The organism is Streptomyces sp. CoH27, assembly GCF_020181035.1.
In the GTDB taxonomy this organism is placed as follows: domain Bacteria; phylum Actinomycetota; class Actinomycetes; order Streptomycetales; family Streptomycetaceae; genus Streptomyces; species Streptomyces camelliae.
Map to the genome: position 1 here is coordinate 1 of NZ_JAIQYY010000022.1, position 100,593 is coordinate 100,593.

The following is a 100,593-nucleotide window of genomic DNA, read 5'->3' on the forward strand; positions in this document are numbered from 1 at the left end:
ACTGACGTTTCCCCACGGCCAGACCAACGAGCGGATAGCCCAACAGTCACATGATCACCCACTTCTGTTAGGACCTCTTATCGCGTGCGATGACGCGGCTGACCGCGTCCCGCTGCCCGGCGGCCTCGTGCACGACACCGACCTCTGGCCAGGTCAAGCCCACCACTTTTGTGAGGAGTCCTAACGAGCCTGTGCACGGTAGGCGGTGAGACGTCGGGCTCTCGATCGCCGATCATGGTCGCGTGGTGGGGAACGCGTCTCGGGCAGCGATCGTCAGCGACCGGAGGATCACGGACCTGTCGGCCAGTGTGGTCGCTGAGCTCGTCGCCGAGGTAGGGCCGTTGTGGCATCAACGGCACCGGGCCAAGCTCGCATCCAGGGCACGGAAGCGGGCCGTGGGCGCCAGCGCGGAGCACCGGCTGGTCTTCGTCGACCGGCCCCTGGTCGCCAGCCTGGAACCCGAGGGCGTGTCCGTCCGGGAGTGCAACGCCCACATGGCGGCCCGGGTCGCTTTGTGGCTCCGGGACGACGTGGCACCGGCTGACGTCCCCGTCATGTTCAACACGGACTGGGGAATCGAGGAAGGTCTGGAACCCGTCCTCGTCCCCGAGGCCACTCGCCCCCGGATCGTGGCAGCGCTCGTGCAGCACGTCGAAGAGACCGGCGGCCTCGACTGACCGTGCCTCCCAACCGGCGGCCGCAGACGCGCTCACCACCACCAATCGCCGCCGGCGCCATGGCGTGGCTGCGGCTGGCTCCCGCGGCGGGGCCTCGACGATGTGCCAGCGCGAGCACCATGAAGGCTTGACGCCCGTGGCACCCGCCTTCACAAACTCCACAGACCCTGGCCGGTGCCGTGCCCAGGACACGGGACGCTCGATGCGACCCTCGACCCCCTCGGCTGCGACCTGCCCTGGGAAGCCGTCTACCGGGTCCGGCCGCGCCCCGCTCTGACCTGCGCCCAGTGCGGCCTGCCCATGCACGCCAAGGTCTCCCCACGCGGCGGTCGTTTCTTCGCACACGACCGCCGCTCCGCGACGTGCGCGGCGGCCGGGGAGACGGAGGAGCACCGGAGCCTGAAACGGGCCCGGGCCGCAGCCGCGCGCGAGGTCGGCCACCAGGCCGAGCTGGCAGTGGCCGTTGCCCGCGGGGGCTGGCGCGCCGACGTGCTTGTCACCACTCCCGGCGGGCGGCTGACGGCCTTGGAAGCCCAGTTGTCCTCCGCGTCCGTCGACGACTCCCCTCGCGCACCCGCCGTTACGGTGCAGACGGCGTCGGCGTCGTCCGGTGCACCCACCGCGCCGCGCGCTGGCTCGATCACGTGCCTGCCGCACGCCTGTACCGGCCGGCGCGCCCGCACGCACCGTGGACGCGCACCCACCCGCTCGTGAGCTCCTTCAGTGTCGTCAGCTGCGCAGAAGTCTGCGACCCGCAGCGTCCCTGGCACAATCCCGAACACGCCGGCTGGAGCGGCGGCGAGGAGCGGGCCCTGGCTGTTGCCCGGCGTTGAACATGCCGGCAAAGGCAGCGTTCACGATGCCGATGAACTCTGACGGCGACGCCCCACCATGAGGTGCTCCGGCGGGGCTGTCGTCGGCAAGGTGTCGTCTTCCTCGGCGAGGTGCCGGTGGTTCAGAACCTGTATCCAATACCCAAGATCATGCCGTCATCCGCCGGATGTCGTTGGCGATGCCCTCCAGCGGCGCCCTGTTGCCGATGGAGGCGAACCAGTCCCACAGCTCCAGAGCGTGGTAGAGGCGGTAGAGGCCGACCCGCTCGCTCCAGTCGGCAGGCAGCGTGCCGTAGCCGTCGAAGAGCGCTTCGCGCTTGTCCTGGTCGTCGTGGACGGAGTAGTAGTCGGTCTTGGCCAGGTCCATCAGTGGATCCGCGGCGATCGCGTTCTCCACGTCGATGAAGCCGCTGACCCGCCATCCGCTGCCGTCCCGAGCGACCAGGACGTTGCCCTCGTGGAAGTCGTTGTGACACAGCACGGCATGCCGACACCCGCCGAGCAGCTCGGCCTGCCCAGCGACCTTCGCTTCGATGGCCGTCGCGAGCGCCGCATCGCCCCCGTGTTCGGCGTACTCCCTGAGTTTCTTGTGGAACTGCCGTGTCATGTAGGCGGTGTTCGTCGGTTCGGGATCCAGAATCTGCGTGGTGAGGTATCCGTAGGCGCCCTGCGGGATCTGGTGGACTGCAGCCATGCAGCTTCCGATCTGGCGGTAGATCTCCCGCAGCGATGCCCCGTCGAGAGCGTGGCTGACGGCGGACAACGGCTGGCCCCTGAGCATCGTCATCACCGTGTAGCAGCGGCCGAGCGCGTTGTCGGCGTCCCCATGGTGCAACACGGCAGGCACCGGCCCGACACGGTGCTGCTGAAGCAGGTGGTAGACGTAGATCTCCTTCTCCTGTTTCCACCGCCATCGATCGTCATAGATCTTGATGACGACCGGCTCGGCCGCCCCGACGAACCGGATCTCGAAGATCGTGCTCAGCTCCCCGCCCGTGCGCAGAACGGTCTCCGCGACAGACTCGGTGGGAAGGATGGGGTGCAGGAGTTCCTCGGCCATCGCCGACGGCAGCGCTGTGGTAGCGGACACGCTGGAACCGTATGTGAGCCAGGGCGGACATCGCGAGCGAAATACGGACGGTGCGGAGAGCGTCGGCGGGGGACTGCCGGGCATGCCTCTTCAGCAGCAGGTTTTCAGTCGCCGATCACTTCACTCACGGCGGCCCGGGCGGCTGCCTCATCGGCACGGTGTCGCCGCCGACGAACACCCGGACCTGCAGACATGCGTCCGAATCCGTCGGCACACAGCATGATTCCTGGACCAGCACGAGATCCACCGGTCAAAGTCCTGGCGAACCCTCGGCAGTTGACCTCAGCCATCAAGATCGCCGACAGAGTCGAGTCGGCTGAACTGATAATTTGGCCATATTAATCGGAGTATTGGAGATCCGGGCAGGGATCTCTGCAAGCGTTGGGGCGCTGAGTTGATTCAACTATGTAGTTGCCGTGGCAACTTCCACGTCGGGTTGTGATCAAGTGCCGCCAGGTGTACAGAGGAGAGAGAGGGGCGTGATTACGGTCTGCAATTTCAGACATTTGCAGGCAAGTGGAGGATCGATGTGGCTTCCACCGGCCCATGGCAGTGGCTTCTGATCTGCACACTTCTGGTACTCGGTTGCCTTTTCGCAATCGACGCCTGGAGGCTCGCCGTCCATCAGAGCGAAAAGGGTTCCAGAATCGGCGTTCTCTCGGCTCTCGGCGGAGGTCTCATCACTGGTCTCTCGGTGGGACTCGCGACCCTGAACCTGCAGATGTCTTTCGAGGCGACCACGAAGTACGCGACATGGAAGGCGGACGTCGAGGCCGCCGCCAGCATCCCGGGATTCTCGCCGGGGCATCGTGGCATCCGAGGCATCAACTTCAGCGGAAAGAGCCTGCATGATGCCGACTTCACTCATGAAGATCTGCATGGTATGCAGTTCCGGGATGCCGACCTGACGGGTGCAGTGTTCGACGGAGCCGACCTGCATGGGGCCAACTTCGTAGGAGCAGATCTTGAGTCGACCAGCTTCAAGGATGCCCATTTGAAGAACGCACTCTTGCAGAGCGCGGATCTGACTCATGCAGCGGTCAACGGTACCGCGCCGCAGAATTATGCGGGAGTGCAAGTTAATGGACGTACTTGTTGGCCTAAAAATGTCGACCGAGAAATACTCAAGACGGTTACGGTGAAATCTTTTTGGGAGCGGGACGATACGATGCTCACGCCACAGCAGGAACAGAAGGAGGACGGCGTAAGAGGCGGTGAGATAGCTTCTCGGTGCCATTTGGCGGAGCGATGACTGAGTCGCCGCCTGACGAGCTCGTGCACGGTAGGCCGTGAGACGTCGAGGACCTCGGCGTGGCTCGGTGTTCACGTCTGCCGTGTCGGGATCAGGTCTGCCGTCCGCTGATGGGAGAGCAGGCCGGTGACTGCTTGGACGATGTTGCTCATGTGCTCGCGGCGGCCGAGATGGCGGGCCAGAGCCCGCCAGTTCTTGAGATGGGCGATGCCGTGCTCGACCCGGATGCGTCGCGAGGAGTGCGCTTTGCGCTGTCGCTCGTGCATCTCTTCGTACCAGTCAGGGGCGTTCTTCTTGAACGTGCGGTGCGGTGGTGTGACCACGGGCACGCCGGTCTGTGCCCCCAGGCCCTGGTAGCCGGCATCGGCGAGGATCTCCCCTGTGGGCCCGACAGAGAGGAGCCTGACCAGCCCTGGCCGGCGGCCGTGCGTGATGTCCGCGCAGCTGCCGGGCTTGGCCGGACTGCAGAACAGCACGTGGCCCTCCCGGTCCGTGACCACCATGCTCTTGGGCATTCTGCTTGTTCTTGCCGGAGATGAACTTGTCCCGGTCCTTGTGCCCGGCGGCCGGCCGCCGGACCCGGATCTCGGTGCCGTCGATGATGCCGGTCTTCCCGGTGGTGCCGAGATGGTCCACGACCCGGGCCGGAGTCTGAAGACGAACACCTGGTCTGACAGAGCATCCCCGCTCTGCAACTGCTCGCCACGCTTGTGCATCTCCGCCACGGGTCCACTCATGACGTGCCGGCCTGCTGGTTCGACGTGGACCGCTTTGCACGAGCTCGTCAGGGCGCCGTTGGTCGCACGATAGGCGTCGGCACGGAAGGCGATAGGCCGAGCCCCAAGAATCTTGGGAGTCCGGCGGCCACTCGGGCCGCAGGCCGGAAGGAGCAGAAATGCCTCGCAAGGGTTTCGTCCGGGTCGGCGCGCTGGCAGTGGCCGCCTCCGCGATGGTGCTCGCCGCACCGGGCCTGGCCAACGCAAGCGTGGCCCCGGTAACGGTGAGGGCTGATGCAGCTTGCCAGGCCTTGGAGTTCACCAGGATCGAATCGGGTCACGACCACATGTACGTGGACCCGACGGTCGACCAGAGCTCGTGTCTCTATGTGATCTGGGACAACAACGCCGGCCGCGCGGCCTACTCGTCGATGTCGCCCGCCGGCAACCAGGGCGACATCTACGACGGCCCCGGCCAGAACCTCCAGGTCGAGGTACTTGACGAGGCCAACGGCCTCACCGGCTGGGGCCCCGCCAACTGACCTCTGTCGGCGGCCTGCGGCCCACCGCAGCCCGAGGGTGGGCCCGGTGTGCCGCCGCCGGTCCGGTGATGGCGTCGGATCGTTCGTGACCTGTCGTCACCGCCGTGAACCGGATAGGCTCACCCAAGGTGTGTCCATGACACTGACGGGGGGCCGTCGTTGATCTTCGGCATCTTGGGACCGCTGCTGGTCGAGGACAGTCAAGGGCCACGGACACTCGCCGCCCCCAAGCAGCGAACCCTCCTCGCGTCGCTACTCCTACGGCCGAACCAGGCCGTCCCTGTTGCGGATCTTCTGGACCGCCTATGGGGCGATCATCATCCGGCCAGCGCGACAGCGACGCTGCACAATCACATCGCCCGGCTGAGGCGTTCGCTCGGCGAGGAGGCCGGTGCCCGGGTCCGGACCCGGGCACCGGGTTACCTCGTGGAGGTCCTGAACGACCAGGAACTGGACCTGGCTTCTTTCCGCGCACTGCACACCGCCGCGGCGACTACGGCCCAGGACGGCGACTACGACAGGGCAGCCGCCCTGCTGCGCCAGGCCCTTGGACTGTGGCGCGGGAACGCCCTGAGCGACGTGCCCGCCACCGCGGCGTACAGCCAGGAGAGGGTGCAGCTCGACGAGCTGCGACTTGTCGTCTGGCAGCAGCGCATCGAGTACGACCTGGAGAGCGGGGTCGGCGAAGCCCTGATCCCCGAGCTGCGGGAGTTACTGGCCGCACGCCCCTTCCAGGAGAGCCTGTACGGCCAGCTCATGCGCGCGCTCTACCGGTCGGGGCGGCAGGCCGAGGCCTTGGGCGTGTTCCGGGAGGCGCGCACCGCGTTGCTGGACGAGCTGGGTGTTGAACCGGGCCCCGCACTCCAGCAGCTCCACGAGAGCCTGCTGCGGCAGGACCCCGGCCTGGCACAGAACCAGCCGGCCCGACTCCGGCCCCCGCAGCCCCACTCCCGCGCTGAGCCACCGCGCGCGCCCTTCCAACTTCCGCCTGGTGTCACCGACTTCACCGGGCGCCAAGAAGAGTCCGCGGCCCTGATCGCCGAACTCACCGCCGATGGCGGCCACGGCCCCCGGATCGCTGTGGTGTCAGGGCAGGCCGGCAGCGGCAAGACCGAGCTTGCGCTGCAGGCAGCATGGCGACTGCGCGACACCTTCACCGACGGCGTACTCTTCGCCGACCTGCAAGGTCAGCAGAGCCGATCAGCGGACCTCGCCGACGTGCTGGCCGCCTTCGCCCGCGCCCTGGGCGCGGAGAGGAGCGCGATCCCAGCCGAACGGGAGGCATGCGCGGCCCTCTATCACAGCCTCGCTGCGGGGCGCCGGCTGCTGGTGGTACTGGACAACGCCGCCGACAGCTCGCAGGTACGCCCGCTGCTTCCCGGCCCCGGCAGCGCCGTCCTGGTCACCAGCAGGCGCCGGCTCACGGGCCTCGCTGGGGCCCGCCCGTTCGACCTGGGCCTCCTCTCGCAGTCCGAGGCCGCCGACCTGCTCAGGAAGGTCGCCGGACGTGGGTACGACGAGCCGGACGCCGTCGCCGCGATCACGGCCCGGTGTGGCTACCTGCCGCTGGCGCTGCGCATCGCCGGGGCCAGGCTGGCCGCCCGACCGACCTGGAGTGTGCAGGGGATCGCCGAACGGCTCGCCGACCGCCGCCATCGGATGGACGAGCTGCGGGCCGAGGACATGGACGTACGGGCCAGCCTCATGCTCAGCTATGCGGCGCTGCCCGGGCCGCATGCCCGCGCCTTCCGACTGCTGGCGCTCGCGAACGCGGCGACGCTGCCGCTGTCCGTCGCCTCCGCGATGCTCGACCTGCCGCAGCGTCGCGCTGAGCAGATCCTCGAAGAGCTGGTCGACGCGCATCTGCTGACCTGCCCTCGGCAGGGTTCCTACGGCTTCCACGACCTTCCGAGGCTGTTCGGCACAGAGCAGGCCGCCGCCACCGAGACGGCGCAGGAGCGGCTGGCGGCCCTGCGCCGCGGGGCCCGCGCCGCCCGCCGAACCGCCGTCGGGCTGGCGGATCCCGCGCTCGCCGCGCTGCGCCGCGTCGTCGACGACCTCGTCGCCAGCACGTACGCGATCGGCGAGCCCCTCGATCATGGCCTCTCCGCCCGCCGCTACGCGACGTCCGACGAACGCCGCGCCCTGCACGGCACCGTCCTCTGACCGCTGTGGTTCCGGGGTGGGGAGTTGGTGTGTCGGCTGGGGTGTGAGACACGAGTTGATGCTCAAGCGTCGGCCTGGTTGTGGGGGTGGTCAGAAGGGCGGGTCGTCCGTGAAGCCTCCGGCCCATGGGTCGGTGCTGGGGCTGGTGGTGTCCTCTGGGGTTTGCAGGGCGGTGGTGTCGTGGCCCCGGGGTTGTCAGGGCGTCGAGTGCGCGGTTGCGGTGGTGGCGGTTGATGCTGGTGCTCAGGAGGCGGTGGGCTTGGTCCGCGAGGTGGTCCTGGCGCTGAGTGAGGTCGGGGTGTTCGGCCAGGGGGAGAGCGGTGATGAGGGCGGCATCGCGTACTGCGGCGTCAGTGTGTTCGAGGAAGGGGGCAACGGCCTTGCAGAGGACGGGGCGCAGGTCCCGTAAGGCGCGCATTTCTGTTCGATCCCACGCACCTGGACACGCCGGAGGAGCTCAACGAAGTCAAGGAACGCATCGATGCCCTTCGCCCGGCAGCAGATGGCCCTCTACGGGCCGGACGCACCCGCGCCATGTTCGATGCCTTCCTGGGCCAGTTCCGTGCCTGAGCAACGCGCCGTGGCCTTCGGCGCGGCCCTGCACGCCCTGGACCCCGCCACCCGCAGCACCACGGCACCGGCTTCATGAAGTGGCGGGATGAACTCCCCGACCCACGCCCCAGCGACCTGAAGGCCTACGCCGGAAGCGCACCGGTGACCCGGGAGTCCGGCAGGAGCCGGCATGTCACTCACCGCCGGATCAAGAACAGCCGTCCGGCCGCGACCGGTCGGCACTGGGCGTTCGCCGCGTTGACCGCCTCGCCCGGCGCCCACGCACACTGCAACCGCCGACGCAGCAACGGCGATCGCTACCACGCACTGCGCAACCTGTTCAACCGCATGCTCGGCCAACTCCATCACTGCCTGGCACGTCACGAGAAGTTCGACGAAACCATCGCCTTCCACCAGCCGACGAGTTCCCCACTCACGGCAGCCGCTCGACCGGGTAGCAGCATGGCGTGTCTTGTCGGCCAGGACCGCATCTGGCGTCGCGGCGGTGGCCGCCGATCCGTCGGGACGTCCCCAAACGGCCGGGGCCCGTCGGGGCGGGCTCCGGCGGCGTGCTGGTGAGCGCGCACGATCGTGGAGTCGACGACGACCCGGTCGGCAGTGCCGGGAAGCCTCGGGATTGCCGGTGCCGGCAGCCTGAGGAACTCCCGTCATCACAGGTCACAGGGCACCATTTCCGTCGCAAGGCACCCGCAGGCGGTCACCCATCCATGAACCCGGCTTCAAATCTAGAGCACAAATTCCACACATCCCTCTCTTCAGGCGGGCCCTGATGGTCTAGATTGACCGTGCTTCGCATGCTGGGACACGAGGCGACAAATGATGATCTATGGGTCCTGCGATGAAGACGGCCAACTGCCGCGTCTCTGGCGCCGGACGTGGGGGTGATCAATTCGTGGAGCCCGAGTGGGGTTTTGGGTGCGGGGAGTACCCGAGGTTTCGACGGGTTCACATGCACTTCGAGAGTCTGGCAGGCCATGCGAGTCAGCTGCGGCCAGGGCGGGTTGTTCAAGTAGCGCCGAAATAGCCGGGATGTCATGCGCCGGGGGACTGGGGGGTCTCCTGCGGGAGGAACGGTGTCAGGCAATCACGTCCAATCACTGAGGACCGGGGGGTTCTGTGCGACAGGGGGGACTAGTCGGCCCTTTTTCGTCGGCGCGCGGGCGTCTGGCGAATGGGGCAATCAGCCGGCCCGCGAACGACTGGGAGCAGCTGTACCGCCGTATCGTGATCACCAGCGATACCGTGGCCACCGCCTTGGTGGTGGCGGCGATCGGCAACTTCTTCGGGGCCCGGGACGCGGCCAACTGGCACGAGAAGTGGGGAATTCTCGCATTCGGCACCGAGCTGCTGGTGCTGGGGGCCCTTGCGGTGGGCCGGTCGTGGGCTCCGGCCGTGCTCGGCCAGGGTGCCGAGGAATTCCGTCGGCTCGGACGCGCACTGTTCGCGGCGACCGTCGTACTGGCACTCGGCGGGATCGCCCTCACCTCGCGCAACATCAAGCTCTGGATCTTCGTCGCGATCCCCGCGATCGCGTTCGTGACCATGACCGCGCGGTATCTGCTCCGCCTATGGCTGCACAAACAGCGCAAGGAAGGCCGGTGCCTGAGACCGGTGCTCGCTGCCGGGAGCCCGGCCACCGTGCGCGATCTGATCACCCGAACCCGCAAGTTCCCGCACATCGGCTGGCGGGTGGAGGCGGTGTGCACGACGGACGGTCGCGGGCTCGACGGTGACCAACTGGACGGAGTGCCGGTCGTCGGTCAACTGGCGGACGTCGCCAAGCACGTCCGCCACGACGGTTACCGCGTCGTCGCGGTCACACCGGACCCGCACTGGACGCCGGACCGGCTGCAGCGGCTGGCCTGGAACCTCGAAGGCAGCGATGCCGAGATGGTCGTGGCCCCGGTGCTGATGGAGGTGGCCGGCCCGCGGCTGCACGTCGACGCGGTGCTCGGGATACCGCTGCTGCGGGTCAGCATGCCGGCCTTCACCGGGGGCCGCCGGGCGATCAAGGGGGTCGTCGACCGGGTGGGCGCCGCGGTCCTGCTGATGCTGTTCGCGCCGCTGATGGTGTTTGTCGCGCTGCTCGTGCTGGTGGACAGCCGGGGCGGGGCCTTCTACCGCCAGCGCAGAGTCGGCAAGGACGGCCGCGAGTTCACCATTCTCAAATTCCGCACCATGATCGCAGGGGCGCACGGGGCACGTGCCGAGCTCGCCGAGCGCAACGAGGGCGCAGGGCTGCTGTTCAAGGTCCGCCGGGATCCGCGGGTGACCCGGGTGGGAGCAGTGCTGCGCCGGTACTCGATCGACGAACTCCCGCAGCTTTTCAACGTACTTACCGGATCGATGTCGCTCGTCGGTCCGCGGCCTCCGCTACCGGAAGAGTGCGCCGCGTACGACCCGGACATCCGGCGGCGGCTGCTGGTCAAGCCCGGGCTCACCGGCCTGTGGCAGATCAGCGGACGCAGCGACCTGCCGTGGGAGGAAGCGGTCCGCCTCGACCTGCGGTACGTGGAGGACTGGTCGCTCGCCCTCGACACAGTGATCTTGTGGAAGACGATGCGTGCCGTGCTCCATGGGCAGGGGGCCTACTGATGGGCGGGGGGCGTCGTCCGGCCGACGCGCGGAGCGCAGGCCACAAGGGCCTGCACAGGGGGAGCGCAGGCCACAAGGGCCTGCCTGGGGGGAGAGACACATGAGAGTCAGCGTTTTCGGGCTCGGTTACGTGGGCTGCGTATCGGCCGCGTGCCTGGCCAGCATGGGACACGAGGTCATCGGGGTGGACGTGAACCAGGTGAAGGTCGACCTGGTCAACGACGGCAAGGCCCCGGTGGTCGAGGAGCGGATCGGCGAGCTCATCGCCGAGGTCGTGCGGACCGGAGCGCTACGCGCCACCGGCGACGTCCGCGAGGCGATCATGGACAGCGAGGTGTCGCTGGTCTGCGTGGGCACGCCGTCGGAGCCCAACGGCAGCCTGTGCACCACGTACTTGGAGCGGGTCACCGAGCAGATCGGCACCGTGCTGGCCGAGGGGGCCAAGCAAGGGGGCCGGCACACGGTCGTGTTCCGCAGCACCATGCTCCCGGGCACCTGCCTGAACCTGCTGGTGCCGATCCTGGAGAAGAACGTCGGCGGCACGGCCGGGGTGGACATCGGGGTCGCGGTCAACCCGGAGTTCCTGCGCGAGGGCACGAGCGTGCGGGACTTCTTCGACCCGCCCAAGACCGTCATCGGCGAGCTCGACCCGGCAAGCGGCGACGCGGTGACGGCGCTGTACGACGGCTTGCCCGGCGAGGTGTTCCGGGTGCCCGTCCCGACGGCCGAGGCGATCAAGTACGCGGACAACGCGTTCCACGGCCTCAAGATCGGCTTCGCGAACGAGCTGGGCGCGGTGTACCAGGCGCTCGGGGTAGACTCGCACCAGGTGATGGACGTGTTCCTGGCCGACCGCAAGCTGAACATCAGCCCCGCCTACCTGCGGCCCGGCTTCGCCTTCGGTGGCTCCTGCCTGCCCAAGGACCTGCGCAGCCTGGTCCACGCGGCACAGCGGGCCGACGTCTCCATACCCATCCTCTCCCACGTGCTGTCCTCCAACTCCGACCATCTGCAGCGCGCGGTGGACCTGGTCGAGCGCGCCGGCAAGCGCCAGGTGGGCCTGTTCGGGCTGTCCTTCAAACCCGGCACCGACGACCTTCGCGAGAGCCCGCTCGTCGAGCTGGCGGAGAGGCTCTTCGGCAAGGGGTACGACCTCAAGATCTACGACGCCAACGTGAGCCTCTCCCGGCTGCTCGGTGCGAACCGCGAGTACATCGAGAACCGGCTGCCGCACCTCGCGCAGCTGCTCGCGGACTCCGTCGGCGAGGTGCTCCAGCACGCCGAGGTGTGCCTGGTCGGGACCAGGGACCCGGCCGTGCTGTCGGCGCTGCCCCATGGCGAAGAACCGGTGATCGTCGACCTTGTCCGCCTTCCCGACGCCGAGGCGCGCCGAGCTGAACCGGGGTACATGGGCCTTGCTTGGTAACGCAACCAGCGGCGACGGGGCGAACCGGCGCGCGCTGATCCTGGTGGAGAACCTGTCGGTGCCGTTCGACCGGCGGGTGTGGCAGGAGTGCACGACGCTGCGCGACGCGGGCTGGACGGTACACGTCATCTGTCCGCAGGGGACCAAGCGCGACACGGAGCCGGAGGCGGAGATCAACGGGGTGCGGATCCACCGCTACCCGTTGCGCGCGGCCACCGGAGGGCCGGCCGGCTACGTGAGGGAGTACGGATCGGCGTTGTGGCACACGGCCCGGCTGGCCCGCAAGGTCGGCCCGGTCGACGTGGTCCACGCCTGCAACCCGCCCGACCTGCTGTTCCTGCCGGCACTGTGGCTGAAGCGGCGCGGCGCGCGGTTCGTCTTCGACCAGCACGACCTGGTACCCGAGCTGTACCTTTCCCGCTTCGACCGCGGCGAGGATCTGCTCTACCGCGCCGTGTGCGCGATGGAAAAGCGGACCTACCGAGCCGCGGACGTCGTCCTCGCCACGAACGAGAGCTACCGGGACGTCGCGCTGCGCCGTGGCGGTCGGCGGCCGGAGGACGTCTTCGTGGTGCGCAGCGCACCCCAGACCGACCGGTTCCAACCGGTGCCGCCCGAGCCGGAGTTGAAGCGCGGAAAGCCTCATCTGCTGTGCTACCTCGGCGTCATGGGCCCTCAGGACGGCGTCGACTACGCCTTGAGGGCCCTCGCGAAGCTGCGCGACGAGCACGGGCGGACCGACTGGCATGCGGTGTTCGTCGGCTCCGGCGACGCCTTCGACGCGATGGTGGAGATGTCCCGGCGGCTCAGGCTCGGTGAGCAGGTGCAGTTCACCGGGCGCATTCCGGATGCCGACCTGGTGCGCTATCTGTCCACCGCGGACGTGTGTCTTTCCCCCGACCCGCGCAATCCGCTCAACGATGTGTCGACCATGAACAAGGTCCTTGAGTACATGGCGATGGGCCGGCCGATCGTCTCGTTCGACCTGAAGGAGGCGCGCGTCTCCGCCGGTGATGCCGCCGTCTATGCGCCCGCCAACGACGAGGCCCGATTCGCCGAGCTCATCGCGCTGCTCCTGGACGATCCGGAGAAACGGGCCCGGATGGGCAAGATCGGCCAGGAGCGGATCAGCGGGCCGCTCTCCTGGCAGAACTCGCAAGCGTCGCTGCTCGCCGCCTACGCCGCCGCCTGCCGTGACCGCACTCCGGTGCCGGCGGGCGACCCGGTCCGGACAGGGAAGAGGCAGCGCAGTTGAGCGAGGACACGATACGCCTGGTCACCATCGGGCGGATATTCCGCCGGCGCTGGCGGCTTCTCGCCGTCCTCGCCGTCGTGGGCGCGCTCGTCGGCTACGGCGTCTCGGTGGTCTTTCCGCCGCGGTACACGACGTCGGCATCGGTCCTGCTGCCCGGGCAGTGGGAAGAACGCGAGCTGCTGACCCAGGTGGACATAGCGACCAGTTCGACGGTGGTCGACAGCGCGGCCGCCGCGCTCGGCTGGAAGGGTGTCAGCGGCGCCGACCTGCGGGATCGAGTGACCGCCAAGGCCGCCGACGGGAACATCATCAAGATCTCCGGTACGGCCGACACCCCGGAGCGCGCACAGCAGCTCTCCGACCAAGTGGCGCGGCAATTCGTCGGGTTCGCCGCGCGGATCGCAGGCGGCGGCACCGACTCCGCAGCAGCCACGGAGTCCGATGCGCTGCGGAAGAAGGTCGAGGAGACCGACCGCCGCATCACCGACCTGGCCAAGGCGGCCGATCCGGGGCGGACCGTGGAGAGCGTGCAGGCCCGCACCGCGCTCGAAAACCTGCGCACCTCGCTGGAGGAGGCCATGAAGAAGCTGGAGGAGGCCAACCCGGCGACCAACAAGGCAGGCATGGTCGTCATGGGGCCGGCCGCACGGCCGACCGGCGAGGCGCCGCCGACGAGGATGCAGCTGGTCGTCGGCGGGGCGCTGCTGTTCTTCCTGCTCGCGGTCATCGGCCATCTCGCCGCCGCACGGATGGATCGCCGACTGCGTACCGAACCGGAGATCGCCGCGGCGCTGGGTTCGGCGCTGCTGGGCACCGTCGACGTGCCCGATGAACGGCGCGGCGGGCACCAGTCGGAAAACGGTGGCCCACGGGCCTGGATCCGCAGACTCCTCGGCGTCGACACCCGGTGGGACCTGCCGGCCCCGCAGAGATCCGACGACGAGGCCGTCAGACGGATCCGCTACCGGCGGGTGTGCGCTCACCTGCGGGACCAACTGCCGTCCCCTCGGCGGCTGCTGGTGGTCGTACCGGACGGCGACGAGATCGCCCGCCGGGCCGCCGGACAGCTCGCCGCCGAGGCCAAGAGCGACCCGCAGCTGCGGGTGGTGGAGGTTTCGGTGGACCGGCCGATCGTGCCGGACCGTGCCACCGAGTCCGGTGCCCTGGTCGTCCTCAGCGCGGGCAGCTGGACCGCGGAGGAGCTCGCCGGCATCGCCGAGGCGTGTGCGGACGGCAGGCACGAGGTCGTCGGCATCGTCGTCGCCGGCACGGTCCGCGCCCGTGAGACGCGGTCTGCCGACCGGCTTCCGGATGACGCCACTCTCGCGCTCGCGGTCCACAGCCATGCGAGGGGAGGCTCAGCGTGACGACGAGCACGACTTCTGAGCCGTCGGCCGCCACTCCGCTCATCGACCTGCAGGCGCTGGTGGTGGCGGTGCGCAGGCGCCGCCGCCGCTGGTACGCCATGGCGCTCCTCGGCCTGCTGGCCGGCGGCGCGGTGGCGGTCCTGATGCCGCAGCCGCCGACCGCGGTGACCAAAGTGCTGGTCGCCCATGCGGAGGACCAGCCGAACGACACCGGAACGCTGATCCGCACCGACGTCCAGCTGCTGCAGACCACGCGGATCGCCGACAAAGCCCTGCAGTCCCTCAAGTCCCCGGAGAAACCTGAGGACTTCATGCTGGACTACCAGGGCGCCGGCCTGACCAACAACCTGCTGCAGATCACCGTGAAAGGCGACAGCGACACGCAAGCGGTGGCCCGCGCCAAGGCGCTGGCCGACGCGTTCGTCGCGGATCATGTCCAACGGATGCAGGAAGCCGCGCAGGCCGAGGCCAAGGCCCTGCTCGACCAGCGTGACCGCATGCGGGACGAGCTCGCCCAGGTCAACAAGGAGATCGGAGACCGATCGCCGGACAGCGACCCGAAAGCGTCGGCGAGCATCGAGTCGCTCTTCGCCCGCCGGGCCGAACTCAACTCGCGCATCTCCGATTTCGACCAGCGCGCCGCGGACGCGCGCACCGGCACGCCCCAGGTCATCGCCGGCACGCAGATCGTGGACGCCCCGCGCGCGGTGCGCCACTCCCTGCCCAAGGCCGTTGTCACTGACGCCGCGATCGGGGTCGTCCTCGGACTCGTCCTCGGGCTCGCGCTGGCCGCGGTCGGCACGGTGGTGGCGGACCGCCCCGTGCTGCGCCGGGACATCGCGGCGAACCTGGGCGCCTCGGTCATCGCGGAGCTTCCCCGCCGGTCGGGCAGGCTGTGGCAGCGCCGACGGACCCGGGTGACACGCGAACGGCTCACCGCGACCCTGGTCCGCACCACGCGTGGCTCCGCGGAACCGGTGTCGCTGCTGGAACTGGGCTGTGCGCGCAGCACGAGCCTGATCGCCCTGGACCTCGCCAGGGCTATGGCGGAGGAGGGGCCGGTGACCGTCGTCGACGGTTTGCCCGGCCCGCAGCTCGCAGGCCGCCGCCCGAAGCCGGGGGACCCGACCGTGGTCAGCGGCGAGCGTGCCGCGACCGCTTCGCCCGAGGAGCGCCGGATCGGCGTCGGCTCGGTGGCGCCCGGCACGGCGTGGACCGACCTCCACTACCTCGGCACCCAGACCGTGCTCGTCGTGCGTGCCGGACACGGCAGCGCCGCCTGGCTGCACACCGTGGCGCGACAGCTCGCGGACCAGAGCATTCCGGTGATCGGTGTGGTGCTGATCGATCCCGATCCGCGCGACCGGACCGACGGCACATTGTGGGACGGGCTGCACACCGCGCTGCGCGGCCGTGGCGAGCGGCCGGCCCGGCAGAACGGGACGAGCCAGCCGCGGACGGAGCGGCAGCCGATGTGGGCCGCACGCGTCCCGGGCAACGACCAGGAGGCGCGGTAGGACATGTGTGGCATCGCAGGCACGTACCGGTGGCCGGACGGAAAGGCCGTGACCGACCGGCTCACCGACACCCTCGCCCACCGCGGTCCGGACGGGGCGGGCCGATACAGCCACCCCGCCGGTGACGGCGACGTGCACCTCGGGCACCGCCGGCTGGCCATCATCGACCTGTCCGAGACCGGCGCCCAGCCGATGGTCTCGGACGGCCTCGCCCTGACGTACAACGGCGAGCTGTACAACGCGCCGGAGCTGCGTGCCGAACTGGCAGCCACCGGGGTGCGCTTCCGCGGTACCTCCGACACCGAGGTACTCCTTGAGGCCTGGCGGCGCTGGGGCACGGACTGCCTGCCCCGGCTGCGCGGAATGTTCGCGTTCGGCATCTTCGACGAGCGAACCGGTGACCTGGTGCTCGCCCGCGACCAGCTTGGCATCAAGCCGCTGTTCCTGCTCCGGCGCGGCGAGGGCCTGGTGTTCGCCTCCGAGCTCAAGGCGCTTGCCGCCGCGACCGGCCGGTCGCTGCAGGTGGACCCTGCGGCGCTGGTGGCCTCGCTGCTGTACTACTGGGTGCCGGACTCACGGTGCGTGTTCCACGAAGCGGAGAAGCTGCCGCCGGGGACCTGGCTGCGGTGCCGGCCCGACGGCCGGGTGGAGCGCGGCCGGTTCTGGAACCTGAAGGACGTCGCCGCCGAGGGCCGGGAGCGGGCCCGGGCCGGCGAGCAGCCGGACCTGGCCGCCATCGTCGAGGAGTCGACTCGGCGCCACCTGCTCTCCGACGTACCCGTGGCGACCTTCCTGTCCGGCGGCCTCGACTCCAGCTACCTGACCGCACTGGCGGCCCGCCGGCAACCAGGGATCTCCGCTTACACGATCGGGTTCCGCGCCGAGGACGCCAAGTTCGAGGCGATGCCGGACGACCTGCGCCATGCCCGGCAGGTGGCCGAGCGGTTCGGCGTCGATCTGCACGAGATCGAGATCGCCCCGAACGTGCTCGACCTGCTGCCGCAGATGACGTACCACCTGGACGAGCCGATCGGCGACCCCGCCGCGATCAACACGTACCTGATCTGCTCGGCCGCACGAGAGGCCGGGGTCAAGGTGATGCTCTCGGGGATGGGCGCCGACGAGCTGTTCGCCGGATACCGCAAGCATCTGGCCAACCTGATCGCGCTGCGCTACCAGCGCCTCCCGCGGCCCCTGCGGCGCGGCCTGTCCGGGGCCGTGGACAGGCTGCCGGTCGCCACGTCCCGCCGGGGGTACCGATCGGTGCGCTTCGCGAAGCGGTTCCTCTCCTTCGCCGACCTGCCGGAGGAGACCGCCTTCCGGCGCAGCTACACCATGTACGACCAGGACGAGCTGCTCGCCCTGGTCGATCCGGACCTGGCCGGGACGGTCGAGGACGTGCTGACCGAACATGCGGACGTCTACCACGACAACGACCTCGACGACTTCGTCAACCGCATGTGCCTGACCGATGCCCGGATGTTCCTGCCGGGCCTGAACCTCACGTACACGGACCGGTCCAGCATGGCCGCGTCGACCGAGGTGCGGGTGCCGTACGTGGACGTCGAGGTGGTCAAGGCGGCGTTCGCCGTGCCCGGCGACCGCAAGATCGTCGGACGGCAGGGCAAGGCCGTCCTCAAGGAGGCGGCCACTTCGATCCTGCCCCGGGAGATCGTGTACCGGCCCAAGGGCCTGTTCAGCGCCCCGCTGCGGGCGTGGATGAGCCGGGATCTGGCACCGCTGGTGCGCGAGGTGGTCAACGACGGCGAGCTGGTCCGTTCCGGGATCCTGCGCCGCGACGCGCTGGCGCGGATGGTCGCCGAGGACGCCGCCGGGCAGCGGGACTTCTCCAAGCATCTGTGGCACGTGCTGACCGTCGAGTACTGGTATCGCGACGCGACCTCCGGGTCCGGCCAGAGCACTCGGTTGACGGCTTAGGAATTCCAGAGGAGTTCGGGTGAAGCAGGTTGTACAGAACTACAAGACCGGCGAGCTGGCAGTGCTCGACGTTCCGGTGCCGGGGTGCAAGCCGGGCGGTGTGCTGGTCCGCAGCGCCTACTCGCTGATCTCCACCGGGACCGAGCTCATGAAGGTGTCCGAGGCCGGCATGTCGATGCTGGGCAAGGCCCGCTCCCGGCCGGACCAGGTGGCCAAGGTCATGCAGAGCGTGGCCACCAACGGGGTGCCCGCCACCTACCGCAAGGTGATGGGCAAGCTGGACTCCTACACGCCGCTGGGCTACTCGCTGTGCGGGGTCGTCGAGCAGGTCGGCGCCGGGATCGACGACGTGAAGGCCGGCGACCTCGTGGCCTGCGCCGGCAACGAGCACGCGCTGCACGCCGAGCTGAACTGGGTGCCGAAGAACCTCTACACACCGGTGCCCGACGGCCTCGCGCCGCGGCACGCGGCCTTCGGCACCGTCGGGTCGATCGCGCTGCAGGGCGTCCGCCAGGGCGAGTCACGGCTGGGCGAAGTGGCCCTGGTCATCGGCCTCGGGCTGATCGGGCAGCTGGTGGTGCAGCTCCTCACCGCCTCAGGAGTCCGCGTCGTCGGGGCCGACCCCGACCCGGCGCGCTGTGAGCTCGCCGAGCGCCTGGGCGCCGCGGCCTGTGGCGATCCCGCCTCCGCCGCCGTGGAAACCGCCGTCGCCGAACTCACCGGCGGACACGGCGTGGACCAGGTGTACCTGGCCGCCGGCGGCGGCAGCAACCAGCCGGTCGAGCTGGCCGCCCGCCTCTGCCGCGACCGCGGCCGGGTCGTCGACATCGGCAAGTGCCGCCTGGACCTGCCGTGGAACGCGTACTACGAGAAAGAGCTCGACGTCCGGTTCTCCCGCAGTTACGGCCCCGGGCGCTACGACCCGGAGTACGAGCTGGAGGGACGTGATTACCCGATCGGCTACGTGCGCTGGACCGAGCGCCGCAACCTGGCGTGTTTCCTCGATCTCCTCGCCCGCGGCAGCGTCGACGTGGAGCCCTTGGTCTCCCACGTCAGCGACTTCGATGACGCGGTCGAGACGTACCAGCGCCTGAAGGACGGCGAGTTGAAGGCCGTGGCCGTGCTGTTCCGGTACCCGGGACAGGCGGAGGACACGGGGGAGGCGGCGGCCCCGGCGGTGGCCGTGCCCACGGTGAACGTGAAGCCGAGTCCGGCCCGCGCCACCAGGACGCCGGTGCGGCTTGCGTTCGTCGGCGCGGGAACCTACGCGACGTCGATGCTGCTGCCGCACCTGGCACAGCGCGACGGCGTCGAGTTGTCGACGGTCGTCACCACGACGGCGCTGTCCGCGGCCAACGCGCAGCGGAAGTTCGGCTTCGCTGAGGCGACCACCGACCTCGACGCCGTGCTCGGCGACAAGTCCATCGACGCGGTGTTCGTGGTCACCCGGCACAGCTCGCACGCCGAACTGACCCGAAGAGCACTGCTCGCCGGCAAGACCGTGTTCGTGGAGAAGCCCCTGGCCCTCACCGAGGACGAGCTGGCCGGCGTGCTCGCGGCGGTGGAGAAGTCCGGCAACGACCGGCTGCAGGTGGGCTTCAACCGCCGCTTCGCACCGCTCCTGCAGGAGGCCCGTCGGCGCTTCGGCGCCCGGAGCGGTCCGGCGAGCCTGCGCTACCTGGTCAACGCGGGCCGGCTGCAGCACGGCAGCTGGTACCTCCAACAGGGCACCGAGGGCTCGCGGTTCGCCGGCGAGGGCGGCCACTTCATCGACACGGCGAGCTGGCTGCTGGAGGCCGACCCGGTCTCGGTGTACGCGGTCGCCCCGTCCGGCAACGAGGACCTGCAGGTCGTGCTGCGCTACCCGGACGGGTCCACCGCCACCATCAGCTACGTCACCACCGGCGCGCCCGGCTTCCCCAAGGAGACGCTGGACCTGGTCGCGGACGGCAAGGTGCTGCGGCTCGACGACTTCGTCCGCGCCACGGTCTACGGCCGCAAGCGGTGGGTCAGTTCGCGGCTGCCCAAGGCCCGGGACAAGGGCCAGAACGCCGAACTGGCCGCGTTCATCAAGGCCGTGCGGACCGGCGGGCCGATGCCGGTGCCGCTTCAGTCGCTGGTCGCCACCACGGCGGCCACCCTCGCCGTGCAGGCCGGTCTGGCCGGCGGCGCACCGGTGACGCTGGAGCGGGCGCGATGACCATGAGCGCGGGCTGGTACCTGCGGCGACTGTCCCGGATGGGACCGCAGGAGGTCGCGGGCCGGATGGGCGACGCGGTGCGCAGGCGCCGGTGGCGGTCCGCGCGGCCGGACGGTCCGAGCGTGACCGGCGCCAGGTTCACCGCGGTGCTGCCCGCCGGGACGATCACCGCAGTGTCACCGGACGCCACGAAACGCCTCATCGCCGAGGCGGACCGGCTGATGCACGGACACACCGAGTACTTCGGGGTGGTCCGCGACGACCTGGCCGACCCGGACTGGTGGTGCGACCCGAAGACCGGGCGCCGGGCTCCGTGGGGCTACGCCTTCGACGTGCCGTATCGGAACGAGGACGCGGTCGGGGACATCAAGCAGATCTGGGAGCTGTCCCGGCATCAGTACCTCACCCAGCTCGCCGCCGCCTACGCGATCACCGGGAACGAGCGGTACGCCGAGCGAGTCGCCGAGCACCTGCGGTCGTGGTGGGCGGCCAACCCACCGCTGCGCGGCGTGCACTGGATCAGCGGCATCGAACTGGGCATCCGGCTGCTGTCCTGGGTGTGGATCCGCCGGCTGCTCGACGGCTGGCCCGGCGCGGCCGGCCTGTTCGAGGACAACCCGATGGCGCTGAACCAGATCTGGCACCATCAGCGCTGGCTGGCCGCCTTCCCCAGCCGGGGGTCTTCGGCGAACAACCACGCCGTCGCCGAGGCCGCCGGGCAGTTCGCCGCGGCCTGCGCGTTCGGCTGGTTCCCCGCCTCGGCGCGTTGGCGAGGCGACGCGCTGCGGTCCCTGGAGCGGCATCTGCGAAGCAACACCTTCGCCTCCGGCCTCAACCGTGAGCTGGCCACCGAGTACCACGGACTGGTGCTGGAGCTCGGCCTGGCCGCGGTGGCCGAGGCGGATGCCGCCGGCGTGCCGGTCCCCGCGTCGATCCGGCTGGTGCTGCTGCGGATGACCGACGCGCTCGCGGCCATCGTGGACAGCCGGCTGCGGCCGCCGCGCCAGGGGGACGCGGACGACGGGCACGGTCTGGTCGTGGACGGCGCGGGCACCAACCGCTGGGCCTCACTGCTGGCCACCGGGGACGCCGTGTTCGGCCGACTCGCCTGGTGGCCGGAGGTGACCGGCACCGATGTGCGCACCCCGCTGCTTGCCGCGCTCATCTGGCCGTACGCGAAAGAGGGCACCGCACCGGCCGTGACCCGCCCGGCAAGCCGGCCGCCTCATTTCGCCGACGCGGGCCTCACCATCCTGCGCGGTCCCGGGGAGATCTGGTGCCGCTGCGACGGCGGCCCGCACGGCTTCCTGTCCATCGCCGCGCACGCCCACGCGGACGCGCTGTCCGTGGAGGTCCGGCACGACGGGGTCGACGTGCTCGCCGACCCGGGGACGTTCTGCTATCACGGGCAGCCCCAGTGGCGGCAGTACTTCCGGTCGACCCTCGGCCACAACACCCTGCAGCTGGACGGCAGCGACCAGTCCGTCTCCGGCGGCCCGTTCCTGTGGACCCGGCATGCCCACAGCCGCGTCCTGGCCGCGGACACATCCGACGAGGGGGTGGCCCGCTGGTGCGCCGAGCACGACGGTTACCAGCGCTCCGTGCACCGCCGCCGGGTGGAGCTGACCGCCGCGAGCCGGGAGCTGAGGGTGGTTGACGAGGTGAGCGGTCCGCGCCGGGCCGTGCACCTGGCGTTCCACCTCGGCCCGGCGATCGCCGCAGACCTGGTGGGGAACCGGGCCGTGCTCACCTGGATCCGGGACGGCGAGGGGCGTTCCGCGGTGCTCGACCTGCCCGGGGAGCTGTCCTGGCGGGCGCATCGCGGCGAGACCGAACCGCCGCTGGGCTGGTACTCCGCGGGATTCGGGCGCAAGGAACCCACCACAACGCTGGTCGGCACCGGCTTCGCCGACGGCACGGAGAGCTTCACCACCGTGCTCGGGTTCCGCGGCTAGGGGGGGCGCGTGGGGATCAAGAGGCGGCACTGGGCGTTGGCGGCGGCATCGCTGGCCCTGCTGGCGGCGACCGGCTGTGACGGCACGTCGGACGCCCCGGCAGCGGGGCCGACCGCTGCACCGTCCACGTCCACGGCCGCGGCCCGATCCGTGGCCCGGGTGTGCGCCAAGCCCGCGGCCGGACCGGCGAAGGCGCCGGCGGGCGCGGTGACGGTCGACCCCGCCAAGGTCGGTGACCTGGCGGCGAAGACCAAGAACAACCCGCCGAACACCACGTTCTGGCTGCGACCGGGCAAGCACCGGCTCGACCCCGACCGCTACGCGCAGGTGATCCCCAAGAAGGGGGACCGCTACCTCGGCGCGCCCGGCGCGGTGCTCGACGGGCGGAAGACCAACCAGTACGCGTTCGCCGGCACTGCCGAGGGCGTCACCATCGGCTATCTGACCGTGCAGGGTTTCGTCCCGCCGCAGAACGAGGGCGTGGTCAACCACGACTCGGCCGACGGATGGGTGATCGAGCACTCGACGATCCAGAACAGCCTGGGTGCCGGGCTGATGGCCGGAGCCCGCCAGCAGGTCCGCGGCAACTGCCTGCGTGCCAACGGCCAGTACGGCATGAACGCCTACAAGGGCAGCGGCCGTATCAGCGGCCTGGTCGTCGAGGGCAACGAGATCGTCGGCAACAACACCGGCGACTGGGAGCGGCGCCAGCAGGGCTGCGGCTGCACCGGAGGCATCAAGTTCTGGGCCGTCGACGGCGCCGACGTACGCGGCAACTGGGTGCACGACAACCGCGGACCAGGGTTGTGGGCGGACACCAACAACAACGACTTCCGCATCGAGGACAACGTGCTGGAGGCCAACGACGGTGCCGCGCTGATCTACGAGACCAGCTACAACGCGGTCATCCGGAACAACACGATCCGGCGGAACAACTGGGTCGAGGGCCGCAGGTACGCCGACAGCGGCGACAACTTCCCGTACGCGACCGTCTACCTTTCCGAGTCCGGCGGCGAGCCACGGATCCGAGCCCGCACGGACAAGATCGAGATCTACGGGAACGTGCTGGAGAACAACTGGTCCGGGATCACCCTGTGGGAGAACGCCGACCGGTTCTGCAACAGCCCGGCCAACACCTCGTCCGGTGACTGCACGTTGCTGGTGAAGAACACCGGCCGCTGCGCGGAGCCGGCGATCGCCAGGGCGCCGCTCTACGCCGACTGCCGATGGAAGACCCAGCGGGTGGACATCCACGGCAACCGCTTCGTGCTCGACACGTCCGTCGTCAAGTGCACGGAGAAGTGCGACCGCATGGCGGTGCTGGCCAACTACGGCACGTATCCGGACTGGTCGCCGTACCAGGGCGAGAAGGTGGCTGAGGCGATCACCCACAAGCAGGACAACCGCTGGCACGACAACGTCTACCTCGGACCGTGGAAGTTCGTCGCCTACGACCCGAGCCGGGTGCTCGACTTCGAGCAGTGGCAGGGCACGGATTACCGGCAGGACGCGGGCAGCACCCTCGACCCACGGGCCGGTGGTTGACATGGGCGGGGACCACACGCCGAAGATCGCCGGGACAGTCTGGGGACTGCTGGTCCTCAACACGCTCGGCTCCGCCGGGGCGAAGACCATCATTCCGCTGCCCCGCTCCCTCATCCAGATGGTCACCATGGGTGCCCTGGTCTCCGCGTTCGCCCTGGCGCTCGCGGTCAATCTCCGGCTGCGCATCCGAGCCAGTGCCTACGTGCTCCTGCTCACCCTGCTGCTGGTGTCGAGCGTGATCTCCAGTGCGCACCTGGAGTCCGGTTTCGGCGCGCTGTTCCGCTGCTTCCGGCTGGCTCTCTTCGTGGGCACACTGTGGCTGCTCACCCGCTGGTGGGACGGCAGCCTGACGTTCGTACGGCACCACATCCGGATGTACTTCGCGGTGCTCGGATCGGTGGCCGCCGGCCTGCTCATCTCGCCGGGCGCGGCCCTGCCCGACCTCTACGGCGGACGCCTTGTCGGCGCGCTGTGGCCGCTCACCCCGCCGCAGATCGGGCAGTACGCAGCGGTGATCATCGGGCTTACCGTGCTGTTCCTGCTGGGCCGCCGGACCGACAAGAAGAGCGCGGCGGTCATCATCGTGGCGTCCCTCGTCCTGCTCGCGCTGACCCATACCCGGACGGCCACGCTCGGCCTGTTCATCGGGCTGGCGTTGGCGATCGGCTCGCTCCTCTTGACCAGCAAAGCCGCCCGGCGGTTCTTCACCTGGACGGTGGTGTGCGCCGCGGTGGCCGCGGTGGGGTTCGCCTCCGCGCTCCAGTCGTGGTTCCTGCGCGGACAGAGCCAGGAGAACTTCTCCAGCCTCACCGGCCGGGCCAAGGTGTGGGACGCCCTGCTGGCCGCGCCCCGGTCGACCTCGGAGAAGGTGTTCGGTGTGGGCCTGGGCGACAAGTCGTTCGGCGGGCTGCCGATCGACAACAGCTGGCTGGCCGTCTACAACGAGCAGGGTCTGATCGGCGTCACCCTCGTTGCGGCGGTCATCATCGTGCTGGGCGGCGTCGCGTTGCTGCGGCCACCGTCGCTGCAGAGGGCCTGCGCGATCTTCCTGATCAGCTACTGCGCGATCGCCTCGTACACCGAGGCCGGCCTTGGCGACGCCTCACCGTATCTGCTCCATCTGGCCCTGGCCGCCTCGCTGCTGGCGGCACCTGCCGCGGCCGCTGACCTCTCGACGCCCGAAGTCCCTCGGATTTCGACGCGCGAAGTCCCTCGACAACGCGTCCTGCGACGGGCCCGAAGACCGGAGGTGACCTGAGCATGCATGTCCTCGTGGTGCACAACCGCTACGCCTCGGCCCAGCCGAGCGGGGAGAACAAGGTCGTCGACCAGGAGGTGGAGCTGCTGCGCGCGGCCGGTCACCGGGTCGAGGTGTTCGAGCGGCGAAGCGACGACATCGCCGCCCGGTCCCTCCTCGCCAAGGCCGCGGTGCCGCTGCTGGTGCCGTGGAACCCGGCGGTCCGCGCGGAACTCGCCGCCCGGCTTCGCACCGAGCGGCCGGACGTGGTGCACGTCCACAACGTCTTCCCGCTTCTGTCGCCCGCCGTGCTGGCCGCCTGCGCCGACGCCGGCGTGCCCGCCGTCGCCACGCTGCACAACTACACCCAGGTCTGCCCGCCCGGCACTCTGCAGCGGGACGGCCGGCCGTGCGCCGAGTGCGTCGGCTCCGTACCACTGCCCGCCGTCCGGCACGGCTGCTACCGCAGTTCCCGGCTTGCGACGGTGCCGCTCGCGGTCAGCCTGTCGGTCAACCGGCGGCGCTGGTGGTCCGGCGTGGAACGGTTCTTCTGCATTTCCGCGGCGCAGCGCGACGTGCTGGTGCGGTCAGGCATGCCGGCCGAGCGGCTGGCGGTGAAGCACAACTTCGTGCCCGACCCGGGCACGTGCCGAGTCGGCGCCGGCGAGCATCTGCTCTATCTCGGCCGGCTCGCGGAGGCCAAGGGCGTACGGCTGCTCATGGCCGCGTGGGACGAGATCGCCGCGGACGGCGGTGTGGGCGTGCCGCTCGTGATCGCCGGCGCGGGGCCGCTGGAGCCGGAGGTGACCGCCTGGGCGGCGGGCCGGGACGACGTGCGCTACGTCGGCCTGTACGACACGGCGCAGTGCCGGAAGGCCCTCGCGCGATCGGTCGCCGTGGTGGCTCCCTCGACATGGCTGGAGGCGTTCGGGCTGGTGGTCGTGGAGGCGATGGCGGCGGGGGTCCCGGCCGTCGCCGCCGGTCACGGCGCCTTCGTCGAACTCGTCGAGGACGGGGTGACCGGGCTGCTGCACCGGCCGGGCGAGCCCGCCTCGCTCGCGTCCTGCATACGCCGGATCGCGGCCGAGCCGGGCCTGGGCCGGGCGATGGGCCAGGCGGCCCGGCGCCGTTACGAGCAGGGATTCAGCCCGGCGGTCGGCCTTGAGCGCCTGGTGGAGGAGTACCGCACCGCGATCGCGGGGCGGACGGAATCAATGGGGGGCAGTAAGTGACACGATGCCGACTCTGTGGCTCGGCGACGCTGGCGAGCGTCGTCGATCTCGGGGCGACACCACCGTGCGAGAGCTTTCTCGCCGCGGACCGACTGGACGAGCCGGAACCGACCTACCCGCTGCACCTGCGGGTCTGCACCGACTGCTGGCTGGCGCAGATCCCGCCGCTGATCACGCCCGAGGAGACGTTCAAGGAGTACGCGTACTTCTCCTCGTACTCGACCTCCTGGGTGGAGCACGCGCGCACGTTCGTCGCCGACGCCGTACAGCGGGTGGGTCTCGGCCCGGACGCCTTTGTGGTCGAGGTCGCGAGCAACGACGGGTATCTGCTGAGGCACGTGGTGGAGCGAGGGATCCGCTGCCTCGGCATCGAGCCGTCGGTGAACGTCGGCGCGGCGGCGCGGGAGGCGGGTGTGCCCACGCTCACGGAGTTCCTGTCCCCGGACACCGGTACGGCCGTCCGCGAAGAGCACGGCCCGGCCGACCTGGTCGTGGCGAACAACGTGTACGCGCACATCCCCGACGTCGTCGGGTTCACCCGGGGGTTGCGCGCCCTCGTCGCCGACGACGGCTGGGTCTCCATCGAGGTGCAGCACCTGCTGACTCTGATCGAGGAGAACCAGTACGACACGATCTACCACGAGCACTTCCAGTACTACACGGTCGCCTCCGCGATCCGAGCCCTGGCGAGCGGCGGACTCACGCTCGTGGACGTCGAGTTGCTGCCCACCCACGGCGGCTCCATCCGGCTGTGGGCCCGGCCGGCCGAGGCGGCCGGCGAGCCGACACAGCGGGTGGCCGACGTGCTCGCCCGGGAGAAGGCCGCCGGGCTGCAGGAGCTGTCCGGGTACACCGAATTCTCCGCCCGGGTGGCCAAGGTGCGCCGGGACCTGCTGCGGTTCCTCATCGAGGCGGCCGAGCGCGGCGAGACGGTCGTCGGCTACGGCGCCCCGGGCAAGGGCAACACCCTGCTCAACCACTGCGGCATCCGGCCCGACCTGCTCCCGTACACGGTCGACCGCAACCCCTACAAGCACGGCAGGTTCACCCCGGGCACCCGCATACCGATCCTGCCGCCCGAGCAGATAGCCGCTGACAAACCGGACTACGTCCTCGTCCTCCCGTGGAACCTGCGGGCCGAGCTGGTCGAGCAGCTGTCCTTCGTGCACGACTGGGGCGGCCGGCTGGTCTTTCCCATCCCGGAACTGAGCGTTGTCGAGGTCGCGTCTTGAAAGGGCACAAGATGAAGGTCGTACTGTTCTGCGGCGGTTACGGGATGCGGATGCGCAACGGCGCCTCCGACGACGTACCCAAGCCGATGGCGATGGTCGGCCCGAGACCGCTGATCTGGCATGTCATGCGCTACTACGCGCACTTCGGGCACACGGAGTTCATCCTGTGCCTCGGCTACGGTGCTCACCACATCAAGGACTTCTTCCTCAACTACGAGGAGACGACGTCCAACGACTTCGTACTGCGCAAAGGGCAGACCCAGCTGCTGTCCACCGACATCGCGGACTGGACGATCACGTTCGCGCAGACCGGCATCGAGTCACCGATCGGCGAGCGGCTGCGCCGGGTGCGGCACCACCTGGACGGCGACGAGATGTTCCTCGCCAACTACGCCGACGTGCTCACCGACGCCCCCCTGCCGGAGATGATCGAGAACTTCGCCCGGCGCGACGCCGGAGCGTCGATGATGGTGGTGCCGCCGCAGTCCTCGTTCCACTGCGTGGACCTGGGCGAGGACGGCCTGGTGGGGGGCATCACCGCGGTGAGCGAACTGCCGCTGTGGGAGAACGGCGGCTACTTCGTGCTCCGCCAGGAGGTCTTCGACCACATCCCGGAGAACGGGGACCTGGTCGCTGACGGATGCGCCCAACTGGCCAAGCGCGGGCGGCTGGTGGCGCACCAGCACCGCGGCTTCTGGAAGCCGACCGACACCGTGAAGGAGCGGGCCGCGCTCGACGAGGCCTACGCCCGGGGCGACCGCCCGTGGGCTGTGTGGGAACAGGACAGCGCGGCGGTGAGCGCGTGATCCGGCTCGGGGCCGGGCGTCTGCACCGGATCGTCGCGGTGGCCGCGCACTGCGACGACATCGCCATCGGCGCCGGCGGCACACTGCTGACGCTGTGCCGCGCGCGGCCGGGTATCCGCGTCGACGCGCTGGTGCTCTCCGGCGGCGGCAGCGAGCGCGAGCAGGAGGAACAGGCCGCGCTCGCCGCCTTCTGCCCGGGCGCCGACCTGCGGCTGACCGTGCACAAGCTGCCGGACGGCCGGCTGCCCGCGCACTGGGAGGAGGCCAAGGCCGCGGTCGAGGAGCTGCGCGCGCAGACCGAGCCGGAGCTCGTACTGGCCCCGCGCACCGATGACGCTCACCAGGATCATCGCGGCCTGGCGAAACTGATACCCACCGCATTCCGCGACCACATGGTCCTCGGCTACGAGATCGTCAAGTGGGACGGCGACCTGGGCCGTCCGTCGGCGTACCAGCCGCTGTCACCGGAGATCGCCGAACAGAAGGTACGGCTGCTGCAGGAGCACTACCCCTCGCAGCGACACCGGCCCTGGTACGACCGCGAGGCCTTCCTCGGCCTTGCCCGGATCCGCGGCATCGAATGCCACGAGCGCTACGCCGAGGCGTTCGCCGTCACCAAACTCACGCTCGACCTGGGGGATTGAACCTTGCGCGTACTACTGACCGGACACCAGGGCTACCTGGGCACCGTCATGGCCCCGGTACTCACGGCCGCCGGGCACGAGGTCGTCGGTCTCGACGCCGGCCTGTTCGCCGACTGCGTCCTCGGCCCGACACCCGCGGACCCGCCGGGGCACCGGGTGGACCTGCGCGACGTCACGTCCGAACACGTGGCCGGGGTGGACGCCGTGATCCACCTGGCCGCCCTGTCCAACGACCCGCTGGGCTCGCTGGCGCCGGAGCTCACCTACGACATCAACCACCACGCGTCCGTGCGGCTCGCCCGGCTGGCCCGTGACGCCGGAGTGCGGCGCTTCCTGTACGCGTCGACCTGCTCGGTCTACGGCGCCGCCGGCGGTGACGACCTGGTGACCGAGGACGCCCCGCTGCGCCCGGTGACGCCGTACGCGGAGTCCAAGGTGCGGGTGGAGGACGACCTGCACGCGCTGGCCGACGACGACTTCACCCCGGTGTTCATGCGCAACGCCACCGCCTTCGGCTACTCGCCACGGCTGCGCGCCGACATCGTGCTGAACAACCTGGTGGGCCACGCCCTCCTGTCCGGCGAGGTCCTGGTGCTCTCCGACGGCACCCCATGGCGCCCGCTGGTGCACGCCGCCGACATCGCGCGCGCCTTCACGGCCGCGCTGGTCGCGCCGCGGGAAGCGGTGCACGACCGGGCGTTCAACATCGGCAGCGAGACCAACAACGTCAAGGTCGCCGAGATCGCCGAGCAGGTCGCCGAGGCGGTGTCCGGGGCGAAGGTGGTGATCACCGGGGAGACCGGTGCCGACCCGCGCTCGTACCGGGTGGACTTCTCCCGGTTCCGCGCCGCGGTGCCCGGTTTCGACTGCGAGTGGACGGTGAAGCAGGGCGCCCTCGAACTCGCCGACGCCTACCGGGAACACGGGCTGACCCGGGAGGACTTCGACCGACGCTTCACCCGCCTCGCCGTGCTGCGCGCGGCGTCCGACGCCGGCACCGTCGACGACACCCTGCGGCGGCGCGGATGACCGCGGCCGGCGAACAGCCGATGATCTCGGCCGGCGACGAGATGTACGCGCTGGTGGAGCGGCTGTACCCGCTGTGCCGCAGCATCACCGGAGACGGTGTGCGCGCCACCCTGGACATCGTCGGCGAGTACATCCCGCTGCAGGTGTACGAGGTGCCGACCGGGACACAGGTGCTCGACTGGACGGTGCCGCAGGAGTGGAACATCCGGGACGCGTACATCGCCGACACCGCCGGCCACCGGGTCGTCGACTTCGCCGCGTCCAGCCTGCACGTGCTCGGCTACAGCGTGCCGGTGTCGGCGACCATGCCGCTGGCCGAGCTGCGCGGACACCTGCACACCCTGCCGGAGCACCCGAACTGGGTTCCGTACCGCACCAGTTACTACAAGCCGGCATGGGGGTTCTGCCTGGCCCAGGAGACCCTGGACGCGATGCCGGACGGCGACTACGAGGTGTGCATCGACTCCACACTCGCGGACGGCCACCTCACTTACGCCGAGCACGAGGTTCCCGGGCAGGTCCCCGACGAGGTGATCGTCTCCTGCCATGTCTGCCATCCGTCGCTGGCCAACGACAATCTGGCGGGCATCGCGGTGGCGACGTTCCTGGCCCGGGCGCTGGCACAGCAGACGCCGTACTACACCTACCGGTTCCTGTTCGCGCCCGGCACCATCGGGGCGATCACCTGGCTGGCCCGCAACGCGGAGCGGGTGGACCGGGTCAAGCACGGCCTCGTGCTGGCCTGCGCCGGGGACCCGGGCCGGTTGACGTACAAGCAGAGCAGACGCGGCGACGCGGAGATCGACCGGGTGATGCGACACGTGCTGTCCGCCTCCGAACGCCCGCACCAGGTCGCCGAGTTCACTCCGTACGGCTACGACGAGCGGCAGTTCTGCTCGCCCGGGTTCGATCTCGGCGTGGGCTCGCTCACCCGGACCCCGTACGCCGGCTACCCCGAGTACCACACCTCGGCCGACAACCTGGACTTCGTCTCCCCGGAGGCGATGGCGGACACGCTGGCCGTCTGCCGCGAGGCGTTCGCGGTGCTCGACCGCAATCGGAGGTACCTCAACCTCAGCCCTTACGGCGAACCGCAGTTGGGTCGACGAGGGTTGTACGAGGCGCTCGGTGGCCGCAGCGACACCAAGCAGGCCCAGATGGCCATGCTGTGGGTGCTCAATCTCTCCGACGGCGAGCACAGTCTGCTGGACGTCGCCGATCGGTCCGGGCTGCCGTTCGACACCGTCGCCGCCGCGGCCGACGCCCTGCACGGCGCCGGACTGATCAAAGCGTGACGCCGATGACCATCGAGGGGGAGAAGACGACTGCACCGGACGGATCCGCCAAGCGGGCCCTGGTCGGCCGGCTGTCCTGGGGGCTGGCCGACCAGGCGGCCTCCAGCATGTCCAACTTCGCGGTGGGCATCTACGTGGCCCGCTCGCTGGGAGTGACCGCGTTCGGCGTGTTCAGCCTCGCGTGGGTGACCTACGGCGTGGTGCTCAACGTCTCCCGCGGCCTTTCCACCGACCCGCTCGTGGTGCGCTTCAGCGGGGTGCCGGAGGCGTCCTGGCGCGGGGCGGTGGCCCGGTCGACGGGCACCGCACTCGGCGTCGGTACTGCCATAGGTGCGGCGTGTCTGGTGGTCGGGCTCGGCCTCGGCGGCCGGTTGGGGCCCGCGTTCGCCTGCCTCGGCGTCATGCTCCCAGGGCTGCTGCTCCAGGACGCCTGGCGGTTCGGGTTCTTCGCCGCCGGCAACGGGCGGAAGGCCTTCGTCAACGACGTCGTGTGGGGCGTCGCGCTCGTCCCGGCCATGGTCGTGGCGGCCCGCGTCGGCACGGTGGCCGCTTTCGTGCTCGCCTGGGGCGCGTCCGCCACGGTGGCAGCAGGTTACGGCTACATCCAGTCCGGCATCCGGCCCCGGACGACCGAAGCGCGCGGCTGGCTTCGCGAGCAGCGCGATCTCGGCTACCGGTACCTGGTCGAGAACGTCAGCCTCAGCGGCGCGAGCCAACTGCGGGCGTACGGGCTCGGCGCGATCGCAGGGGTCGGCGCGGTGGGTGCGGTGCGGGGCGCCGAGCTTCTGATGGGCCCGTTCCTCGCCGTGCTGATGGGCCTGTCGCTGGTCACCGTCCCGGAGGCGGCACGGGTGCTGCGGCAGACCCCGCACCGCCTCGGCCCGTTCTGCCTCCGGCTGGGCGGCGGGCAGGCCGCTGCCGCGCTGCTCTGGGGCGGGGCGCTGCTGCTGATGCCGGACCGGCTCGGCGAGCTGGCGCTCGGCAGCGTCTGGCACTCCGCGTCGCAGCTCATCGTGCCGATCACCCTCGGCGTCGCGGGCGCGGGCCTCGGCACCGGCGCGGCGGCCGGACTGCGCGCACTCGGCGCGGCCCGGCGCAGCCTGCGCTGCCAGCTGTTCGCCTCCGCCTGTTACGTCAGCGGAGGTCTCGGCGGGGCGGTCGTGGCCGGCACGGTCGGCTCGGCCTGGGGCGCCGCCACCGCGACCGTCAGCGGCTCGGCCGTCTGGTGGCTGCACCTGCGGTCCGCCCTGCGCGAGCGCCACCACCACCCCATCCCCGAAGTGAGGACCTCATGACCGACCGACCCAGGCTGAGCATCGGCCTGCCCGTGTACAACGGCGAGGAATACCTGGCCGAGTCGCTCGACGCCCTGCTCGGCCAGACCTACGAGGACTTCGAACTGGTCATCTCCGACAACGCCTCGACCGACGGGACCGAGGACATCTGCCGCAAGTACGCCGCGCAGGACTCCCGCATCCGGTACATCCGGCTGCTCCGGAACGTCGGCGCCACACCGAACCACAACTACGTGTTCACCCAGTGCCGTGGCGAGCTGTTCAAGTGGGCCTCGCACGACGACCTCTACGCCCGCGATCTGCTGCGGCGCTGCGTCGAGGCGCTGGACGAGCGGCCCGACGTGATCCTCGCGCACGCCGACCAGGCAGTCATCGATGGCGACGGCCAGGTGAAGGTCCCCTACGAGTACACGCTCGCCACCGACTCGTCGCATGCGCCGGAGCGCTTCCGCAGTCTGCTGTTCGAGCCGGGCGGCGACGACTTCTACGGGGTGATGCGGGCCGACATGCTGCGCCGGGTGAAGCCGCTCGACAGCTACCACCACGCGGACCGCACGTTCGTCGCCGAGATCACCCTGCACGGGCCCTTCCATCAGGTGCCGGAGCTGCTGTACTTCCGCCGCGACCACCCCGCCCGGGCCGAGCGCGCGAACCCGTCCAAGCGCTCCCGGTGCGTCAACCTGGACCCGCGCCGGGCAGGCCCGCTGCACCCGACGCCCCGGCTGCTCGCCGAGTACATCTGGGGCTTCGCCTCGGCGATCCGGCGGGCGCCGTTGTCCCCGGACGACCGGCGGGCGTGCTACCGGCACCTGGCCGCGTGGATGACCAGCCGGGTCCGGCCGGGAGCCGGCGAGCGGGTCGAGGACCGCGACCCGGTCGACCCGGGCCTGCTCACCGTCTCCGTCGACGCCCTTGTCGCGGGCCGTGAGGGGCGGCGGGCATGAAGACGGCACCACGTGTGGGGGTGTTCGGCCTGCTCGGCTCCGGCAACCTCGGCAACGACGGCTCGCTGGAGGCCGTGCTCAGGTACCTGCGCGCCGAGCACCCGGAGGCGGTCGTGGATGCCCTGTGCGGCGGACCCGAGGCCGTGACGACCCGGTTCGGGATCCCCGCCACGCGGCTGCACTGGAACCGCGCGGAGTACCGGACGGCGTCACGTGCGGGCGCGATCACGGCGAAGGGTCTGGGCAAACTCGTCGACGTCTTCCGCACCGCCACCTGGGTGCGCCGGCACGACGTGGTGATCGTGCCGGGCATGGGCGTCCTGGAGGCCACGCTGCCGCTGCGGCCGTGGGGCTTCCCGTACTCGCTGTTCCTGCTCTGCTCGACCGGCCGGCTGTTCGGCACCCGGGTCGCGTTGGTCAGCGTCGGCGCCGCGACGATCGGCAACCGGCCGACCCGGGCCCTGGTGCGCTGGTCGGCGCGGCTGGCCGCGTACCGGTCGTACCGGGACGCCCAGTCCCGGGACGCGATGCGGGCGATGGGCGTGGACACCGCGCGCGACGAGATCTACCCGGACCTCGCGTTCTCCCTGCCGACACCGCCGGCGAGCGCCCCCTCGGGCTCGCCGGGCCTGGTCTGCGTCGGCGTCATGGACTTCCACGGCGGCAACGACGACCGCGCCCGGGCCGACGAGATATACCGGCGCTACCTCGACGGGACGATCCGGTTCGTCCGCGCGCTGGTCGAGGAGGGCAGGCCGGTCCGGCTGCTCACCGGCGACGAATGCGATGCGGTGGTGGTCGCCACGATCCTCGATGCGGTGGACTCGCCGCTGGTCACCGCTGCCGAGCCGGCATCACTGGCCGACCTGATGAAGGAGATGGCTGCTGCCGACACCGTGGTGGCGATCCGCTACCACAACCTGATCTGCGCGCTGAAGACCGGTACGCCGGTGCTCGCCCTCTGCTATGCGGCGAAGAGCGACGCGCTCATGGACCGGATGGGCCTTGGCGCGTACTGCCACCCGGCCCGCGACGTGGACGCCGACCGGCTGCTTGAGCAGTTCCGGGCGCTGGAGAAGCGATCGGCCGAGCTGCGGCAGACCCTCTCCGAGCGGAACCTGGCCGCCGCCCGGCAACTTGAGGACCAGTTCACTGCCCTGACCACGGCCCTGTTCCCGGCGACCGACCACGCCCACGCCCCGCGGGAGGCTCCATGAAAGCGACCGAAGTCCCGGAGATCGCCGGCGCGTACCTGTTCGAGCCGACGCCGTACGCCGACGAACGCGGCTTCTTCTGCCGCACCTTCGACGCCGACGTGGTCCGCTCGGTGGGCCTCGACCCGCACGCCTTCGTCCAGGACAGCGTGTCCCGCTCGGTCCGGGGCGTGCTGCGCGGCCTGCACCTGCGCTCCGGCGCCGGCGAGGCCAAGCTGGTGCGGTGCTCGTACGGGAGGGTCTTCGACGTCGTCGTGGACCTGCGCCCGGACTCGCCGACGTACCTGGGCCGGGCCTTCTTCGAACTGTCCGGCGAGACACAGGCGACCCTGTACATCCCGGCGGGGTGCGTGCACGGCTTCCAGGCGTTGACCGAAACCGCTGACACCTCGTACCGGATCGACCGCCCGCACGATCCTGCCGAGGACGTGACGATCGCCTTCGACGACCCGGAGCTCGCCATTCCCTGGCCGCTGCCGGTCACATCGATGTCCCAGCGGGACCGGGAGGCGCCGAGCCTCGCCGAGGTCCTGAAGCGAAAGGAGACGTGAGGTCGGCGTGGACACCGAAGACACCGAAGAGACCGCGGAGTTCCTCCTGCCCCGGTCGCGGATGGCGAACGAGCGCCTGCACGCCATGATCCCCGGGGGCGCGCACACCTACGCGAAGGGTGACGACCAGTACCCCGAGAACCTGGCCCCGGTCATCAGCCACGGCCACGGTGCCCACGTGTGGGACGTCGACGGCAACCGCTACGTCGAGTACGGCTCCGGCCTGCGGTCCGTCAGCCTCGGCCACGCCCACCCACGCGTGATCGAGGCGGTGCGGCGGGAACTCGACCGCGGCAGCAACTTCGTCCGGCCGTCCATCGTGGAGGTCGAGGCCGCGGAACGCTTCCTGGCCACGGTGCCGACCGCCGAGATGGTGAAGTTCGCGAAGAACGGCTCCGACGTCACCACCGCCGCGGTGCGCCTCGCCCGCGCCGTCACCGGGCGCCCACGGGTGGCCGTCTGTGGCGACAATCCGTTCTTCTCCGTCGACGACTGGTTCATCGGCACCACGCCGATGTCCGCCGGCATTCCGGCGGCGATCACCGAGCTCACCGTGTCCTTCCCTTACGGGGACCTGGCCGCCACGGAGGAGCTGCTCACCCGGCACCAGGACGAGGTCGCCTGCCTGATCCTCGAACCCGCCTCCCACACCGAGCCGCCGCCCGGGTATCTCGCCGGCCTGCGCGAGCTGGCCGACCGGCACGGCTGCGTGCTGATCTTCGATGAGATGATCACCGGCTTCCGCTGGTCCGAGGCGGGCGCCCAGGGCCTGTACGGCGTCGTCCCCGACCTCTCCACGTTCGGCAAGGCGCTGGGCAACGGGTTCGCCGTCTCCGCGCTGGCCGGGCGCCGCGAACTGATGGAGCGGGGCGGGCTGCGTCACTCCGGCGACCGGGTGTTCCTGCTGTCCACCACGCACGGTGCGGAAACGCACTCCCTGGCAGCCGCGATGGCCGTGCAGACCACCTACGTCGAGGAGGGCGTCACCGCGCGGCTGCACGCCCTCGGCGACAGGCTGGCCGCCGGTGTCCGCGAGGCCACGGCCGGAATGGGCGTCGGCGACCACATCGTCCTCCGGGGCCGGGCCAGCAACCTGGTCTTCGCCACCCTTGACGAGCATGGGCAGCCGTCACAGCAGTACCGCACCCTGTTCCTGCGCCGGCTCCTCGCGGGCGGGGTGCTCGCCCCGTCGTTCGTGGTGAGCAGCGCCCTCAGCGACACCGACATCGACCACACCGTCGACGTGGTGGCCCAGGCATGTGCGGTGTACCGGAAGGCACTGGACGCCGCCGACCCCACCCCCTGGCTGGCCGGACGACCGGTGAAGCCCGTGTTCCGCCGCTTGGCGTGACGCGACGTCAGCGACGCTCCCGCCGACCGGCGTCGGCCATCCGATCGACCCACCGGTCGGCAGTGCGGTCGACCAGCCATGCGGTCGCCGGTATCACCGCCAGCGCGGTGCACCAGCCGCCGAGGACGTCGGTCGGGTAGTGCGCGCCCAGGGCGACCTGCGCCCAGCCCATCGCGGCTCCGGTCACCAGAGCCGCGGCGAGCACGAGTGACGTGCCGGCCGTCCTGCCGAGGCCGAGCCGGCCCGTCGCGAGCAGTGCCGCCATGAGGGCGAGCGCGGTGAAGAAGGCGGTGTGCCCGCTCGGGTAGGACAGGTTGCCGTCGCCGTGGATGGTGCGTCCCACCAGGTGCTTGAGCAGCGTCGCCGTCCCCACGGTCACGCCGGCCCCGACAACGACGAGCAACGCCGCGCGAGGACGTCGAAGCAACAGGCACCCCGCCACGGTGGCCACGATCAGCATCGCCGAGCCGGCGGGCTCCCCCAGGAAGTCCAAGGCCAGAGCGACGTAACGCCACGGCGGCCGCACACTGTCCGCCGTCGGCTGGATGATCCACCTGTCCACCCTGCCGGGCTCGCTGTGGCCGGCGTACAGTACCCCGAGCACGACGACCATCAGCGCGGCGAGGGCCGCGATCAGCCCGAGCCGCACGCGCAGGGACGGGGGCAGCACCGCAGGCGCCGGCCGGCCGGTCACACGCCCACCGCGTCCGGTCGACCTGCGAAAGCCCGCACTTCATTGCTGCACTCGACCGCGCCGCAACCCGCTGCATGGCGGCGGCCGGGCCCCACAAGAACTGCCCGCTGGGCTGGGCCGACTTCCAGGTCCGCTCCTGCCAGGCGATCCAACATGAGCCCCCTGTCGTGTCCGACCATAACCGCCCCGCAGCCAGCCTCTACTTGTCAGCCTAACGAACAATCCGCATAGACATACGAGCAGTGCCAAAACGAGCGCTGGTGACGGTGTCGTTCGCGCTGAGGTCCCGCTGCTGGTTGTGTCTGGTTCGCTGCGACCGTGCAGTCACGGATCTGTGTCCGCGTACCCGCCGTCGTGGAACTGCCCGGCACGTCGAGATACTTGCCCGCACCGCACGCAGCACACCCGTACCGCTGGGCGGCGTGGCGGGCCGAAGTGACGCACGGGCACGTGCGCGGTAGAGCGAGATGTCGGTGGGGTCGGGTAGAGGCACTGGGTGTAGTGGGCGTCGTTGTCGACGAAGGTTTTGAGCCAGGGGAGCAGAACCTTCATGCCGGTGCCGGATCACTGCGGCTGTGCGGCGCAAGGGTGATGAGTCGGCGGTGAGCCGGCGTACGGCGTCGCAGCCGCCCGAGGGACCGGTCTCAAGCGGTGCTGGACGAGCGCCCTGGCCCTCACGGTGCTCACAGGCGTCTGGGCGTCATGAAGGCACAGGCGGACGAAGAGTGTCCGAGTGCCGTGAGCCTGCGGGGAATGACGCCGGGCCAGGGACCGTCCCGTGGTTACGCGATTCACGTCGTGCGCAAGCTGTGGTGCGAACCGGTTCCACGCAAGCGCTTCGACGAAGGAGGTTACGACCGGAGGAGTGCGGGGTCAATGGCGTGCCGCGAGGCCAAGCCAGGTGCCGACGGCGGGGCGGCGCTCCGCCGCTTCGGCCGGTGCAGTAGGAGCCGGTCGCCCGGCATACGGGGTCTGGCGGCTGCGTTCCTGTTCACCAGCAGCACGGCAGGTCATCCAGGTGATCCGGGACCGGTCGGCGGGCATACCCGCGCGCCCTACCGGCCCGCGCGGCCGGCGGACCCGCCAGCACCTGCCATCCACGTTGTGGGGCGTGCGCGGACGCGTCGGCCGGCCATGACCCGTTGCAATCAAGCCGTCGAATCGATTCCGCGACAAGGTTTGTGACAGACGCTCCAACACCCTTGACAGTGCCGCGAAGTCGGGAGCACCGTCTCCCCCCGAAACCTCTCTGCAATCTCGCTGCAAAGACAACACCTTCAAGCGCTTCCGGATGCGCCGACGCCACCAACACCAAACCCGACCGGGTTGCGTCGGCACGGTGGGGAGATCAGATGGGCACCGCACGTGCAAGACACCAGCTGCTGTCGGGCCGCGGTGGCGTCCGGTTGTTACTCGCGGCGGTACGACGCCGCGGCAGGCCGGAAAACGCGCCGGATCAGGCACACGTCCCTCCGCCGGCAAGCTCACCCCGCTCTCGGCACTCTCGGCGGACCACGGTCGCCCGAGTGGGAGCCGCGGCCGTGCTCGTCGCCGGAGCCCTGGTCGGCGCCACGGCCACGGCGGGCACCGCTCGGGCCGCCACCTCAGGGCCGTGCGACATCTACGCGGCGGGCGGTACGCCCTGTGTGGCCGCGCACAGCACGACGCGAGCGCTGTACGCCTCGTACGACGGGCCGCTTTACCAGGTCCGGCGCGGCTCGGACAACACCACCCGGGACATCGGCGTCCTGGGCGCGGGCGGGTACGCCGACGCCGCCGCCCAGGACTCGTTCTGCTCGGGGACGACGTGCCTGATCACGATCGTCTACGACCAGTCCGGCCGCGGCAACAACCTCACCCAGGCGCCCGCGGGCGGCGCCGCGGGCGGGCCCGACAACCTCGCGAACGCGACCGCCGCGCCCACCATGGTGGGCGGCCACAAGGCCTACGGCGTCTTCGTGGCGCCCGGCACCGGTTACCGGAACAACCACACCAACGGCATCGCCACCGGGGACAGCCCCGAGGGCATGTACGCGATCTTCGACGGCACGCACTACAACGGCGGCTGCTGCTTCGACTACGGCAACGCCGAGACGAACAGCAACGACGACGGCAACGGCACCATGGAGGCCATCTACTTCGGCAACATCAGGGTCTGGGGCTACGGTTCGGGCAACGGCCCGTGGATCATGGCCGACCTGGAGAACGGGCTGTTCTCCGGAGTCAACCAGCACTACAACGCGGGCGATCCGACCATCAACTACCGGTACACGACCGCCATCATCAAGGGCGGGGCGAACCACTGGGCGATCCGTGGCGGCAACGCGCAGTCCGGCGGGCTGTCCACCTTCTACGACGGGCCCCGTCCCAACGTCTCGGGCTACAACCCGATGCGCAAGCAGGGGGCCATCATCCTGGGCACCGGCGGCGACAACAGCAAGGGCGCCCAAGGCACCTTCTACGAAGGGGTGATGACCTCAGGCTACCCGTCGGACGCGACCGAGAACGCCGTTCAGGCCAACATCACCGCGGCCGGATACAGCAATTCGTCTTCTGGAGGCGGGACAAGCACCGGCGCGCTGCACGCGGTGGGCGCGGGCAAGTGCCTGGACGTGCCCAACTCGTCCACCACGGCCGGCACACAGCTGCAGATCTGGGACTGCAACGGCGGCACCAACCAGACCTGGACCCGCACGTCCTCGGGCCAGCTGACCGTCTACAGCGGCAGCAGCCAAATGTGCCTGGACGCGTACGACAACCAGACCGCCGCCGGCACCAAGGTGGAGACCTGGCCGTGCAACGGCGGCGCCAACCAGCAATGGCAGCTGAACTCCGACGGCACCGTCACCGGAATCCAGTCCGGACTCTGCCTCGACGTCACCGGCGCCTCCACGGCCGACGGCGCCCTCGCCGAGCTGTGGCCGTGTACCGGCGGATCCAACCAGCAATGGAGCCTCAACTGACCTGGACGGCACCGGTTCGTGGCCGGCAACGGCGGCAACACGTACGTGGCCACCGGTCCTCCGCACAACGATGTCCTCACCGGCAACGTCCCGGTCAGCGGCACCAACTGGCCGCAGGGCGCGCAGCAGGTGATCCATCAGGCAGGTGTCCCGGTCTCGGGCGGCTATGGGCACCTGCGGGCGCAGAACTCCGGACACGTCGTGGCGGTGTCGGGCGGCTCCACGGCCGCCGGTACGCCCGACATCGTGCAGCAGGCCCCGGACGGAACGGCCAGCAGCCTGTGGCTGCCGGTACGCCAGTCCGACGGCTCGTGCTCCTTCCAGAACAAGAACAGCGACCTGTGCCTTGACGTCTACGGCGGCGGCAGCGACCTCGGCCGGCAGCTCGACCAGCGGCCCTGCAAGAACACGGGCGGCAACAACCAGGACTTCACCCCCCTCCGCTGACCGGCTCGCGTGCTCGTTCACCCCCCACCCACTGTCCCGCACCAGTGAGGAACGCTGATGATGAAGAAGTACGCGGCATCCCTGGCCGTCGCGCTGACGGCCGCGCTCGGCGTCGGCACCAACCTGCCCGCGGCGGCGGCCACCGGCACCGAGCCGCCGCCCTCCGCCGCACGGGCCGCGGCGCCCGCCGCCTTGCGGCTGATGCCGTTGGGCGACTCGATCACCTGGGGCGTCGGCAGCCCGTCCGGGAACGGCTACCGGGGCTTCCTGTGGAACCAGCTGGCGGCCGAAGGGCACGCCCTGGACTTCGTCGGCTCGGGTCGGGCCGGCACCATGTCCGACCCGGACAACGAAGGCCACTCCGGCTGGCGGATCGACCAGATAACCGGCATCGCGGACTCCGTGCTGGCCCGTTATCGGCCGAACGTGGTCACCCTGGAGATCGGTACCAACGACCTGAACGGCAACTACCAGGTCCCGACCGCCCCCGACCGGCTCCGCGCGCTCATCGACCGGATCACCGGCGACGCCCCCGACGCGACCGTCCTCGTCGGCACCGTGATCGTCTCCACCAGCGGCACCGAGGAGGCCAACCGGCCCGCTTTCAACGCAAGGCTCCCCGGAATCGTCCAGGCCGAGCAGGCCGCCGGCAAGCACGTACGCCTGGTGGACATGAGTGCCCTGACCACCGCGGACCTGGCCGACTCCCTGCACCCCAACGACAACGGCTACAGAAAGATGGCGGACGCCTTCAACGCCGGGGTCCAGGCCGCGGACGCGGCAGGCTGGATCAAGCCGCCAGTTTCCGTGGGCGGTCAGGTGAGCTCCGGAATCGCGGGGAAGTGCCTGGACGTCAACGGCGGCAACAGCGCCAACGGGACCGCCGCGGACATCCGGTCCTGCAACGGCTCCGAGGCTCAGCAGTGGTCCGCGCGCTCCGACGGCACCCTGCGAGCGCTCGGGAAGTGCCTTGATGCCACCGGACGCGGTACCGCCAACGGCACCAAGATCGAGATCTGGGACTGCAACAGCGGCGCCAACCAGCAATGGCAGGCGTACAACGGCGGTTACCGCAACCCCGTCTCCGGCCGCTGCCTCGACGACCCCGGCGCGTCCGCCACCGACGGTACGCAACTGGTCCTGTGGGACTGCAACGGCGGGGCCAACCAGCAGTGGACCGCTCTGCCGGTCTCCTGAGCCCGTGACCCGACTCCCCTCGCAGCACCGTCGCGCGGTCGGTGTCACCCCCCCACACAAGAAGGATGATCCTTTATGTCCTGGCTCAATGAGCGGCCCCGTCTTCGCAAGGCCCTCGTCTCGGTCACCGGTTTGACCGCCGGCACGGTACTGGCCCTGGCGGGCATGGCGGCGCCTGCCGCCCATGCGGCTTCCAGCACGCTGGGCGCGGCCGCGTCCGGCAGTGGCCGCTATTTCGGCACGGCCGTGGCCGCCGGGAGGCTCGGTGATTCGACGTATTCCACGATTCTCGACCGGGAGTTCAACATGATCACTCCGGAGAACGAGATGAAGTGGGACACCACCGAACCGTCCCGCGGCAACTTCAACTTCGGCCCGGGCGACCAGATCGTCGGCCACGCCACCGCGCACGGTCAGCGGATGCGTGGCCATACCCTGGTGTGGCACTCGCAGTTGCCCGGCTGGGTCAGTGGCATCAGGGACGCGAACACGCTGCGCAGCGTGATGAACAACCACATCACCACGGTGATGAACCACTACAAGGGCAAGATCTATGCCTGGGACGTGGTCAACGAAGCCTTCGCCGACGGCTCCACCCAGCACCGCAGCTCGGTGTTCCAGGACGTGCTCGGGAACGGCTTCATCGAGGAGGCGTTCCGCACCGCCCGGGCCGTCGACCCTTCCGCCAAGCTCTGCTACAACGACTACAACATCGAGAACTGGTCGGACGCCAAGACCCAGGGTGTCTACAACATGGTGCGCGACTTCAAGGCGCGCGGCGTGCCCATCGACTGCGTCGGCCTCCAGAGCCACTTCGGCACCGGCGGCCCGCCGTCGAGCTTCCAGACCACGCTGGCCAACTTCGCGGCCCTCGGCGTCGACGTCCAGATCACCGAACTCGACATCGCCCAGGCATCGCCGACCGCCTACGCCAACACGGTGCGGGCGTGCATGAACGTTCCCCGCTGCACCGGCATCACCGTGTGGGGGATCAGGGACAGCGACTCGTGGCGGTCGGGCGAGAACCCGCTGCTGTTCAGCGGTAACGGCAGCAAGAAGCCGGCCTACGACGCGGTCCTGTCCGCGCTGGGCGGCGGTACGGGGAACTCGGGGGGCATCGTCTCGGGCCAGGTGTACGCGCTGAGCGACGTCGCCGCGGGGCGAATGCTGGACGTGCCGAGCGGGCAGACGGCGAACGGCACGCCGCTGCAGGTCTGGGACGCCAACGGTGGCGCCGCGAACCAGCAGTGGCGAGCGAATCAGAACGGTGACGGTTCCTACACGCTGACGAATATCGGCAGTGGGCGGGTTCTGGACGAGCCGGGTGGCCAGATCGGCAATGGCACGCGGATGGAGCTCTGGGATGCCAACGGCGGTGCGAACCAGCACTGGCAGGCGAACCGGAACGGCGACGGTTCGTACACCCTGATCAACGTCGCTTCCGGGCGGGCGCTGGAGAGTCCAGGCGGGCAGACTGCCAACGGGGCCCCCATCCAGATCTGGGACTCCACCGGCGGCGCCAACCAGCACTGGAACTTCAGGTGAGGTGATCGGCGCCAAGCGCGCGCTCCTGCCCGCGGTCCGCTTCGGAGTACCGCGAACCCACCCCCGCGTCCGGCACGGTCGCCGTCGCCGGAAGCGGGTTCCGGCATGCCGTCATGGCGAGCCGACCGGGACAAACATGGGATGGATCGAGTTCTGATTCGGTGAGACACATGCATTGACACTGTGTCAGGTATGTGGGATCACTATGGAACATGGGATGTCTGAGTGTTCTCTGTGAGTACATTCGGACCCGCTGACGGGAGCGGTCGACGGACCCCCCTGCTGGATTCCCTCGGACAGGCACGGCACTCTCTGCTCCCCTTCCCCCACATATTCGAGGAACAGAATGCAGCCCTCATCCGTTTCGCCCCGGAGCCCCGCTCATGGACCACGCTTATCGACAACCGCCGCCGCATGCGTGATGGCACTGCTGACCGTCTTGCTGACGACCGCGCCGACATGGTCGGCATCGGCACCTGTGGCTCCCGTGGTGAGCTCGGCGTCGGGGCGGTGCCTGGACGTCAAGGGCAACGTCGACACGCCGGGAACGGCGTTGGAGATCTGGGACTGCAACGACCAGGTCAATCAGGCGTTCGAGTTCACATCGGCGGGTGAGCTGAGGACGATGAGCGGCACCCGGTGCGTGGACGCCTACGACAAGCGGACGGCTCCCGGAGCCCCGGTGGTCATCCGGTCGTGCGACGGACAGCCGACCCAGGTGTGGCGACAGAACTCCGACGGGTCCGTCACCAGTGTGGCGTCCGGATTCTGCCTGGACGTCAACGGGGCGGGAACGGCCAACGGCACCGCGGTCATCCTGTGGACCTGCAACGGCCAGAGCAACCAGAAGTGGAGCACCCCGACACCTCCGCCCAGCGGATCGGGCCCGTGCGACATCTACTCCGCGGGCGGTACGCCGTGCGTGGCCGCGCACAGCACGGTGCGGGCGCTCTACGGTTCGTACAACGGCTCCCTGTACCAGGTCAGGCGCGGCTCGGACAACGCGACCAGGGACATCGGTGTGCTGGCGCCCGGCGGCTTCGCCGACGCGGCGGCGCAGGACTCGTTCTGCGCGGGCACCTCGTGTGTGATCACGGTCGTCCGCGACCAGTCCGGACACGGCAACGACCTGTGGTACCAGGGCTCGGCCCAGGTCCCGGGATCGAGTCAGAGCAGCCCCGCGAAGGCGACCTCCGAGTCGCTGACCGCCGGGGGCACCAAGGCGTACTCGCTGTACTTCAATCCCGGGAACAGCTATTGGCGGGACGGTCACCTGACGGGCGTGCCGACCGGCGCCGCACCTGAAGGGGCGTACATGGTCACCAGTGGCACCCACGTCAACAGTGGCTGCTGCTTCGACTACGGCAACAGCGAGACGGACAGAAGGGCCGACGCCGCCGGGGCGATGGACGCGATCAACTTCGGTACCGAGTGCTGGTTCGGCGGCTGCTCGGGAAGCGGTCCCTGGGTGCAGGCCGATCTCGAATGGGGCCTGTACTCCGGCGGCAGCCAGTCCTGGAACACCAACCAGCGAGCGTTTCCGGGCAAGTTCGTCACCGCGATGCTGAAGAACAACGGGACGTCGAGGTTCGCCCTCAAGGGCGGCAACGCGCAGTCCGGCGGCCTGACCGCCCTGTGGGACGGCGGGCTTCCGGGCGGATACAGCCCCATGAAGAAACAGGGAGCCATCGTCCTGGGCAGTGGCGGCGACTGCTGCAAGCCCGGCGGCGGCGCCAACCTGAGCGCCGGCACCTTCTACGAGGGAGCCATGGTCGCCGGCTACCCGTCCGACGCGACCGACGACGCGGTGCAGGCCAACATCACTGCCGCCGGCTACCGCTGAACAGCCGCTCAGCTTCCCCAACTCGCCCCAGGAGTCGATGACTTATGCCCATGACCACTGCAAGAGCCAGGCGCCTTCGGCCGCTGCCTCCGCTGCTGTCCCTGCGCAGAACCCTGGCGCTCACGTTCTCGGCCCTGCTGCTCACCGTGGCCGTCCCCCTCCTCTCCCTCGGTAAGGCGCAGCCCGCCGCGGCGCTCGGCAACGGGCTGGCGCCGACCCCGCAGATGGGCTTCAACGACTGGAACGCATACGGCTGCGACGTCTCCGAGTCGCTGATCAAGTCCACGGCCCAGGCGATGCACACCAACGGAATGCAGGCGGCGGGCTATTCATACGTCAACATCGACGACTGCTGGATGACCCACAGCCGCGACTCCGGCGGCCACCTGGTGCCGGACCCGGCCAAGTTCCCCGACGGCATCAAAGGCACCGCGGACTACGTGCACTCGCTTGGGCTGAAGCTCGGGATCTATGAGGACGCCGGCACGGCGACCTGTGCGGGATACCCGGGCAGCCTGGGGCACGAGACCACGGACGCGCAGTCGTTCGCGTCGTGGGGCGTGGACTATCTGAAGTACGACAACTGCAACAACACTGGCGTGCCGGCGCGGACCCGGTACACCGCGATGCGGGACGCGCTGGCGGCCGCCGGCCGGCCGATCCTGTTCAGCCTGTGCAACTGGGGCCAGGAGAACGTGTGGACCTGGGGCGCGGACGTCGGCAACAGTTGGCGCACCACCGGGGACATCAGCCCGACCTTCTCCAGCATGCTGTCGATCTTCCACAGCAACGTCGGACTGGCCTCTTACGCCGGCCCCGGCCACTGGAACGACCCGGACATGCTGGAGGTCGGCAATGGCTCGATGACGGCCACCGAGAGCCGCAGTGAGTTCAGTCTGTGGGCGGAGATGGCCGCGCCGCTGATCGCGGGGACCAACATCCCCTCGGCCAGTGCTGACACCTTGTCTGTCCTGACCAACTCCCGGGTGATCGCGGTCGACCAGGACCCGCTCGGCAAACAGGGGACCATGGTGTCCTCCTCGGGCGGGCTGGACGTGCTGGCCAAGCCGCTGGCCAACGGGGACGTGTCGGTGGCACTGTTCAACGAGACGGGCTCCACGGCGACCATCACCACCACCGCGGCCGCGATCGGAAAGACCGGGGCGTCCGCCTACACCCTGACCGACCTCTGGTCGGGCGGATCGTCCACGACCTCCGGAACCATCAGCGCCTCGGTACCGGCCCACGGCACCGTCATGTACCGGGTCGCGGGCGGCAACAGCGGCGGGGGCACCGCCGTGACAGGGGCACTGCACGCGGTCGGCGCGGGCAAGTGCCTGGACGTACCCAACTCCACCACGACCGCCGGCACCCAGGTGGAGATCTGGAGCTGCAACGGCGGCGCCAACCAGACCTGGACGCACACCTCCTCCGACCAGCTCACGGTCTACTCCGGCAGTGGCCAGATGTGCCTGGACGCCTACAACAACCAGACCACGCCAGGGACGAAGGTGGAGATCTGGCCATGCAACGGCCAGAGCAACCAGCAGTGGTCGCTGAACTCCAACGGCACGATCACCGGCGTCCAGTCCGGCCTGTGCCTGGACGTCACGGGAGGGGCCACGGCTGACGGAACCCTCGCCGAGTTGTGGACCTGCAACGGCGGCAGCGGTCAGCGGTGGACGCTGGGATGACTCGCCCCTCCCTCGGCCACGGGCAGCTTCGGTGCCGCCGGCGCGGCGGCACCGCCACAGAGGAGGTCTCCTTGCCCGGATCAGCAACAGATCGCCGGCGAAGGCGATTCCCGGCCGTGCTCCTGATCGCCCTGGCGATGGCCCTGGCCGCGCTCGGGACACCCTCGTTCGCCACCTCCGCGCGGACCGGCACACCTGCCGCCGTCCACGCCCCCGTGCCCGCGGCGGACGCGTCGCTCCCGTGCGACCTCTACGCTGCGGGCGGCACACCGTGCGTGACGGCACACGCCACCACCAGGGCACTCTTCGCGGCGTACAACGGGCCGCTGTACCAGATCCAGCGGGCCTCCGACCACAGCTACCGCGACATCGGGGTGCTCACCGCGGGAGGGTACGCCGACGGCGCGTCCCAGGTGTCGTTCTGCGCGGGCACGTCCTGCACGATCACGAAGATCTACGACCAGACCGCCAGGCACAACGACATGCCGATCTCCTGGGGCGGCTACTGGAAGGGCTCGGGTCCGAACGGATCCGACGTCGGGGCGGACGCCATGGCCCTGCCGGTGACCGCGGCCGGTCACCAGGTGTTCGGTGTCAAGGTCACTCCGGGCGTCGGCTACCGGCTGGACCACGCGAGCGGCGTGCCCACCGGCGCCCAGCCCGAAGGCATCTACATGGTGACCTCGTCGAACTACACCAACCAATGGTGCTGCTTCGACTATGGCAGCGGCGAGAACTCCCACACCGACACCGGCAACGCCACCATGAACGCCATCTACTGGGGCAACGCCTGCTGGTTCGGCGGCTGCACCGGCAGCGGCCCCTGGGTGGAGGCCGACCTGGAGAACGGCATGTTCCACACCGACACCGGCTCCAACAAGGACCCGAACAACCCCGGCGTGCACTATCCGTTCGTCAGCGCGTGGCTGAAGAACAACGGCACCAGCAACTTCACCCTCAAATACGGCAACGGCACGAGCGGCGGCCTGACCACCACCTTCTCCGGTCCCCTGCCGAACGGCTACTCGCCGATGAAGGTCGACAGTTCGGTCCTGCTCGGCACCGGGGGCGACAACAGTCCCAACGGCGTGGGCGAGTTCTTCGAAGGCGCGATCACGGCCGGCTATCCGTCCGACACAACCGAGAACGCGGTACAGGCCGCCATCACCGCCGCCAACTACGGGTCGGGAAGCGGTAGTGGCACGACGGGTGCCGTGCACGCGGTGGGTGCGGCCAAGTGTCTCGACGTGCCGGGCGCATCCACGACGGCGGGTACGCAGCCGCAGATCTGGGACTGCAACGGCGCGGTGAACCAGACGTGGACCGCGACCGCGTCCCACCAGCTCACCGTGTACTCCGGCAGCAGCCAACTGTGCCTGGACGCCTACGACAAGGGCACCAGTCCGGGCACGAAGGTCATCACCTGGCCCTGCAACGGCCAGACCAACCAGCAGTGGAACCTCAACGCCAACGGCACCGTCACCAGTGCCCAGTCCGGCCTTTGCCTGGACGTGACCGGCGCCGCCACCGCCAACGGCAGCCTCGTACAGCTGTGGACCTGCAACGGCGGATCCAACCAGAAGTGGTCGCTGAGCTGACCCGATAAATCGCTGAATCGCTGTATCGCTGAACCGCTGGTCCATAGGAGGTCCGTATGAGGACGCGAGCGAGGGACCGCCGTGTGCTGCTCGCCGTCGGCGTCGTGTTGGCGTTCGTGCTGCAGCTGCTGTCGGCGGCCGGGAGCCGTGCCGCCGCGGGCGAGGCGCTGAGCGTGAACCTGGCGTCGACGCGAGGCCCGTCGACCGGTGTGGGTGAGGGCTTTCTCTACGGCTTCACCCAGGACGGCAGCCAACCTGTGGACCAGTTCATCCAGCCGCTGGGGATCAACGCGTTCCGCGGCGGGGGCTGGTTCTCCGGCGGCTGGATCAAGGACAACTACCAGTACGGTGCGGCCAGTCGGGCCGACGTCGACTCGATCATCGCGCAGGCGAAACGGCTGACCCGGCCGCCGTACCACGCGCAGTACCAGGTGCTCGTCAGCGACATCTACGGCGCGAACGGCGGCCAGCCGTCCAACACGACGTACCCGTGCGACAACGGCAACTGCGCGAACTGGATCAGCTTCATCGACTCCACCGTGGGAGCGCTCCAGGCGTCGGGACTGAAGTTCTCCTACGACATCTGGAACGAGCCCGATATCTCCTACTTCTGGACCCGGGGTGTCAACAGCACCCAGTACTTCCAGATGTGGGACAGCGCCTACCGGGAGATCCGGCGCATCGCGCCCGGCGCGCAGATCGTGGGGCCGTCCCTCGCCTTCACCCCGCAGCGCAATCCGGGTGAATGGCAGGCCTGGCTCGCGCATGTGAAGGCGGCCGGGACGGTGCCGGACATGATCACCAACCACAACGAGGGCGATGTCGACGACCCGGTCACTGTCGCGCGGAGCCTCGACAACGCGCTGAGCTCGGCGGGCATCGGTCCGCTGCCGCTGTCCTCGAACGAGTACCAGCCGGCCGACCGGCAGACCGCCGGGGTGACGGCCTGGTACCTTGCGCGGTTCGCGCAGTCCGGGTACACCAACGCGATGCGCGGCAACTGGGTGTGCTGCGTCACCCCCAACCTGACGGGGGTCCTCACCCAGAGCGGGGGCAGCTGGCAGCCGACCGGCAACTGGTGGGCGCTCCGGGACTACGCCGACATGACCGGCACCCTCGTCGACACCTCCGGCCAGGTCGGCTCGACGGCGATCTCGGCCTCCGAGGACTCCGCCAACAAACGCGCAGTGGCCGTCATCGGCGACTCGAACGGGTACACCGGCACCGCGTCCGTGACCTTCGACGGGCTGTCATCCGTACCCTGGCTGGCGAACGCCGGCAGCGTGCACGTCACGGTGCACCGCATCCCCGACCAGGCGCCGCTCGGCGCCCCACAGACCGTGTACGACCAGAACGTGAGCACCTCGGGCGGCTCGATCACCGTGCCGATCACGTTCCAGGGCGCGCACGACGCGTTCGCCGTCTATCTGACGCCGGCCTCGTCCGGCGGCGGGGGCTTCCCGGACGGCTACCACCAACTCGTGGTCGCCAACAACAACTTGTGCCTGGACGTGTACGGCAACTCCGGCAGCGCCGGTGCCGCGATCGACCAGTGGTCCTGCAACGGGCAGGGCAACCAGCAGTTCCAGTTCGTGCCGGCCTCGGGAGGTTACGGCGAACTGCGCACCCAGAGCTCGGGGTTGGACGTGGCGGTCGCCGGGAGCTCCACTGCGGCGGGCACCCCGGACATCGTCCAGCAGGCTCCCGGCACGTCGGGCAACGGCCTGTGGCTGCCGGTGCGCCAGTCCGACGGCTCGTACGCGTTCCAGAACCGCGACAGCGGCCTGTGCCTGGACGTCTACGGCGCCGGCAGCAATGCCGGCCAGCAGCTCGACCAGTGGCAGTGCAAGAACGCGCCGGGCACCAACCAGGACTTCGTCGTCCGCTGAACCGTCCGCCCACCGCATCGGCGGCGGACACCCCGACCTGCGAAAGGAACCACCGTGTCAGCATTCAGACGGCTGCTGCGGCGCCTGCGCGCCTCGACGGCCGTGCTCGCGGGCCTCGTCCTGGCGGTCGGCGGCCTCGTGGGCACGGCCGCCGCTCCGGCCCAGGCCGCCACATCCGTCACCATCAACGGCGCATCCGGCGGACGGACCTTCGACGGCGTCGGCGCGATCAGCGGCGGAGGCGGCAACAGCAGGCTCCTGATCGACTACCCCGAGCCCCAGCGCGGCCAGATCCTCGACTATCTCTTCAAGCCCGGCTACGGCGCCTCCCTGCAGATCCTCAAGGCCGAGGTCGGCGGGGACACCAACTCGACCTCGGGAGCCGAGCCCAGTCACCAGCACACCCGCTCCGACCTGAACTGCGACCGGGGCTACGAGTGGTGGCTGATGGAGCAGGCCAAAGCGCGCAACCCGAACATCAAGCTGTACGGGCTCGCGTGGGGCGCCCCGGGCTGGATCGGCGGCGGGAACTTCTGGTCCACCGACATGATCAACTACCTGGTCTCGTGGCTGGGTTGTGCCAAGCAGCACGGACTGTCCATCGACTACCTCGGCGGATGGAACGAGCGAGGCTACAACGTCTCTTGGTACGAGCAGCTGCGCAGCGCGCTCGACACCAACGGCTACGGCAGCGTCAAGATCGTCGCGGCCGACTCGGACTGGGCCGTGGCGAACGACGTCGACTCCAACCAGGCGTTCGCCGCCGCCGTCAGTGTCATCGGCACCCACTACCCCTGCGGCTACCGCTCCTCCCAGTCCAACTGTTCGGTGCCGTCGGCCGCCACGTCGTCCGGCAAGCCGCTGTGGGCGAGTGAGAACGGCTCCGACGACTACAACAGTGGAGCGCCGGCCATGGCCCGCGGCATCAACCGCGGATACATCGACGGCCGCATGACTGCGTACCTCAACTGGCCGGTGGTCGCCGCGATCACACCGAACCTGCCCTATCCCACCATGGGGCTCGCGCTGGCCTCGCAGCCGTGGTCGGGACACTACGCGATCGGCAAGAACACCTGGGTGATGGCGCACACCAGCCAGTTCACCGCCCCCGGGTGGCACTACCTCGACTCCTCCAGTGGCTACATCGGCGGCAGCCGCAACAACGGCAGCTATGTCTCGCTGAAGTCCACCGACAACTCCGACTACTCCACGGTCATCGAGACGATGGACGCCGGCAGCGCCCAGACGCTGAACTTCAACGTCACCGGAGGGCTGTCCACCGGAACCGTCCACGTCTGGTCGACGGACGTCAACTCCGGCAATCCCGCCGACTACTTCGTGCACACCACGGACCTCACCCCGTCCGGCGGCGGTTTCAGCCTGACCGTACAGCCCCACCACGTCTACACCCTGACCACCACGACGGGTCAGGGCAAGGGCACCGCCAGCGCTCCCGCCCAGGGGGCGATGAGCCTGCCGTACAGCGACTCCTTCGACGGCTACGCCAGCGGCAGCGAGGCGAAGTACCTCATGGACTGGCAGGGTGCCTTCGAGGTGGCGGGCTGCGGCGGCGGCCGCAGCGGCAAGTGCGTGCGCCAGATGAGCCCGCAGAAGCCGATCACCTGGGACGCGCTGTCCGATCCGCACGCCCTGCTCGGTGACGTGGGCTGGGGCAACTACACCGTCTCGTCCGACGTGCTGCTGGAACAGCCGGGATACGCCGAGCTGATCGGCCGCGCGAACGGGCAGGACTACTCCAGCACGGGCCAGCTCAACGCCTACCACCTGCGGGTGAGTGACACCGGGGCCTGGTCGATCCTGAACTCGGGCACCAACGGCAATGTCTCCACCCTCGCCCGCGGCACGGTCGCGGCGCTGGGCACCAACCGGTGGCACACGCTGGCTCTCGCCTTCTCGGGCACGACCCTCACCGCCGTCATCGACGGTGCCACGGTCGGCTCCGTGAGTGACCGCACCTGGGTCGGAGGGCAGGTCGGCTATGCGACCAGCCAGGGCGAGACGGCACAGTTCGACAACCTCTCCCTCACTGCCGGCAGCGGGGGACCGGGCGGCGGCACGGTCGGCTCGATCGTCGGCGTCGGCTCCAGCCGGTGCGTGGACGTGCCCAACCAGTCGCAGACCTCCGGCACCCAGGTCGAGCTGTGGGACTGCAACGGCGGCGCCAACCAGCAGTGGACCAGCACCTCGGCCGGTGAACTGCGGGTCTACGGCAACTCCTGTCTGGACGCCGCGAGTGGCGGTACCGGCGCCGGCACCAAGGTCGACATCTGGGCCTGTGACGGCAGCGCGAACCAGCAGTGGAAGCTCAACGCCGACGGCACGATCACCGGTGTCCGGTCCGGCCTGTGCCTGGACGCCACCGGTGCGGGAACGGCCAACGGCACCCTGCTGGAGCTGTGGACCTGCACCGGCTCCGACAACCAGAAGTGGACGCGCAACTGATCCGGTGACGGACGAGATCACCCACCCCCTCAACGACGCTGAGAGGCCCCGCATGACTTCCTCCCCCCTCCCGATCAGCCGGCGCCGGCTGCTGGCGGCGACCGGCGCGGCCGCGGCCTTCGGCCTGCTGCGGTTCGCCCCCGAGGCGGCCGCGACCGACGGCCCCGCCGGCTACACCGCGACCTGGCCCTCCGTGGACCAGCACCCCCCGGCCGCGGCCTGGTTCAAGGACGCCAAGTTCGGCATCTACTACCACTGGGGCGTCTTCAGCGTCCCCGCGTTCGGCAACGAGTGGTATCCGCGCAACATGTACATCGGCGGCTCGAACGAGAACAAGCACCACATCGCCATTTACGGTGACCCCTCGGTATGGCCGTACAACAACTTCATCGACGGCGCCCGCGACAAGGCCGGCAACTTCGTGCAGTTCGCCCCCAAGCTGGCGTCCCAGGGCGGTAGTTGGGACCCGGACGCCTGGGCCCGGCTGTTCAAGGCCGCGGGCGCGCGGTTCGCCGGCCCGGTCGCCGAGCACCACGACGGCTTCTCCATGTGGAACAGCCGCGCCAACCCGTGGAACTCGGTCCGGCACGGGCCCAGACTCGACCTCGTGGGGCTGCACGCGCAGGCCATCCGCGGGCAGGGCCTGAAGTTCATGGCCTCCCTCCACCACGCCTACCACTTCAACGGCTACTACGACCACGTGCCGAACCAGTCGGACCCGACCCTGCGCATCCTCTTCGGCCAGCAGGGCTCGGCCGCCGAGAACCAGCTCTGGTACGACAAGCTGGTCGAGGTGGTCGACGGCTACCAACCCGACCTGATCTGGCAGGACTTCGACCTCAACCTGGTGCAGGAGTCGGACCGGCTCCAGTTCCTCGCGTACTACTACAACCGGGCCGTCGCCTGGAACAAGGACGTCGTCGCCACGTACAAGGACGGCCTCGACAACAAGGGCGAGGTCTTCGACTTCGAGCGCGGCGGCCCGGCAGGGCTGCTCACCCCGTACTGGCTGACCGACGACAGCATCTCCTCCTCCAGTTGGTGCTACACGGTGGGCATCGGCTACTACTCGACGCAGGCACTGCTGCACTCGCTGATCGACCGGGTCAGCAAGGGCGGCACCATGCTGCTGAACATCGCCCCCATGGCCGACGGCACCATCCCCTCCGGGCAGCAGTCGATCCTGCTCGGCATGGGGGACTGGCTCGGCCGCTTCGGAGAGGCGGTCTACGGCACCCGCTCCTGGACCAGTTACGGCGAGGGCCCCACCAAGATGGGCGGAGGTTCCTTCAGCGGACCGGTGGCCGGCACACCACAGGACATCCGGTTCACCCGCACCCAGGACAACAAGGTCCTCTACATCACCGCGCTGGGCTGGCAGGGCGGCACCATGACCGTCACCACGCTCAACACCAACCAGATCAACCTCAGTAGCCTGACCGGCGCCCAACTTCTGGGCAACGCCGCCGGCACCTACATCAACCTGCCCGCCCCGACCCAGGACGCCTCCGGACTGCACCTGGCCATGCCCTCGGCCAACCCGCCGTTCAGCGCCCTGGCGTACACGGTCAAGCTCACCTTCTCCGGAGAGATACCCGTCCTGGGCGCACCGGGCGGCTCCACGACCTGGGTGAAGATCGCCAACGCGACCAGCGGACTCGTGCTCGACAGCGGAGGCAACGTCGCCTCCGGCTCCAACCTCAAGCAGTGGAACTACGACGGCAGCACCAACCTGCAGTGGCAGCTCATCGACCTCGGCAACGGCTACCACCGCATCGTGAACCGCACCAACGGCATGGTCGCCGACAGTTACGGCAATTCCGCCAACGGCGCTCCCGCCCGCCAGCAGGCGTGGAACGGCAGCAACAACCAGCAGTGGTCGCTGGTCGGCCTCGGCGACAACCGGTACCAGATCGTCAACCGCGGCACCGGCACCGCCCTCGACAGCAGCGGCAGCACCACGGCCGGTTCCACCACCGTGATGTGGACGCCGAACTCCAGCACCAACAACGCATGGACCATCACCGCCCTGTGAAGTCGACTACGGAAGAAGGTGTGTATGAAACGCAAACCGCTCTTAATGTCCCTCGTGGCCGCGGTACTCCTCGTACTGGCCACTGCGGGCACCTCGTTCAGCAGCGGCCTGGGCGCCCCCGCCTCGGCCACGAAGACCGCCGCCGCGGCGGCGAGCGCCGGCTGCGGCAGGGCCCCGACGCTGACCAGTGGTAACCACACGATCCAGAGCGGCGGCCAGACGCGCAGCTACATCCTGCGGGTTCCGGCCGGCTACGACAGCAACCACCCCTACCGGCTGATCTTCGGCTTCCACTGGCGGGGCGGCACGGCGGCCGACGTCGACTCGGGCGGAACGGACGGATACAACTGGTCCTACTACGGCCTCAGGCGCCTGGCGGACAGCGCGAACAACAGCACGATCTTCGTCGCTCCCCAGGGCAACGGCAACGGCTGGGCCAACCCCGGCGGCCAGGACGTGGCCTTCGTCGACGCCATGGTCAGCCAGATCGAAGCGGGTCTGTGCGTCGACACCACCCAGTTGTTCTCCGCCGGCTTCAGCTACGGCGGCGCGATGTCGTACGCCCTCGCCTGCTCCCGGGCGACGGTCTTCCGCGCGGTCGCGGTCTACTCCGGAGCGAACCTCAGCGGGTGCAACGGCGGCACTCAGCCCATCGCGTACATGGGTCTGCACGGCCTCAGGGACAATGTGCTGCCCATCTCGTCGGGACGGGAACTGCGCGACACCTTCGTCCGGGCGAATGGCTGCACCCCGCAGAACCCGCCCGAGCCGGCCTACGGAAGCCTGACGCACATCATCACCACCTACTCCGGATGCAGGTCCGGATACCCCGTCGTCTGGGCCGCGTTCGACGGAGCGGGCCACGACCCCGGTCCCATCGACGGTTCCACCGGTGACGGCTGGCGCACCTGGACGTCGGCAGCGGTGTGGCAGTTCTTCACCCAGTTCGGCTCGAATCCGCCGCCACCGCCGCCCTCCGGCAACCAGGAGATCGCCGGTCAGCAGTCGGGGCGCTGCCTCGACATCAACAACTCCACCACGGCCAACGGCACGCAGGCACAACTGTGGGACTGCAACGGCGGCTCCAACCAACGGTGGACCTACACCGCCGCAAGGCAGCTGGTTGTCTACGGCAACAAGTGCCTGGGCGTCGGCCAGACAGCGGGCAGCGGCGCCCCGGCGGCGATCTGGGACTGCAGCGGGCAGGCAGATCAGCAATGGAACGTCAATCCCGACGGCACGATCACCGCAGCGCAGTCGGGGCTCTGCCTGGACGCAAGCGGCCAGGGGACCGCCAACGGGACGAAAGTTCAGCTATGGAGTTGCACGGGCGGTGCGAATCAGCACTGGCGCCTGCAGAACTGACACACCGGGGCCAGGCCCGCACGGCACCGTGCGGGCCTGGCCCCGCAGAGCCCGACGCGCGCCGAGCCGGATCCGCGCAGGCGCCTTGCCGCGCTTCTGACGCGGGCGCAGCGGCATCCGGGACTGCTGCCGGCCATCCGGGATCGATGCAGTCCTGCGTCTCCGTTCCTGGTGCGTCCAACTCCCCGGCGGGCATGAAACCCGGTGTCCACTCACGAGGATCGGCCTCAGTCGGCGGCAGGTCCGCCGATGCCGGCGGCGAGTACCGGAGATCATCGCCTTCTTCGCGACCTCGGGAGCGGCGATGCGTTGCCAAGAGGGGATGCGCTCGAAGCCGAAGCGGCCGGCGGAGCGCGGGACCCTGGCCGAGCCTTCGTGCGGCTGTTCGGGGTCGACGGCAGGAAGCAGGGGTGGTGAGCGTGGCGAGGCCGTCCGACGGTGGGCTCGCGGAGTACGTGGGCCGCTCCCTTTGACGGGCGGTCTCGCGGGATGCCGCGTGCGACGCCCGCACGGACGCAGGTGTCGCACGCGGCCGAAGGCCGGGCGTCAAGCGGAGGGCGCCGATGCCGGGGTGTACTCGTACCAGTCGAAGGCGACCGTGCCCACGGTGGCGTACATGCCGATGACGCGGCCGGTGAAGCCGCCGGCGACCTCGGTGGACAGGTAGCGCCCGTCCAGTTCGGCGAGGGGCTGGGCGTCCGGGGCGTCGGGGTCGCCGAGCCAGAAGGCGACGGTGTCAGGGCCGGTGGTTCCGCCATCGGTGAGTTCCGGCGACGCGGGCACAAGGTCGGACGTGCGGATCGTGACGGTGAGGGTCAGCGGTCCGGACGGGACCGGTCGGCCGGCCACGGTCTGGCGCAGCGGACCGATGCGGGCGACGACTCCGGCCTCACCGTTCCCGACCTCCAGTTCGTAGTGGTGGGCTTCGTCCAGGCGCACGCTGAGGCCGCCGCGTCCCGTACCCGGGTCGATCGCAGCGGTGACGCGGCAGTCGTGGTGTTGCTGGCGGCGGCCGACGAAGGTGTACCCGGGGCGGTCGAGGGTGGCGCCGGTGGCTCTGAGGGCCAGCCAGCCAGGGCGCTCGGTGAGCGACCAGGAGCCCTCTGGGCGGGTGAAGGGCGAGACCCAGTGCGGCGCGAGAGCGGACTCGTCGAAGTCGTCGCGGGCGGGCAGGGGCGGAACGGGGTGCCAGGCACCGCCCGGGGCCGCGTGACTCTCGGGAACGGGCGCGACGACGGGCCAGCTGTCCTCGTCCCACTCCACGGGGGTCAGGAACGTCTCGCGACCGAGCACGTGCACGTCGGGTGTGAAGCCGCGGGGCCGGACGCCGAGCAGCACCATCCACCAGCTGCCGTCGGTAGCCTGCACCAGGTCGGCGTGGCCGGTGTTCTGGATGGAGCGGCCGGTACCGCTGTGGGACAGCAGGGGGTTGGCGGGTGCGCCTTCCCAGGGGCCGCGCGGCGAGCGGCCGCGGGCGATGGACACGCTGTGGCCGCGTTCGGTGCCGCCTTCCGCGATCAGCAGGTACCACCAGTCGCCGATGCGGTAGAGGTGCGGCGCCTCGGGGTACTTGAGGCCGCTGCCCGACCACGTGGCAAAGGGCCCCTCCAGCACCTCCCCCTTGACCGGGTCGATCCTGGCCATGTTGATGCCGCCTTCGGGCCCGGAGAAGGCGCACCAGCAGGTGCCGTCCTCCTCCCAGGCCAGATCGGGGTCGATCCCGGTCAGGTCGATCCACACCGGGTCGCTCCACGGCCCCTCGGGCCGCTCGGCCGAGACGACGAAGTTGCCGCCGCCGTCGATGTTGGTGTTGATGACCCAGTAACGGCCGGCGTGGTAGCGGATCGTGGGGGCGTAGAGGCCGCCGGACGCCTTCGCACCAGGGAGAGGCAGCGGCAGTTGCTCGGGCCGGTGGAGCACGTTGCCGATCTGCTCCCAGTGCACGAGGTCCTTGCTGTGGAAGAGCGGCAGCCCGGGGAAGTACTCGAAGCTGGAGCACACCAGGTAGTAGTCGTCACCGACCCGGCACACGCTCGGATCGGGGTGGAACCCGCTGATCACGGGGTTGTCGTACGTACGCACAGAATGTGTTCCTTTCCGGCCGCCTGGCGTCGTGGAGCGAGTCCAGGCGGTGCCGTGACTGCTGCTCGCAGGTTCATCGGGTTGAGTCCGCGTCAGTTCGGAATGCTGATCAGCGCGCTGCGGCTGGAGGGGGCGGCCCCTCCGGCCCGAGCCCTGCCCGCGCCTGTCCATATGGAGATGGGCGTACTCGGCGGCCCGCCGAGTACGCCCATCTCCAGCACATGCCCCCGTCCACCGCCACACTCAGTCCGGTGCTGACCGGTGTCAGCCGGACCTCGCCGCCGTACGAGGGGCCTGGGTGAGTGGATCCTTCCAGTAGGCGTCGAGGCCGTCCGGTTCGGTCTGGCTGCTGCGGCAGCGCCGCAGCTCGGCCTCGGGCAGGTCGGTGTACATGCGCGGCCTGTCGTTACGTCAGCGGCATTCGACGGTGACGACGGGGTGCAGCCTGCGGGTGTGGTCGACCTCCCGGACGGGGCCGGTCAGGCGCAGCGGGACCGTGATGCGGTGGTCGGTGCTGCTGGCGGAGATCCGCAGCTCCAACTCGCCGGGTTCGACGATGCGACGGCCCCCGCGGCCGGTGAAGGAGGCCAGGTCCGCGGGCAGTTCCAGGTGGACCCGGCAGACTTCCCCGGCTTCGAGCGGGAGGCGCCGGTAGCCGACGAGGCGCTGCACCGGCTGGACCACGGAGGCCACCGGGTCGTGCAGGTAGAACTGCACCACCTCGCAGCCGGAGCGTTCGCCGGTGTTGAGGACCTCGAAGGCGATCCGGAAGCTGCCGTCGGTGCCGGTCTCCGTGACGCTGACGTCGAGCGCGGACCACTGGAATTCCGTGTAGCTGAGCCCGTGGCCGAATGCGTAGGCCGCGCTGGTACTGGTGCTGGACACGTCGCTGTCCTGGGCCAGCCGGGCGGCCAGGTAGGTGGAGGGCTGGACACCCTTGTGCCGCGGCACACTCACGGGCAACCGTCCGGAGGGGTTCACCCGCCCGCTGAGCACGCCGGCGATCGCCTCGGTGCCCGCCTCCCCAGGAAAGAAGGACTGCACGATTGCCGCTGCTTCTGTGTCGGCGCGCCCCAGTGCGTAAGGGCGGCCCGCCAGCATGACGAGCACCACGGGCGTGTCGGCATCCAGCAGGGTGTCGAGCAACTGCTGTTGCACGCCGGGTAGTTGCATCGATTCGGCGTCACATCCCTCGCCGCTGGTGCCGCGGCCGAACAGGCCGGCGCGGTCCCCGAGGGCGAGCACCACGACGTCGGCGATGCGGGCCGCCGCGACCGCCTCGGCGAAGCCGGCCGTGCTGTCGCCGTCGACCGTCGCACCGGGCGCGGAGAAGATCTCGGCGTCGGGAAACTCGGCCGCCAAGGCCTCGCGCAGCGTGGGCAGCGCGATGCCGGTCGGGACCTCGGGGTGTTGCGAGCCGACGTGCACGGGGAAGGAGTAGCAGCCCAGCACGGCCGTCGGCGTGTCGGCGTTGGGGCCGATCAGCGCGATCCGGCGGGGGCGGCCGAGCGGCAGCGTGCCGTCGTTGCGCAGCAGCACGACGGCCTGCTCTGCCAGTTCGCGCGCCAGCTGCCGGTTGGCCGGGGGGTCCAGGTCGACGCTGCCGCGCAGCGCCTCGGGAACGGCCGGTTTCGCTCCGGAGAGCGCCTGCGGAACCGGGTTCCAGTCGGGGTCGAGCAGGCCGAGCTGTACCTTCTGAATGAGGATCCGGCGCAGGGCGCGATCGATCAGCTCCTCAGGGACGGTGCCGGCCTTGACCGCGTCGAGCAGCGGCTGTCCGAATGTCTTGACGGTCGGCAGCTCGACATCGACGCCGCTGGCGAGGGCAAGCCCGGCGGCCTCGGCCCAGCTTCCGGCGACGCCGTGCAGGAGCTTGAGAAAGGCGATGCCGAAGTAGTCCGCCACCACTGTCCCGTCGAAGCCCCAGGTGTCCCGGAGCAGACCGGTGAGCAGTTCCTGATCGGCTGCCGAGGGGATGCCGTCGGTGTCCGTGTAGGCGTGCATGACCGAACGCGGTCGGCCTTCGCGCAGCGCCATCTCGAACGGGGGAAGGATGACGTCGGCACGCTCGCGGGCGCCCATGCTGACCGGTGCGAGGTTGCGGCCGGCCCGCGAGGCGGAGTAGCCGGCGAAGTGCTTGAGCGTGGCGACGATCCCGGCGGACTCCAGGCCCTGCACGTAGGCGGTGGCGATGGTGCCGACCAGGTACGGGTCCTCGCCGATGGTCTCCTCGACGCGGCCCCAGCGGGCGTCGCGCACCACGTCGAGCACGGGGGCGAGGCCCTGGTGGACGCCGACGGCGCGCATGTCGGTCCCGATGGCGGTGGCCATGGTGCGCACCAGCTCGGGGTTGAAGGTAGCTCCCCAGGAAAGCGGGACGGGGTAGGCGGTTGCCCCCCAGGCCGCGAACCCGGCAAGGCACTCCTCGTGGGCGATCGCGGGTATGCCGAAGCGGTTGGCGGCGACGATGCGCTGCTGGGAGCGGGCGAGTGAAAGCGCACCGACGGCGGCGTCCACGGGAACGGTGCCGAAGGGCCGGGTCAGCTGGCCCAGACCGTGCGGCAGCAGCTCGTCCAGGTCCGGCGGCTCCTCCATCTCGTGCTGGTGCGGGGCGACCTCGCCGCCCTCGTCGGAGGCGCCCACCCAGACGCCGACCAGCTGCGCTGTTTTCTCCCGCAGGGTCATCGCCGCGATCAGGGCGTCGGCCCTGGTCGCGGGGTCGAGCGAGACGTCCCGCCACACAGGGGTGGCGATCTCGGCGGCGGGGTTCATGTTGCCGGTCACTTTCCTCCGACCCCCATGAGCCCCTGGACCAGGGCGCGGCGGGCGAACAGGTAGACGATGAAGATGGGGAGCATGGACAGCACCACGGCGCTGAGCAGTCCAGGGACGTCGACGCCGTGTTCGGTCTGGAAGTTGTACAGACCGAGGGTGATCACCTTGGTCGAGTCCGACTGGGTGAGGATCAGCGGGAAGAGGAAGCCGTTCCAGGCCTGCAGGGCCGAGAAGACGACGATGGAGGAGAGCCCGCCCTTCGACAGCGGCAGGACCAGTTGCCTGAAGACCCGCCACGGGGAGGCTCCGTCCATCGCCATGGCCTCGTACAGCTCGGGGGTGATGTCGCGCATCGCCCCGGTCAGCACCAGGGTGCACACCGGCAGCGAGAACGCGGCGGTGGGCAGGATGACGCCGATCAGGTGGTCATAGAGCCCGGCCTTGCTGATCACGTAGAACATCGGCACGATCACCGCCTGCGCGGGGACCGCGAGTCCCAGCAGGAAAACCCGGAACACGACGGTGATGGTCCGGCCCTGGGCGCGCACGATGGCGTAGGCGAGCGGCGGCACCACCACCAGCACGATGCCGACGACGCTGACGGTGACGATCAGGGTGTTGAGGAAGTCCTGGCCGAAGCCGTTGGAGAATGCGTTGAAGTAGTTGCTCAGGGTCAGTTGCGAGGGAAAGCTCAGCGGGCCCTGGGTCGAGTAGTTGGATGTGGTGCGCAGGGTCGCGATCAGCAGCACGTAGAGCGGAAGGCCGATCAGAGCGAGCCATATCAGGGAGCCCAGTCCTGCGAGGTAGTTGGGGCGCTGCCGCATCAGATCCCCTCCGCCGTGCTGCGCATCTTGTCGTAGCCGGAGAGCCGGACCACGGCCAGGGAGATGAGGGTGGCGACCACGACCAGGACCAGCGCGATGGCCGAGCCGGCGCCGAAGTCGTATTCCTTGAAGCCTTGCTCGTACATGTAGTAGGCGCTGACCGTGGTGTCCGTGCCGGGGCCGCCCTGGGTGAGGATCAGCACCGTGTCGAAGGTGGTCAGCCCGCCGACGACCATGAGGATCATCGATGTGATCATGGTGTTGCGCAGTTGCGGCAGGGTGATGTGGAAGAACTGCCGCACGGTGCCGGCCCCGTCGATCGCCGCGGCCTGATAGAGCACCTGCGGAACCGCGCGGGCGCCGCCCTGGTAGAGCAGCGCGTGCAGTGGGGTGAACTGCCACATTCCGACGAAGGTCAGTACCGCGATCGAACCGGACTGGCTGCCGAGCAGGTTGCCGTTGCCGAACAGCCAGGGAAGCTGGCCCGGCATGCCGAAGTTGGGGTCGAGCAGGGCGCGCCACAGCACCGAGACCGCGGTCGCCGAGAGCAGCAGGGGGACGAAGAAGATCGCGGACAGCACGGCCCGGTTGCGCTGGGGTCCGGCCGCCCAGACGCCCAGCAGGATGCTGACGGGCGTCTGCGTCACGACCCCGAGCACGGTGAGCACGACGGTGAGCCAGATGCTCTGGGTCATCACCGGGTCGTGGATCAGCTTCGTCCAGTTCGCCAGGCCGTTGAAGTGCGGCGCGGTGACACCGTCCCAGCTGGTGAAGGACAGCACCGCGACCAGCACCAGCGGGAGGATCGCGAACAGCAGGAAAAAGAGCGTCGCGGGTATCGCCCAGGCGAAGCCCGGGCGGGTCACCCCGACGCCGGCCCGGCGCGCCTTGAGGCGGCGGCCGGACACGGCTGCGAGAGAAAGTGAGCTCATCGGTCCTACTCAGGAGTTGGACAGCGACTGCATCGCCTGGATGAAGCCGTTGGCGTCGGTCTTGCCGTCGAAGAACTTCTGAATGGCCGTGTGGAGCGGCGTGGCCGCCGCCGGCGGGTAGGCCTGGTCCCAGGACAGCTGGAACGACGGCGCCGCCTTGACCAGGTCGTACTGGAACTTCGAGTAGTCAGGACTGGCCGAGGTGGACAGGAAATTGGCGGTGTTGGTGGTGGTCGGCAGGTTGCCGATGCCGAGCTGGGCCTTCACGAACTCGTCGGAGTACATGAGCTTGAGGAAGGCCGCCACGGCGTCGGGGTGCCGGGTCTTCTTCACGACGGAGTAGAAGTTGTTGGTGTTGCCGACGACGTCCTTCGGGTCGCCCTTACCGCCGCTGACGGTCGGGAAGGCGCTGTAGCCGAGGTCGTTCTTGGCGAAGTCGGGGTTGTTGGACTGCTGCGTGGAGTACTCCCAGGAGCCCATCAGCTCGAAGGCGGCCTTGCCCTTGGCCAGCAGCGCCGGGGACCCGCCGTCGGTGAACTTCACCGAGTCGAAGTTGCTGCCGAATGCGCCGGCGTCGATCAGCTGCTTCAGCATGCCCAGAGCCTTCTGGCTGTCCGGGCCGGCCCACGCGCTCTTGTCACCTGCGAGCGCCTTCTGGAACAGGCCCGGTCCGGCGACCCGGTCGAAGACGTACTCGAACCACATGAGACTGGGCCACTGGTCGCCGCCGCCGAGCGCGATCGGAGTCAGGCCCTTGGCCTTGAGCACCTTGACGTCGTTGATCAGGTCGTCCCAGGTCTGCGGGACGCTCAGGCCGGCGCTCGCCAGGACCTTCTTGTTGTTGAAGAGCAGCACGGGCTGCGTGCCGCGCATCGGGACACCGTAGGACTTGCCGTCGACCACCGCGGTGTTGAACACCGAGGGGAGGAAGTTGGACTTGAGCCCCGGGTCCTTGGCGATCATGTCGTCCAGGGGGAGCAGGAGGTTCTTCTTGGCGAAGGGCGCGATGCTGCCGCCGCCCCAGTTGAAGAAGATGTCCGGGGCCTGCGGGGTGTTGATGATCGTGTTGAGCTTTTGCTGGTAGTCGGCGCCCGGGATGGTGTCCAGCACCGCCTTGACCTTCGAGGTCTTGTTGAAGGTGTCGACGATCTGCTTCTCGACCTTGTTCGCGGCGTCCCCGTAGACGAGGACGTGGATCGTCCCGGAGCTGGAGCCGCCGCTGGACCCGCACGCGGTGGTCAGACCGAGCATCAGCGCGGTCGTTGCCGCTACTGCGGCGAATCTGTTCCGGGTCGCACCGTTGCGAACGGTCATGCGAAGAGAACCCATTGGATTGCCACTCCGTCGATAATTTCGAAGAGATTGCCGAATGATGCGGGAAACCTAGGCGTAACCTCAACCTTCGTCAAGGGGTTGGAAGATCTCGATTCGGACGTATCGGCTGAGGCCCTGACCAGCTAGTATCCGGCCGTAGTCCGCAACGGCTTCGTACTTCGCACACCAGGGCAGCACAGGAGGGCTCGTGACCAGAGCGGCGACACTCGCCGAAATCGCGCGCGAGGCGGGGGTGTCCACACCGACTGTTTCGAAAGTGGTCAACGGCCGCGCGGACGTCGCCCCAGCCACCCGGGAGCGGGTCGAGGAGCTGCTGCATCAGTACGGCTACCAGCGGCGACGCAGCAACAGCGCCCCGTCCAGTCCGTTGCTGGAGCTGGTGTTCCACGAGCTTGAGAGCGCCTGGGCGATGGAGGTCATCCGCGGGGTCGAGAACGTCGTCCGCGAGGAGGGAATGAGCGTCGTCCTGTCGGAATCCTCGGGCCGGCTCAGCCTCGGGCAGTCCTGGATGGACGGGGTGCTCGCCCGCCGCCCCACCGGCGTGGTCCTGGTACTGTCCGGGCTCGACAAGGCCCAGCAGGCGCAGCTGACCAGTCGCGGCATCCCGTTCGTGGTGATGGACCCGGCCGGGGACCCCGGTCAGGACATGCCGGCGGTCGGGACGACCAACTGGAACGGCGGCCTCGCCGCCACCCGCCACCTGCTCGACCTGGGCCACCGGCGCATCGGCATGATCGCCGGACCACGGCGGATGATGTGCAGCCGCGCGCGGATTGACGGCTATCGGGCCGCGCTGGATACGGCCGGCCTCGCCTTCGATCCCGCACTGATCCGCGAGGGCAACTTCTACCACGAGACCGGCTACTGGGCGGGCCTGGAGCTGCTGCGTCTCAAAGACCGGCCCACCGCCATCTTCACCGGCAACGACCTGCAGGCGCTCGGCCTCTACGAGGCCGCACGGGAGTTGGGCCTGAGCATCCCGGAGGATCTCAGCGTCGTCGGCTTCGACGACCTGCCCATCGCCCGCTGGGTCGGCCCACCCCTGACCACCGTCCGCCAGCCGCTGACCGAGATGGCCGAAGTCGCCGCGCGCATGGTGATCGACCTCGCCCGCGGCAACCCACCGTCCGCGCTGCGCGTGGACCTGGCTACCAGCCTGGTCGAGCGCAGCAGCACGGCCCAGCCCCCGTCCACCGACCACCACTGAGTCGTCGGCACCTGCTGCTGGATTCCTTGACTGGGTATATGTCCTGGTGGCGCCGTAGTTCGGGCGCTCGGGAGGGGGTGCTGAACGGTGGTGTTACAGGCGCGGCCGAGCCGTGACGAGGACGAGCAACGGATGGTGCGTCGGCTGGTGCGAGTGCGCAAGGCGCCGCGTCCTCGGCGGTCTGGTCCTCACCGCGCTCTTCGGCACGGTTGCCGCCGCCGAGGCCGCTGCACACGCCCAGCACACCACCGTCGTCCGGGCCGACGGTTCCGACGCGGGCACCGTACGGACGTGACCGACCCGTGGACCTGACCCCACCGAGGAAACAGGAGAAGCGAAAAGCATGAGCGTCATCGGAAATCTGCTGGTCGAACTGACCGGGACCGCCGAGTAAGCCCGCGAGGCGGTGGCCCATATCGCCCGCAGGGCCCTGGTCCCGGACGGCACGTCTCTGGGCAGCGACCGGTTCCCGGCGCTGTACCGGGCCGTCGACGCGGCACTCGTCGAATCCTCCTCCGTCAGCCTGCGAGACCCCGACCGCTACGCCAGATCCCTGGACGAGGTCTCCACCGAACTGGGTCGCTCCGCACACAACCCGTAAAAGCTCTGCTTCGTTGTATGGGACATGTCCGAGACAGCCGGCATCAGTCTCGGGACGGATGCGACGCCGTTCGACGCGACGGATCTCGAACAGATACTCCTCTCCTTCGAGAGGCGGCTGGTCGGAGCCGCGATCGGCGGTCACGCCGCACGGAGCCGCTCCTTCGTCGGCGCGTAGTGGCGCGGCGGGGGTGCGGAGGGTCGACGTCGAGATCGGGCTCCGCAGCCGTGCCCGCGACGACGGTGTTGCTGAGGATGCCGATGCGCTCCACCGTCATGATGACCGTGTCTCCGGGGACAGCGGAGGCCCGTATCTCCGGGGGGACAGCGGAGGGGGATCCAGCCGCGCCCCTGAGGCCCCAGAACTTCGGTGCCTCGGGAGGCGTACGCGGCCGTCTCCTCGAAGGCCCACGGCATGTGGGCGGGGTTGTCCCGGCCTGAGGTGCAGCTGTCTTCCGGCGCTCTTACGGTCCTGGGCCGTCCAGCCCCGCGGGGGCAGCCGCACGTACGTCACGCGGGCTCGCGCCGAGTTCACGGCGGCAGGCCTTGTTGAAGGCCTGGAGATCGGCGATGCCCACGGACGCGGCGATGGCGGTGATGGACAGAGTGGAGGACAACAGCAGGTGGCGGGCGCGTTGAAGGCGGCGATGCCGGATGTACGAAACGACTGTGAGGCCGGTTTCGGCACGGAACACGCGCGTCAGGTGTGTGTGGGAGATTCCGACGGCGCGAGCGACGTCCGGTACGGACAACGGGCCGGCCAGGTGTTCCTCGACGTAGGCCTGGGCGGCTGCCACGAAGGGGTGGCGGCGCCTGGCTCCATCGCCCCTCGGCAACTCGGCGATGCGCCACAGAGCGGTCCAGACCTCGGCCGAGGCTCGCGGGGGAGAAGTCGGCATGGCCGTCACGGCGTGTCGGAGCAGATCGGCCAGGCGTGTGCTCTCGGCCGCGGCGTCCTGCATCACCGGCACTACCCGCGCGGTTCCGCCGTCGTGCAGGCGCAGATGGACGTAGATATGCTCCGACCTGCCCCGGTAGTGAAAGTGCACCTCCGTGTTCGGCGGCACCAGGCTGATGTGGCCGCGGCGTATGGGGTGGACCGACTGCCCGAGGGACAGGGCACCCTCGTAGTTGTAGAGGTGCAGCTGCCACAGGTCGGGCAGCCGGAAGACGTCGTGGTCGGTGGAGACGCCGTGCACCCCGATGCCTGCGTTGACCACGGTGGGCGGCTCGTCGAGCCGTAGTGTCACGTGTTTCATGAGGATGGAAAATTACCAGCACTGGACGATTTCAGCCCACGACCGATCCGCACCGGGCACGTACGTTCGTCGCATGTCAACCAGCAAGCAACTCCTGACATCGGTTCAGGTGGCGCGCTTTGTCGCGCAGGGATTTCTGCGCCTGGACGGGGTGGTGCCGCAGGAGATCAATGAACGGGCCGTCGCGGCCTTGACCGAGGGCCTGCCGGGAGTGTCCTACGGCACTCCGCTGGGCAAGGCGTTCGCGCCGGACACCTTCGTCCACGAACTGCTCGCCCTGCCGGTCGTCGCAGGCGCTGTCGAGAGCCTGGTCGGCCCCGAGCCGACCGTCGACCACCATGCGGTTCATGTGCGCGAGCCGCACGAGGGACAGGCGCAGCCGCTCCACGGAGACGCGATCATCGATGTGCGGCCGGATGCGTTCGACATCCAGCTCATGTACTACCCGCACGAGGTGACCGCCGAGATGGGCGGCACCCTCAGTGTGCCCGGAAGCCATCTGCGCAGGATCAATGAGACGGACGTCGGCCGCGTTCAGAACCTCAGGGGGCAGACCCGTCTGATCTGCCCGGCAGGCACGGTTGTTCTCGTGCACCACGGCATCTGGCACAGTGGCCGCCGCAACGACACCGCGGGCCGTCGCTACATGTACAAACTCCGCCTCAACCCGACCGTGCCGCAGGTGCGTCTGTGGGACATCTCCGACCTGAACGACCCTGCGGTGACCGCCGAACTCAACACGTACTTCCCCTGGTACGAGCAGGCCACGGCCCGACTGGAGATCTACAACCGGGTCCTCCTGTGGCGGGCCCTGACCGGTGACGACTCGTTCGATGTCGAGTACTGGGTCACGCGCGTGAGTAATCGGCCGGCCTTGAGGAGTCACGCATGAGGCAGCAGGTTCTGGTCCTCTATCTCGCGTCGTCGGCGCTGGACTCCGACGTCGTGGGCTGGTCCCGATACGACGGGACCGGCCGGACCCGTCCGACGACCGGTGACAGCGACGAGCCGCCCTATCCCACTGGGCTTGCCGCGCTGCACGACGGGTGGCGCCTGTTCCAGGCCTCCCAACTACTGCCACCTCAGTCCGGTCACGAGTACGACGTCTCCTTCCTCAAACACGAGTTCTTCTTCGAGAAGGTGGAGGACAGCTCTGGCCCTTGACCCGGTGCTGGAACTGCTGCTCCTGTCCGTGGGTGGCGTAGCCGTAGCAGGCGTTGAGTTCCTGTTGATGGCGTTTGCGCAGGCGGGTCTCTCCGCGTGAGAACGACCGGGACTGCGGCGCAGGCCGGTCCCGGTGCCGGCGGGAGCGAGCGGCACCCGCCCGTCGCGTCGGACGGCCCCCCCGAAGCCAGGCGGTGGAGTCGGGGGCCGTCACCACGAGTGCCGCGGGGGACTGCACGTGTCGCCCAGTACAGCGCGCCTGCCGTCGCGGGGTCACGCAGCCGCGCCCACCGACAACCGTCAGCAGCGGGATCCCATCGGTGTGAGTGCCGCTGCAGGGCCCCGCGAGGTCGGGCCGCGCCGGTCGGCTACATCCGGCGTCATTGAAGGGCACGTGAACCGGGTGAAAATCATTCAAGCGAGCCATGTACGGCAGGGCCTCCTTCTCGCTCCTTCGGACCAGGAGCCTCACTCCACCACGAGCTTCACCCGACCGTGAACAAGCCGACCGCAGGAAGCCGCATCAGCTGCGGGCGGCCTGCGCGCCGTGCCTTCTCGGCGGCGAATCCACTATGCGAGTCGTCTGGTGGAACAGTCCGCGGACTCCGGCTGCCAGTGCCCATGCCAGGAGGGGAAATGCTGCTACCCGCTCCATGCCTCTCATCCCGAGCCCGACATAACGGTGGGAGAAGAAGAGTCCGAAGGCCGTGATCGCCGCTGCTCCGAGCAGGCAGGTCGCCCAGCGCAGCAGTCCCGGCACATCGTCCGCCAGGCCGACGCCCGCCAGCACAAGACCGATGTTGCCCATGGCCATAATTAGCAGCGCACCCAGGACATGCTGGTTCTCGTGGACGTCCGCAGGCGCCAGCCCAGCCAACACGAATCCCACGCCGGCGCAGGCCAGCAACCCCCGGGCCACGAGCGCGGTCGCGCCTCTGCGCCACATAGCCCTGGTGAAGAAGACACCGACGACCAGCAGTGTTCCCAAAGCGATGAACGAGGCGTTCATCAGGCCGTGTTCGGGCGAGCAGATATAACGGGGTTCAGGTTCCGACTGCATGGCGCAGTGAGCGTTCCCCAAGTCGCTGATGTTGTTCCGTGCCCAGCTGTACGGTCTGGTCCAGGCCGACTCAACGGTTACGTGGGCCACAAAGAACTGCGCCACACCTCCGACCCACGCGGCGTATCCGATCCGAGCCTTCAATTATCTACCTTCTCTCGCACAGTTCACGTACGAACAGCGGATCATGCGCCGCTGGCCTCAGGCACTCCGACAAGCCCCCGGGCACGAGGTAGGGCAGACCCTACGTGCAGTCACGACTCAAGGGCTCCGCGAAACTGCGGACAGAGCCTTGATAATCCCCAGGCTCGCTCCCGGCCTCCACTTGGATGCCGACCTCATCAATGAGGCTCGCTCAGGCAGAGCGTTGTTGTGGCCTGTGCGGTGAGCTGACGCGTCGTACATGCGCTGCGTGCCCCCTTGCAGGCGGCGCTGGGGCCGCTGGGTGCGGCGCTGAACCCGGGTCAGGTGTACGTCACTCTGTCGCGGCTGGAGAAGGCCGGCCTTGTGGCGTGCACGGACGCCGAGGGGCCGGCCGACCGCAAGGTCTACGAGGCCACCGCCGCCGGCCGGGAACGCGTGGCACGGTGGCTCGCGGGGGCGGGGTGGCCGAAGCCGGATCTGGCCGGGTTCCACCTGAACCTGCTTGGCGGCATGGACCGCCCGACCCGCGGGGAGGTCTGGCCGGGGGGTCACCGCTTGGACGCGCTCGGCGAACGGGCCCTGGCCCGGCTGCGCCGTCGGCACGTCGGCTTCGTCTTCCAGTCCTTCCATCCCATCGACGAGTTGTCCGCTGTGGAGAACGTGGAGTTCCCGGCACTGCTCGCCGGATGCGGACGCCGTCGGGCCCGCTGCCGGGCCGTCGAGCCGCTGGAGCAGGTCGGGTTGGGCGACCGGGCGCGCCACCTGCCCTCGGCACTGTCCGGGGGACAGCGCCAGCGAGTCGCGATCGCGCGGGGCGCTTGCCAACACGCCTTCGCTCATCCTGGCTGACGAGCCGACCGGCAACCTGGACAGCATGGCGACGCACGCTGGACCGGACCGTGACTCATCACTGCTCGTCCACGGTGACCGACGGGATCGCCTCGGTGCTTGAGTGCACGGTGACGTCCGTCGACCCGGACCTGGGTTTCCGTTTCCTCCTGCACCTCATCGCCTCGAATGACGTGGCGGTCACCGAGACCCAGTACGCTCGCTTCCAGGAGATCGGAGCACGTTACGGCCTCCACGAGGAATACGTCGCCGAGCAAGTGTCGCAACGGGTCCGGCCCACGTGACCGTGCGGTGCTCAGGCCCGAGACAGGGCACCATCATGGCGAGGCAGCGTGAGCAGTACAGCAGGTTCTACGAGGGCGACATCGGTCTCAGTACGCTCGCCGGAGAGCCGGCCGCGACGGCCGGGACCCCCGACGAGGCGCTGTCAATGCACCTGGCGTCCGAACTGGTCGCAGGTCTTCGTCGTGAGCGGAGGCCTCCGTCAGGCGGCGAGTCTTCTGCCAGGGATGTTACACCGACCGGTCGAACCCAGGATCGCTCTTTTCACGATCTCGATCGTCCGCCGCTGTTCGCGGTCCTCCTTGCGCAGCCGCCTGACTATTTCGCGCTCGGCGCTGGTCAGCTCACCGGACTCGCTCTCACCCCTGTCCGCCCTTGCCCGGCGGCACCAGCTGCGCAACGACTCGGAACTGGTACCGAGTTCCCGCGGGACGGGGGTGACCGTCTTGTCCGAGGAATCGACGAGCGCGATCGCGTCCCGCTTGTACTCCTCGGTGTACCGCTTCAGGACACGACGGAGCGCTGGGGCACGGTGCCCGCGTCGATCGGCGTGGAGCGGGTGGTGTACTGCGGTACGGGGGCGTCGTCGCGGCCGGTGTCGCGCACGAGTCCGTACCGTTCGCGGTCGGCGGAGTGCGGGGCCGGGGGAGTGGCGATGTCGTCGGCTGTCTCCTGCCAGGAGGAGGGCAGGACATCGAGGTTGTAGTCGGCCTGGGTTTCGTTGAGGTGGAGTGTGACGCTGCCGTCGAGGTAGTAGTACTCGTTCTGCCACATCTGCTGGGCTCCCGGCGGGAGGGTGATCAGTCCTTGCTGCCGGTTGCCCATCCAGGTGCCGCCGGCGGTCGCGCCCGGCTGGCGGTCGTCCATGCGGTGGCCGCCGCCCGAGGCCACGTGGAACAGCCTTCCTCGCAGTCCGGTCCACGAGGGCATGGTCAGCAACCCGGGGCGCAGCCCATACATCACGTCCCAGTGGACGGTGAAGTAGCCCTTCCCGCGCAGTACCACCGTGTCCCCGCGGTGGACGAGCTGGTATCCGTCCAGGTGCCTCTTGAGCCCCGTCATCGTCACCGTGGTCTGTGGGCGGTGGGGCAATGCCGCGGGCGGACGGTCCGGTGGCGGCGCGCTGTCCACGGTGTCGACCACCGACCCGTACTGCGGCCCTGGCAGGGACCGGGGCGAGGGACGCGAGACGGCCGAGCCCTGTACCGGTGCCGGCCTCGACGATGACGCGGATGCGGCGGGCGAGGGCGCGGATGCCGGGCCGGAAGCCGTCGGTGCGGTGGCCGGACGCGCCGACGGGCTGGACCATGGGCCCGCGTACACGAGCGCGCCGCCCACGGCGAGCAGCGCACTCGCCGCCACCACTGCCTTCGCGGTGAGGCTCGTCCCTGCGGTCCCTGCGGTCCCCGCCGTCGCGGAACCCCCGCCGCCTGAAGTGGCTGCGGTGCCGGCATGGTCGGCCACCGCGGTGTGCGTTCCCGTGGACAGCCACGGGCGCCAGGCCAGCAGTGCGGCAGGCAGGGGCAGGAGGGCCAGGGGCGCCAGAAGTCCTTCCGGGGCCAGCATGCCTTCCTCGTGACGCACGCACTGCGGGCACTGCCGCACATGGCGGCCGAGGCGTTTGCGCCACAGGCCGCTGGGGATCCCGTTCCAGTCCAGGGTCAGCCGGGTCAGTTCCCCGCATGCGGGCCTGGCAGCGAGGGCTCGGACAATGACGCGGGAGGTGTGCAGGCGTTCCTTCATGCGTTGCACCCGTACAGCCGCTAGATGGCCGGTCATGTCCAGAGCGGAGGCGAGTTCGGCCCGGGCGAGCCGGCCGGCCGTCTCCAGCCACCACAGTGACAGCAGCTCCCGGTCGTCCTCGTCGAGCCAACGGGTCGCGCGCACGGTCTCCTCGCGCTGCCCGGACAGCCGCAGGTCGAGGATGACCCCCTCGGCGAAGTCGGCGGCCGGGTCGGGCCGGTGCTCAGCCGCGTCGAACGCCGCTCCCGTCGTCTCCCTCCTGCCGCGCCTGCGGATGTGGTCGCGGACCTCGTTCACGGTGATGGTGATCACCCAGGACCGGAACGCCTCCGGGCGCTGCAGTCCGCCGATGCCGCGCAGGATGCGCATCATCGTCTCCTGGACGATGTCGTCGACGTCGTCGCGGTACGGGTGCGCACGTGCTGCGACGCTGTAGACCAGCGGAAGCGTCCGGGAGCTGAGCTCTTCCAGGGCACCGCGTTCCCCGGCCCGAGCCGCGGCGATCACGTCGGCCGCGGGCGCGGCATGCCTTGGCATCGGGTCTCCCTTCGACCTGCCGCGGATACGAAGCCCCGCTCGCGCCGACCGAGCCGGGCTGCGGGGGTCCTCGGGTAACCGCCGTCGGCATCACACACATTGTGGCAGCGATGTCATCGTAAGGGGTGAGCGCTGACAGCCATGGGCGGGCCGGTGGAATCCGTGGCGGCCGGGGATCAGCGGGAGTGACGCGGGGCCGTACGCTGACGCGAGCGGCTGCGTACGAAGACGAAGACCGCGGCGACGCCAGCGAGAACGACGCCCGCCACTCCTGTGACCGTCCACAGAGCACCGACGTTGCTGCCGGTGTCCGCCATGGTGCCGGTGGAGGTGCCCAGGGGCGTGGCCGCTCGGCCGTTCCGGGCGGGGCCGGCCTGTGCCGCGGATGGGTGTGCGGCCGTGGTGGACGTGAGAGCGGTGAGCACGGTGTGGGCGCCGGCCCGGCTGACGGAGAAGCGCGCCCCGCCGATGGCGAGATCGGTACCGGAGACCGTTGCGGTCGTCGAACCGACGGTCAGCTCGGGGGAGTTCAGGGACAGAAGGATCTTCGCGCCTTTGACGACCTGTAGCCGGCGCAGGGTCGTGTCGCGTGCCCTGCTGAGGTCCAGCACGGCCGAGGGACCGGTCAGAGCGACCGCGTCAGATGTCCGCAAAGAGGTCCCGGAGACGATCAGGCTGCCTCTGGCCACGGTGGTGGCGCCGGTGTAGGCGGCGCTGGTGACGGTGGTGGTCGCGGCTCCGCTCTGCGTCACCGATCCGGCGCCGGTCACCGCCGGGAGGGAGGTGGGTGTCCCGGTGTTGCGGAGCACGAGCGAACCGTTGTCGATCACCTTGTCGAGGGCTCCGCCGGTGTGGAGGCTTCCGTCGCCGCCCGTGGTCCCGGAGCCGAGATGGAGGGTCGCGCTCCTGCCGATGGTGGTGGATCCGTCGTAGTACTGCGCTGCTGCGAAGGTCACGTCGTTGCCGGGGGTGTCGGCAATGACGATGTCCCCGGCGCCGGGAGCGCTGAGGGTGTCGTGATACATGCCGCCGCCGATGGGCGCGCCCAGGGTTACCGGTCCGTTGTAGTCGAAGGTGAGCCGGGAGCGCTGTCGTCTGGCGTGCAGGTTGATGTAGACCGTCTGTGCCGTGCCGGGCATGAAGATCTGGTGGGTGGTCCCGTCGCCCCACTGGACGTCGGCGCCCTCGATGTTGGTGCCGCGCTTGTTGAGTTTGTGTGCCACGGGCCGCCAGTTCAGTGCGGGGTCGCTCAGCGAGGGCGCCGCCCCGTCGCCGCTGTCACTCCAGCTGTAGACGCCGGTGAGGATCACCTTGCTGCCCGGGCGGGAGTGCACGTTGACGTCGTTGCCGTACTCGTGGCTGTAGAAGTTCTGCCGCTGTACGACCGTGTGGTTGAGCGGGGTGTCGATGATCCATGAACCGCGGTTGACGACGGAGCGGGCGCCTGGCAGGTCGGCGGCACAGGTGGTGCTCGCGAAGTTGGCAACAGTGCCGTTTTCGAAGATGCCGGAGAACGGATTGGTGCCGCAGATCTGGAGCGTTCCCCACATGTTCCGGGGCTGGGTGACCAGGCCGGAGCCGCTGATGATGCCCAGGTTGAACAGCCGGGTCAGCGACAGGCGAAGTGTGCCGTCCACCCGGATGTTGTCCTGGTTCTGCTGGTAACCGGGCGTGTTGTACGGGAAGGACCCGATCAGGCCGGTCGTACCGCCGGTGCCGTACTGGAGGGTCGCCCCCGCGTCCACGGTGACCGCGGGCTCGTCGGGACTGCCGACCACGACATACGGGTGGTTGCCGCCCGGGATCTGGACCCTCTGGTGTTGCCGGGAGTGCGGCAGGGTGAAGGTGCTGTCCTTGGCGAGGACCAGCGTGCCGGTGCCGGACACGCGAAGGGCTCCTTCACCGCTGATCACGCCGGTGTACGTGTGGGTTCCCTGCGGGACGCGCACGACCGCGTCGCCGGTCAGGACGACATCCCGGTTCGCCAGGACGGCCGAGGTGATGTCGCCGTCTGCGGCGACTGCGCTGCCCACCGCAACCACCGGTGTGACGGCTCCCGCGACGAGAGCCGACGCCAGGACAAGGTGCCAAGAACGCTTCATCGAGTCAGGGTGCTTCCTGGAGTGCTGGTGATCCTTACGGACGTGAAGACCGGTGGCCGGCCACCGGGATCTCAAAAACCCGGAGAAGTTTTCGGTTCCGCCTACGCCGCCCATCCGGACCGGGAGCGCGGTCAGTTCTTCGTCCAGCTCACCGCAGATGCGGGAGGCCTCGGACTTGGAGATTCCGCTGTCCGCACCGAGTGCTTTGACCAGGTGGTCGACCGAGCGGGTCGAGACACCCTGCACGTATGTCTCCATCACCACGGCGAACAACGCCCGGTCGATCCTCCGCCGGAGTTTGTGACCCACATCGGCCGCTGGAACCTCGTCGAACGCACCCCCGTCGACATCGAGGCCGACGCCCGTGCCGCCGCGCCGCCGGGAACCGTCGCCGGACGGGACATCACCGCCGATGCCACTGGCCTGACGCTGTTCACGACGGTGCGGCGCGCTGACGAGCCGGGGCCCGCAGTCGGCTTCGCGTTCGTCGCCGACGCAGCCTCGATCGTCAGTCGAGGCCTTCAATGATGCGGAAGTCGCGCTCGACGCCGTCAGCGAGTGCGGCCAGCGCCTCCTGGTAGGCCGCACTCGCGCGTGCGGCGACTGCCTGTTCGAAGCTGTCGAACTCGATCAGGATGGTGCGCTCGGCGATTCCGGCGTCGTGTGCGACGACCCGGCTGCCGCGGGTGAGCAGCCGCCCGCCCGCGGCCCTGACGGCTGGACCGGCCAGCTTGTCGTAGGCAGCAAGCCTCTCAGGGTCTGCGATGGTGCGGTAGACGCTGACCCAGTAGCCCTTGGCCACGGTACCTCCTGTGTTCGGAATTGATGTTCAGAAGCATGCTCAGATCCATGGCCGGCGCGCTGTGGGTCAGCGAGCCGACGGAGACGGCGTCGAAGTCGGACGGCTTCGATCCTCAGCTTCCGGTTCGACTCGACCGGCCCAGGCCCGGCACACCGACTGGGGCTGTGATCGGATTGGTCTCGGGTGAGCGTCGGCGGGCGAGGGCGAGGCTGGCCATCGTCGTGATCGCCATCGCGGCGACGCCGACCAGCGCCGCGGTCGTGTAGGCGTCGTCGTTCGGGAAGAGGCGGCCCGTGGCGGTGCCGGCGGCCAGGATCAGACCGCCGATGGCGCTGCCCAGTGAGTACCCGACGCTGCGGACGACGTAGTTGAAGCTCATGGCGCTCGACGTCTCGCTCTTGGGGGTGACGGCCAGGATGACGCCGGGCATGGCGGCCGAGAAGCTGCCGACGCCGAAGCCCAGCACGCCCATGGCCGCGAGCAGTTCGGCCAGGTTGGACCGGGCGGTGGCGAACAGGACGAACCCGCCGCCGACGATGGCGGCGCTGCCGGCCAGGAGCAGGGGGCCGTCGATCCGTTCGCGGACCCGCGGCGTGAGCTTGCCGGCGACGAACCCCAGCACGGAGAACGGGATGAGGACCAGCCCCGCCACGAAGGTGGTCAGTCCGAAGCCGTAGCCGGCGCTGTGCGGCGTCTGCGCGTAGCGGGTGATGAGCGTGAGCAGGAGGTACATGCCGCTCCCGCCGACGAACATGGCGATGTTCGCCCCGGCGACCGCCGGGTGCCGTACCGCCCGGACGTCGACCAGGGGCGTCTTGGTTCGCAGTTCGGAAACGGTCCAGACGCAGAGCAGGAGTACGGCGGCGACGGCAAGGGTCACCGCCATGGCGAGGTGTCGGCTCCACAGGCTCCTCTCGCCGGCCAGGAACAGGACGAGGAGCAGTCCACCCGTCAGGACGAGTGCACCGGCCACGTTCACGTGAGCGGAGCGGCCTTCGGGAGCTGCGGGCATGGAGCGCCACGCGGTCACGAAGGCGATGGCGGTGACGAGTAGGCCGAGGCCGTAGGCGGCCCGCAGTCCGCCGAACTCGGCGAGCAGCGCGGCCAGCGGGTAGCCGACGCCGGCTCCGATGATGGAGACCACTGAGATCAGGGCGATCGTGGCCGCGCTGCGCTCCTCGGGAAGATGGTCGCGGGCCACGCCCATCATCAGCGCCGTGAGACCGAGTCCGACGCCTTGGGCCGCTCTGCCCACGAGCAGCCAGGCGAACGGCAGCGGCAGCACGGTGAGCGCGCTGCCGACGACGACGATCGCCAGCGTGGAGAGAATCGTGGCCCGCCGGTGCGGACCGGCTCCGAGCCGGCCGAGGACGGGTGTGGCGACGGCGCCGCTGAACAGGGCGATGGTCAGCGTCCACTGCGCGCTGTCGAGGGAGACGTGGAACGTGGTCGCCACGCTGGTGATGAGCGGCGTCCCGAGGCTGGCGACCGCCGCCACGACCAGGGCGATGAACATCAGGGCGGGGACCAGCAGACGTGCCTCGGACCGTATCAGGGCAGTGTTCATGGGCTGGTCATGAGCCTGGGCCGCGGTCACCGGTCCGACTCCGCTCGGGCGTGGCTTTCGAGCTCCGCCAGATGCAGCAGCGCCGGAAGGGCTGCTGCCAAGGCCTCGACCTCGTCACCGGTGAGTTTGTCGATCAACCGCGCGTACGCGTCGACGCCCGCCTGCCGTCGCGTCCGGACGTACGACGCGCCGGCCTCGGTCAGGCACACCAGCGTGACCCGCTTGTCGGACGGATCGCCCTTCCGCTCGACCAGCCCGGATTCCTCCAACACCCGGACCAGGACGGTCATCGCGGGCTGGGTGACGCCCTCGGCCACCGCCAGATCGGTGATCCGTCGCGGGCCGGTCTTGTCCAGGGTGGCCAAGGTGGCAGCGGACGTCAGGCTCATGTCGCGGGGAAGGCGTCTCACGGCCCTGGTGGCCAGACCGTAGAGAGCTGACCCGATGGCATCGGATGCGCCGTGCGCGGCGTCTCGGCGACTCATGCCTGAAGCATAGCAGCTTTATATGAATCATTTATGTATCTCTCGATCAGGGTTCTCGGCCGCCATCGAGTGCAACATGCCAGCCGCGTTGAGCGCGGCCGAGGGATCTTCTACGTTGGTGTCGAACCTCTGAACCTGCTGGCAGAAGTCCACGCCGGGGTTGAACCCGTCGACAGGTTTGTGACGGTTCTCGTGAGCCCTCGCCGTATTTCAGAGGGATACCCGCGCTGCTCTGCCAGCGGCAGAACACCAGCTGGACCGGGCTCGACGATCACTACAGTCCAGTCTCATGACGAAGATTACGACGCGTACGGTCGAGTATCCGGCCGACGGTTTGACGATGATCGGGCACCTCGCGCTCCCGGCCGGTGTCGACCGCCGGCCCGCGGTGCTGCTCGGACCAGAGGGCATGGGGCTCAGCGACGTCGAGCGCCGCCGGGCCGATGCTCTCGCCGAACTGGGATATATAGCGCTGGCCTTCGACCTTCACGGCGGGCGCTATTTGGGCGACCCCGAGGAGATGCTGGCCCGTTGCCTGCCGCTGCTCGCTGATCCCGACCGGATGCGGGGCATCGGCCATGCGGCGCTCGACGCGTTGCGCACCGAACCGCGGACCGACCCCGACCGGATCGCCGGCGTCGGCTACGGCACCGGGGGCGCCGTCGGGCTGGAACTCGGGCGCGGCGGCGTCAGCCTGCGTGCGATCGGGACAGTCAACGCACTGACCACGGGCCGACCGGGTGAGTCGGCGCGCATTCGCTGCCCGGTGTGGGCCGGGGTCGGGTCGGAAGACCCGATCATGCCGCCCGCGCAACGGAACGCGTTCACCGCTGAGATGCAGGCTGCCGGAGTCGACTGGCGCCTCACTGTCTACGGCGGCGCCTTGCACGCCTTCCACCACCCGCCGGTCGACCACGCCGTGCGCCCCGGCGTCGGCTACCACCCACGGCACGCGCAGCGAGCCTGGCGAGACGTCGTCGACCTGCTCGCCGAGTGCCTGCCCGTGACAGAGGATCTGGGGCATGACCCGGGTAAGCATGCTGGCGCCGGGCGCTGACAGTCCCCTCGCTTCAAGTCCGCACAGCAGAACCGCATTCGGGCGGATGCTCGATCGCCGAAACGCGTCACTTGCTGCGGCAGTTCCAGGAAGGCGGGGCGACGTGACGATCGAACCGGTGACCGAGCTCGGGAGCGGGGGCGCGCTTCGGTTGCCGCGCGCTCGGGTCGTACCTCTGTCCGTCCCGCCGTCGTCGTACACCGCGGCGGTCGAGCGGTACCTCACCGGCGCGGGCATCGCGAAGTCCTCCGCGCGGATCTACCGGATCTCGCTCACGACATGGGGGTGGATGCTCGCCGGCGAACCGGCGCCGACCGGACCCGCCCGCCGGGGCGCGCCCCCCGTCTTCCCGGTCGCCGCGATAGACGACCCGGCACTGCCGGAGGTGCTGGCCGAACTGGCGGCGGCGCGGGCGGACGAGATGGACGCCGACACCGTCAACCGGGAACTGCCCATCGCACGCGAGGCGATCGGCTGGTGGCAGCGCCAGGGCTGGATCGACGGCGACCCGACGATCGGCATCGAGCGGCGGCCGGCACCGCCCGACCGCACCAAGGCCCTCGCGGAGAACCAGATCGCCGCCCTGTGGCGCCTCGACGTCGCGCAGCGGGAGAAGACCCAGTGGAAGATGCTCTACCAGTGACGCCACAACCTTCCGCGCCGGGCCCTCCGAGTCGGAATGCGCGCAAACTGGGCAACCGGCCTGGACTAGCGCACCCCCTGAACAACCGCACTGCACCAGCACCGCTGCGTACCCAGGGCGTCTGCGCCCCCCTGCGACAAGGGCTACGAGCCCAGCCTCGACACCTATAGGGCATCCACGGCCCCGGTCGTTCACCGGCTGGCCGCGTAGCGCGAGCCCTGCCCCCGGCCATACAGACCGGGGGCGAGGCCAGACCCGGACGGCCACTCATCGGCAAAGGGCCGGCACCGGGTCGGTGTCCGGTCGCGGTCTTCCTGCACGCCATGGAATCCAGAGCAGTTTTGAGGAAGCTACGCGAAACGCTTCCGTGGACGCCGATCGAGTCGGTGTTGAAGGGGCGTCATGAAGCGGGGAACTCTTACGGATAGTACGGGGTGTACGTGATCGAGGAGACCTTCAGGTATCTCGCGCCGTCTGCTGTGGCCCATGTCGAGTCGTTGGGGTTGCCCGGCCAGTTGCCGCCGACGGCGGTGTCGACGATGAAGTGCATCCCGACCCCCGGGGCAGTGGTGTACCACTTGGTGCCGGTGATGGTGCCGTCCACGGCGAAGTCGATGTGATCGGGCCACCAGGTGAACGAGTACGTGTGGTACGTGTTGGTCCAGCCCGCAGAATTTGTCTTCGAGAACTGGGTCTGGGCGTTGTTGGGGTCGTGGAAGGTCTGATAGACGGTGTTCGGGCTCTGACCGACGATTTCGGCGGCGTCGAACTCCGGCAGCCACGGATTCAGGTAGGCCGCCCATACCGCAGGCAGGAGGCCCTGCCCGTTGGGCAGGTTCGCGGTGAAGCTGTAAGTGCCGTAGCCGTAGAGTGCCTTGGACTCCACGCGGCCCGAGTAGTACGTGCCGCCCGACTTGTAGGTCTTGATGACGAGAGTGCTCCCCTCGTACCAGACGCAGTCGGGGATGTAGGTCTCCAACTCGTTGTTGGCGGTCCACCGTCCGCTGATGGTGTTCCACGAGTTGACGGTCTGGGGGGTTCCCCAGGACGCTGCGTGGGCTTGCGGCTGTCCCAGGAAAAGCAGTGACAGCGCCGCCAGGGCGACAACTATCGGGCGTCCCGGCCTGAGATGTGCAGATGGCATCGCGGCTCCATTGCTCGGATGACATGGGGTGTGGGAGCCGTCCCACGCTCCTTCTATCGCCGGACTGTATGAGTCCGTTCAACGTCTGACAAGATGCGCGGCATGAATCGTTTTTCCGACTTCTGAAGTTGAAGACACCAGGTGTCGCGAGTGCGGTGGGTTGATGAGGGGCTGGTGAGCGGCGATGAGTGGCGAGGAAGGCATGCGCCGGCGTGGCTGGGGACGCTCGCGCAGCGGCCGCCCGAGAAGTGCGTGCATCCGGCGCCTGTGCGCGCCGGGTGCACGCCTCTTTCGCTCCTCTGTCAGGAGGGGATGATCTGCCACTGCTGCCGGGGGAGGGCTGTGTAGGTCCACTGGTTGATGGCGGCTCCGTCGGCGGTGGAGCCGCTGTCGACGTTGAGGGACAGGCCGCTGAGCCGGTTGGTGAGGAAGTAGTAGCCGCCGCCGGTGGGGGTGATGGCCCACTGCTGCTGGGGTGCGTCGGCGTCGACCCAGATGTCGGCGCCTCCGCCGTCCACGCGGGAGAGTCCACCGATTTCCATGAGCGTGCCACTCTTGACGTTGCGGATCTTGTAGTAGCCGTTGTCGGCCAGGACGATGGTCCACTTCTGGCCGGCCTGCTTCTGCCAGGACGACTGCAGGATGGGGGTGTTGTTGGCGGTGCCGGCACCCGAGACGTCGGCGACCTTGCCGCTGTGCCGGGCGACGAGGCGGTACACGGTGCCGTCGCCGGGGAAGACGGTGGAGACCAGGGCGGGTGTCGCGGTGCGGCCGCCGATGCGCAGGTTGCCGATGTTGGCGTAGCCGCCGGTGCCGGCGGTGACCTCGATGCGGACGAAGGCGGCGTTGCGGGCCGGCCATTCGACGAGTTTGGTGGTGTGGTCGCCGGCCCAGCGGGCGGTGGCGACCTGGGTGAAGGTGGTTCCGTCGGTGCTGGTGGAGATGGTGCAGGCGGTGATGTCGCCGTCGGTGGTGTTGGTGCGGTTCCACTGCTTGGGCAGGTATTCGAGGGTGGAGATGTTGCTCCATACGCCGCCCAGGTCGATGGTGATGCTCTGGGGAAGCGGGAGGCTCCAGGTGGACCAACAGGTCTCGAAGTTCCGGTCACTGAGGCCGTCGATGGCGTTCAGGGGTCCTTCGCCGGTGTGGTATGCGGTGGCGTAGGCGGCCACGGGGGTGACCGGGTGTTCGGCGCGGAGCATCTGGGTGGGCAGGGGCGGCCGGGAGGTGTGAGGGCCGCCCCAGGCGGCGCCGACCTCGGAGAGCCGGTTGACGATGTTGGTGTCCAGCACGCCGTTGCGGTTGGGCGGGCAGTTGAGGATGAACGAGGTGTACTTGGGCTCCAGGTCCGCCAGGTGGGAGAGGATGGAGTCCCTGCTCATCGGATCGGTCGTGGGCGTCGTCGGATGCCAGAACCACCCGTTGCTGATGGTCTGACCTTGCAGCGAGGCGTAGGTGTTGCCTGTCGGTGAGGTGATGCCGAGTGGCTCCTCGAAGTAGATCGCGTCGCCGAGGAAGGGCACCGACAGCCCGCCGTGGTCGATCATCACGATGTCGGGCTGCAGGGACTTCACATGTTCCCTGATGCGCTGGTAGGGGACAGCCTGCTGGCCCATCTGCCAGGCGTAGCCGTCGGTGACGAACATGTCGATGGTGCCGTAGTTGGTGAGCAGTTCGGTGATCTGGTTGAGGATGTAGGTGATGTTGCCGGGCTGGATGGCCTGGCCGGAGGCGACTTTGTGGCGGGTGTCGTAGGCCTGCACGCTGTAGGTGCGGTCCCAGATCGAGAAGTACAGGCCGACCTTGAGGCCCTGGGCCCGGAAAGCGGTCACGTACTGCGCGACGATGTCGTGCTTGTAGGAGCTGTTGGCGACGTTGTAGTTGTTGTAGGCGCTGGGCCACAGACAGAAGCCGTCGTGGTGTTTGGTGGTCAGGACGCCGTAGCTCATCTTCGCCGCCGCAGCGGCCGCCGCCCACTGGGCGCAGTCGACCGCCGTGGGCGCGAACAGAGCGGGGTTCTGGCGTGGGGAGGCCCACTCCTGGTTGGTGAACGTGCCCATGTTGAAGTGGTTGAACATGCCGAACCGCATGTTCACCAGGTTGCTGAGATTGGTCTGGAGGTCCGCGGCGGCCGCCTGAGGCAGCAGGCGGTCGAAGCCGGGAACCACGGGCAGCGCGCTCGCGGCCACGGCGGCGCCCGCGGCGCCCAGCAGGGTACGACGGGACAGCCTTCTTCCTGACGACATGGGTGTACTCCCGGTTTCGGGTGGCTCTGATGTGTCGGGGGTGAGGCGGTTGGGACGGACGGCGCGTAGGGCTGCGAAGGCGTCACCCGCCTCGTCGCCTCCGGCGGCAACACCTCGGTCACCGCCGGCGGGCACGCCCTCGTGGCACCAGGGCCAGCAAAGTGCCGCGGCCGGCCGAGCTCCGCCGGTACGAGACGTCTGCCGACTGGAACTCCCAGCCCCCGCGAGCGAGCCCGCCGCAGCCGCTTGTCATGCCGGTGCGCGAGTCACAGCGCCGTGAAGGTCCACAGCAGGTTGGTGCTGCTTCCGTACGTCCACTGCTTGGTGACGGAGCCCGAGGCGACGTTGCCGCCGCCGTCGAGGACGAGGCCGGTGGTGCGGTTGGCGATCGTGTGGCGGCCGTCGCCTCGGTGGATGATCGTCCACTGCTGGTTCGTACCGCCGTTCCATGGCGCCTGCCTGGCCGCTGAACCGTCGGCGGTGGCTCCCCAGCCGTCGGCGACCATGCCGTTGGTGCGGTTCACCAGCTTGTAGTAGCCGCCGCCTACCTCGACCGCCTGCCACTGGAGGTTGGAACTGCCGTCCCAGGTCCACTGTTTGAGGTTGGACCCGGAGGCCACGTTGCCGCCGCCGTCCAGGGCCAGACCGTCGGTGACGTTGGTGATACGGAGGTACGTCGACGGATTGAGCTGGACCTTCAACGAGGTGACCTGGTCGTTGTTGCCCGTGACCCTGAGGTCGGGGTTGTCGGCGGTGAAGGTCCATGAGGTGCCGGAGAAGTTGTCTCCCGAGTATCCGATCACCTGGAAGCCGGAAGCCAGGCGCAGGGACGAGAGGCTGAGGGGGCCGAGGCCGGCGAGCGTCAGCTGGTCCGCGGTGTAGTCGCCGACAGGGAGCACGGCGGTCGCGCCCGAGTAGTTGATGTCCCCGAAGACCACGGCGCCGGAGAGGGGCCGCAGGCTGGGGATCTGCCCGGGAAAGGAGAGCTTCAGAACGTACGCGTTGGCGCTGAACGGCGCCGACGACGGCAGGGTCACCTTCAGTCCGGAGGCGTCCTGCGCAGGCGTGGCGAGCCTGATGTAGGTGCCGGCTGTCGAGTCGAGCAGCTCGACCGAGGTCAGCGAGGAGAGATCGATCCGGTCGGAGCTGAGAGTCTTGATCGTCAGCGAACTGCCGGGCCAGCCCAGGACGGTCGCGTACAGGACGTTGCCTGCCTTGTTCCGGGTGAAGCGGATGTCCTGTGCGGTGCCGGCCGTCGGAGTGGTGAAGGAGCCGCCACCCATTTTCGTCGGGCCTTCGCCGTACGCCGTCCAGGGCCGGGTCGCGTAGACCGACTCGCCGAAGCGCTTCAGGTAGTCGCCGATGCCGAGCAGGACGTCCTTCTGTCCCTGCGGGATCGTGCCGTCGGCCATCGGCGCGATGTTCAGCAGCATGTTGCCGTTCTTGCTGACCCGGTCGATGAGTGAGTGCAGCATCTGCTGGGTGCTGTAGTAGCCGATGCCCTGCGTGTAGCACCAGCTGGAGCTGGAGATGCTGTCATCGGTCAGCCAGTACGGCGCGGTCAGGTCGGCCGGGCCGCCGCGCTCGTAGTCGAAGACCTCGCCCTTGCTGTCGAGGCCGTCCTTGTAGGTGGCGACGACCTCGCGGCCCCAGGCGTTGGCCTGGTTGTAATAGTACGACAGGAAGTTCAGGCGCTGTGTCTCGTCGACCGCGTCCAGCTTGAAGTCCTGCCAGAGGATGTCCGGTTGGGCGAGGTCGATGACCTCCTTCAGTTTGTCGTACCAGAGCTGGTTCTCCTGCGCCCTGCTCAACTGCCCGTAGAGCTTCTCCAGGCTCGGGTCCGACTGGGCGGGGACGTGGTCGTAGTAGCCGTTGAAGTTGTACGCGTGGTGCATGGCGACCAGCAGCCTGAGCCCCTTGGCCCGGATCGCCGTGGTGAACAGTTGCAGGAGGTTGAGCTTCGGGCCCTTGGCGACCGAGTTCCACTCGTTGACCTGGCTGTTCCACATGGAGAAGCCATCGTGGTGTTCGGCTACCGGTCCGGCGAATCGCGCGCCCGCGTCGACGAACAGCTGCGCCCACGCGTCGGGGTCGAAGTTGCCGCCCGCCGACTTGAGCGTCGGCGCGAACTGCACGGTGTTCCCGGCCAGGTCCTTCGCCCCGTTGATGAAGTTGTGGTACGGCCACACGGACGGGTCGCCGTAGGTCGCGATGTGGTGCTGGTTGGCCGCGCTGCCGGCTATGTACATGTTGCGCGGGTACCACTCGCTGTCGTAGGCGGGAACGCTGAAGACGCCCCAGTGGAAGTAGATGCCGAACTTGGCGTCCTGGAACCACTCGGGGGCGGGCGGGTGCTGGTCGACCGAGGGCCACGCCGGTGTGTAGGTACTTGGTGCCGCCTGTGCGACGCCGGCCCCGAGGCCGCCGCCGGCGACGGCTGCCGCCGCGACACCTGTGGCGGCGGCCAGGAGCTGGCGTCTGTTGAACGAGCTCGACATGAGGACATCCCTGATGTGGGGGACAAGGGGGGCACACGACACCCACGGCTCTGGAGCGCCGGAGGTTACGCACGAAGTTCGACCATGTGACGCACTGATGTCAACAGGCGTGCAGGGATGAAAGCACCCCTCTGACGTGTTGATTTGTCGCATATAGGCACTATCACCCCCACTATCGGATGCTAGACATGGAATGTCTTGGGGGTGTGCGGCGGGGGTGCCGCCACACGGGGAGTCCGCAGGCAAGCCGTCGGCGCATCACGAATACGCATCATTGATGGGATTGATTTAGCTCTCGGCCCGCGCCTGCGAGCTCCGAACGCCTCTCGTTTCCAGTGTTTTGACCCGACACCTAGACAGCCCCCTCGGTCGCCGCCTATACATACATCCCATGTCTTCGATGTGGCGGCACACCGCTGTCACCCAGCACACCAACTCCCGCTCCGGGACAAGCGCGAGGAAGTACTGATGAGACTCAGAGCTGCTCTCTGTTCCACCGCCTCAGCCCTGACCGCCCTGGCGCTGCTCAGCGCCTGCAGCGGCTCGGGCACCGCCTCGTCGAGCAGTTCCCCGCTGGTCGGCGTCGACTACCCCCGCTCCGACACCGACTTCTGGAACTCGTACATCAAGTACACGCCCAAGTACGCCGGACAGCTGAGCCTGTCGCTGAAGACGACGAACTCGCAGAACGACGTCGCCAAACTGACCGCCAACGCGCAGACGTTCATCAGCCAGGGTGTGAAGGGCATCGCGATGGCGCCCCAGGACACTGCCGCCATCGCGCCGACGCTGGCGCAGCTGGAGGCGAAGAAGATCCCCGTCGTCACCATCGACACCCGCCCCGACAGCGGCAAGGTGTTCATGGTGGTGCGGGCCGACAACCGCGCCTACGGCGAGAAGGCCTGCCAGTTCCTCGGCACGAAGCTGAACGGCAAGGGCAAGGTCGTCATGCTGGAGGGCGGCCTCGACTCGATCAACGGCCGTGACCGCACCGAGGCGTTCAACGACTGCATGAAGAAGAACTACCCCGGCATCAAGGTGCTCGGTGAGGCCACCAACTGGGACGGCGCGGTGGCCGCGCAGAAGCTGCAGACCGACCTGACCGCCAACCCGGACATCAAGGGCGTCTACATGGAGTCCAGCTTCGCCCTGTCCGGCACGCTCCAGGTACTCAAGCAGAAGGGCCTGCTGGTCGGCCCGAAGGACGAGAAGCACGTCTTCATCGTGTCCAATGACGGCATCCCCGAGGAGCTCAAGGACATCGCGGCCGGCAACATCGACGCCACCGTCTCCCAGCCGGCCGACCTGTACGCCAAGTACGCCCTGTACTACCTGAAGGCAGCGATCGACGGGAAGACGTTCAAGCCCGGCAAGACCGACCACAACAGCACCATCATCCAGGTCCGCGAGGGTCTGCTGGAGGACCAGCTCTCCGCCCCCCTGGTCACCGCCGATGGCGGCACCTATGGCGGCGTGTCCAGCGTCAAGAGCACCGACAGCTCCCTGTGGGGCAACAGCCTCGGCTGACCTGCCCTGTCAGTCACCCAACGGCTAACGAATACAAGGCGGTTGTGATGAGCGACGGGGAGCGAGCAGTCAGCCCCGCGCCCGCCCCGGCGGACGACGGACGATCCCAGGTGGGCCCGCCCGTCGTCGAGGCGACGGGCATAGTCAAACGATTCGGTCCGACGGTGGCCCTCAACGGCGCCCGGATCACCATCAGGCCCGGCGAGACCCACGCGCTCGTCGGCCGCAACGGTGCCGGCAAGTCGACGCTCGTGTCGGTCCTCACCGGCCTGCAGGCCCCCGACGAGGGAACGGTCACCTTCGGCGGCAGCCCCGCACCGCGACTCGCGGACCGCGACGCCTGGCGCGAGCGCGTGGCCTGCGTCTACCAGAAGTCGACGATCATCCCCACCCTGACCGTCGCCGAGAACCTCTTCCTGAACCGGCATGACCACGGCCGCAGCCGGCTCATCAGCTGGCAGACTCTGCGCCGGCGGGCGCAGGAGCTGCTGACGACGTGGTCGGTGGACGTCGACCCGCAGACCTCGGCCGGTGAGCTGAGCGTGGAGCAGCGGCAGTTCGTGGAGATCGCCCGGGCGCTGTCCTTCGGAGCCCGGTTCATCATCCTCGACGAGCCGACCGCCCAGCTCGACGGTGCGGCCATCAACCGGCTCTTCGACCGCATCCGCGACCTGCAGCGCCAGGGCGTGACCTTCCTGTTCATCAGCCACCACCTCCAGGAGGTCTACGACATCTGCGACATGGTGACGGTGTTCCGCGACGCCCGGCACATCGTGACCGCGCCGGTCGCGGAGCTTGCCCGCACCGAACTGGTCGCCGCGATGACCGGCGAGGCGGCGGCCGACCGGCTGCAGGTGCGGTCGAGCACCCTGGACCGCGCCGCCACGCCCGCGCTGTCCGTGCAGGCGCTGGGCAGTGACGGCGCTTACGGTGATGTGACCTTCCAGGTGGGCGCCGGGGAGATCGTCGGACTCGCGGGTGCCGCCGGCAGTGGTCGTACCGAGGTCGCCGAGACCGTCGTAGGACTGCGGGCGGCCCATGCGGGCGAGGTGGAGATCGCCGGGCGGCGACCCCGGCCGGGCAGCGTGCCCGCCGCGCTCGCCGCGGGCGCCGGGTTCGTCCCCCAGGACCGGCACCACCAAGGCTTCGTGCCCGACATGTCGATCGCGGACAACGCCACGCTGTCCGTTCCTCACCGGCTGGGCAGGAACGGCTTCCTCAGCCGTGACCGGCGGGACCGGCTCGCCGGCAACATGATCGAGAAGCTGGCGATCAAGACGCCGGGACCTGAACTGCCCGTCTCCGCACTCTCGGGCGGCAACCAGCAGAAGGTCGTCATGGCCCGCGCCCTGGCGGACGACCCGCGCCTGCTGGTGCTGATCAACCCGACCGCGGGTGTGGACGTGCGCTCCAAGGAGTTCCTCCTCGGCAAGGTCGAGGAAACCGCCGAGTCCGGCACCGGAGTGCTCATCGCCTCCGACGAACTCGACGACCTGCGCATGTGCGACCGGGTCCTGGTGATGTTCCAGGGCCGGGTGACCTCGGAGATGGCCCGCGGCTGGCACGACCACGAACTCGTGGCCGCGATGGAAGGAGTGGACTTGAATGCCTGAAGTAATGCCTGAAACCGTCCTCGCGGACGCAGCCGCCGAGGCCGCGGAACCCAAGCCGAGGCGCACCGCGCTGCTCGGTGGCCGGATTCCCCTGGCCCGCCTGCGCGACCTCGCCCTCGTCCCCGCGATCGTCGTCATCGCGATCGTCGGCCAGATCGTCAACCCGGTCTTCCTGCAGCCCGACAACCTCATCAACGTCCTGCAGACCATGTCCGAGATGGCCCTGCTGGTCCTCGCCCAGACGATGATCCTGATCGTCAAGAAGATGGACCTGTCGCTGGAGTCCACCATGGGCCTCGCGCCCGGCGTCGCGGCCTGGCTCGTCGTCCCGGCCGGCGCCGGACACGGACTCGGCCTGCTCCCGGGTGCCTGGTCGATCCCCCTCACCCTCGCCGTGGGCGCACTCGTCGGAGTGATCAACGCCCTGCTGATCATCCGCTTCGGCCTCAACGGCTTCATCGTCACCCTCGGCATGCTCATCGTCCTGCGCGGCATCCTCACCGGCATCTCCGGCGGCCAGACCTTCTTCCAGCTGCCGCAGTCGATGCTCTACATCGGCACCGCCGAATGGTTCGGCATGCCCGCCTCCATCTGGATCTGCCTGGTCCTGTTCGCGATCGCGATCGTGGTGCTCGGCTGGACCGGCTTCGGCCGCTCCCTGTACGCCATCGGCGGCAACGTCGACGCGGCGAAGGCGGCCGGTATCCGTACCGACCGGGTGCTGTGGACCGTGATCGTCACCGGCAGCGTGCTCGCCGCCCTCGCCGGCCTGATGCTGTCCGGACGCCTGGCCTCGGTCGCCTCCGCACAGGGCAACGGCTACATCTTCACCGTCTTCGCCGCCGCCGTCATCGGCGGGATCAGCCTCAACGGCGGCAAGGGCACCATGTTCGGCGCGTTCTGCGGCATCCTGCTGCTCTTCATGATCCAGAACGTGCTCACGCTGGGGGGCGTCCCCGCTCAGTGGATCGGCGCCCTCAACGGACTGATCATCCTGGTCGCCCTCGCGATCTCCCGCATCACCGGCGGCAAGGTCCAGGAGTGACCCGGGCGGCCCCACCGGCCGCCCGACCTCCGCCGCGTTCACGTCTCGTCGCGAGGGGACCGATTCCCCTTGCCCCTCACAGGAGTTGCCGCCATGTCCTCCACCGTGCCCTCATCCGCCCGCATCACCGCCCTGGACGTCCTGGACGTGCGGTTCCCCACCTCCGAACACCTCGACGGCTCGGACGCCATGAACCCCGAGCCCGACTACTCGGCCGCCTACGTCATCCTGCGCACCGACGCCGGCGACGGGCTGGAGGGCCACGCCCTGGCCTTCACCACCGGACGCGGCAACGACGTGCAGGCCGCCGCCATCGCGGCCCTCGCCCCGCATGTGGTCGGCCTGCCGGTGGAGGAGGTCTGCGATGATCTCGGCGCGTTCTCCCGCTCCCTCGTGCACGATCCCCAACTGCGCTGGCTGGGACCGGAGAAGGGCGCCATCCACATGGCCACCGGCGCGGTGGTCAACGCCGCCTGGGACCTCGCGGCCAAGCGCGCGGGCAAGCCGGTGTGGCGCTTCCTCGGGGACATGTCGCCCGAGGACCTGGTCGCGCAGGTCGACTTCCGCTGGCTCAGCGACGCCCTCACCCCCGCGGAGGCCCTGGACATCCTGCGCCGTGCCGAGCCGGGCCGCGAGGAGAGGATCGCGCGGCTTCTGGAGCGCGGTTACCCGGCCTACACCACCACGCCCGGATGGCTCGGCTACTCCGACGAGAAGCTGGCCCGCCTGGCCCGCGAGGCCGTCGCCGACGGCTTCACCCAGATCAAGCTGAAGGTCGGCGCGTCGCTGGAGGACGACGTACGGCGCATGCGCACCGCCCGGGAGACGGTCGGCGACGGCATCCGCATCGCCGTGGACGCCAACCAGAGATGGGATGTCGCCCCCGCGATCGACTGGATGCGCGCCCTCGCCCCCTACGACCCGTACTGGATCGAGGAGCCCACCTCGCCCGACGACATCCTCGGCCACGCGGCCGTCCGCAAGGCGCTCAGTCCCATCAAGGTCGCCACCGGCGAGCACATCGCCAACCGGGTTGTCTTCAAGCAGCTCCTGCAGGCGGGCGCGGTGGACATCGTGCAGATCGACTCCGCGCGGGTCGGCGGCGTCAACGAGAACATCGCGATCCTCTTGCTCGCCGCCAAGTTCGGGGTGCCGGTCTGCCCGCACGCCGGCGGTGTGGGGCTGTGCGAGATGGTCCAGCACCTGTCGATGTTCGACTACGTCGCCGTCTCCGGCACCGTCGAGGACCGGGTCATCGAGTACGTCGACCACCTGCACGAGCACTTCGTCGCCCCCGTCCGCATCATCGACGGCCACTATCTCGCGCCGACCCTGCCCGGGCTGAGCGCGCAGATGCTGCCGGACTCGCTCAAGGAGTACGCGTACCCCGACGGCCCCGTCTGGACGGCCCGTGTCTGACGCCCAGGTTCTCGTCGACGCCCACCATCACGTCTGGAACCTTGACGTCCGGCCGCAGCCCTGGCTGGACGAACCCGGCCACGAGCCGCTCCGCCGCAACTTCAGTTCGCACGCCCTGCGCTCGGCCGCGACCCGGCCGATCGCCGGACGACGGCTGACGAGCACGGTGGTCGTCCAGTGCATCACATCCGTTCCCGAGACACGTGACCTCCTCGCCCTGGCCGACAGCGACCCGCTGATCGGCGCCGTCGTCGGCTGGGCGGACCTGGCGTCCCCCGCGATCGGCGACGTCCTCGACGACCTGCGGACAGGGTCAGCTGGCCGGTACCTGCGGGCCGTACGGCACATCGTGCAGGGCGAGTCCGACCCACACTGGCTCCAACGCCCGGACGTCGAGCGGGGACTGCGGGCGGTGGGCGAACGGGGCCTCGGGTACGACCTGCTCATCCGCAGCCACCAGTTCCCCCAGGCGGTCCGCCTGGCCGAACGCCTCCCCGACCTCCCCCTGGTCCTCGATCACGCCGGAAAGCCACCCATCGCCCGGCAGGACCTGGCCGACTGGGAGCGGGGCGTGCGGCGGCTGGCCGCGCATCCCCAGGTGCGGTGCAAGGTGTCGGGCCTGGTCACCGAGGCCGACCACGAGAAGTGGACCGTCGACGACATCCGGCCGGTGTGGGAGGTCCTGCTGGCGGCCTTCGGCCCCGACCGGCTGATGTTCGGCTCGGACTGGCCGGTCTGCGTCCTCGCCGGCGGCTGGGACCGGTGGGCCGCCACCGTCGGGGAACTCCTGGCCGGCTGCTCCGCCGCCGAGACCGAGGCGGTCCTCGCCGGTACCGCCAGCACGTTCTACCGCCTCGACCCCACTCGAAGGAAGGAGGGCACTCCATGCTGCTGACCGAACTCCTGCATCCGGGCATTCTCGAAGCCCTGGCGGGCGCCGGGCACGGAGCCCGCGTCCTGCTCGCCGACGGCCACTATCCGGCGAGTACGGCCACCGGCCCGCGAACCAGGACCGTCCACCTCAACCTGGCCCCGGGTCTGCTGGATGTCACCACCGTGCTCGACGTCCTGCTGCGGGCTCTGCCCGTCGAGTCGGCGCACGTGATGGTGCCGCCCGAGGGCGAGCCGGAGCCGGCGGCCATCGCCGAGTACCGCTCGATGCTGGCGCCCGTCCCCGTCGAGACGCTCGGCCGCTTCGAGTTCTACGACGCCGCCCGCTCACCCGACCTGGCCCTCGCCGTCGTCACCGCCGACATCCGCACCTACGCCAACCTGCTGCTCACCATCGGCGTCCGCGCTGAAGGGACCCTGAGAACACGATGACACTCGCAGTCCGCTACCTCGCCGCCCGCACCCTGGACACCGCCCCCGCCGAGAATCCGCCCCCCGGCCCCGGCCAGGTGGAGATCGCCCCCGCCTACGTCGGTATCTGCGGCACCGACCTGCACATCTTCCACGGCGACATGGACGCCCGGGTCGCCGTGCCCGCCGTCCTCGGGCACGAGATGTCCGGCCGGATCGTGCGGGTGGGTGCAGGAGTGGAGGGCTGGTCGCCCGGGGACGCGGTCACCGTGATGCCGCTGCGCTGGGACGACACCTGCCCGGCCTGCCAGGCGGGGCATCAGCACATCTGCCAGCACCTGGACTTCATCGGCATCGACTCCCCGGGCGCGATGCAGCAGCGCTGGACAGTGCCCGCCACGACCCTGGTACGGCTGCCCGGCTCCCTCCCCCTGGACCACGCCGCTCTCGTGGAGCCCACCGCGGTCGCGGTGCACGACGTCGGCCGGGCCCAGGTCCGCGACGGCGAGAAGGCCGTCGTGGTCGGCGGTGGCCCCGTCGGCATCCTCATCGCCCTGGTCGCCCGGGCGGCCGGAGCCGACGTCCGGGTGGTCGAGCCGAGCCCTCACCGGCGGCGGCTCGCCGAGGAGCTGGGGCTGGCCACCTGGGATCCGGGCGCCGACGACATGCCCGAGCTGGTCCGGCAGTGGACCGGCGACGCCGGTGCGGACGTAGCCTTCGAAGTCTCCGGCGCACAAGGCGGAGTGGACACCGCCGTCGAGGTTCTCCGCGTGCGCGGCCGGTTGTGCCTGGTAGCCATCCACGCCCGCCCGCGCGAGGTGAACCTCCACCGCTTCTTCTGGCGTGAACTCACGCTCGTGGGCGCCCGGTTGTACGACCATGCCGACTTCGAGCGGGCGGTGACCCTGGTGGCCGACGGCACCGTTCCGGCCGAGCGGATGATCAGCAAGGTCGTGCCGCTCACCGAGGCACCCGCGGCCTTCGAGGCCCTGGAGGGCGGCGGCGACGTGATGAAGATCCTCGTGGAGTGCACCGACGACGCCCAGGGAGCCGTCCTGTGAACGCCTTCGACCTGACCGGCAGGCTCGCCGTCGTCACCGGTGCCCGCCGTGGCATCGGCCGGGCCATGGCCCGTGCGCTCGCCGGGGCCGGTGCGGACGTCATCGGCGTCAGCGCCTCACTGGAGGAGGCCGGCAGCGATGTGGAGAAGGACGTGCTGGCCACGGGCCGTGCCTTCGAGGCGATCCGCACCGACTTCGCCGACCCCGCGGCCGTACGGGCCCTGGGCGAGGACCTCGCCGGGCGCGAGCGGCCGGTGGACATCCTGGTCAACAACGCGGGCACGATCCGCCGCGCCCCGGCCGCCGAACACCCCGATGACGACTGGGAGTTGGTCCTCCAGGTCAATCTCAACGCCCAGTTCGCCCTGTCCCGCGCGGTGGGCGCGGCGATGGTGGCGCGCGGCCACGGGAAGATCATCTTCACGGCGTCGCTGCTGAGCTTCCAGGGCGGCATCACCGTCCCCGGCTACACCGTCGCCAAGCACGGCATCGCCGGACTGACCAAGGCCCTGGCCAACGAGTGGGCGCCGCACGGCGTCAACGTCAACGCCATCGCGCCCGGCTACATCGCCACCGACAACACCCAGGCCCTGCAGGACGACCCCGTCCGCAGCAAGGCGATCCTGGACCGCATCCCGGCCGCACGCTGGGGCAGCGCCGACGACCTCGCGGGCGCCACGGTGTTCCTCGCCTCGGACGCCGCCGCCTACGTCCACGGCACCGTCCTGCCCGTCGACGGCGGATGGCTCGGCCGATGAGTGACACCGACCTGGCCTCCGTGCTGGACGGCGCCCGCGTCATGCCGGTGCTGACCGTGCCCTCCGCCGCGACCGCCGGCCCGCTGGCCGACGCGCTCGCGGCGGCCGGCGCCCGGTGCGCCGAGGTCACCCTCCGCACCCCCGACGCCGAGCAGGTGCTCAAGACGATGGCCGCCCACGGCGGGCTGACCGTCGGCGCCGGTACGGTCCTCACGCCCGAGCAGGTGGACCGTGCCGTGGCGGCCGGGGCCCGTTTCGTCGTCTCGCCCGGCTTCGACGAGGCGGTTGTCGCCAAGTGCCGCGAGCTGCGGGTGCCGGTGGTGCCCGGCATCGCCTCCGCCACCGAGCTGATGCGCGCCCTGCGGGCCGGCCTCGACACTGTCAAGCTCTTCCCCGCCGAACCACTCGGCGGCGTCCCGATGCTGCGCGCCCTCGCGGCACCCTTCCCCCAGGCACGGTTCGTGCCGACCGGCGGCATCGACGCACCGCGCCTGGCCACCTACCTCACCCACCCGGCGGTCCTCGCCGTCGGCGGCAGCTGGATGGCCACCCCCGCCCACCTGGAGCGCGGCGACTACGAGGAGATCCGCCGGCTGACCGCCGAGGCCGTGGAAAGGAGCACGCAGTGATCGACGCGGTGGCCCTCGGCGAGGTGATGCTCCGCTTCGACCCGGGCGAGGGCAGGATCCACACCGCCCGCACCTTCCAGGTCTGGGAGGGCGGCGGCGAGTACAACGTCGTCCGCGGACTGCGTCGCTGCTTCGGCCTGCGGACCGCCGTGGTGACCGCCCTGGCCGACAACCAGGTGGGGCGGCTGGTCGAGGACCTGATCCTCCAGGGCGGTGTCGCCACCTCCATGATCCGCTGGGTGCCCGCGGACGGCATCGGCCGTGGGGCGCGCAACGGCCTGAACTTCGTCGAGCGCGGCTTCGGCATCCGGGGCGCGCTGGGCGTCAGCGACCGCGCGGGCACAGCCGTCTCACAGCTGCGCAAGAGGGATGTCGACTGGGACGAGGTCTTCTCCTCGGGCCCGCGCTGGTTCCACACCGGCGGCATCTTCGCCGGTCTGTCGGACACCACCGTGGACGTCGCGGACGAGGCCATGGCGGCCGCGCGGCGGCACGGTGTGACGGTCTCCTACGACCCCAACTACCGCCCCAGTCTCTGGGCCGGCCGGGGCGGCGCGGACCGGGCGCGCGAGGTCGACCTGCGGCTCGCCCGCCACGCCGACGTCGTCGTGGGCGCCCTGGGCCTGGCCGGACCGTACCCAGGAGCGCTGCGGGTAGAGGCGGACGAGGTGCCGGACGCGCTCGCAGAGGTCGCGGGACGCCTGCCCCAGGCCGAGGTGCTGGCGACGACCGTGCGCACGGTGCCCTCGGCCGGGGTGAACGACTGGTCCTCGGCCGCCTGGTCGGCCCGGACCGGCTGCGTGCGTGGCCCCGAGATGCCCGGCCTGCACGTCCTGGACCGCATCGGCTCCGGCGACGCGTTCGCGGCCGGACTGATCTACGGACTGCTGACGGGCGACGGCGGGGAGGGCGGCCCGGCGGCCGGCGTCAGGCCTGCGGCGCACCTCGATGCCGCCTGCCTGCACCGCGCTCTGGCCTACGGCACCGTCCATGGTGCACTGGCCATGACCACGCCCGGCGACGTCTCCATGGCCTCACTCGCCGAGGTCGAGGCGCTCATGGCAGGTGGCTCGGCCGCCGTCAGACGATGACCGGCCCTCGGCCGCCGTACCGAACCGCACCACCAGAGGAGCACAGTTGACACATCGGACCATGGGACACCGGAAGATCACGAACACCCTCGTCGAGCTCACGGAACTCGGCTTCGGGGCCTCCGTGATCGGCAATCTCTACCGTGTCACCCCTCCTCACGACGCGCAGGCCGCGATCGAGGCGGCCTGGGAGGCCGGCATCCGGTACTTCGACACGGCACCGCACTACGGGCTCGGTCTCTCCGAGCGACGCCTGGGAGCCGCCCTGCGGGACCGTCCACGCGACGCGTACGTCGTCTCCTCCAAGGTCGGCCGCCTGCTCGTCCCCAACGAGCAGCCGAGCGGCAGCGACACCGAGGGCTTCGTGGTGCCGGACGACCTGCGCAGGCAGTGGGACTTCAGCCGTGACGGAGTGCTCCGCTCCATCGAGGCGACCTTGGAACGCACCGGCCTGGACCGCCTGGACGTCGTCTACCTGCACGACCCCGACGACCACTGGAGACAGGCCGCCGAGGAGGCCATGCCGGCCCTCGCGGACCTCCGCGACCAGGGGGTGATCGGCGCGATCGGCGCCGGTATGAACCAGTCGGCCATGCTGGCCCGCTTCCTGCGCGAGACCGCAGCCGACCTAGTCATGCTGGCCGGGCGCTACACACTCCTCGACCAGTCGGCTCTGGACGACGTCCTGCCCGCCGCGCGGGAACTCGGCAAGAGCGTCGTGGCGGTGGGCGTCTTCAACTCGGGGCTGCTCTCCAGCGACCGCCCCGCCGAGGGCATGAAGTACGACTACCAGGACGCCCCGCCTGCCCTGGTAGCCCGCGCCCGGGCGATCGCCGACGTCTGCGCGGCGCACGGCACGACCCTGCCCGCCGCCGCGATCGCCTTCCCGCGCACCCATCCCAGTATCATCAACATCACCCTCGGTATGCGGAATGCGGAGCAGGTTGCACGAAACGTGGAACTCCACGATCGGCGGATCCCTGAAGATCTCTGGGACGATCTCCGTGCCCGAGGACTGATCAGGTCGGACGTGCCCACGGCGAACGATCCCGGAAGGAGTTCGCAGTGTCTCTGACGGACAAGGCCATAGCACAGATCCGCGAGCTGATCCGCACGGGTGCGTTGCCTCCGGGTTCCAAGCTGCCGCCGGAACCGGACCTGGCAGCCCAGCTGGGTCTGTCCCGCAACTTGGCCCGTGAGGCGGTCAAGGCGCTGGCCGTCGCGCGGGTCCTGGAGGTCCGGCGGGGTGACGGCACGTACGTGACCAGCTTGCAGCCGAGCCTGCTCCTGGAGGGGCTCGGCGGAGCGGTGGAACTGCTGCAGGGCGACTCCGCCGCCCTGCAGGACCTCATGGAGGTGCGGCGTCTCCTCGAACCGGCCGCCACCGCCCTGGCCGCCACCCGGATCTCCGACGAGCAGCTTGCCGAGGTCAAGCGGCACCTGGACGCCATGCGCGAGGCCCGCGACGACGTCGAGCAGCTCAACATCCACGACGCCGCCTACCACCGCGCCGTCATCACGGCCACGGGCAACGAGACCCTGCTCACCCTCCTTGAGGGCATCTCCGGCCGCACTCTGCGCGCCCGCATCTGGCGCGGCCTGGTCGACACCCAGGCCGCGGGCCGGACCCTCGCCGAGCACGAGGCGATCTTCCACGCCCTGTCAACCCGCGACGCCTCCCTCAGCCAGGCCGCCGCACTGCTGCACGTGAGCAACACCGAGCAGTGGCTCAGAGAACACCTGCGCTCCGGCCAGGCCCCGCCCCTCCGGTAGACGTCGATGTCGCGCGGGCAGGCCCGTGGACCTTACGACGGTGTGGCAGCCCCCGGTCCGTCCGGCGCCTGAGCTTTCGCGCACCGGCTCCACCTGCCCACGGTGCGGTGCCCTTGCCGAGTTGGACGCGGTTGTCCGTTGGTGACGACCAGCCAGAAGCGGCGGCCCTCACTTTCTCGGTCGAGGGACGCATTGTCGTTCAGGCTCCAGCCGGTCAGGCGGGAACCGAACACGACGCTATCCGAACAGGCGCCGCTGGATCTCCCGCCGGTAGTCCTCAAGTGTCCTGTCGAGATGTGCCGCCGTAGCCTCGGCCGCCTCGTCGGGCCGGCCGTCGCGAATGGCCCGGTAGATCACCTCGTGCTCCACGACCGCGGACTCGGTGCCATCCCCGAACATGTCATGGATCCCGATCGCGCTGGACTGCCGCTGAAGGCGTCGCGCGTCACGCACGGCGCTGACGAGGAAGGCGTTGTGCGAGGCCGCAGCCACGGCCCCGTGGAAGTCGTCGTCCGCCTGGTTGAACTCGTCGACCTGACCGTGGACGAACCCGTGCCGGCACTGCTGCACGGCCACCTCGATGGTCCGCAGCTCGGCGGGCGTGGCCCGGGTGGCGGCCAGGCTGCTCGCGGCCATCTCCTGAACCCTGCGGAACTCGAACAGCATAAGTACATGATCGAGGTCGACGGGGCGGAAGAAGCCGCCCCAGCGGCTGGTGACGAGCATGCCCTCGTCGTCCGCGACGAACAGTCCGCGCCCCTTGTGCGCCCGGACCCGGCCGAGCGCCGAAAGAATCTTCACGGCCTCCCGAACCACGGCCCTGCTGGTGTTCAGCCTCTGAGCCAGATCGTTCTCCGTGGGCAGCCGATCACCTGCCGCCAGACGGGTCTCGGCGATGAACTCAAGAATCCGCTCCGCTACGACTTCGTAACCGGGGCGGTAGTCACGCCGCTCGTCTGAGCCGTTCACCCCTGCTGCCGCAGGGGGAGAGGCCTGCGCCGGAAAGGCGGCTTCGGTCGCGGGCGTGTCGTTCATCTGTCCTGCCTTCGGGATGACTGCTACGAGGGCGGTTGATCGCTGTGGAGCTGCGCTCATCGTATCCCAACTCCACAAATGAGTCGTACTTATTATTCGAAGATCTATAGCACAGAGTTGTATCCGCAATCTGCGCAATAAGTGATGAATGAGGGCATAATCCCGCGTCAACGTGGTCATCAGCCGTAAGTCGCCGAGAGGAAGGCTGCTCAAACCCTTGACTGATCCTTCGATAAGACGCCTAATTTCTTCCGCGATGGCAAGCGGGACGGCCGTTTGCGGTCTCGGACGCCCGACCGGTACGGCCTGGCGTCGCCCCATCCTCGCGCCACCTGCCCATCTGCTCGGGGCGCCTTCTGAAACCAGTGGAGTGGCACATGACCGTCGACAAGCCTTCGTCCGGCCCGGAGAGAGTGCCCGGCAAGAGGCGCGCGGTGTTGCTGGCCGGCTGCGCGGCCGCCACGGCGCTGACCCTGACTGCCTGCGGCGGCGGCGCCACGGGTACGACGACCAAGGACGGCTTCGCTCAGGTGCAGCAGAAGGACGGTGCGTTGACGGTCTGGGTGGACGCGACCCGTGTGGCGGCCGCGAAGCTGTACCAGAAGCTGCATCCGGACGTGAAGCTGCACATCGTTACCTACGACGGCGACGCCAACGGCTCGAACTACCTCCAGACCAAGGTGCAGCTGTTCAACCGCACCGGCATGGGCTGGCCGGACGTCGTGTTCAGCTCCCAGAACAACGAGGTGACCTGGGCGGTCGACGCGGGCTTCGCCGCTCCGCTCAACAAGGGCCTGATCCCCGCCGCGACCCTGGCCAACTTCGCCAGCGGCGCCAACGACGTCTGCACGGTGGACGGCACCGCCTACTGTCTGCGCAACGACCTCTCCCAGGCCGTGCTCTGGTACAACGCGCCGCTGTTGAAGAAGTTCGGCTACACGGTGCCCACGACGTGGGAGGAGTACCAGCAGCTCGGCGAGAAGGTGGCCAAGGAGCACCCCGGCTACCTGGTGGGCGACGCGGGCGACTCCTTCACCCCCGAGATCTACCTGTGGGCGAGCAAGTGCGGCGCCAACCATGTCACCGGCCCGAAGGCTGTGTCGGTGAACACCACCAGCGAGGCCTGCACCAAGATGGCCCAGCTCATGGACGTGCTGATCAAGAACAAGTCCATGTCCATCAGCGGGGTCTTCAGCACCGACTTCGGCAAGAACAAGGCCGACAAGGTCCTGCTCATGCCGGGTCCGGCCTGGTACGGCGGCGCGCTGTTCGAGGGCACCTTCAAGACGCCGGCCAAGCAGATCGCGGCGGCGCCCATCCCGCAGTGGAAGGGGGAGACCTCGCCGTCCACCGGTAACGTCGGCGGCGGCACCTGGCTGCTGTCCCAGCACTCCGCGCACATCAAGGCCGCCACCGACTTCCTGAAGTGGGTCACCACCGACAACGCCTACCAGGGTGAGAAGGCGCCGGGCTTCCCCGCGTACGCGCCGGCAGCCGAGACGTGGCTGAAGGGGCAGGACGCCTCCGGCTACTTCGCCGGTGACCTGAGCGCCCTCAAGGCCGCCTCCTCCCAGGTCTGGCCGGGCTGGGGTTCGGGGCAGTTCAGCCAGGAGGCGATCTGGGCCGCCACCGTCAAGCCCGGCCTGACCCAGGGCAAGAGTGTCGTCTCGATACTGCCGGCCTGGCAGGACTCCATCGTCAAGTACGCCAAGTCCAACGGATACAAGGTCTCCCAGTGACCCTCACCCACTCCCCGGCCGGCTCTGCCGCCCGGCGCCGTCGCGGCGCCGCTC

The 100,593-nt window shown here is 69.5% G+C and carries 82 protein-coding genes and 3 pseudogenes; 63 read left to right on the forward strand and 22 right to left on the reverse strand.

What is annotated here, in order from left to right; genetic code table 11:
• Nucleotides 1-395: 395 nt before the first annotated feature.
• Complete coding sequence (locus LE548_RS32455) at nt 396-677, forward strand: hypothetical protein (protein WP_225100589.1); 282 nt, start codon at nt 396-398, stop codon at nt 675-677.
• 981 nt (nt 678-1,658) lie between these two features.
• On the opposite strand, the gene LE548_RS32460 is transcribed toward LE548_RS32455, so the two are convergent.
• Nucleotides 1,659-2,600 (reverse strand): phosphotransferase family protein, encoded by a 942-nt coding sequence (locus LE548_RS32460; protein WP_225100590.1) that lies wholly within the window; start codon nt 2,598-2,600, stop codon nt 1,659-1,661.
• A gap of 529 nt (nt 2,601-3,129) precedes the next feature.
• On the opposite strand from LE548_RS32460, the gene LE548_RS32465 reads away from it, so the two are divergent.
• Nucleotides 3,130-3,852, forward strand: a complete 723-nt coding sequence (locus tag LE548_RS32465; protein WP_225100591.1) for a pentapeptide repeat-containing protein — start codon at nt 3,130-3,132, stop codon at nt 3,850-3,852.
• Between the two features lie 71 nt (nt 3,853-3,923).
• Here the strand turns inward: LE548_RS32465 and LE548_RS32470 are convergent, their stop codons facing one another.
• Nucleotides 3,924-4,367 (reverse strand): transposase family protein, encoded by a 444-nt coding sequence (locus LE548_RS32470; RefSeq protein ID WP_225100592.1) that lies wholly within the window; start codon nt 4,365-4,367, stop codon nt 3,924-3,926.
• A gap of 195 nt (nt 4,368-4,562) precedes the next feature.
• On the opposite strand from LE548_RS32470, the gene LE548_RS46655 reads away from it, so the two are divergent.
• From LE548_RS46655 to LE548_RS32600, 26 genes and pseudogenes are all read left to right on the forward strand, one after another.
• Nucleotides 4,563-4,850: a hypothetical protein gene (locus LE548_RS46655; protein ID WP_374116199.1), complete on the forward strand. Its 288-nt coding sequence runs from the start codon at nt 4,563-4,565 to the stop codon at nt 4,848-4,850.
• On the forward strand, nt 4,748-5,110 hold the full coding sequence (locus LE548_RS32475; RefSeq protein ID WP_225100593.1) for a hypothetical protein: 363 nt from the start codon (nt 4,748-4,750) through the stop codon (nt 5,108-5,110). Before LE548_RS46655 ends, LE548_RS32475 begins: the two co-directional genes overlap by 103 nt.
• Before the next feature lie 174 nt (nt 5,111-5,284).
• A pseudogene (locus LE548_RS46660) lies at nt 5,285-5,521 on the forward strand (winged helix-turn-helix domain-containing protein); the annotation flags it as partial.
• A gap of 15 nt (nt 5,522-5,536) precedes the next feature.
• Nucleotides 5,537-7,276, forward strand: a complete 1,740-nt coding sequence (locus LE548_RS32485; protein WP_225100709.1) for a BTAD domain-containing putative transcriptional regulator — start codon at nt 5,537-5,539, stop codon at nt 7,274-7,276.
• Between the two features lie 253 nt (nt 7,277-7,529).
• Complete coding sequence (locus tag LE548_RS32490) at nt 7,530-7,685, forward strand: hypothetical protein (protein ID WP_225100594.1); 156 nt, start codon at nt 7,530-7,532, stop codon at nt 7,683-7,685.
• A gap of 1,280 nt (nt 7,686-8,965) precedes the next feature.
• On the forward strand, nt 8,966-10,444 hold the full coding sequence (locus LE548_RS32500) for a sugar transferase (protein WP_225100595.1): 1,479 nt from the start codon (nt 8,966-8,968) through the stop codon (nt 10,442-10,444).
• Nucleotides 10,445-10,544: 100 nt separating this feature from the next.
• Nucleotides 10,545-11,870, forward strand: coding sequence for a nucleotide sugar dehydrogenase (locus tag LE548_RS32505; protein ID WP_225100596.1), 1,326 nt, complete (start codon nt 10,545-10,547; stop codon nt 11,868-11,870).
• Nucleotides 11,860-13,125, forward strand: a complete 1,266-nt coding sequence (locus tag LE548_RS32510; RefSeq protein WP_225100597.1) for a glycosyltransferase family 4 protein — start codon at nt 11,860-11,862, stop codon at nt 13,123-13,125. Before LE548_RS32505 ends, LE548_RS32510 begins: the two co-directional genes overlap by 11 nt.
• Nucleotides 13,122-14,492, forward strand: coding sequence for a Wzz/FepE/Etk N-terminal domain-containing protein (locus LE548_RS32515; protein WP_225100598.1), 1,371 nt, complete (start codon nt 13,122-13,124; stop codon nt 14,490-14,492). The genes LE548_RS32510 and LE548_RS32515 overlap by 4 nt, the downstream gene beginning before the upstream one ends.
• Entirely contained in the window at nt 14,489-16,009 is a 1,521-nt protein-coding gene (locus LE548_RS32520) for a Wzz/FepE/Etk N-terminal domain-containing protein (protein WP_225100599.1), read from the forward strand. Before LE548_RS32515 ends, LE548_RS32520 begins: the two co-directional genes overlap by 4 nt.
• A 3-nt stretch (nt 16,010-16,012) precedes the next feature.
• Nucleotides 16,013-17,947, forward strand: a complete 1,935-nt coding sequence (asnB, locus tag LE548_RS32525; RefSeq protein ID WP_225100600.1) for an asparagine synthase (glutamine-hydrolyzing) — start codon at nt 16,013-16,015, stop codon at nt 17,945-17,947.
• A 19-nt stretch (nt 17,948-17,966) separates the two neighbouring features.
• A complete protein-coding gene (locus LE548_RS32530) occupies nt 17,967-20,147 on the forward strand; it encodes a bi-domain-containing oxidoreductase (RefSeq protein WP_225100601.1) in 2,181 nt (726 codons plus the stop codon).
• Entirely contained in the window at nt 20,144-22,102 is a 1,959-nt protein-coding gene (locus tag LE548_RS32535; RefSeq protein ID WP_225100602.1) for an alginate lyase family protein, read from the forward strand. Before LE548_RS32530 ends, LE548_RS32535 begins: the two co-directional genes overlap by 4 nt.
• A gap of 9 nt (nt 22,103-22,111) precedes the next feature.
• Nucleotides 22,112-23,647: a right-handed parallel beta-helix repeat-containing protein gene (locus LE548_RS32540; protein ID WP_225100603.1), complete on the forward strand. Its 1,536-nt coding sequence runs from the start codon at nt 22,112-22,114 to the stop codon at nt 23,645-23,647.
• 1 nt (nt 23,648) lies between these two features.
• Complete coding sequence (locus LE548_RS32545) at nt 23,649-24,905, forward strand: O-antigen ligase domain-containing protein (RefSeq protein WP_225100604.1); 1,257 nt, start codon at nt 23,649-23,651, stop codon at nt 24,903-24,905.
• A 2-nt stretch (nt 24,906-24,907) separates the two neighbouring features.
• Complete coding sequence (locus LE548_RS32550) at nt 24,908-26,116, forward strand: glycosyltransferase (RefSeq protein WP_225100605.1); 1,209 nt, start codon at nt 24,908-24,910, stop codon at nt 26,114-26,116.
• Entirely contained in the window at nt 26,113-27,348 is a 1,236-nt protein-coding gene (locus tag LE548_RS32555; protein WP_225100606.1) for a class I SAM-dependent methyltransferase, read from the forward strand. Before LE548_RS32550 ends, LE548_RS32555 begins: the two co-directional genes overlap by 4 nt.
• A gap of 11 nt (nt 27,349-27,359) precedes the next feature.
• Nucleotides 27,360-28,154 carry a glucose-1-phosphate cytidylyltransferase gene (locus LE548_RS32560; RefSeq protein ID WP_225100607.1) on the forward strand — a complete coding sequence of 265 codons (795 nt, stop codon included), beginning with the start codon at nt 27,360-27,362 and terminating at the stop codon, nt 28,152-28,154.
• A complete protein-coding gene (locus LE548_RS32565; RefSeq protein ID WP_225100608.1) occupies nt 28,151-28,798 on the forward strand; it encodes a PIG-L deacetylase family protein in 648 nt (215 codons plus the stop codon). The genes LE548_RS32560 and LE548_RS32565 overlap by 4 nt, the downstream gene beginning before the upstream one ends.
• A 3-nt stretch (nt 28,799-28,801) precedes the next feature.
• Nucleotides 28,802-29,827 carry an NAD(P)-dependent oxidoreductase gene (locus tag LE548_RS32570; protein ID WP_225100609.1) on the forward strand — a complete coding sequence of 342 codons (1,026 nt, stop codon included), beginning with the start codon at nt 28,802-28,804 and terminating at the stop codon, nt 29,825-29,827.
• Between the two features lie 20 nt (nt 29,828-29,847).
• Nucleotides 29,848-31,122 carry a DUF4910 domain-containing protein gene (locus LE548_RS32575; RefSeq protein WP_225100710.1) on the forward strand — a complete coding sequence of 425 codons (1,275 nt, stop codon included), beginning with the start codon at nt 29,848-29,850 and terminating at the stop codon, nt 31,120-31,122.
• 5 nt (nt 31,123-31,127) lie between these two features.
• Nucleotides 31,128-32,417, forward strand: coding sequence for a hypothetical protein (locus LE548_RS32580; protein WP_225100610.1), 1,290 nt, complete (start codon nt 31,128-31,130; stop codon nt 32,415-32,417).
• Nucleotides 32,414-33,361 (forward strand): glycosyltransferase family 2 protein, encoded by a 948-nt coding sequence (locus LE548_RS32585; protein WP_225100611.1) that lies wholly within the window; start codon nt 32,414-32,416, stop codon nt 33,359-33,361. The genes LE548_RS32580 and LE548_RS32585 overlap by 4 nt, the downstream gene beginning before the upstream one ends.
• Entirely contained in the window at nt 33,358-34,578 is a 1,221-nt protein-coding gene (locus LE548_RS32590) for a polysaccharide pyruvyl transferase family protein (protein WP_225100612.1), read from the forward strand. The genes LE548_RS32585 and LE548_RS32590 overlap by 4 nt, the downstream gene beginning before the upstream one ends.
• The gene (locus LE548_RS32595) at nt 34,575-35,126 is read left to right on the forward strand and encodes a dTDP-4-dehydrorhamnose 3,5-epimerase family protein (RefSeq protein ID WP_225100613.1); all 552 of its coding nucleotides are present in this window, start codon (nt 34,575-34,577) and stop codon (nt 35,124-35,126) included. The genes LE548_RS32590 and LE548_RS32595 overlap by 4 nt, the downstream gene beginning before the upstream one ends.
• A gap of 7 nt (nt 35,127-35,133) precedes the next feature.
• Complete coding sequence (locus LE548_RS32600; protein ID WP_225100614.1) at nt 35,134-36,477, forward strand: glutamate-1-semialdehyde 2,1-aminomutase; 1,344 nt, start codon at nt 35,134-35,136, stop codon at nt 36,475-36,477.
• Between the two features lie 7 nt (nt 36,478-36,484).
• Here LE548_RS32600 and LE548_RS32605 read toward each other — a convergent pair whose 3' ends face one another.
• The gene (locus tag LE548_RS32605) at nt 36,485-37,171 is read right to left on the reverse strand and encodes a phosphatase PAP2 family protein (protein WP_225100615.1); all 687 of its coding nucleotides are present in this window, start codon (nt 37,169-37,171) and stop codon (nt 36,485-36,487) included.
• Between the two features lie 1,352 nt (nt 37,172-38,523).
• Between LE548_RS32605 and LE548_RS32615 the strand changes: the two genes are divergently transcribed.
• The 11 genes and pseudogenes from LE548_RS32615 (at nt 38,524) to LE548_RS32665 (ending at nt 56,210) form a co-directional block, all read left to right on the forward strand.
• Nucleotides 38,524-40,134, forward strand: a complete 1,611-nt coding sequence (locus LE548_RS32615) for an arabinofuranosidase catalytic domain-containing protein (RefSeq protein WP_225100616.1) — start codon at nt 38,524-38,526, stop codon at nt 40,132-40,134.
• An 18-nt stretch (nt 40,135-40,152) separates the two neighbouring features.
• Complete coding sequence (locus tag LE548_RS32620; RefSeq protein WP_374116200.1) at nt 40,153-40,581, forward strand: RICIN domain-containing protein; 429 nt, start codon at nt 40,153-40,155, stop codon at nt 40,579-40,581.
• Nucleotides 40,582-40,641: 60 nt separating this feature from the next.
• A complete protein-coding gene (locus LE548_RS32625; protein WP_225100711.1) occupies nt 40,642-41,778 on the forward strand; it encodes an SGNH/GDSL hydrolase family protein in 1,137 nt (378 codons plus the stop codon).
• A gap of 75 nt (nt 41,779-41,853) precedes the next feature.
• Nucleotides 41,854-43,320, forward strand: a pseudogene (locus tag LE548_RS32630) (endo-1,4-beta-xylanase); the annotation flags it as partial.
• Nucleotides 43,321-43,744: 424 nt separating this feature from the next.
• Nucleotides 43,745-45,166 carry an arabinofuranosidase catalytic domain-containing protein gene (locus LE548_RS32635; protein WP_225100617.1) on the forward strand — a complete coding sequence of 474 codons (1,422 nt, stop codon included), beginning with the start codon at nt 43,745-43,747 and terminating at the stop codon, nt 45,164-45,166.
• A gap of 44 nt (nt 45,167-45,210) precedes the next feature.
• Nucleotides 45,211-46,860, forward strand: coding sequence for an RICIN domain-containing protein (locus LE548_RS32640; RefSeq protein WP_374116201.1), 1,650 nt, complete (start codon nt 45,211-45,213; stop codon nt 46,858-46,860).
• 137 nt (nt 46,861-46,997) lie between these two features.
• Nucleotides 46,998-48,458 carry an arabinofuranosidase catalytic domain-containing protein gene (locus LE548_RS32645; RefSeq protein ID WP_263636856.1) on the forward strand — a complete coding sequence of 487 codons (1,461 nt, stop codon included), beginning with the start codon at nt 46,998-47,000 and terminating at the stop codon, nt 48,456-48,458.
• A gap of 56 nt (nt 48,459-48,514) precedes the next feature.
• Complete coding sequence (locus tag LE548_RS32650; RefSeq protein ID WP_225100620.1) at nt 48,515-50,347, forward strand: RICIN domain-containing protein; 1,833 nt, start codon at nt 48,515-48,517, stop codon at nt 50,345-50,347.
• Nucleotides 50,348-50,401: 54 nt separating this feature from the next.
• Nucleotides 50,402-52,810, forward strand: a complete 2,409-nt coding sequence (locus tag LE548_RS32655) for a ricin-type beta-trefoil lectin domain protein (RefSeq protein WP_225100621.1) — start codon at nt 50,402-50,404, stop codon at nt 52,808-52,810.
• 52 nt (nt 52,811-52,862) lie between these two features.
• Nucleotides 52,863-54,845, forward strand: coding sequence for an alpha-L-fucosidase (locus tag LE548_RS32660; RefSeq protein WP_225100622.1), 1,983 nt, complete (start codon nt 52,863-52,865; stop codon nt 54,843-54,845).
• A 45-nt stretch (nt 54,846-54,890) separates the two neighbouring features.
• Nucleotides 54,891-56,210, forward strand: coding sequence for a ricin-type beta-trefoil lectin domain protein (locus LE548_RS32665; protein ID WP_225100623.1), 1,320 nt, complete (start codon nt 54,891-54,893; stop codon nt 56,208-56,210).
• Between the two features lie 546 nt (nt 56,211-56,756).
• Here LE548_RS32665 and LE548_RS32670 read toward each other — a convergent pair.
• From LE548_RS32670 to LE548_RS32690, 6 genes are all read right to left on the reverse strand, one after another.
• The gene (locus LE548_RS32670) at nt 56,757-58,292 is read right to left on the reverse strand and encodes a glycoside hydrolase family 43 protein (RefSeq protein WP_225100624.1); all 1,536 of its coding nucleotides are present in this window, start codon (nt 58,290-58,292) and stop codon (nt 56,757-56,759) included.
• Nucleotides 58,293-58,556: 264 nt separating this feature from the next.
• Entirely contained in the window at nt 58,557-58,685 is a 129-nt protein-coding gene (locus LE548_RS45630; protein WP_263636840.1) for a hypothetical protein, read from the reverse strand.
• 18 nt (nt 58,686-58,703) lie between these two features.
• Nucleotides 58,704-61,064, reverse strand: a complete 2,361-nt coding sequence (locus LE548_RS32675) for a beta-glucosidase (RefSeq protein WP_374116205.1) — start codon at nt 61,062-61,064, stop codon at nt 58,704-58,706.
• Between the two features lie 8 nt (nt 61,065-61,072).
• Nucleotides 61,073-61,891 carry a carbohydrate ABC transporter permease gene (locus LE548_RS32680; protein ID WP_225100625.1) on the reverse strand — a complete coding sequence of 273 codons (819 nt, stop codon included), beginning with the start codon at nt 61,889-61,891 and terminating at the stop codon, nt 61,073-61,075.
• Nucleotides 61,891-62,823 (reverse strand): carbohydrate ABC transporter permease, encoded by a 933-nt coding sequence (locus tag LE548_RS32685; RefSeq protein WP_225100626.1) that lies wholly within the window; start codon nt 62,821-62,823, stop codon nt 61,891-61,893. Before LE548_RS32685 ends, LE548_RS32680 begins: the two co-directional genes overlap by 1 nt.
• Nucleotides 62,824-62,832: 9 nt before the next feature.
• Nucleotides 62,833-64,137, reverse strand: a complete 1,305-nt coding sequence (locus LE548_RS32690) for an ABC transporter substrate-binding protein (RefSeq protein ID WP_374116202.1) — start codon at nt 64,135-64,137, stop codon at nt 62,833-62,835.
• A gap of 208 nt (nt 64,138-64,345) precedes the next feature.
• Between LE548_RS32690 and LE548_RS32695 the strand changes: the two genes are divergently transcribed.
• The 4 genes from LE548_RS32695 to LE548_RS32710 all read left to right on the forward strand — a co-directional run bounded on the left by LE548_RS32695 (nt 64,346) and on the right by LE548_RS32710 (nt 66,143).
• A complete protein-coding gene (locus LE548_RS32695) occupies nt 64,346-65,365 on the forward strand; it encodes a LacI family DNA-binding transcriptional regulator (protein WP_225100627.1) in 1,020 nt (339 codons plus the stop codon).
• A gap of 112 nt (nt 65,366-65,477) precedes the next feature.
• Nucleotides 65,478-65,660 (forward strand): hypothetical protein, encoded by a 183-nt coding sequence (locus tag LE548_RS32700; protein WP_225100628.1) that lies wholly within the window; start codon nt 65,478-65,480, stop codon nt 65,658-65,660.
• Between the two features lie 111 nt (nt 65,661-65,771).
• On the forward strand, nt 65,772-65,966 hold the full coding sequence (locus tag LE548_RS32705) for a hypothetical protein (RefSeq protein ID WP_225100629.1): 195 nt from the start codon (nt 65,772-65,774) through the stop codon (nt 65,964-65,966).
• Between the two features lie 24 nt (nt 65,967-65,990).
• Complete coding sequence (locus LE548_RS32710) at nt 65,991-66,143, forward strand: hypothetical protein (protein WP_225100630.1); 153 nt, start codon at nt 65,991-65,993, stop codon at nt 66,141-66,143.
• A 286-nt stretch (nt 66,144-66,429) separates the two neighbouring features.
• Here LE548_RS32710 and LE548_RS32720 read toward each other — a convergent pair whose 3' ends face one another.
• A complete protein-coding gene (locus tag LE548_RS32720) occupies nt 66,430-67,224 on the reverse strand; it encodes an AraC family transcriptional regulator (protein WP_225100631.1) in 795 nt (264 codons plus the stop codon).
• Nucleotides 67,225-67,297: 73 nt separating this feature from the next.
• Here LE548_RS32720 and LE548_RS32725 point away from each other — a divergent pair, with 73 nt between their 5' ends.
• Entirely contained in the window at nt 67,298-68,116 is an 819-nt protein-coding gene (locus LE548_RS32725) for a phytanoyl-CoA dioxygenase family protein (protein ID WP_225100632.1), read from the forward strand.
• The gene (locus LE548_RS32730; RefSeq protein ID WP_225100633.1) at nt 68,113-68,388 is read left to right on the forward strand and encodes a hypothetical protein; all 276 of its coding nucleotides are present in this window, start codon (nt 68,113-68,115) and stop codon (nt 68,386-68,388) included. The genes LE548_RS32725 and LE548_RS32730 overlap by 4 nt, the downstream gene beginning before the upstream one ends.
• A gap of 523 nt (nt 68,389-68,911) precedes the next feature.
• Here the strand turns inward: LE548_RS32730 and LE548_RS32735 are convergent.
• Nucleotides 68,912-69,553, reverse strand: a complete 642-nt coding sequence (locus LE548_RS32735) for a DUF998 domain-containing protein (RefSeq protein ID WP_225100634.1) — start codon at nt 69,551-69,553, stop codon at nt 68,912-68,914.
• Between the two features lie 315 nt (nt 69,554-69,868).
• On the opposite strand from LE548_RS32735, the gene LE548_RS32740 reads away from it, so the two are divergent.
• Nucleotides 69,869-70,441, forward strand: a complete 573-nt coding sequence (locus LE548_RS32740; RefSeq protein ID WP_225100635.1) for an ATP-binding cassette domain-containing protein — start codon at nt 69,869-69,871, stop codon at nt 70,439-70,441.
• Between the two features lie 74 nt (nt 70,442-70,515).
• Nucleotides 70,516-70,725, forward strand: coding sequence for a hypothetical protein (locus LE548_RS32745; protein WP_225100636.1), 210 nt, complete (start codon nt 70,516-70,518; stop codon nt 70,723-70,725).
• Between the two features lie 200 nt (nt 70,726-70,925).
• Here the strand turns inward: LE548_RS32745 and LE548_RS46665 are convergent, their stop codons facing one another.
• The 4 genes and pseudogenes from LE548_RS46665 to LE548_RS32765 form a co-directional block, all read right to left on the reverse strand.
• Entirely contained in the window at nt 70,926-71,231 is a 306-nt protein-coding gene (locus tag LE548_RS46665) for a transposase (protein ID WP_225100714.1), read from the reverse strand.
• Nucleotides 71,228-73,003 (reverse strand): RNA polymerase sigma factor, encoded by a 1,776-nt coding sequence (locus LE548_RS32755; RefSeq protein WP_225100637.1) that lies wholly within the window; start codon nt 73,001-73,003, stop codon nt 71,228-71,230. The genes LE548_RS46665 and LE548_RS32755 overlap by 4 nt, the downstream gene beginning before the upstream one ends.
• A 176-nt stretch (nt 73,004-73,179) precedes the next feature.
• The gene (locus LE548_RS32760) at nt 73,180-75,105 is read right to left on the reverse strand and encodes an autotransporter (RefSeq protein ID WP_225100715.1); all 1,926 of its coding nucleotides are present in this window, start codon (nt 75,103-75,105) and stop codon (nt 73,180-73,182) included.
• Between the two features lie 132 nt (nt 75,106-75,237).
• Nucleotides 75,238-75,399 (reverse strand): annotated as a pseudogene (locus LE548_RS32765) (transposase); the annotation flags it as partial.
• Nucleotides 75,400-75,405: 6 nt separating this feature from the next.
• Here LE548_RS32765 and LE548_RS32770 point away from each other — a divergent pair.
• Nucleotides 75,406-75,633: a hypothetical protein gene (locus tag LE548_RS32770; protein ID WP_225100638.1), complete on the forward strand. Its 228-nt coding sequence runs from the start codon at nt 75,406-75,408 to the stop codon at nt 75,631-75,633.
• Here LE548_RS32770 and LE548_RS32775 read toward each other — a convergent pair.
• The 3 genes from LE548_RS32775 to LE548_RS32785 form a co-directional block, all read right to left on the reverse strand.
• On the reverse strand, nt 75,614-75,907 hold the full coding sequence (locus LE548_RS32775; protein WP_225100639.1) for a DUF1330 domain-containing protein: 294 nt from the start codon (nt 75,905-75,907) through the stop codon (nt 75,614-75,616). The genes LE548_RS32770 and LE548_RS32775 overlap by 20 nt on opposite strands.
• 112 nt (nt 75,908-76,019) lie before the next feature.
• On the reverse strand, nt 76,020-77,474 hold the full coding sequence (locus LE548_RS32780) for an MFS transporter (RefSeq protein ID WP_225100640.1): 1,455 nt from the start codon (nt 77,472-77,474) through the stop codon (nt 76,020-76,022).
• 26 nt (nt 77,475-77,500) lie between these two features.
• Nucleotides 77,501-77,959 (reverse strand): MarR family winged helix-turn-helix transcriptional regulator, encoded by a 459-nt coding sequence (locus tag LE548_RS32785; RefSeq protein WP_225100641.1) that lies wholly within the window; start codon nt 77,957-77,959, stop codon nt 77,501-77,503.
• Nucleotides 77,960-78,248: 289 nt separating this feature from the next.
• Here LE548_RS32785 and LE548_RS32790 point away from each other — a divergent pair, with 289 nt between their 5' ends.
• Nucleotides 78,249-79,016 carry a dienelactone hydrolase family protein gene (locus tag LE548_RS32790; protein WP_225100642.1) on the forward strand — a complete coding sequence of 256 codons (768 nt, stop codon included), beginning with the start codon at nt 78,249-78,251 and terminating at the stop codon, nt 79,014-79,016.
• A 118-nt stretch (nt 79,017-79,134) separates the two neighbouring features.
• Complete coding sequence (locus tag LE548_RS32795) at nt 79,135-79,659, forward strand: hypothetical protein (protein WP_225100643.1); 525 nt, start codon at nt 79,135-79,137, stop codon at nt 79,657-79,659.
• A gap of 418 nt (nt 79,660-80,077) precedes the next feature.
• Here LE548_RS32795 and LE548_RS32800 read toward each other — a convergent pair whose 3' ends face one another.
• The 3 genes from LE548_RS32800 to LE548_RS32810 form a co-directional block, all read right to left on the reverse strand.
• A complete protein-coding gene (locus LE548_RS32800) occupies nt 80,078-80,803 on the reverse strand; it encodes a family 16 glycosylhydrolase (protein WP_225100644.1) in 726 nt (241 codons plus the stop codon).
• A 302-nt stretch (nt 80,804-81,105) separates the two neighbouring features.
• A complete protein-coding gene (locus tag LE548_RS32805; RefSeq protein WP_225100645.1) occupies nt 81,106-83,049 on the reverse strand; it encodes an RICIN domain-containing protein in 1,944 nt (647 codons plus the stop codon).
• Nucleotides 83,050-83,315: 266 nt separating this feature from the next.
• Nucleotides 83,316-85,547, reverse strand: coding sequence for an alpha-L-fucosidase (locus LE548_RS32810; RefSeq protein ID WP_225100646.1), 2,232 nt, complete (start codon nt 85,545-85,547; stop codon nt 83,316-83,318).
• 468 nt (nt 85,548-86,015) lie between these two features.
• Between LE548_RS32810 and LE548_RS32815 the strand changes: the two genes are divergently transcribed.
• The 12 genes from LE548_RS32815 to LE548_RS32870 all read left to right on the forward strand — a co-directional run bounded on the left by LE548_RS32815 (nt 86,016) and on the right by LE548_RS32870 (nt 97,765).
• The gene (locus tag LE548_RS32815; RefSeq protein WP_225100647.1) at nt 86,016-87,074 is read left to right on the forward strand and encodes a sugar ABC transporter substrate-binding protein; all 1,059 of its coding nucleotides are present in this window, start codon (nt 86,016-86,018) and stop codon (nt 87,072-87,074) included.
• A gap of 47 nt (nt 87,075-87,121) precedes the next feature.
• Entirely contained in the window at nt 87,122-88,687 is a 1,566-nt protein-coding gene (locus LE548_RS32820) for a sugar ABC transporter ATP-binding protein (RefSeq protein WP_225100648.1), read from the forward strand.
• 4 nt (nt 88,688-88,691) lie between these two features.
• On the forward strand, nt 88,692-89,732 hold the full coding sequence (locus tag LE548_RS32825) for an ABC transporter permease (protein ID WP_225100716.1): 1,041 nt from the start codon (nt 88,692-88,694) through the stop codon (nt 89,730-89,732).
• A gap of 93 nt (nt 89,733-89,825) precedes the next feature.
• On the forward strand, nt 89,826-91,151 hold the full coding sequence (locus LE548_RS32830) for an L-fuconate dehydratase (RefSeq protein ID WP_225100649.1): 1,326 nt from the start codon (nt 89,826-89,828) through the stop codon (nt 91,149-91,151).
• Nucleotides 91,144-92,046, forward strand: coding sequence for an amidohydrolase (locus tag LE548_RS32835; protein WP_225100650.1), 903 nt, complete (start codon nt 91,144-91,146; stop codon nt 92,044-92,046). The genes LE548_RS32830 and LE548_RS32835 overlap by 8 nt, the downstream gene beginning before the upstream one ends.
• Nucleotides 92,037-92,474 carry an RbsD/FucU family protein gene (locus LE548_RS32840; RefSeq protein WP_225100651.1) on the forward strand — a complete coding sequence of 146 codons (438 nt, stop codon included), beginning with the start codon at nt 92,037-92,039 and terminating at the stop codon, nt 92,472-92,474. The genes LE548_RS32835 and LE548_RS32840 overlap by 10 nt, the downstream gene beginning before the upstream one ends.
• A complete protein-coding gene (locus tag LE548_RS32845) occupies nt 92,471-93,514 on the forward strand; it encodes a zinc-binding dehydrogenase (protein WP_225100652.1) in 1,044 nt (347 codons plus the stop codon). The genes LE548_RS32840 and LE548_RS32845 overlap by 4 nt, the downstream gene beginning before the upstream one ends.
• Nucleotides 93,511-94,272 (forward strand): SDR family oxidoreductase, encoded by a 762-nt coding sequence (locus LE548_RS32850; RefSeq protein ID WP_225100653.1) that lies wholly within the window; start codon nt 93,511-93,513, stop codon nt 94,270-94,272. Before LE548_RS32845 ends, LE548_RS32850 begins: the two co-directional genes overlap by 4 nt.
• Nucleotides 94,269-94,901, forward strand: a complete 633-nt coding sequence (locus LE548_RS32855; protein ID WP_225100654.1) for a bifunctional 4-hydroxy-2-oxoglutarate aldolase/2-dehydro-3-deoxy-phosphogluconate aldolase — start codon at nt 94,269-94,271, stop codon at nt 94,899-94,901. The genes LE548_RS32850 and LE548_RS32855 overlap by 4 nt, the downstream gene beginning before the upstream one ends.
• Nucleotides 94,898-95,992 carry a sugar kinase gene (locus tag LE548_RS32860; RefSeq protein WP_225100655.1) on the forward strand — a complete coding sequence of 365 codons (1,095 nt, stop codon included), beginning with the start codon at nt 94,898-94,900 and terminating at the stop codon, nt 95,990-95,992. Before LE548_RS32855 ends, LE548_RS32860 begins: the two co-directional genes overlap by 4 nt.
• Before the next feature lie 61 nt (nt 95,993-96,053).
• Entirely contained in the window at nt 96,054-97,067 is a 1,014-nt protein-coding gene (locus LE548_RS32865; RefSeq protein WP_225100656.1) for an aldo/keto reductase, read from the forward strand.
• Nucleotides 97,058-97,765 carry a FadR/GntR family transcriptional regulator gene (locus LE548_RS32870; protein WP_225100657.1) on the forward strand — a complete coding sequence of 236 codons (708 nt, stop codon included), beginning with the start codon at nt 97,058-97,060 and terminating at the stop codon, nt 97,763-97,765. Before LE548_RS32865 ends, LE548_RS32870 begins: the two co-directional genes overlap by 10 nt.
• A gap of 237 nt (nt 97,766-98,002) precedes the next feature.
• Here the strand turns inward: LE548_RS32870 and LE548_RS32875 are convergent, their stop codons facing one another.
• On the reverse strand, nt 98,003-98,800 hold the full coding sequence (locus LE548_RS32875) for a FadR/GntR family transcriptional regulator (protein ID WP_225100658.1): 798 nt from the start codon (nt 98,798-98,800) through the stop codon (nt 98,003-98,005).
• Nucleotides 98,801-99,177: 377 nt separating this feature from the next.
• On the opposite strand from LE548_RS32875, the gene LE548_RS32880 reads away from it, so the two are divergent.
• Nucleotides 99,178-100,539 carry an ABC transporter substrate-binding protein gene (locus LE548_RS32880; RefSeq protein ID WP_225100659.1) on the forward strand — a complete coding sequence of 454 codons (1,362 nt, stop codon included), beginning with the start codon at nt 99,178-99,180 and terminating at the stop codon, nt 100,537-100,539.
• The last annotated feature ends 54 nt before the right edge of the window (nt 100,540-100,593 follow it).

What these genes read in the sequence shown, in the direction of transcription:
- LE548_RS32470 (WP_225100592.1), bottom strand. Translation starts at nt 4,367, where the DNA reads ATGCCCAAGAGCATGGTGGTCACGGACCGGGAGGGCCACGTGCTGTTC.
- LE548_RS32475 (WP_225100593.1), top strand. Translation starts at nt 4,748, where the DNA reads ATGCCTCGCAAGGGTTTCGTCCGGGTCGGCGCGCTGGCAGTGGCCGCC.
- LE548_RS32505 (WP_225100596.1), top strand. Translation starts at nt 10,545, where the DNA reads ATGAGAGTCAGCGTTTTCGGGCTCGGTTACGTGGGCTGCGTATCGGCC.
- asnB (WP_225100600.1), top strand. Translation starts at nt 16,013, where the DNA reads ATGTGTGGCATCGCAGGCACGTACCGGTGGCCGGACGGAAAGGCCGTG.
- LE548_RS32535 (WP_225100602.1), top strand. Translation starts at nt 20,144, where the DNA reads ATGACCATGAGCGCGGGCTGGTACCTGCGGCGACTGTCCCGGATGGGA.
- LE548_RS32545 (WP_225100604.1), top strand. Translation starts at nt 23,649, where the DNA reads ATGGGCGGGGACCACACGCCGAAGATCGCCGGGACAGTCTGGGGACTG.
- LE548_RS32550 (WP_225100605.1), top strand. Translation starts at nt 24,908, where the DNA reads ATGCATGTCCTCGTGGTGCACAACCGCTACGCCTCGGCCCAGCCGAGC.
- LE548_RS32560 (WP_225100607.1), top strand. Translation starts at nt 27,360, where the DNA reads ATGAAGGTCGTACTGTTCTGCGGCGGTTACGGGATGCGGATGCGCAAC.
- LE548_RS32575 (WP_225100710.1), top strand. Translation starts at nt 29,848, where the DNA reads ATGATCTCGGCCGGCGACGAGATGTACGCGCTGGTGGAGCGGCTGTAC.
- LE548_RS32580 (WP_225100610.1), top strand. Translation starts at nt 31,128, where the DNA reads ATGACCATCGAGGGGGAGAAGACGACTGCACCGGACGGATCCGCCAAG.
- LE548_RS32585 (WP_225100611.1), top strand. Translation starts at nt 32,414, where the DNA reads ATGACCGACCGACCCAGGCTGAGCATCGGCCTGCCCGTGTACAACGGC.
- LE548_RS32590 (WP_225100612.1), top strand. Translation starts at nt 33,358, where the DNA reads ATGAAGACGGCACCACGTGTGGGGGTGTTCGGCCTGCTCGGCTCCGGC.
- LE548_RS32595 (WP_225100613.1), top strand. Translation starts at nt 34,575, where the DNA reads ATGAAAGCGACCGAAGTCCCGGAGATCGCCGGCGCGTACCTGTTCGAG.
- LE548_RS32615 (WP_225100616.1), top strand. Translation starts at nt 38,524, where the DNA reads ATGGGCACCGCACGTGCAAGACACCAGCTGCTGTCGGGCCGCGGTGGC.
- LE548_RS32625 (WP_225100711.1), top strand. Translation starts at nt 40,642, where the DNA reads ATGAAGAAGTACGCGGCATCCCTGGCCGTCGCGCTGACGGCCGCGCTC.
- LE548_RS32635 (WP_225100617.1), top strand. Translation starts at nt 43,745, where the DNA reads ATGGCACTGCTGACCGTCTTGCTGACGACCGCGCCGACATGGTCGGCA.
- LE548_RS32640 (WP_374116201.1), top strand. Translation starts at nt 45,211, where the DNA reads ATGCCCATGACCACTGCAAGAGCCAGGCGCCTTCGGCCGCTGCCTCCG.
- LE548_RS32645 (WP_263636856.1), top strand. Translation starts at nt 46,998, where the DNA reads ATGGCCCTGGCCGCGCTCGGGACACCCTCGTTCGCCACCTCCGCGCGG.
- LE548_RS32650 (WP_225100620.1), top strand. Translation starts at nt 48,515, where the DNA reads ATGAGGACGCGAGCGAGGGACCGCCGTGTGCTGCTCGCCGTCGGCGTC.
- LE548_RS32660 (WP_225100622.1), top strand. Translation starts at nt 52,863, where the DNA reads ATGACTTCCTCCCCCCTCCCGATCAGCCGGCGCCGGCTGCTGGCGGCG.
- LE548_RS32665 (WP_225100623.1), top strand. Translation starts at nt 54,891, where the DNA reads ATGTCCCTCGTGGCCGCGGTACTCCTCGTACTGGCCACTGCGGGCACC.
- LE548_RS45630 (WP_263636840.1), bottom strand. Translation starts at nt 58,685, where the DNA reads ATGTACACCGACCTGCCCGAGGCCGAGCTGCGGCGCTGCCGCAGCAGC.
- LE548_RS32675 (WP_374116205.1), bottom strand. Translation starts at nt 61,064, where the DNA reads ATGAACCCCGCCGCCGAGATCGCCACCCCTGTGTGGCGGGACGTCTCG.
- LE548_RS32680 (WP_225100625.1), bottom strand. Translation starts at nt 61,891, where the DNA reads ATGCGGCAGCGCCCCAACTACCTCGCAGGACTGGGCTCCCTGATATGG.
- LE548_RS32685 (WP_225100626.1), bottom strand. Translation starts at nt 62,823, where the DNA reads ATGAGCTCACTTTCTCTCGCAGCCGTGTCCGGCCGCCGCCTCAAGGCG.
- LE548_RS32690 (WP_374116202.1), bottom strand. Translation starts at nt 64,137, where the DNA reads ATGACCGTTCGCAACGGTGCGACCCGGAACAGATTCGCCGCAGTAGCG.
- LE548_RS32710 (WP_225100630.1), top strand. Translation starts at nt 65,991, where the DNA reads ATGTCCGAGACAGCCGGCATCAGTCTCGGGACGGATGCGACGCCGTTC.
- LE548_RS32720 (WP_225100631.1), bottom strand. Translation starts at nt 67,224, where the DNA reads ATGAAACACGTGACACTACGGCTCGACGAGCCGCCCACCGTGGTCAAC.
- LE548_RS32725 (WP_225100632.1), top strand. Translation starts at nt 67,298, where the DNA reads ATGTCAACCAGCAAGCAACTCCTGACATCGGTTCAGGTGGCGCGCTTT.
- LE548_RS32730 (WP_225100633.1), top strand. Translation starts at nt 68,113, where the DNA reads ATGAGGCAGCAGGTTCTGGTCCTCTATCTCGCGTCGTCGGCGCTGGAC.
- LE548_RS32755 (WP_225100637.1), bottom strand. Translation starts at nt 73,003, where the DNA reads ATGCCAAGGCATGCCGCGCCCGCGGCCGACGTGATCGCCGCGGCTCGG.
- LE548_RS32760 (WP_225100715.1), bottom strand. Translation starts at nt 75,105, where the DNA reads ATGAAGCGTTCTTGGCACCTTGTCCTGGCGTCGGCTCTCGTCGCGGGA.
- LE548_RS32780 (WP_225100640.1), bottom strand. Translation starts at nt 77,474, where the DNA reads ATGAACACTGCCCTGATACGGTCCGAGGCACGTCTGCTGGTCCCCGCC.
- LE548_RS32785 (WP_225100641.1), bottom strand. Translation starts at nt 77,959, where the DNA reads ATGAGTCGCCGAGACGCCGCGCACGGCGCATCCGATGCCATCGGGTCA.
- LE548_RS32790 (WP_225100642.1), top strand. Translation starts at nt 78,249, where the DNA reads ATGACGAAGATTACGACGCGTACGGTCGAGTATCCGGCCGACGGTTTG.
- LE548_RS32800 (WP_225100644.1), bottom strand. Translation starts at nt 80,803, where the DNA reads ATGCCATCTGCACATCTCAGGCCGGGACGCCCGATAGTTGTCGCCCTG.
- LE548_RS32805 (WP_225100645.1), bottom strand. Translation starts at nt 83,049, where the DNA reads ATGTCGTCAGGAAGAAGGCTGTCCCGTCGTACCCTGCTGGGCGCCGCG.
- LE548_RS32810 (WP_225100646.1), bottom strand. Translation starts at nt 85,547, where the DNA reads ATGTCGAGCTCGTTCAACAGACGCCAGCTCCTGGCCGCCGCCACAGGT.
- LE548_RS32815 (WP_225100647.1), top strand. Translation starts at nt 86,016, where the DNA reads ATGAGACTCAGAGCTGCTCTCTGTTCCACCGCCTCAGCCCTGACCGCC.
- LE548_RS32820 (WP_225100648.1), top strand. Translation starts at nt 87,122, where the DNA reads ATGAGCGACGGGGAGCGAGCAGTCAGCCCCGCGCCCGCCCCGGCGGAC.
- LE548_RS32825 (WP_225100716.1), top strand. Translation starts at nt 88,692, where the DNA reads ATGCCTGAAACCGTCCTCGCGGACGCAGCCGCCGAGGCCGCGGAACCC.
- LE548_RS32830 (WP_225100649.1), top strand. Translation starts at nt 89,826, where the DNA reads ATGTCCTCCACCGTGCCCTCATCCGCCCGCATCACCGCCCTGGACGTC.
- LE548_RS32840 (WP_225100651.1), top strand. Translation starts at nt 92,037, where the DNA reads ATGCTGCTGACCGAACTCCTGCATCCGGGCATTCTCGAAGCCCTGGCG.
- LE548_RS32845 (WP_225100652.1), top strand. Translation starts at nt 92,471, where the DNA reads ATGACACTCGCAGTCCGCTACCTCGCCGCCCGCACCCTGGACACCGCC.
- LE548_RS32855 (WP_225100654.1), top strand. Translation starts at nt 94,269, where the DNA reads ATGAGTGACACCGACCTGGCCTCCGTGCTGGACGGCGCCCGCGTCATG.
- LE548_RS32865 (WP_225100656.1), top strand. Translation starts at nt 96,054, where the DNA reads ATGGGACACCGGAAGATCACGAACACCCTCGTCGAGCTCACGGAACTC.
- LE548_RS32875 (WP_225100658.1), bottom strand. Translation starts at nt 98,800, where the DNA reads ATGAACGACACGCCCGCGACCGAAGCCGCCTTTCCGGCGCAGGCCTCT.
- LE548_RS32880 (WP_225100659.1), top strand. Translation starts at nt 99,178, where the DNA reads ATGACCGTCGACAAGCCTTCGTCCGGCCCGGAGAGAGTGCCCGGCAAG.